The following is a 115,343-nucleotide window of genomic DNA, read 5'->3' as shown; positions in this document are numbered from 1 at the left end:
CACGTGAACTTGGCGAAAAATTAGGCATTCCACATGACCTAGTATGGCGTCAACCATTCCCAGGCCCAGGCCTAGGAATCCGTGTCATCGGAGCAGTTACACAAGAAAAACTAGAAATCGTCAGAGATTCAGATTGGATCCTACGTGACGAAATCAAAAAAGCCGGCTTAGAAGAAGATATCTGGCAATACTTTACAGTATTACCAGGAATCCGTTCAGTCGGTGTAATGGGAGACGGCAGAACTTACGACTACACAGTCGGGATTAGAGCCGTAACCTCAATTGACGGAATGACAGCCGATTTTGCTAAGATTCCATGGGATGTCTTGCAAAAGATATCTGTTAGAATCGTAAACGAAGTCGACCACGTCAACCGTATAGTGTACGACATTACAAGTAAGCCACCCGCAACTATTGAGTGGGAATAAAGTTTAATTAGAACCTACCACGAAAGAGAGCATCAAAACTACCACGTTAGTTTTGATGCTCTTTTTTTGTACCAAATTTTAGATGATGAGATAAAAAAATAATTTGGGGGATTGTTATTTATGGAGCATTCAAGGAGTTTATTTGTATTAGCTGCAGTGTTTGTATTGGCATTGTTTTTAGGAGGCTGTAGCAAACACGCTGAATCAAAAGCTGATTTTGATTTCAGCGTTGAAGCGGCAGATGGTAAGCATTCTAAATCGTCAACTGATGAGAAAGTACATAAGAAATCATCAACTGGAAGCAAAGTTTCTACAGCATTATGGAATAAAACAAAAGACCGACAACTTCAGACATTCATGGGTGAATGGGGAGAGACAATGGGTCAAAAATATACGAAGTACGACGGTGTACATCCACTGAAAACATCAGTCGGTGAAAGATATCCAGCCGATTTCTCAAGAAGTGTTCTTTATGGTAAAAAAGTATCAATCGGTTGGAGCAATGATGGATTGGGAAGTAACGAATACAACATCGTTGCAATGTACAACTACGATGGGGACATTCCGCCACTACCAAGTCATATAACATACTTCTTTGCTTTCCATGATGGAAAACCAGTTATTTTAGTTGATGAAGCAAGGGATGGATATCCTCAATGGGGAGAGACTAAAAATACAGCGTTGCGAACTAATTTTGAGAGAATTGCTGGTGTAGGCTATCAGGAGTCGGCAACTGCTAAGAATTTTCAAAATAAAAATGATTCAGCAAAGGATCCAAAACTACTAAGTGTGATGATATACCAATATGTGTATCCAGATATCGATTTTGTGCACCCACCAGTTATGACTCTATATACCACGGATAGAAAAAAATATGCTATTGGGCAAGGCTCAGCTGTCTCAACGATGGAATTTGAGTTGGAAGGGAATAATGTTCGTTATTGGACGTTGGATACTGAACACGCTGAATCTACCGTTTCTGCAAAACAAATCGAACATCAGGTAAGCTTGCAGGAAGTAGTTAATAAGACGTATTCCACACCGAACGAAAAACAGCTAATTCAAACAGTTGCTAACGGATTAATCATTGATTTTTAAAATCACAGCTGTTTTATTCAAATGAGAAATCAGGAGGAGATTAGAATATGAGATCGTTATTAAAGTCAATCGGTAGTGATGAGCGTCACAGATACAGTGGAAGATTTATCAAATATGGCTTTAAGTATGACGATAGGAATAAGAGACATGCGAAACCAACGATGATTTTGAAAGATATCAGATTATTTGATGAGAATGTTGAAGGACATATTGTTGCAGAACATCTTTGGCTAAACCTGACTCTTGGTTTTAAAGAACTAGGCATTTTAGAAGAAAATGATATTGTGTGTTTTAACGGTAGGGTTGCTTCGTATGAAAAAGGCTACTATCTGGATAAAATAACAGTGGATTATAAACTCGAGAGACCGACAAAGATTGAACTAGTCTCGTTGGAAGATAATACTCAGAGAAAGCAATGGGAAGGTAAGGATTGGGAAATCTGCAATAAAATTTGGGGAATGTACAGTTACTATAACGAAAAAGGTATCCACCAACCATATCCCGATTTATGGTGACATCTTGACGAAAAAGGATCATTAGTACGCCGGTAAAACGGGCATTAGTGATCCTTTTTAAGTTCTTTAATGAAGAGAATATTAGTGATTAAGTATAGACTTAGACCAACTTATTCAATGATTTCTTCTCTGCTTATACTATAATTAAAAATAGTTACTGTAATTTATTACGGATTACATAAATGATTATTTTTTCTAGGGGAGAAATCAATATGAATTTCAAATGGTGGACTAAAAACACTAGCTTAGAACTGTTAATGATTACTATCGGATGTGCCATCTATGCCTTTAGTCTAGATATGATTTCCATCCCGAATGGTCTAGCTGATGGCGGACTAAGTGGTATTACGCTGATTATCCGATTCTTTTTCCACATTAATCCTGGTATAAGTACCTTAATCCTCAATATCCCACTGATATTCATTGGATTCCTATATTTAGGAAAGCGGACAATGTTCTATACGCTCTATGGGACTGTTTGTTTGTCACTATTTCTGTTGCTGTGGGCTCATCAATCTGTCATTGCTCCATTACCATTCAAACATGATTTGTTGCTATCGTCGCTGGCTGCTGGGGTGTTATCTGGGCTCGGTATTGGAATGGTTTTCCGCTTCAACGGGACCACGGGTGGTAGCGATATCATGGCACGTGTAGGACAGATGAAATTTGGATTGTCGTCAGGTAAGGGAATACTAATTATGGATTACTTAGTATTGTTCTTATCCTTGTCATACCTTGATTTCTACCATATTATGTATTCCCTAATTGTTAGTTTTATTCTTGCAAGAATGATTGATCTAGTACAAGAAGGGCCTAATCGTGCCAAAGCATTGTTTATTATTTCTGATCAATGCGAAGAGATTGCCCAAGTGATTGATAAAACTTTAGAGCGTGGATTTACCTATCTGAATGCTGAGGGAGGATATCAGAATGATAAAAAGAAAATTATTTATTTGATAATTCAACCTCGTGAAGTTGCACAATTGAAACAGTTGATTTCATCTGTTGATGATAAAGCTTTCGTGACAGTATTTGATGCTCGTGAAGTTATCGGTGAAGGATTCAGTTATCAACGAAAAAGATATCATGTCAGTCTGCATAAATAGTTGATAGGATACATATAGCAGTTTATTAAGTATCTTTGGATTTTAGATGTTGAATTTGCATATTAAATAATGCTAAAGCAGTACATAAACTTTATTGGGTTTATGTGCTGCTTATTTTTGTGTTCTTATGTTCTACTGAATTTGATTTAGGCATATAAACAAGCTCAATCCTAGAGTTTGAAGAATTGGATTAATTATGTATTTAGGTATTTCATTTCCATAAAATTTTTACATCATTTACTTATCGCTTTTATTACATTTATCTAAAACTGATTATTATTTGTTAACCTGTATAGATTGGGGATGGTACGACAAAAACAAATTTAAGGGGAGTTAAATGAACAATTCGATTTTGGTATTAACTATAGTTAGCATATTTTTATTATTGATATTTACTGGTTTTCTCATTGTATTAGTAGTTGGATTGGTTATTGATAAAAGTTTATTAAAGAGTGTTGGTAAAGTGGGAATGATGATTTGCATTCCTTTTCTTATATTGTCGTTCGTTGGAACTGGTACTGTAAAAACTTTACATGAAACAAAAATTAAACATGAACGTGAAATGAAAAATAAGAAAGAGAAAAAGGAACTAGAAGAGAACAACAATATGGATTCAATTTTCTCTGCCACCATTGATGATTTTATGAAGGAGGCACTCAAAGTCAAGGAAGATGCACCAGAAGTCGCTAGTAAAGAGGCCAGAGAATGGAAAGATGCTATTCATTCAAATCCAAGTGGCTTTGAAATTTCTGATACTATTACAAATATTACTTTGAATAACATGGAAAAATTGAATGATCTTTCTGTATCACTTAAGTCAATGAAAGAATCTCTGGATGTGATGAGTGACAATGATACTGGCTATTATGATTATGACGCATATGAAGATGTATATAAAAAATCAAAAAAAATGTATGATTTTATCTTTTGGCCAGAAGTTAGCTTGCTAGAATTTGCTAGAGAATTTAACAAATTGAAAGACGACGTGGACGATTCTTTCGATAATCTTGCTGATTAGTATTGTCAGATAATTTATATAAATCCGTATAATTAAATTTTAAAAATATTCATCACAAAAAAATCCCACTAAGTAAAGAATAGTGGGATTTTTCGTTAACAATTATCAAATTTTTACATTTCGTCAATATTTAATAAGTTGTTTTTGGGATCACTATACAACACTTCAAGATTTCCCATATCTCTAAGTTGACGCCATGCTGAATCTTGCTCAGGTGTAAAAGTTATTTCGTCAGTCTTACGAATATAGTTAACAGCACTAGCAGCATGTGCAGCCAAATCTGCTACATCTGCACCATCTTCGAGTCTCTTGTAGGCTTTCAACAATGGTGTTCGTAAGTTGAAATCGTCAGTGGAATTGTATAGTTCTTTGATTAAGGATTTTGCTTTGGAAACATGGTTATTTGCTTTTGTCATACTTTTTACCTTCTAAGTAGTTAAAATTAGAAATCGATTGCCTTCACGAAATATGATATTAATAAAACTGATTATAGCACTGTGTATAGTTTACTTTGTTTGGATAAACATATTCTCATTTGCACTATTCTTGACTAAGGTTCAAATCACTTGCGATGTCAGCATAAATTACATTTTTCCAGTTATATAAGTTGCATTTAAGATATAATTGAACTATTAAATATCCTTAAGGAGTTTTCTATATGAGCCGTCCCAATGAATTTCAAACAGCATTATCTGGTTTTTCCAAAAGTGAAGAATTCGCAACACTCAAAGGTTTTCCAGCTGACTTTACCAATGATACTGTAAATGTCTTTTCGCAAATGATGGCAGAGTATGGATATAAAACTCTGAAATCATGGAATGCAGATGTATTATCAGACATCTTGTTAGCTCTCGAAGAAACTGCTGACAAGGATGATAGTGATGAATCAAATACAATTTTGATTTTTACCTATGACGTAATACGTTCTTTTTTACAATATGCTGCCGCAAATAATTATTTGGGGTCAACTCCTCAAAAGTTAGACGAAATGTTAGATGATTTTGAAGCTGAAAGTGGCTTGCAAGGACCACCAATGCCATTTGATCTTGATAAGTCTGAACCTGTTGAAATGCAAGATTTTGATGACGGTCTGCCACAATGGTTGGAATATGTTTATAACGATATTGATGCTTACACGCAAAAATGGGCTGATGAATATGTTAAAAGTCCAAACTGGAAGGAACGTCAAAAGGGCGTAACTAAAGATCTAGTGGCTACCTCAATTTCAATTTTGACCGATTATGCTTATGGGATTTATCGTAAGACTCCTAAAACATGGACGAAAACTGCGATTGATGGTGTATTGACGACTCGATTTGTCAGCAATGCTAATTTTAGTGATGAAGAATATCGTTTAATTGGTCCTGCCTTAACAGGTTTACTCGATTTTGTTGCAGACAAAGGTTGGTTGAACAAGAAACGTGCCGAAAACTACACGCGCTGGATAGATGATGCTGCCGTAGAAATGGTTGAACTATCTAAAGACCCCTCAAATTTTGGAACGTCTAAGTTGGTTGCCAACAAGATGTTAGAGCAAGGAATTGATATGACAGACCAAGATGCTGTTGATAAATTTATTGACGAAATCAATGAGAATGGTGGCATAGATAGTTTAAAAGATGACAACTTTGATCCGTCAGAATTAATCGATGATGAAGAAGACGATGACTTTGATGTTAACGAGTTAATAGGCAATCCTGAACTATTAGCTAATGTTGCTGAAATGTATGACGGTGATAAAAAGCAGAAATTCCTATCAAATCCCCGTAAAGATGAGTGGAATTCTCGAAAATGGGATAAGAATACTGCGATTGACGTACATAATCAAGGTGTTCAATTCGGACTATTACTCTTGCTTCAAGCGGACACGTATAATTGGACCAATCCAGATGCAGTCAAAGTGGTAGCTGATATTGTTGACGTGTTATATGCGCAAAACATTGAGACACCACAGCAGTGGTCAACTGCGACATGGAAAGAGTTTGGAACATGGGTAAGAGAAGAACAACCAGCAGGGGAAATGGATTTGTTGAATGATTTGTTAACAATGCTTGGAAATGTCGGGATTTTTCCTGCTAAGAAGATCAAACAGTTATTGAGTGCTCTTAATGGGAATGTTGTTTCACTTGATAAGGTTAGAAAATCTAAGGGTAAGATAAAGCATAAGAAAAAGAGATAGTTTCAAAAATTATTTGAAAAAAACAGTATCACTTTAAACTTAAAACTTCTATTTAGACTTCTTGTTGTCGTTCAAATGTGAACGTCGACGGGGAGCCTTTTTTTGGATTCTTAATTTATCTTTATAGATATCAGAAAAGAATGAATTAATTTAGATACTCTTCTTTATGATTAAGAAGACCCATCACGACTGATTTATTATTGGAAAGTTTTGTTGAAAATACGAATTATTTACAATAAGTTTATTAGTTCTTTACATTCGATTGATATTGTTTAAGTGTATCAAAAAAAACACGACAGTATCGTGTTCAAAGGGGTGCAAGGATGAAGAAAATTTTATTCACATTAGTGGCGATACTAGGACTGGTTGTAATAGTATCTGGGTGTAAGTCGGAAGCTAAGTCAGCATCTTCCAAAGTTTCATCAGTAACTTCCTATTGCAAGAAAGATCAACAACGAAGATGATATTTTCAAGAAAGAATCTATGCTCAGTAAATTTGAGAACGAATCTTTAAAGTATATGAAAAGTAAAAATCCAAATAAACAAGTTCAATCCACGTATAGGGATTCTATAAAATCAATAAAGAAATCAATCAAAGAAAAGAACAATTCAAGAATTGAGGCAGCGATTCTTACGAATCAATCTGAAGAAACGGAAAAAAACTTACAGAAGAAAAATTCTAGTCTGAAGACATTAAAGAAAGAGCTTGTATCACAAGAAAAGATTGTATATTCCAAAGCTCAATTTAAAAAGATAAATGATAAAGTTGATAAGCAGATTTCTGAAAATAATACATTGATTGATAAGTATTCAAAAGTTAACAATAAACAAAATAAAGATGATAACATTAGCCAAGTCACAACCAACAAAGGTAAAAAGGATGAAACGGTAAGTAAAACTTCTTCAAAAATGAACCTTCAACAAATAAAATCAGGCGACTTTTCTTCATTAGTCGGCTCTTGGAAGGAAATTGCTGAAGGAGCTAATTTTTATCGAGGAAATGGCTTTGAGTGGAAGAATGACGTTTCGGGGATGAAACTAAGTATCTCCAAATCTCAAATAAGTGATGGCCAAGTTGTTTTAAGAATGGGATCAAATGGAAAGCTGATAATGAATGAGAATGGTCCAGAAGGTGAAGTTGATTCACGACAAACCGATGTACTGACATTAGATGCTGAAGTGGGCGCACACGCCTATGACATTGTCTTTATACCGAAGGGGATTTCATATGAGCCAGATTTAGACGGGAAAATAAATTTGAATAAGGAACATATTTATATACGAACAAGTAATAATGATTTCGTTGATGTTTTTGAACGTGTATAGGTATATGTCCACTTATGGATTTTTTACTTTTGACTGTAATCACGACCATGATAAAAAAAGAGTTGAAAAACCATGTGGAAATAGAATAAAAACAGGAAATGCAAAAAGATGCATTTCCTGTTTTTATGTGGTGATTTTACATAAGACTCTCCAGCTCATTAAGATTTGCAATTGTGTAGGTGGGATTGATCTGACTATTGTTTCCGTCAAGTTCAGTATCATACCAAACGCTATCGATATTAGAGCGATTGGCACCATCAATATCAGCAGTTAATGAATCTCCAACAACTAACATATTTGATGTGGTTGCACCTTGGATATCAGATTGAACGGCATCAAAAAACTGAACGTCAGGTTTCTTATAACCGATGTCTTCAGCTAGGAAAATTTTGTCGAAGAATTGATTAATATCTGCTCCAGCTAATTGAGTTAGTTGTTTTTGTTTTGATCCGTTAGACACAACGAACAAGTGATGCTTCTGACTAACATTTTCAAGCATCGTCCATGCATTCGGCATTAAAGCGTGTTCTGCTGCAAAGAGAGCTTGAAACTCAACTTCAGATTTTGCACTATCTGCTTCAATATTGTATTTATTGAAGTATGTTGTGAAACGTGAATCCAATAATTCTTTACGACTTATGTCACCAGCTTCAAATTGTCCCCATAGTAGGTCATTTACTTGAAACCACCATTTCATGTGTTCTTCATTAAACGGGAATGAATCAGCTATTTTCATTTTGTGTAGTGCTAGATTGGCGTTTTTCTTTGTGTCGAAAATTGTATTATCCAGATCGAATAGTATGTTTTTGTATGTCATATATATCCTCAATCTATATAGTTTACTTGTTGAAAGTTATGTTAATAATTATATGCTAACTAATCACTGAAGACTAATGTTAGTATGTCACATCGTTATTAATATATTTATATTTCGCCTTGTATTCAAAATTTTATTACTTTAGACTTATTATATGTTTTATTTAGGGAAATAAATTATTGGGGGAAATAAAATAGTGAAATTCAAAAATATTCGTTTGTTAACTGTATTGGCTGCAAGTTTAATGTTGCTGGTTGGTTGTGGTAACAATAATTCTGCTAGTTCAAATCAAAACAACTCGACATCAACTTCTAATACTAAGAGTTCATCAAGCTTCACAAATTCATCTGCACTTTGGGATGATAGTAAGGATCAAAAGCTAGAAAACTTTATTGACCAATGGGGTCCTACAATGCATCAGAAATATACCAAATATGATGGTAAGCACGGAATTGATACTTCAGTTGGAACTACTTTTCCCAAAGACTTAAAGACTGCAACTGTTAATGGGAAGCACGCTTCAATTGGCTGGAGCAAGTCTGGTGAGGGTGACTATGAATACAACGTTGTTGCGATTTACAACTATGTTGGGACGGTTCCACCACTTCCAAGTCACATCACATATTTCTTTGCGTTCAAAGATGGTGAGCCCGTTGCATTGGTTGATCAATCTCGTCAAGGTGGACATGCTAGTTTGTTAAAGACTTCGAATGAGAAGGTTAAGAGTAGTTTTGTACGAATTGTTGAAGGTAAGTCTGTGCAGGGTACAAGTAACGCAAACTCATCTCAGAAGGGTTCAAGTGTAAATAATAGTTCAAGCAAATTAGCAACTGATCCTGACAAAGTCGGAGTTATGGTCTATCAAGAGGCATTTCAATTAGACAGTATTGATTCAGATATGCATCTTTATTTTGGTTCTGGTGATGGCAAATATGGTATTGGTGGAGGTACTGGAATATCCAGTACACAGTTTAGAATTGACGGTGATATTGTTCATTATTGGAAACTAGATCCTGATAGTGCCGAGATTGCTGCGGACGAGACATCTAAAGAATACACGATTGGATTGAAGACACTCGAAGATAAGTACTATACAACTCCTGCTCAAAAACAGGGAGTTCAGAATGCAATTGACCATTTTCAAAGGGATTAATAGGAATATGTAAAGAAATGCACTTTCTTGATTGGAGATAATCAAGAAGGTTTTTTTATATCTAAATATATCGATTAACAGTTATTATAAGGCGGTCAATGTATGAAATTAGAAAGTTCATTGTCGTTTGTGGTCAGTGAATAATTATATATAAGAAGTTCAATACATTAGTACATCATTTTGCCAAAATACAGAATTCATATCCGTTTTTTTAACTATTAATGAAACTAGATAATATTACATGATCCTAAAACATAAGCGCTTACAGTATGCAACTCAATATTAGATAGGAAATTTATATGTGATTCTTAAGAATTTATGTTTAATGAGAAGCCTAACGATGATTTTGTAACTAGAAGTTTTGCCAATCAGTCAAAGAACGGTGAAATCGTACTGAATAGTCAATACTAATTTGCTTACAATATTGAATTTCAAAACAAGAGGGGTACATAATATTCTATTTTTAAACGAATCAGATTGTCTAATAACTGGTTAACACTAAGCACAATGAAATTCGTATAAAAATAAAAATAGAGACTGGTAACTCGTAAACGGCAAAAGTGATTTTCTCGATTTTTTTATTTCCCTTGTTATCAACTTTCTTATTATTTTATATAATTAATGAAGATTCAAGATGTCTAGTATTTTACCACCAATACATAAATACTTCTTAACGAAGCCTATTTTCCCTATATGTCTTTTTAAGCTTGTACTAAATAAAAAATTGTGGTAGTATAATTTTGTTCACCAATGCAACTATATCTGTTAATAGTGTAAGGAAATTTTATAATTGTTTTGATGAAACAAATAAAAAGAAGAGTGTATCAAATGAATAATTTTTTTGGATTAAATTGTAATGGCCGTGGACATAAGAAATTAACGTCAGATATTTTTGATGTTATTAAAAATGGAGGATTTTCCATTGTTGCTTTAACTGAAGTCGCACTTGGACAAGGAACGAATAGATTTGTTCGACAGATGGAATTGGAGGGCTATGCTGGTTTTTTGGGAACTGCGGGAGAACGTGGAAGTAATACAGTTTATGTTGGTATTCGTAAGGATGCATTTGAAACAGATGCAACGGTAATTATTCGTGATCTAGGTTTCTCTAATTTTGTTCACATTGTGGTTGGAACTCTTAACATAATTGTCTTTAGGATTCCTATTTCAAACATAAGAGGTTTATCGCAAATTGCGGTAAACTCAGAATTTTCTGATCGTAAGATGATGATGGAACAGGTCATATCATACGCTTCCAATGTGGAAGGGCCTGTAATTTCAATCTTTGATGCCAATAATGGACTATACCATCAAGGGGAAACGCTTACAGATTATAAAGGATGTGGAAGGTCAATTTACTCCCTACCACTAATTCGGGATATGTTTGAATCAGAACATATGAACCTTTTAACTCCATCTTCGGGTTATTCTTGGAAACTAGGATGTATGAAATCATGTCTCGACCATATTGCAGTTCGAGATTTGGCTGTAGAAAATCTTGAATATGTATGGTACGACGTTTCCGATCATGCCTCGATTCAAGGAGAAATAGATTTACCTAATACTTTGTTACCAATGAATATGTTTCCAGAACTACCAAAAGAGAACAGGAAAGTACTGGAGGTGTAGTGTTAATGGTTAGAAAATTAAATGTGGCAGCAGCTTATAAGCGACATGAAATTTGGATTCAAGTTGTAAATGCCCGTATGGAAGCATTGAATACTTCGATTTCACAAGTTAAGTTGATCTTTGAACAGCCTTATAAATACGAGATACGGAAAGATGAGCCCCAAGCCATTATTGAGGCAATTGAATTGCAAACAAGTCTTTTCTGGGACGCATTTTATAATCAACAGTCACCTGTCGGGATTGAATTTATTACCGAATTTGAATTTTCATTCCCACCAGATGAACATAACGCGAAGAGCATCAGTGCACACAATATTCTTGAGCGAAGAATCACATTTCTGTTAAACAGAATTCGTCTACTTGGTAATGTCTCACGAAAAAGCGGAACTTACTATTATCAAGCTGAAGAGGGACGTTCACTTGCGAAATTGGTAAAAGAGCTCCTTCAAAGTTTATATGTGTTTATAGATCCAGAATATTTTTCGAAGAAATATAAAGAAGAGTTTGAAGAAGCTATGAGTAGCTCAACAAGAGATTTGACAATAAGAGCCAAGAATTATAATGAAAACAATCTTTGATCCAAGATGAATCAAAATTTTAGGAAATACATGAATTTGGAGTGATATAAATTATGTTTGAACCCGTAAACGAGATAGACGGAATACCAGTGGATGATCAGGGATACACCGAAGATGAAAGAATAACAATGGCCGAGTTTGCAGAGTTGTTGTTTCAAACTGAGGGAGAGGGGAGCGTCATACGTTTACCAAACGGTGAGGAAAAATTGGTTGATTATTAGAATAAATTAAATGACAATGATTTAATTGAAAAATGAAGTGCACCCTCTTAATTGGAATAATTAGGAGGGTGTTTTTTTGATGTTAAATAACACTATTGAATAATAAGTAGAAGTGGTCCAGATGTATAAATCAGGACAAGATCGCATTACGATTTGTCATAAGTTTGGTATTGCCTAAGAACTCAAGATTTTATGATGACACTTTTTTTCAAAATATACGGAATTGATGAATCGAAATGTTCAAAAAGAGTCAATATATAGTACTTCATCCAAAATGGAAGTTATGACTTAGTTACTGAGGATGTACGTCGTTTCCAGCGACTGCAAAGTATTTTGGTGTTTTAAATAATAGAACGGTAAAGTAATGGAAACAAAAGATTTTCTCTGTTTTAATGAACTAGTTGATTGCAAAAAGTGAGCACCAGCTATGTCTTAAGAGAAAAATTAATGAAAACAATGATCAAGGTGGATTAATCTATCCCCCATAACCTTATAAGAAAACATGTTGTGATCTGAAGCAATTTAACTGTCTATTAACGGAATGTTTGTTCTTCGAATCATGTGGAAGAACTACTTGCTTAGCAAATCCTTCAATAAGACAGTTGCAAACTATGACGTTCACGTAGAATTGAGACTACAAGACATAGATAGAGATAATATTGCAATATAGAAAGATTAAACCCAGCTATTGAAGTTCATTTATATTGGCATGAAGAATGAAATACATATCGTTAATGACTACAACAGATGAATTGGAATAAAGGATAAGTAGAACAATACATTAATATTGACTGAATAGGTATACATTTTAGATTGCTAATAAATATTGTGATATAATCAAATCCCACATTAGTTTCAACCAATAAGCTTTTATGTCGTAGATAGTGTGCTAAAAGTCATAACCAATTATTCATAAGGAGATAATAATGGGAATATTTATTGCACTTGGTGATTTACACGGCCAAATGGAAACTCTAGATCGATTGGAAATCGTTCAAAAACAGTATCCAACTGCTAAGACAATCTTTATCGGGGATTATATTGATTGTTATGGCACTAACCTCGGGTTTGACCTTCTTCACGAAATACATGATATGCAAATGAAAAATCCCAGTGATGTAATTGTCTTAATGGGAAATCATGAACAGGCTGCGATTGATTACTTTGAGGACCCAGAGAACGACTCTTGGTTACGATTTGGTGGCGACTATACATTGAGAGCAGTAGCAAAGAAACTTGGAAGTAAGCAAGATTTTTCCCACGACCGAGAATTTGTATTAAATCATGAACATGGGTTGCTTGATTGGGTTAAGCAACTGCCACTGACCTATTATCCTGGCAGTGACAATAAAATCGTGTTTACCCATGCTGGATTGGACTTGCTGCTTGATGATCCAATTCGTGATACTTCACAGACTGACCACTTGTGGATGAGAGCTACTTATTGGTATAACCCGAATTTCTGGGGGATATTCGGGCACAATAAACTCGATATGAGCATCGTTACTGGCCATACACCAACTGGAAACATAATGGGTGAATACGAGGATGACGAGCGTCCGAAAAAACAAGAGTCTAATCGTAACCCTATTTATGCCATACATTATCCAGGCGAATATCCACGGTACCTTATCGATGGAGGTGCGGGTGATGGCGATTCAAAAAAACTTGGCAACATTGGGGTATTCGATGGAGAAACTGGCATGCTTATTGATGCAATTGAGGATTAGTATATAAGCATATTTAGGACTAATTAAAAGAAGTTATGTAAAACAAAATTATTAAAAAGTGAAGCATATTTTCAGTAAATTGATGGGAATATGCTTTTTGTGATAGATACATGATCACCAGGATAACGCGTATCAACAATATTATATGTCAAATGTCTATACAAATGATACGTTTAACTGTTAGTATGGTATAATCAAATTCCAATATGTTTCTAAAACATATTCATTGGGAGGAATTATGACTATATTTATCGCACTTGGCGATCTACATGGACAGACTGAAACATTGAATCGGTTAAAGATGGTACAGGCGATGTATCCTTCAGCAATAACGGTATTTATTGGTGACTACATAGACACATTTGGTATGAATCAGGGCTTTGATCTTCTCCAAAAAATACGATACATAAAAGAATCTAATCCATTGCATACCGTGGTATTAAGAGGAAGTCACGAACAAGCTGCTCTTAATTTTTTCGATGGTAAAGATAATATTTCGTGGCCAAGATTGGGTGGTAGGAAAACGTTGCGAGCGGAGACTCAAAGATTAAGTGGTCATCAAGATGCCTTGCATGATCGTGAGTTTATTTTAAATAAAAGACAAGATTTGATCAGTTGGGTAAGAACACTTCCACTAATCTATAAACCTGGAGACAAAAATAAAATTGTGTTTTCACATTTGGGATTGGATTTAAAAAGTGGCAATCCTTTACGTGATTACACATATTACGATGACACAATGGAAATGAACTTGTACGATTTTAAAAACTATGAGTTAGTTTTTAGTAGAAATTCGCTTGGGATAAGTATTGTAGCTGGACATGTGCCCACCGGGGAGATTGATGGGAAATATATTGACAATCAAAAACCTCCGAAACAATATTCAGACCACAATCCAATCTATACAATCCAATATCCAAATGAAATGCCGCGGTATTTGATTGATGGAGGCGCAATTAAAGGCAATCCCAAAATTCTTGGCAATATTGGTGTTTTTGATGGTGAGACAGGATTATTAATAGACCGTTTTGAAGATTCTTGATATCAAAAAAGCCCAAGGACTAGTCTTTAGGCTTAAAGTGAAATTCTTCTGTTAAAGGCAAAAATAGTGACTCAACTTCATGCCCTTTTTGTTCATAGGCATCAAATAATTCATTAACTTCTTCTTTGGTATATGTGTAGTTTGATTTTACGCTAAGAGATGCCAGCTTTCTCGTGAATTGGACAACTTGAGTCATTCGATTTTCTGCCAAATATCTGAAACGGTCATGACCAACTGATGTTTCATCATCCGGTAAGTCTGGCGCTGTAAATTTAAAAGTACTAGGCATTTCATTGAATCGTGAAGGGCCTTTAAAATACTCACGACATTCCACACCAAGTTTCTGGTATGTTTCAAATAGATCGCTGATCTCTGCTTCTGTATATTTATATTTTGGAGCACTGAGGTTAGCTATTGAATTCATATTCTGGAAGACTCTTGTCAATCTTAGTTCAGCAAGTCTTCTGAATTTTTCGTTTCGTGTTTCCATGGGTTCCTCCGTTTTAGTAGAAAATTTAACAGGATGATATTTGAATAATTTTTATGGAGATGATTTTATGCCAATAGAAGTAGATTTCTTAAGATCAGATATAACAAAACAATCTGATTATGATGACAAATATAACAATGTAGCGTCATCTCGGACGTCATTGAAATTCTTTAAGTCAGTTTATCAAAATTCCACGTGGAATTTTATTAAATCAGTTGATATGAAGAATGATAATTTAGTTGAGATTAATGATGGGGTGGGTTTTCCATTAAAATCTGATTCAGAGTTTTCTAATATTCTCGGATCAAATATCGTTGTTACTGGGAATATTGATTTTGAATTTAAACATTTTCCTGAGGATGTCTTAGATGAATACGAAAATTTTAGTGATCAAAAAAGATTAATTGAAGGTTGGGCGTGGTGTAATTGGAGGACAAATAGTTATCTCAACATGAGTTTGATTCCAATGCCGAAAAGTGGGTTCAGCAGTAAACAAACACTGCCGGTGTTTCTATACAATCTTAACATGTACTTTGGATATAACGGTGAGCAATTATTCGGGCAATCCAAGTCTGAAACAAATATTCTAACTAAATATTTAGATAATGCATTTGATTGGGGAACGCCACCTAATCTTGCATTTCATATTGAAGATTATTGCAGAAAGGCTCTTTTAATTGAAGATCGAAATTTAATACGAGCATTATTGAATTATGGGGCAATTTCCAAATCACGGATTAAGAACAATGAACCATTGTACCAGAATGCCAATGATGTAAATAAATATATTGATTTGGTCTCATGGTATTGGTCTGAAAAAGAGAATAGTATTCTAAAGCTCGAAAGGAATGGGGCGATAAAAATATGAGTACATCTCGCAATATTTACCTAACAATTTCATTGCCTGGACAAAACATCGAGGAAACATTAAATGAACAAAAGCTAATGGAGCACACTATTTCTAAGAAAAATTTGTTAAAAGAAGTTGGCGACAAGAAATATATAATAGATGATTCTGACAAAGCAGTTTCAAAGTATAGTTCGGGAGCAGCCAAGTTGGTTCGTCAATTATTTGAGTCTACGGTTAAGTATTACGTTGCGGAAGGACTCCCTTTCATTTCAGTAGGATCTGGTCTTGGAAGAGATGACCTACGATATTTTAAGAAAATTGATCCTGGCTTTGGATATGACATCTACGTTGTTGATTTTATCGCACCGGAATTAGAAAAAGCTAGTGACGTTGAATTGATAGATAAACTTGAACCATTAGTAAAGGATACGTACTCAAGAAAGAAATTAGAAGGCTATTTAAATCGATATCACTCAGTTAAATGGGATGAATTAGGGTGGAAAATTTTAACGCCGACCGTTTTTTTCAGTATATTATCATTTCCATTTGTAGCAGATCCGTATTATCATGACCCAATTCCTGAGGAATTGGTCATTATTGGCGATGTTCATGGTGATTATGATGATCTGGTCGAAATTTTGGATTCACATCCTAAAGCTGATTTCACCTTGCTGGGTGACTACATAGATAGAGGCCCACAGAGTGGTAAAGTCATTCGATTATTACTTGAAAGACATGAAAGCCTCCATCTGTTAAGTGGAAACCACGAAGTTAATCTCCGAAAAAAATATATCGAAAAACGAACAACGATTGGTAGACTTCAACAAGATACAGTGAATCAGCTTTCAGAAGAAGGTATTGGTGAAAATGAAATAAGGACATTTCTGAGCCTTTTGGGCACATATCGTGCCATCCATTTTGCAAATAGAAATATTGTGCTGAGTCATGCTGGTATGGAACCTTCGCTAACATTAAATCTTGCTCTTCATGGAGGCATAGATCTTGTTCCGTCTGAAATTTTTCTTTATGGAATCAAAAAAGAAGGAGAGTCATCCTATGACCGTGATGTTGATTTTGAATGGGTAAGTCATCCAATCAAGCATGCAGTGATGATTCATGGACATCGTAACAAATTCGAAAGAGTTGGAATTACCGAAGAACATAATAAAACGACAACTATTAATTTAGCGGATCAGGACACAACGACCCTGAGATACGCGACTATTCAGCGTGATAAAAGTTGCGAAGTACATATTAGGAAACGATTCTCAAACGATGAAAGAATCATTTCTTTTGATTTGTAAGGGGGATTAAATGAGACCAGTTATTGCAGTTTCAGATATACATGGGCAGATGCTAGTTTTTCCTGAGTTAGAGAAAATTCGTGCACGGTACCCAACTGCACCAGTAGTTTTTGGTGGTGATTATCAAGATTCAATGCATCATCATTCGGGATTCAACGTTGCTCAGAAAATTATGGAGATGCAGCAGGCAGAACCAGATAATATTTTTGCCATCAAGGGTAATCACGATGCTTCTGCTGTGGAAAGCTTAACCGGGGAAAATGATTTCTGGTTGGAAGCTGATGGAGAAGATGTTATTGCTGAAGCTGCTCTGCTGAAAGGTCACACTTTAACGAGTATGAAAATGGCTACCGAGCTTGTAAAACGTGACTATGCAGACTTAATTGACTGGATGGGTGCACTCCCATTAACAGTAAAGCTGAACAAGCTATTATTTGTCCACGCAGGATTGAATCTTTCAGCACCAAATCCGGTTGAAGATACATCTGATCACGATAAATATTGGTTACGTGAGGAGTATTGGTTCAGTGTACAACCATATTTCGCTCGCAATCCTTTAAGCTGTGCGGTTGTATCGGGACACACACCAACAAATTCAATCAGCGGGCTATATCTTGGAGGCTCCGCTGCTCCGGCTACCAGACGAAATCGAGTCAATAGTCCTGCTGGTGTCCTGACTGTTCAGTACGAAGGCGAATATGCGAGATTCTTTATTGATGGTGGGAATCATGGTGGACCATCTTACTATATTGGAAATATTGCTGTATTTGATATGGATTCTGGGGAACTAATTGAGGCTTATGAAAATGGGAAGATTTCGAAGTAAGTGACGTCAAAAATGTTAAGGGGGTAAATTGTGGAAAGAAAATCATACAAGTGGATACATAAACAAAGGATGTTTTGGCCAAAGGCATTGTTGGCAAATTTACTTTTTAAGTTATATCAGAGTGTTTATCATGAAGACCTAAATTGGATTGAATACCACAATATTAATCACATGACTCCTAGAGGGTATGTCTTTTTAGATGGGCAAGAAATTTGGGCATCTGACACTGAATGGAATTATAAGCAGAGACAAGAAGAAAACAAAAATTGGAATGATAAAGATAAAAAGCATCAAACATTTAAAATGTTTAAAAAGAATTGTGTGTGGGGTGCAGAAAGTGGTGACATTCATTGGGTTATGGGAGAATTTGCAAAATCAGGATTAGCATATTATTATCGTGATGCAAGAAATAAAGATAATAACTATCCTAATGAGTCCCATTCGCTTGAGGCGATTCTATGGGGGATTGCAAATGATCCCAAACGCTTTTCCGTTGGAGAATTTAGAGATCAATATTCAAAACAAGAAATTGAGTACTTTGATGACATTAAAGCTAGATATAAAGAATTAGATGAAAATAATTCTGAGGAGTAACCAACATGGAAATTGATGAATCGAAAATCATATATATCTGTGAGGTTTGTGGAGCAGTTCGCCGTTACAAGACAGTTCAAGAAGCATACGACGATGGGTGGGATTATCCTCCCAAAATGGGTGTTTGGGGAGTAGTCAGTCCTAGAAAGTGTGGGAATTGCGGTATTACAGAAACTGCCTATTGGAAGCTAGCAACCGGAGTTAATCCGGTTCTAACAGAGCATGAAAAAAAGACCATTGAGAGAATTATAGGCGAACCTTGGTCAGTATTAGAGAAATAGGTGGTTAACTTATGGAGCTTGATGCCAGAAAGGACCAATCTGATGAAATATGTCATTTCAGATTTACACTTCAACCATGCCAATGTGATTGCGATGGATCATCGTCCATTCTCTGACGTTAACGAAATGAATGCCACGCTGATTGAGAACTGGAATAAAGTCGTCCTTCCAAAAGATGAGGTGTACATCCTTGGAGATTTGTCCTTCGGTTCTGCCGAGGAGGTTACCTCGATAATCAAGCAACTCAAAGGTCGTAAATATCTGATACGAGGTAACCACGATTATTTTTTGAATGATGAAACTTTCGACACCACGCAATTCGAGTGGATTAAAGACCTGAGCCATTTTAAAGAAAATCATATCCAGTATCAATTGTGTCATTATCCAATACTGGAGTATAACGGCTATTTTAGTGACCATTGCTTTCTTTATGGACATGTTCATAATAATCGTCAGAAGTATTTCCAACGTCTAATGAGTCCGAATGCAGTAAACGTTGGTGCCAGCATGATTGGGTACAAACCCATTAGTGTTGCTGAGATTGAAAAAATAATTACTGCTCAATGGCAAGCTAAATTGGAGTCAGTTTATAAGTTGAAGAATCAACTCATTCCAGACACAAATGAAATGAGTTTAGATGAAATTGATTTTTCTCAATACGATAAGTCGGTTAGTCAGGATACAATCGTAAATATTGTGACCAACATTTTAGAGAATGTTGAGGATGATGAATTACTTGAAACAGCACTGGATACTGTACCTGCTCCACAGCTGCAGAAAGCACGTTTAAATGCAATGCTGTCGTAGAAATCCAATACCTAAAGAGGTAATAATATGAAAACTAATCTAGGCCCAATGAAATATCGCATTGGAGACAAAGTGCAGTATAAATTCAAAGATGAGGTAGTTGAAGGCGTGATTTGGATTGCCGACTTCGGTGGTTCACTCGAGATGTTGGGAAAATGCCATTCCTATGATATCTTTGGATATATAGATGGCAAACAATATTTGGTAAAGCACGTTGCTGAAGATTTGATAATAAAAATAATTTCTAGAAATAATAAGATAGAGTGAGAAAAAGTCCATCATCGCAATTAATTTGTGACTATGGACTTTTTTCATATCCATGCCCGAAAAGAATTACCAATCCATACAAAATGAGCATTTAAAATCCCAATAAACCACTCGTATAATAATCACAACGAATCAAAGAGAGGATTGTTAATATGATGACTGAACATGAAAAGCTGCTTGCTGGGCAGGACTATGACTACAGAGATCCTGAGTTAGAAGGGATGATTAAACGTGGCAATGAACTCCTTCAAGTAATAAATACATCAGCTGACTTGAACAAACGATCAGCTGCTATCAAAGATTTATTCGGTAAATCCGGTGAGAGACTTACTATTAATGGAAAATTCAGTGCTGTGTATGGCAGTCATATACAAGTAGGTGACGATGTTTTCATCAACGGGAATTGCACCTTCCAAGACTCTAATTTGATTACTTTGGGCAATCGTGTAATCATCGCTCCAGACACAAAACTTTATTGTGGCGAACACTCATTGGATGCTACCAAGCGATTTGGGACACGTCCAGACGGGAGTAGATATTTAATTACTTATACTGAACCAATTTCAATCGGGGACGATGTTTGGATTGGTGGAAATGTTACGATTATCGCAGGAGTTCACATCGGCAATAACGTTATTGTTGGTGCTGGTGCAGTTGTAACAAAAGATGTTCCAGACAACACTGTAGTTGGTGGAGTTCCAGCTAAGAAAATTAAATCTCTAGCACCTTTGAATTAGGTTTGGGGGAATTCAACATATGGCAAAATTAATTAACGAACCATTATTCAGATTGTTTAAATTAAAAATCAAAGAAGACAAGCTGGATGAATTTGCGGCAGTTGGCAAGCAGAATTTACTAACTTCTATCAAAAATGAATCTGGAACCTTGGGTATGTATACTGGGCATATCGATGATACTGGTATTGATAATTGTGTGATTGAACTTTATAAAGATGAGCCAAGTTATCAAGTTCATGCCAATTCACCTCAGTTTAAAGCTTTTCGTGAAGTAGCAGGGGATGTGGTGGTTGAACAATCTGTTGTTTCACTGACCCCTTTGATATTGGTACAAGAAGGATATGGACTCAAGTCGGTCGATTCTAAAGATGTATTTGTTTCATTGACTGAATTCCAAGTAGACTCAGCTGATACGAAAAAGTTTCAATCATTATTATCAACTGAGATCCATAAGTCTATTGACACCGGTTCCGGAACGATAACTTTGTATTTGGGCCAGGAACAAGATGACAACAGCAAACTAATTCTATTCGAAGTTTTTGAAGATGAACCAAAATATAAAGCACATCTTCAATCTGAGGCATTCCAACAATTTATCAATGAGGCTAAATCCTTGATAAAAGGTCAACAGACAGATGTGTTGCACCCAGATGTAATGGTAAATCATGGAGAACTTTTGTTTGAAAAATAAAAACATCAACCAGAAAATTGGTTGATGTTTTTTGTAAATGTTTCGGTGTACATCACGGATCTGAGGCGTTTACAACCTGCTAGAAAAAAGAAGATTGAACCCATTTCAGCCAGAGTAAATGCCAAGTATCAGTTTAAGAATTGAATACCAGAATATGTTTCACCATAAATTATCCGATATTAGGTAATGATTAATATTGTAGTGCAAAATGTATGTGAGTATCCGCCCAATCATGGTATAATTATTTCCAATAACGTTAACCAGAAAGGTTACACATTTTGGAAATATTTGCTGAAACTAAGAGAATGAACAAGATAATTCAATCCCATAGATCAATGCTAAAAGCCTTTGGAAAAATAACAGCAAATAAATTAGAACTAAGAATTACGGAGTTTCGAGCTGCGTCGACTCTTTCTGAAATTAGTCATCTTCCACCTCAGCGTCTACACAAGTTGGCTGGAGATTATAATAATTATTTTGCAGTTAATTTAACGGGAAATGTTCGGCTTGTATTTCGAGGGCTTGATGCTAACCAAGAACCAACGGTAACTAAAAAAGAAGTAGTTGCGATATTGATAAAGGAGGTTATCGACTATCATGGCAATTAAAATGTATAAAGTTGAAACTGATTACAATTCACTTCCTGGAGACACAATTCGTGAATCCTTAGAAGAAATCAATATGACCCAATCAGAACTGGCTGAGAACATGGGAACAACTAGGAAACACATTTCTGAAGTAATTAGTGGAAAGACTCGTATTCTACCTGAGACAGCGAATCAGTTGGAATATGTTTTTGACGTTCCAGCAAAATTTTGGTTGAACTTGCAATTGCAATATGATGACTTTTTAGAAAAGAAAAGGAATGAAAAAGAGCTTGAAGAGAATAACGAATATTCAAAGAAATTTCCATATACTGAATTATCAAAAGCAGGATTAGTCCCAAATACAAAAAATAAATCTGAACGACTTGATAATATTTTAAAGTTTTTTAGAGTGTCTTCCATCGAAGTATTAAAGAAAAAAATAAATGATGATCCGCTTAGTATAGGTGCATTTAGAGCAAGTGATGATAAGTTTAAGGTAAATAATTATTCTCTACACTCATGGTTACAGGCAGGAATAATAAAAGCCAACAATATTGAGACTGAAGATTTTGATGCCAAAAAATTAAAAACGTTGATCCCAGAGTTTCGTCGATTGAGTCTTGAGACTGATATAAAGAAATTTTTTCCAAAACTACAAAAATTGGCTGCCTCAACTGGCATTGCGGTAGTAATTGTACCTGAACTGCCAAAAAGCCGAGTAAGTGGATGTACAAGGTGGCTTTCACCATACCCAAAAGCGGTAATAGAATTAAGTATAAGACAAAAGACACATGATAATTTCTGGTTCACATTTTTTCATGAGTTAGGGCACATTGTCCTTCATAAAAAGAGTCCGTTTTTTACAATTAATCAAGAGTACGGAAAAACGAATGAAGAAAAAGAAGCAGATAATTGGGCAGCTAATGTCCTTATTCCCAAAAAATCATGGGAATCCTTTATCGAAAAAGGTGATTTCACAAGAAAATCAATCGAATTATTTGCCAATTCAATAGACATTCATGAAGACATTGTGCTTGGACGTCTTCAAAATGAGAAGTACCTTGACTATAGACAATTGTCAAACTTACATGTTCGATATAAATTTGCGAAATAAGTAATATAGGATTATGTGTAAAGAAAAAATCAACGAGTATATTAACTCGTTGATTTTTTTAGTTGACTGCTTTCAACAGCAGTTTAGCCACAGCACGTGGTGAAAATGGATTCTGTCCAGTAATCAAATGTCCATCCTGAACTGCAAACTCCTTATAAGCACGCTTTTTCTCAAAGATTGCCCCACGTTGTCTAGCCATATCTTCGTTCAAGAAGGGCACAACTTTACGTTTTCCAGCGAGCATTTCTTCGCTTGTGGTAAATCCGGTAATCTTCTTACCTTTAATAACATATTCGCCATCGTCGTCTTTGATATTCAAAAGACCGGCAATTCCGTGACAAACTGATGAAATATAGCCATCGTTATGATAAATTGCGAGGGCTATTTTTTGTAGCTCAGGATTCATTGGGAAGTCCCACATGACACCGTGACCACCAGTATAGTAAATTACGAAATAATCATCAGGATCAACCTCAGAAGGTTTCATCGAATGAATTAAAGCACGTTGTTGGAAATCGTTACTCTCATACATTTTCATAATGGATTCGTCGACATATTTCATTCCTCGTGGATCTAGTGGAACGAATCCGCCGTTGGGACTGACATAATCTACATCAATTCCGGCATCTTCGACTTCTTCAACAAATTCAGTCGCCTCACCGAGCCACAATCCAGTGGGGTCAGTGGTTCCTTTGTAACGAGTCACATTAGTTAAAACAACCAAAGCTTTTTTCATAATATCTCCTCGCTCTCTTTATATAAGTTCATAATATAACAAAAATGATACCTGAGAAAAATATTTATCCAAAACTATTGCAATTCTTTCGGTACCGAATTATAATCGTTTTTGCAATTAAGTTCGGTACCGAATAATTATGAATTTCGAGGTCAGATATATGCGTGATGGAGCTATGATGCAACGTGAAATACCCAAGAGAACGGGTAATTTCAAGTTCAAAGATTTTATAAGTTTAATAAACAGCGTTAATCCCAAGAAGTCACTGTTCGTTTTAGGAATGCTGCTAAGTTTGGTCACTAGTGGGGCCAGCCTAATCGTTCCACAACTGACCAAAGGCCTGGTCGATTCCAGCAGTTTGTCAAAAATTGACAGCAAAATGATTGTTGTCCTGGGAGTTGCCTTCGCAATTCAACTAGGATTCGGTACAATTGGCGGATTTATCCTCAGATATGTCGGTGAAACTTCCGTCAAAACGCTTCGTGAAAAATTATGGGAACATCTGCTTAAATTACCAGTGGGTTATTTCGATGATCATAAATCTGGCGAAAGTAGTTCCCGTTTAGTCAATGATACTAGCGTTATTAAAGATTTGATAACATCTCAATTTCCAAACTTTGTAACTGGTGCTATTCAGCTAGTTGGTTCAATGATTATCCTGTTCTTCATGGACTGGAAGATGGCAGCGTTAATGTTCGCCGCTGTTCCAATTTTCGTCGCAATTTTATTGCCAATCGGTAAAATTATGTCTCGTCTAGGTCGTAAATTACAGGCAACAACTGCTGATTTCAACGCTGACGTCAGTGAAAAGCTATCTGAAGTTCGTCTAATCAAATCCAGCAACGGTGAAGAATTTGAAAAGAAAACTGGTAGTGGCTTCATCGATAAAATTTTCAAAGTCGGTGTTAAAGATGCCAAAGTAGAAGCTGTACTTCAACCTATCATGACCACTGTAATGCTAGTTATGTTCGTCGGAATTCTGGGTTATGGTGCCGTCAGAATTCAACAAGGAACTCTTTCAAGTGGTTCACTCTTGCTTTTCTACTATATTTATTCAATATAATCACACCAATTGCCAGTTTTGCGACATTCTTCTCACAAGTTCAGAAGGCAATGGGTTCAACTGAACGTATTCAAGAAATGCTTGGAACAGAACCAGAAATAGAAACTCCAGGAAAAGCCGTTGACGTCGAAGGAAAAACTATTACAGCCGCTGACATCAACTTTAGTTATGACGCCGACCACCAAATTTTGCATAACGTATCATTTGAGGCTAAACCCAATACTGTCATAGCTTTTGCCGGACCAAGTGGTGGCGGAAAATCGACAATTTTCGCCTTGTTAGAAAGATTTTATCAACCAGATAACGGTGGAGTTTATGTTGGAACACAAAATATCCAAGACATCGACCTCGCAAGTTGGCGTTCTCAAATCGGCTACGTATCACAAGATTCAGCCGTATTTGCTGGAACGATTCGCGATAATTTGCAGTATGGATTGAATAAAACACTAACTGACGATGAGTTGTGGCATGGATTGTCATTAGCCTATGCCGATGGATTCGTCAAAGATTTTCCAGAAAAACTAGATACACAAATTGGCGAACGCGGTGTCAAACTTTCAGGTGGACAAAAGCAACGAATCGCCATCGCTCGAGCCTTCTTACGTGATCCAAAAATCTTGATGTTGGACGAAGCAACAGCGAGTCTAGATTCAGAATCAGAAGAAAAGGTTCAACGTGCATTAGATCAATTGATGGTCGGCAGAACAACCTTAGTAATTGCTCACAGACTATCGACCATCGTCGATGCAGACCAAATTTACTTCATCGAACATGGAACGGTCACAGGTCACGGGACTCACAAAGGATTGATGAAGGACCATGAATTGTACGCTCAATATGTCAATGAGCAGATGGTGAATTAGGTAATTGATATACTGGTATAACCAATTTCATAGTGATAACATCAAAATTGATATAACAACCTTGGGAGGGCGACTATGAAATATCGTAGATTTGGAAAAACAAACTTTAACGCCAGTGAGGTTTCACTTGGAACTTGGCAACTAGGTTCAAAATGGGGAGATCCCTTCGATGAAAAGGACGCCCAAGCAACTTTGGAAGCTGCCTATGATGCAGGTGTAAACTTTTTCGATACAGCTGATGTCTACCAAGATGGCGAGAGTCAGCGTGCATTGGCTAAATTTATCAAAGGCAAAGAGGATAAAGTGTTTATCTCAACAAAAGTTGGACGTCGCCTTAATCCTCACGTTGCTAGTGGATATAACAAGAAAAATATCACCAAATATGTTGAGGACTGCCTAACAAACTTAGATGTCGATGCGCTCGACAACGTTTTGTTACACTGTCCACCAACTGAAGTTTTCTACAACCCAGAACCATTTTTCACTTTGGATAAGTTGAAAAAAGAAGGCAAAATCAGGAATTATGGTGTCAGCGTTGAAAAAGTTGAAGAGGGCATGAAAGCACTCGACTTCGACATTTCATCAGTTGAAATCATCTATAACATGTTCCGCTTGCGTCCAACAGATAACTTTTTCAGGATGGCCAAGGAACATGACGTCGGAATCATCGCCAGAGTCCCACTCGCCAGTGGATTGTTGAGCGGTAAATACACCCTCGACACCAAGTTTGGCAAGAACGACCACCGAACAACTAACCGTAAAGGTGAAGAGTTCGATGCTGGAGAAACTTTTTCTGGCGTAGACTTTGCTACAGGTGTCAAGGCCGCAAGTGAGTTGAAAGAAAGATTGAATGCCGGCGACAAATTAGCTCAAATGGCACTTCGCTATATTTTGATGTCCGATGCTGTTAGCACAGTAATCCCTGGAGCTTCAAAGCCAGAACAGATTGAGAGAAATGTTATTGCTGCTGATGAACCAGCATTCACACCAGAACAAATGGAAATCGTTCGCGATGTGTATGATAAGTACATTAAAAATCCAGTTCAATATAAGTGGTAAAAATTGATTGCATGAACTAAGTTCTTTTACGAAGGAACGTACGCTTCATGAGCGTGCGCAACAGTTGAAAGTGTTGGCTACACCAACGAACGACAAGAAAGTAAATGGTAGAAAACCTAAGGAGTTAGATCTTGAAAATAAGATCTAGCTCCTTTTTAATATAATTTTTATACTATTGTAATATTTAATAAGTTGTACAAATTATCAACTGATGATAATCTTTATAGGATGATTATCCAGTAGATGGATAGAAATAAGAGGGAAATAATATATGTATAAAAAAACTCTAACTACTTTCTTAGTTACTGTGGGAGCTATTGGTGGATTTATGTTTAGCAATGGGGCAACAAACGCTGATGCAGCAACCAGTGGTGTTGTAAATACTACAAAAATGACATCTTTATATAATTCAAAAGGTGAACTAGTTAAAAACCGTTCTTTAGCCGCAAACACTGGCTGGGTTTTTGACAAGGAAATTCAAGTTGCTGACAAAGGCAGCTTCTATCGTGTTTCAACTGACGAATATGTCAGAACTTCTGATGTTGAAGTGGAAAATGGTAACAGTGATTCATCTTCAGATTCTGTTAGCAATACTGGTGTAGCAACTATCGCTTATGCACCATCAGATGGTATCGATTTGTACAACGGATATGGTGCTAACAAGTCTGCATCTGGTCAAAAATTGACTAACGGAACTCAATGGAAGTTCTCACAAAAAGTTATCGATTCTAACGGAAATGCTTGGTATCTAATAGGAAATAATCAATGGATCGATGGTACATATACAAAAATTAATAATGAGTCATTCCCAGATTCAGCCGCAAACACTTGGGATCCTAACTTTGCCGCAGTAAGAGTTACTAAGGATACAGAAATTTACAACAATGACAATTACGGTTCAGGCACAGCAGGTTCAGTTTCTGCTGGAAAATTATTACAGGTTTCATCAACACTTCAAGAAAATGATGGTATTTGGTATGAATTAAGTAGTGGTGGCTGGATTCCATCAGCTGTTACTAATCAAATTGCCACAAAACGTCCTGCCGTTTCATTGAATGGGAAATCTAAAGATCAAGTAATTGAAGATGTAATTTCAGCTGCTAAGGATCAACTTGGCAAACCTTATGTTTGGAACGCTAAGGGGCCAGACAGTTTTGACTGTTCTGGTTTGATGCAATACGTATTCCGTCAAGTTACCGGTGACAACATCGGTTCTTGGACTGTACCACAGGAATCTGCTGGTACTAAGGTTTCATTGAATGATTTACAACGTGGGGATCTTGTGTTCTGGGGTCCTGCTGGGGCTACTTATCATGTTGCTTTGTACTTAGGCGATAATCAGTATTTAAACGCATTACGTCCTGGTACTAACGTTAAGATTGATTCTATTTCTTCTAGTTTTGCTCCTTCATTTGGGGTTCGAATATTTAATTAAAGTTAGTGGTTGACTGCCGTCTGCGGTGGAAACGACGAAGCCTGCTGTGGGACCGACCCGAGCCTTGGTCTCGGGTCTCGGTTTTAAGCCTTGCGTGGATCTTGCAAGTCTTAAAACTCGTCCAGTACTGTAGGCGATAAATCGCCAACACTACTTTCACTGCTGGCTTCGTCGTTTCCACCTCCGACTAGTGTTGATTCTATTTGATATATTAGCGGGAATGAATGCAGCACTAGTTTAATAACCAATATTATTGATAGTTGGTATATTTAGAAATTCGACTTAAATTTGATATTATATATGATAAATTAGCCATTCAACTTTTACGGTTGGATGGTTTTTTTACCGCTTATGTTTCTATATTGACCGCTTAGTCAGATTGTATGGTCAAAGAATTGGTTATGTGGTGTAATGATTTTATCGAAGGGATTGTTGGTTGTGAAAATAAGGATAGATATTTCTCCACAATATTCTGAAAAAGAAATTGTGATTAGATCATCTGAGAAAGATGATGAGTTTAATGATATTTTGAATAAAATCAAAGATATTGAAAGTCAGCTTGGGACTATCAATGGGTATTCTGAGGGCTCGGTTTACTCAATTGCTTTGAGTGACGTGCTGTTTTTCGAAACTAATGATAGAAATATTTATGCTCACACAACTGATAATTCTTATTTAGTTCATCACCGTCTTTATGAACTGGAAGATAATTTGCCTAATAATTTTCTGAGAATTTCGAAATCATCGATTTTGAATGTTGATGAAATTTTGTCGTTGTCGACTTCGGTGACGGGCAATTTGGTCCAGTTTAGGGATTCATACAAGAGTGTTTATGTTTCTCGACGGTTTTTGAAGGAACTAAAAAATAGATTAAATCAAAGGAAGTTATAATATGAGAAATAGAAATGGAATTTTCTGGGGACTATTTTTATTAGTTGGCGCTGGCGTGTTGGTTGCTAGTCAGCTGCACATGTTCACTATTGATATGAGTATTTGGAAGGTTGTTTTAACAATCTTTTTAGTAGCAATATTTATTAAGAGTGTGGTTTATTATGCAATTCCAGGCGCCGTATTTTCACTGGCGTTTCTGGCAATAATTTATGCAAAATTTTTAGGGATTACAACTTTAGTTCCATGGACAATTTTAGGCGCAGCGTTACTAATTAGTATCGGATTATCACTCGTGTTCAGACCGTTATTAATTAAACATCGTCCTTGGATGAATCATCATTATGGCGCATATCGCGGCATGGCTCATCATGGCGAAAATTTTAATCATAATCATCGTCCTGTTGATGTTCAAACTTCTGCTCAGTCTAACGTCGAAGTTAGTGTCAGAATGGGAAGTAGTGTTAGGTATATCACATCTGACGACTTTCAAAGTGCAGATATCACAGTTTCAATGGGTAACGCCAAGGTGTATTTTGAAAATGTAACCATCAAAGATACTGCCGAAATTAATCTTGATGTTTCACTTGGAGGATTGGATTTGTTCATTCCTAAGAACTGGAATTTAGTTAACGAGATGAAAGGTAATGATGTTGGAACTGTCGATGAAGTTGGTTTCAAAGACGTCGACAGTGATAGCCCAACAGTTTATCTACGTGGAATTTCTTCTTGGGCTGGATTGAAAATTAATTATATTTAAACGCAAACAGGGTTAGATCTGATTTTCAGATCTAACCCTGTTTTAAAAATTTATAATTCTAAGCTTCAAAGCCTAAATTGTATTTTTTCAAATAAGCTTTCATAGTTTGTTGACCCCAAATATGTGTAATTGTGCGTGGCATAATTTTCATTGAGAGTCTCATTACCTTGGTAAAGGCAACATCGATTTGAGTTTTATTACGTTCCATTCCTTTGATACCGGCATCAACGAGGGTCGATAATGGTGAGTTGGCAAATTTTGCGAATAGTGCATTGTCATATTGAGTGGTTAAATTAGTTCCACTAATAAGTGGTGGAAGTAGCTCTACAATATGAATGTTGGAGTTATTTGCTCGAACCTGCTCTCTGAGAGCATCGGTATACATATGAATGGCGGCCTTTGTTGCGGAATAGATTGGCGAATCAACTGCTGAAACTAAGGCGAGAAGTGAACTGATATTAACAATCATTGATTCGCGTTGGTGATCAAGAACGGGAAGCAATGATTTAGTTATATAAACAATTCCGTTAAAATTGGTATTCATTTCAAGCGTCAGATCTTTCAATTCCAAATCTTGATCGAATAAATTATATTGACGCATAATTCCTGCAGAGTTAATTACCATATTTAGATTGGGATATTCAGATTCAATTGTATCTGTTAATTTGTTTACGTCCTCGATTTTACTAATATCAGCACGAATGGCACTTAATTTTGGATGTCTAGAAAGGACATCATCAATTTTTTCCTGTCTTCTTCCGACTACAATTACCTTGTTTCCCATTTCAGACAATCTTAATGCAAATGATAATCCAATCCCGGAAGTACCACCGGTAATTAAAATAGTATTATTTTCTAGTCTCATGTGATTTCCAACTTTATCATTTATTTAATGGATTGAGTATAAACCACAAGGTAACAAAATACAAATATTGTTACTAAAAGATATGTTAGAATAATTCGAAATCAAATTATTATTGTTGGAAAGGACAGACTAATGCGTATTCAAGAAGGATACATGCCATTTCAAGACTATAAAACCTATTATCGAATAACCGGTGATCTGAACTCTGGTCTGACACCACTTCTACTTTTACATGGTGGACCGGGTTCGACGCATAACTATTTTGAAGTGTTTGACCAATTGTCCGAATCAACTGGTAGGCCGATAGTCATGTATGACCAACTTGGTTGTGGAAAGTCTTCGATTCCGGATGATGATAGCTTGTGGAAAGCTGATACTTGGGTTTCTGAGTTGCAAGCCTTACGTGAATATCTTGGCTTGTCGGAAATGCATTTGTTGGGTCAATCCTGGGGTGGAATGCTGGCAATAATTTATATGATTGACCACAATTCTTCAGGGGTAAAAAGTTTAATCCTGTCGAGTACCTTGTCGTCCGCCAAACTTTGGGCACAGGAACAGCATCGGATGATTAAGTTTATGTCTGAAACTGATCAACAAGCTATTGCGAATGCTGAAGCAAGTGGTGACTTCACTCAATCTGAGTATTTACAGGCAAATGAGAAATATATGATTGAACATGCTGCAGGTCCAATAACCCCCGGAAGTCCGGAGTTCCTGCGTCGTCCTAAAATTAGCGGTGAGAGATCCTATGAAGTTGCATGGGGTCCAAATGAATATAATCCTACTGGAACTTTAAACGATTATGAATACACTGATAGGTTGAAAAATATTATCGTTCCAACCTTGATAACCAGTGGCACCAACGATTTGTGTACACCACTTATTGCAAAAACAATGAACGACAATATTTCCAATGTGCAGTGGAAACTATTCCCACATAGTCGGCACATGGCTTTTATCGATGAGACTGAAAATTATATGAAACTGATGACCAACTGGTTAAATACAAATGAGTAGCAAAAAAGATGGATAATTGATATCCATCTTTTTATTTACGGTGATTAATAAAATTAAATCCAGATACAACTGTCGCGAATAAACATATACATAATGAAACTAAGAATGCGACATGCATACCAGAAATAAAGTATTCCGGATGTGCAGGGATATATGTGGTTACTTTGTGTCCTGCCGTGTGACTCATGGCGGCGAATAATACAGATGTTGCTGTCGAAATTCCGATAACCATTCCCAATTCACGAGCAAGAGCATTGATACTTCCGGCAACGCCTAAGTCTTTAGTTGAAACCGAACTCATAATTAAAGTGTTGTTTGGCGCCATGAAGACACCATTTCCTAGTCCGACAAGTCCGATAAAGAACATGAACAGCCAGAGTGGAGTCTGCAATGTTGTAATCATGTAGCCAATTTGACTGACGGAAATTAGAATCAATCCTGAGAAAGTCAGTAAGTGGCGACCGATTTTATCTGACCAGGCACCTATGATTGGTGCAACAATACCTTGAACTAACGGCATGATCATCAACGCATAACCAGCGTAATTAGCAGGCATGTTTCTGGCGTTTTCAAGATAAAATGGTGAAACGACATTGAAGAAAAAATTCGTGATAAAAATTAATAATGCGCAAAATATGTTGATTGAAAAACCTAAATTTTTAAAGAGATGCAACGATAAAACAGGTACTTCAACGTGCAATTCAAGATAAATAAAGGCAATAAATGAAATGATAGCAATAGCAAATAGTGTCAAAATACTCCACTGAGAAAAGCCGATTTCTTGTCCTAAAAAGACACCAGTGAAGAGTGTAACCATTGTCACCGCAAAGGTTGCAGCGCCCGCACGATCAATTTTAGCTTTGCTGAAAGTAACGTCCTTAGGTAGAATGCGTGCACCTAAGATTATTCCGATGATACCAATTGGAACGTTTATCCAGAAAATGTAAGCCCAGTCGAGGTGAGCTAGGATAATTCCACCTAGTCCAGGTCCAGCAATAGCACCTAGGGCAACGAAGGATCCGATGGTACCAAGCGCCCGCCCACGTTCGTTCATCGGAAAAATTTCAGTGATGATACCGTTATTCGTGGCCATTGTCATTGCAGCACCGACAGCCTGTAACGCACGTGCGGCAAGCAATGGGACAAGTCCAAAATTAAATCCACACAAGAGTGAACCAAGTGTGAATAGGAAGGCGCCTATTTGGAAAATCCTGATTTTTCCGTGATTGTCACCGAGCTTTCCGAACAGCAAAAGCAGGGCACATATGACGATTAAATAAATTGAAACCACCCATTCAGCTTGGTTCATGGGGATTTTCATATCTTTACTCATGACCGGCAGCGCGATGTTGACGATACTAGCATCCAGCGTCGACATGAAAGTAAAAAGAGAGACAGCAACCATAATCCACCAGCGATGCTTTTGGATTTCTGGGTTATCTGTGAAGGAAATATTATTCAAATTATTCACCCCTTAGGCATACAATTATATCCCTCAAATTTAGAGATTTCACATGAAAATTTTTATGGAAGCTGACTGATTTGTGTGGTGCATTCTGTTTTGACCGCATTGATAAGTTCAACTGGTGCCGAGACGAGTTTTGCACCCGTGCCCAAGAACAGCAGCCAACTGGCAAAGTCTTCGATTCGGGTCGAATCAGTGGGGTCAATGAAACATTCGAGCTTGGCGGATTGTTGAAATGGGTCGAGGAACTGAAGCGGTTCAGTGGGATGGGGATGTTGTTGGAATCTCAAAATAGATTTGCGATTAAACTGAATCGTTATGTTGTTAGAAGGCTTTGCATTTTTGATAAGTTTCTTCAGTTCGGAATCAGTTAAAGATTTATCATAATCCAGTGGTGTAACTTCTTTAATATCAGGAATATACAACTCTTGAAATTTGTTATTGACCAAGTTCCAAGCATCAACATACCAACCATTCTCACGCTGAAAAATATGTCTGATCCAAACTTTTATTGTCTTTTCATCTAGCTTAATTTCCAACTGTCGATTAAGCAGACAAGTATTGAGCAATGTTTTTAACATAGCAGGTGCGAAGTCGACTAATTCCATCAATCCCGTGTTGGCAGGATTTGTGTGTTCGAAAACTATTAGTTCTTGCAAAGTAAGTAAATCATCCTGTTGATTCTGAGAAGCAATTGCCATTAGTTTTTCTGTCAGAGTATTACGATTTTTCAGATAAGGAAGTTGTGTATTCATAGTCGCTAGAAAGCTGACAAACAAGGCTTTCAACTCTTCATTATTAAACTGAACTGCTGGCAAGAGTTTGTTCTGTAAAACTGCATAACCACCATCTCGACCAACTGAAGAGGTTAGTGGCATACCCAATTCTTGAATATCGTTCAGATCACGAATGGCGGTACTTCGGGAAATATTGAATTGTTCCATTAACTCTTTAAGGGTAAAATATTGGCGATTATTAATATATCTCATAATCGTATTTATACGTGCAGTTTTATTCATTTTATATTTTTCTCCAAATAGTGTCAGTTTTTGAAACCATTAGCTCGTATACTGAGCTTATCAATTAAGGAGGCCAACAACAATGGCAAATTACACAATCGAAACAAAACCAGCTTTTTCAGTATTAGGATTAGGAACAATTTTAACAGGTGAATACTTAGAAATGGGTCAACAAAAGTCAGCGTTCTGGGACAAAATCAATGCAGACAAAGCACTAGATAAATTAGATGGTCTAAACGACAATCAATACGCAGTAAACGAAGCAATCAACGGAGAATTTCACTACTATGCTGGACGCGAAGTTGCTAATGATTCAGAAGCAGCAGAGGATCAGCGATTAATCGAGTTTCCAGCAGGAAAATATCTAGTGATCAAGGCTTCAGCTGACAATCAAATGGGTGTTTATAACGCTTTGGAAGGTGCAGCATTCGGTGAAGTATTGCCAAGCTTGGAAGAATACGCCTATGTTGGTGGCCCAAACACATCATTCATCACAAGTAAGGATGATGATGGAGTTCATGGCGAAATGCTTGTACCTTTAGTAGAAAAATAGAAATCAAAATATTAGTCGTTGAGTATGAACTTCAATTTTAGGACAAAAAAAGAGAGATTCAAAAGAATCTCTCAGTGATCAAGTCACTATAAAGAACAATAAGACCAGATATAGAATCCGGTCGGCACCTAGTGCCTGTATTTCCACAGTAGCATCTATTTATTTTAAGTCAAGATAATTAGACAGACGCTTACTAAAAATGAAGTTCTCAGATATTTTATTAATTGACACTTTCGAATGTCTTTTTTATTTGATAAATCCTCTCATTACGTGAAAAATTTACCTATGTTAAGCTTAAGTAAGCGTTCACAATTGAGTGAGGGGGAAATACTTATGTCTGAACAAACGTACAAAGGTTCTGCTAACAGTTTCCATGGGGCTGTTACGGCAATTGTAACTATTGAAGATGGAAAGATTACCAAAGTTGAAAGTGAGAATATTGCTTCTAATACACCTGGAGAACTTGCCATTAATAGAATGAAGCGGAAGATGGGGGAACATCAAACTGCCGATATTGATGCAGTTTCTGGAGCTTCTTCCAGTACAACCAATTTTAGGAAGGCTGTTAAAAAGGCGCTCGCAGTTTATCATGGAGATTTGAGTGAAGCTGAGGCAATGGATGCTTCAGTAAACGTGCCTGGTGAGTCAGACGATAATGAAGGAATTAACCGTCCGAAAAAATCGCCAACACGTGCACCAATTTTTTACAGTGACGGGTTGCAATTTGACTATACCTACGATGTGGTTGTCGTAGGATCTGGAGGTGCAGGACTTGCCGCTGCCGCTCAAGCTGCTGAAGACGGATTATCAGTTCTGATTTGCGAAAAAGCTGGTATTCCTGGAGGAACCACTAATTATTCTGGCGGTGTTATTCAAGCTGCTGGGACTGCTTATCAGAAGAAATTTACCAAATATCAAGATGATACTACTGAGAAACATGCTAATTTATGGATTGCTGCAGGTGAAAACCGAATCAACGAGGACTTAGTCAAAGATTTGGCTGAAGGTGCACCTAAGAATATTGAATGGCTAGCAAATCAAGGTATCAATTGGACTTCCGTTTATGGTCACTGTCATATTCCTTATGTAAAGGATGCTGATTTTGCCGATAGAATTCACGTCTATGATGGCGGTGGTGGCATGGGTGATGGAATTATCCTCACTCAAACATTGCTCAAGACGGCGTTGAAGAATGGTGCTGAGATACGTTATGAATCTCCAGTAGTCTCACTAGTTCAAGTCCCTGGTACAAAACATGTTGTTGGTGTCGTGCTTAGCAATCGTGAAACTGGTGACAGATATATTCGTGCCAATAAAGGTGTTATTTTGGCCACATCAAGTATCGATCACAATGAGGATTTGGCAAAAGATTTGAATGCTCAACAATATCATGATCTGCAGGATAGAGCCTGTCTATCAATGATTACAGATACCGGTGACGGAATTACTTTGGGTCAAATGTCAGGAGCTGCAGTTGCTGGAATGGGAGGCACGATTGACTTTGACAGTAAGACTGGCAACGCCACAGACGACCGAGTTCCAACTATGCAATCAATTTTTGTAAACAGTAATGGGCAACGTTTCGTCTGTGAGGATGCAACATATGCGTACACATATCGTGCAATCTTCCAGCAAGAAAGTCAGCTCGGTGGTCATACATATATGATTTTCGATGATAACTCATTGGCAGCAAAAGGCAGTGTTTGGACTCAAGAGACCTTAGCCAAGGATATTGAGAAAAAAGTTGTTCAGAAGGCAGACTCAATTGAAGAACTCGCTAGTTTAATTGATGTGCCAGTCGATAATCTACGACTAACATTGAGCAACTGGAATGCCAATGCTTCGAAGGGAATTGATCCAGAGTTTGGACGTCGTACCGGAATTCATGAATTAGAAGCTCCATATTATGTATACAAAAACAAAGAGGCAAATCTTGGAGCTATTGGTGGCTTGAAGATTAACGTGGATTGTCAGGTTCTTGATCACCACAATAAACCAATTAGAGGATTGTTTGCTGCTGGACTTAATGCTGGAGGCTGGATTGGACCATATTATCCAGGTTCAGGTACCGCAATTTCAGGTATTGTTCACCAAGGCAGAAAAGCTGCACAATTTATCGCAAAATTAGCTGAATAATTTAGAATGTCGTGTCTTTATCTAATAGATACGACTTTTTTTTATTAATCATGAGATTAATCTTCACATATTTAAGTTGTTATATCGTACCTTATGCTTTGACACTAAGAAACTAAAAAGGGTATAAATATTATACTCAGATTTTTTAGAACTTTATCCTGGAGGCTCCAATGCAAAAACAAAACTTAGTCTGTTATCCAGCAATTTTGGACGATTCAATTAATAGCAAAGGCGTCTACAACGTCACATTTCCAGACCTTCCAGAAATTATTACGTTTGGGGATGGACTACCTAAGGCATTGTATATGGCATCAGATGCACTTGGTACAGTTATAAATGATGTTGTGGATTTACCAGAGCCATCTGATTGGGAAGAAATAAGGAGCAAAAATCCTGGAAAGATCGTGACGTTAGTGTTTGCTGATTTGACTGTTGCTAAGCAACAAACCAAAGATTATAAGAACACTCATCTTAATGAATAATTTGCGTAATTCAATCGCCGTCAGACTATAAATGATATTTTAAGAATACGGAAAAGGAATCCATTTGGGTTCCTTTTTTTATTGTGAACTATGTAACACATGATATATCTCGGTGCTAAACTGGAATTATAGGTTAGAGGAGGTCTACCATGGCTGAAAAAATTTATACTGATTATTTCTATGATAAGAAGGCTTTTGACACAATTGACGGAGCTTATATTCCGTTGAAAGTTCCTGATGTTCCTGAGAATAAACTGGCTATTCCGCCTGTTTTGAAGGCTGATAAAGAAACCGACACAGATGCATATTTCACTGTTACTGCTGAAGAAGGCGAAACTCAAATTCTTCCTGGTGAGAAGACTAAGACTTGGGGTTACAACAACTCTATTTTGGGTAAAACAATTGTCTTTCCGGCTGGAAAACATATTCATGTGACACTTCAAAATCATCTGTCAGAATTGACGACTTTCCACTGGCATGGCTTGATTGTCACTGGTCCTTATGTTGACGGTGGTTGCCATGCTCCAGTTTATCCTGGTGAAGAAAAACAAATTGATTTCACTCTGAATCAACCTGCTGCCACGACTTGGTTGCACGCTCATCCTTGTCCTTCAACTGCTGAGCAAGTTTGGCATGGATTGGCAACGATGGTATTGGTCACTGACCAGCACACGAAAGATTTACCAATTCCACAGAATTATGGGGTTGATGATATTCCGGTCGTGCTACAAGATCGCAGATTCCATGAGCACAATCAACTCGATTATCGTGCTGACTACAATCCTGACGGTGTCACTGGTCCAACGCCAATGATTAATGGGACGGTAAATCCATATTTTGATGTCACTACGCAAAAACTTCGCTTGAGAATTCTTGATGGTTCCAACCGTCGTGAATGGAGATTGCATTTGTCTGACGACTTGCCATTTACTCAAATTGCCGGTGATAGCAGCATGTTGCCAGAACCTGTTAAGTTTACAAAAGTTATGATCACTTGTGCGGAACGGATGGAAATCGTGATTGATTTCAAGGATTATAAAGCGGGGGATTAGGTTACGCTTTTCAGTGACGACACACCTTTGTTGAAATTCAAGATTCACGATTTTGAGAAAGATAACTCGGTACTACCAGCAAAACTTTTCGCCGTGAAAGCACCTGAAGTTGATCCTAAATTACCTATTCGTAAAGTTGTCATGAGTGGTATGGACGAAAAGGTCATGATTGACGGCAAGAAATTCCAAATGGGACGGATTGATGCGACTCAACCTGTTGGGCAAGCTGAATACTGGGACGTGGTCAACTCGAATGACCCAAACGCCGGTATGGTGCACCCATTCCACATGCACGGCACTGAATTCTTGGTTATCAGCAGGAATGGAAAAGCTCCATATCCGAACGAAACAGGCTTCAAAGACACAGTCGGCGTTAACCCAGGGGAAACCGTCCGCATCTTAGTAAGATTCGATTTACCAGGATTGTACATGTACCACTGCCACATTATCGAGCACGAAGACGGTGGCATGATGGCGCAGATTCAAGCATTCGAGCCTGACAAGCCTATGCCAAAATATAAGTTGATGGACATGGATACGCTGATGAACGCCTTCGCAAAGGAACGAGGAATCAAACCTGAAGACCTTTGGATGGCGGGAATGGATTCTTACGCCAAAATGGGCATGAAAATGTGACCGATTAAACCTTTTTTGAACAGAAATTGGTGAGTTTGCTGTATGATTTTCTCAACAACAAATAATGAGGAAGACATATGCTGAAAATCAGACCAGCCACATTTAGAGATGCTAAAAGCTTGTTAAAAATTTATGCTCCATATGTATTAGAAACAACGATTACCTTCGAGTATGAAGTTCCATCACTTGGTGAATTCGAGCAAAGAATCACCGAAACATTACGAGATTATCCATACTTGGTCGCCGAAAATGAAGACCAAATAGTAGGATACGCATATGCTCATCGTTTCAGTGAACGCCAGGCGTATGATTGGGCAGCGGAGATTAGCGTATATGTTGATCAAAATGCCAAGAGACTAGGTGTTGGGAAAACTCTATATGCTGAAATTGAAAGAATTTTAGCTCAACAAAATGTAGCAAGTTCAGTTGCTATTGTAACCGGCCAAAATTCAGGAAGCATTGCATTTCATGAAAAGCTTGGCTACAAACAAGTTGGCCTGCTACCTAAAATAGGATTCAAGTTTGACCAATGGATTGATGTAATCCATTTGCAAAAGAGACTTGGAGACTTCGAATCGCCAAAAGAATTTGTCCCTTATTCACAATTAAATATTTAGACAAAGAAAAAGTATCGACGACCATTTTTTTGGTTGTTGATACTTTTTTCATATTACTTCAAAATATCAGTTTTAATCTTATCCAATGATCCGGCTACTGGAGAAAAACACTCAATCGTAGTTCCCAATGTCAAAGCAAATAATGGAGAAAACCCATCAGGCAGAACCGAATCTGGAATAGAACTCAAGCAAGCCATATTATAGTTAGCTCCCACACCTTGATCTTCAGTTGCCAATTCCATTCCATGCACCACAGCACCAGCTGAAATGTACTCCATGTTACTAGTTTTCGAAGACGAAAGCAAAATTACGGTCGGTACGTCATATGTCCCAGTTAACTCGGATAAAACTTTTTCATAAGAGTCTCAAGATAAGGAAACCCAGTATTTTAATGCTGGGAGGAATTATCGTTTTATGAGACTTCCTGTCTAAAATATAGTTTGTAGTACTTCCTTTTAGTTTTTTCTTGAACATATGTTCGCACATTGATATGATAGTGATATCGAATAATATATATTCAAAATTACTTATCTAAGGACGGGTAACAAGGTGCGTAAATCAATGAATGATTATCAGTACCACTATGGTGTGAAAGTTAGATGTTACCCTTCAGATAAACAGAAACGAATCATTGAGTACAATCTTAATGGTTCCAGATTTGCTTATAATGAAATGGTTGCCATCGATAGAGAGCTGTATAAACTACACAAATGTAAGTTATACATCAAACAAGTCCAAGATCGAATCGATTATTTGACTGAACGTAAGGATAGCACTAAGTTTCTTTTCGGTCTTCGTTCTTGGCTGAATAAATTCAATGTTGGTACTGATGTAACTAGTATGGCGATTCGAAACTATAAGGCAGCTTGGAATATGTTTATGAAGGTCCATACAACGGGAATTCCAAAATTCCACAAGAAACAACACTCTGGAAGTTTCCAATTACCAAACCGATATTCTTCAAAAGTTACAACTCCGTCATTATTCAATGGTAATATCAGATTTCTTGATAACAAGCGTATTAATATTTCCTTGATTGGACGTATCAGGGTATCCGGAAGCCATAAAAGGCTAATTGTTAACCATTCTGATATTCGTATTGGAACTGTGACAGTATCTAAGGATGCTGTTGAAAACTATTACATCTCACTTCAATTGGCATCTGATACTCCCTTTGTTGAGAATTACAACAAACCCGGAGATTCAATTGGAATTGATCTTAACACAGAAAACTTTCTAACAACGTCGCATGGAGATGTTATAGATAATCCAAGATATTACAGAAAGAGCAAGAAACGACTTGCCAAGCTACAACGAATTCTTTCAAGAAGACAACTGAGAGCTAAGAAAGAACATCGACGATTACTTGACTCAAAGAATTATCAAAAACAAAGAGTAATTATTGCCCAGTTACATAATAAAATCTGTAATCGTCGCACCAACTTCTTACATGAAACATCTACTGCACTCATCAAGAACCACGATCTGGTAGTAGCTGAAGAGTTAAGAAGTAAAAACTTGTTAAAAAATCATGCATTAGCTATGAGCATAAGTGATGTTGGTTGGGGGACATTCCTACAAATGCTTGAGTACAAAGCAGAAATGTATGGAAATACCTTTGTTGCAGTTGATCCAAAGTACACCACTCAAACGTGCTCAAATTGCGGTTACGTAATGAAGGGTAAAGAAAGACTAACCCTTTCTGATAGAACATGGACTTGTCCTGCCTGTGCTCAACATCACATCCGTGATTACAACGCAGCTAAAAACATATTAGCTAAAGCAATGTAAAAATGCTCTGTCCGTTTGGCAACTTGCGGACTTTAAAGACCTTGGTAATTACTATGTAAGACCCAGAAATACTGCGGTATATCTAGGCAACGGTGTATCTAGGTAAATTGTGATACTAGTGTAATAAGTTGCATTAGTTCTTACAAGCTCCCTACTTTAGTGGGGAGTAGTTGACCCTGAATAACTGTGATGTGATAGTCATTGTATTGACCCAATCCAACTGGACCAGCGTTGCCCGCCAGCAAAATCTCGTGAAGTTGGTCATCCGAAATCTGCCCAGAATATTGGCGAATCGCCTTGCGTGAACTAATCATTTGTAAAGTTTCCATAGTATGTACCTCTTACTTTGTTAGCTTCATAATAGTTCATTTTGGTACAAAAAGTATCAATAAGTTTTACCTGATAACATGATTTAGGCTACTAAAAAAGACACCCATAAGGCGTCCTTTAGTTTATCCACGAGCATTAATAGCGTCCGCATTTTTCAACATGTGATAAGTTGCTTCAAAAGTTTGGCAAACATCATTAGGAATTGCGTAATTTTTAGTGGTCTCACGTAGCTGATCAAAATTCTTATTTAAGTCCGCATTAGCAGCAACGGCATCTTTCAAATTCAAGTATTCCTTGCGAACATCAAATACCTCAGGGTGATTTTGACCATGAGCAATTGTTATCGCATTAGTGAAAAAGTCCAATTTTTCTTCGTGTTGATCTAAATAATCTTTAACTTCAGTCATTAGTAATACCTCTTTTCATTTGATGAATAAAGAATAACTGGAATGAGGAATCATTAACTTGATACAAATCAATTTTGAATTATTCGTCCTGTTTATAGATTGATAAACGTGTCATAATGGACACAGATATAATTTTTTTATAAAAGAGGAGAATATATTATGGCAGAAAAAGAATTCACTCTAGAAGAATTGAAAAAGTATAACGGACAAGATGGAAATCCAGCATATGTAGCAATTGACGGGGTCGTCTACGATATGACCAACGTAAAACCATGGGCCGGTGGCAAGCACCACGGCAATGTGGCCGGAAATGACTTGTCAGAAGTAATCCCAAATGCTCCACATAAAAAGACAGTTTTACCCAAGCTACCAATTGTTGGAAAGTTAGTTAAATAAAGAAAGAGGCTCAGATATTTTTAAATATCTGGGCCTTCTTTTTTTTCTCGAAATTCGTATTTTATTTTTCTAGTAGCAAGCTTATTTGGATTCTCTTTAGTAATAGGACGTGATAATTCTTGAAGACGATCACTTTCGTTTGGAAGTACGTTAAGCATCCTTTCAAAAGCAACGTCCTCAGTTTTATTGTCTTGAGCACTGTAGAATCTCATTAGCATTAATGTGAATTCAGCTCTATCTAAGTCATTAGTGGGCAAAATTAGATAATCACCAGATGATAAAGCGCCAAATGCTGAATTTGCAGCAATTAAAGCGGTTCTTTTATTGCCATCTTGAAATGGTTGAAGCTTGGCAACTTCAGCAAAAACTCTCCATGCGTCACGTTCCGATTTTGAAGACGAATTGAATTTATCCACGATTATCTTCAAATCGGACTTGGTTACTATATTTGGTGGAAAATAAGCATCACTATTATTATCACTAACTAAGATTGCAGTTCTATCATCCATATTGTAGTTTCCGTTTCTAAGATGTCCAGGTAATTTTGGTTGTTCATCAGAGGGTGAGTCAAATGATGTGTTAATTGCAATAATTCCGCCCACACTGAATCCAACTTTTTTAATTGCGTCGATACCTTTCAGCGAATCGTTAAAGATTGCAATGTCATCTGGGTTTTGTCTTAAAGATTTGGTAGACATAGAGTCCAAAGCACGTTTTGTTTGATATTCGGTGCTTTGGTAGTTGTTGAAAGAACCTATAGATATAATCAAGTGTGTACGAGCAGTATTGTTCAAATATTTCATCTTCTAACCGATTATTTTTTTAACGTTGTTAGGGTTATTCATTTTGTGAAAAACAATTACAAAAAATAAAATTGTAATTGTTTTTCACTGCAACCATAACATGTAGATTCAAAGAACGATATATGTTTTATTATGAAAGAACTCTTGTTATTAATTCAACCCGAGCCGGAGGAAGAAAACGGAAAAGTCAGCAGCGAAAGTGGCGATAAGGCGAGAGCCTTAACGCCACAGGACGAGTTTTGAAATTCGCGGTCCGTGCGAAGTTCAAAACCGAGCCTGGAGACCAAGGCTCCAGGCGGTCCCGCAGCGACTTTTCCGTTTTCTTCCGCAGGCGGCATGTTTAACCAGTTTTAAATAGAACGTTTAACCCAATTCTCGGTTTTACCAACAAAGCAGTATAATAAAACTATCACGGACTATTAGGAGGATTACATGACAGGAATTACACATTCTTTTGATACATTTCAACCCACACATTACGATATCTTCATCGATATCAATCGTGGAACAAAACAAATTTCTGGTAAATCGGTAATTGACGGTGAAGCCAAGGATAAACAAATTTTCATTCAACAAAAAAATATGGAAATCGCATCAGTCCAAGCAGACGGAAACGATGTTCCATTTAATGTTGATAACAAGAAAGAAGTTATCAATATAACTTTGCCAAAAGCAGGTGAGACAACATTAGCAGTCGAGTACAAAGCTCCATTGACCGACTCAATGATGGGAATTTATCCTTCATATTATGAAGTCGACGGCGAGAAGAAGGAACTCATCGGGACACAATTTGAGACAACTTTCGCACGTCAAGCTTTCCCAAGTGTCGACGAACCTGAGGCAAAAGCTAAGTTTGATCTTGCCATCAAGTTTGACGAAAAACCTGGTGAAACTATTTTGGCTAACATGCCAGAAGTACGTACTGAAAATGGTATTCACTACTTTGATACTACAGTTCGCATGTCTACTTATCTGATTGCCTTCGCATTCGGTGACCTTCAAAGCAAGCAAACCACTACTAAGAGTGGTGTTAAAGTTGGAGTATTTTCAACTAAAGCTCACGAACCTAAGGAACTAGATTTTGCGCTTGATATTGCTAAACGTTCAATCGAATTCTATGAAGATTTCTACCAAACACCTTATCCACTACCACATTCATGGCAACTAGCTCTACCTGATTTTTCAGCCGGTGCCATGGAAAACTGGGGCTTGGTAACTTATCGTGAAGCATACTTGCTACTCGATCCTGACAACACAGCACTTGATACAAAACAATTAGTTGCAACTGTTATTTCTCACGAACTTGCTCACCAATGGTTCGGTGACTTGGTCACAATGAAGTGGTGGGATGACCTCTGGTTAAACGAAAGTTTCGCCAACATGATGGAATACGTTGCTATCGACGCCATCGAACCCGACTGGAATGTTTGGGAATTGTTCCAAACAACTGATGTACCAGCTGCTTTACAACGTGACGCCACCGACGGAGTTCAATCTGTCCACGTTAATGTTGAAGACCCAGCTGAAATTGATGCCTTGTTCGACAGTGCCATCGTCTATGCCAAAGGTGCTCGTATGCTTGTTATGATGCGTGCTTTGGTCGGTGACGATGCATTGCGTGAAGGCTTGAAGAATTACTTTGCGGCTCACAAATTTGCCAACGCTAAGGGTTCTGACCTTTGGGATGCAATCGGAGAAGCAGCCGGCATGGATGTCGCATCAATCATGAACACTTGGCTCGAACAACCGGGATATCCAATCGTCCGAGCACGTGTAGTTGACGGTAATTTAAAGCTTACTCAACAACAATTTTTCATTGGGGATGGCAAGGAAGCTGGTCGTTCATGGAAGATTCCATTGAACAGCAATTACGATGTTGCCCCTAAGATTTTCGGTAACAAAGAGGTCGACCTCGGTAACTATGAGGAGTTGCGCAAGGCTAACGGTGTGCCTTTCCGTGTTAATGTCGGCAACAATTCTCACTTTATCGTTCGTTATGACAAGACTTTGTTGATGGATATTATGGACAATCTCGATACTGTCGATTCGATTTCGCAAATGGCCATTTTGCAAGACTTGCGTTTGTTGGCTGAATCTCGTCAAATGTCATACGCAGCAGTCGTTCCGTTGCTCAAACATTTTGCTGACAACAAGTCGACCGTCGTAAATTCTGCAATGTATCGCTTTGCCTACAACCTGCGCAAGTTCATCACACCAAACACTGATGAAGAGAAGAACTTGAAGAAGCTCTACAACAACTTGAGTGCCAAGCAATTGACACGTTTGGGTTGGTCGCAAAAAGCTGATGAGACGATTGATGATCAATTGACGCGTCCAGCTATTTTGAATGCTGCCTTGTATGCAGAAAACCCTGAAGCATTGAAGTCTGCTCACGAATTATTCGAAGCAAATAAGGACAGTCTAGCAACGCTACCTGCTGATATTCGTATTTTCGTATTGAGAAACGAAATGAAGAATTATGGTAGCGAAGACTTATTCAACGACTTGTTGGATCAATATCGTAAGACAACTGACCCAAGTTATAAGTCGGACTTATGTGTTGCCATCACAAGTACCAAAGATGCCAAATTGATTGCCAAGCTAATCGAGAAATTCGAAGACGCCGACACAATCAAACCTCAAGACCTACGTGCTTGGTTCAGCGGTGTATTAAATAACGCCGATGGTGAACAAGCAGCTTGGGATTGGCTAAGAAACGACTGGAAGTGGCTCGAAGATACAGTAGGTGGTGACATGGAATTCACAACCTACATCACAGTAGCAATGAGCGTCTTCCGCACACCAGAGCGCTTGCAAGAATTCAAAGCATTCTTTGAACCAAAGATTAATACACCAGGTCTAACACGAGAAATCAAGATGGATATCAGTATCATCGAAAGCCGTGTTGGTTTGATACAAGATGAAAAAGATGATGTTAATGCTGCTATTAAGTTAGTGGCTGGAGAATAAAATAATAGCCTTCCAAATCAGTTGATTTGGAAGGCTATTTTTTGTGTTCATTAGTTATTCGAGACTTGTAACTTTAATATCTTTAGTTATATCGTCAAAGTATGGATCAGAACTGTCATCGGTGATTGAAAAAGTAACCACATCACCAGCTTCTATACCATCCTCTGGATCAATCTCAAGCTTAGTTTGCATAACGTGTTGAAGCAAGTCGTATTCTTGATCTGAAAGTTTGTCACTATCTGCGACATTCTCGAAAACATCCTCGGGACCATATGGTGAAGTAAATTGATTGGGCTTAAAGAATGACGACGGGATTGAACTTTCATCAATACCGGCAAAATGTGCTTCGTATTTTACAACTCGTTCTTGTAAATCAGCATACTCATCATTGGTTATCTTAACCGTTCCACCATTAGAAGAATTTACGAATGAAGGATTGAAATCTGAAAAAATTGAGTCAGCAGAAGTGCTGTCAGTTCCACTTCCACTATTAAATATGAATCGACCAACAGCTACACTTACAAAAATTATTAGTATAACTTTGATGATAGTTTTTTTGTCACGTTTTCTTTGATCGTATTGATAGTTCCTTTGATATTGATTCATGAATTATCCCCCGATAACATATATGAAAAATCTCATATAATAGTATCATATTAATAATTTATTATCATGAAATCAATGAAATTGTACTGATATCTAATTTTTCTGAATGAAATTTTTTATTCTCCTAGATAAATAATTTATTTAATCTATAATACATTATATAAATATATTTATAATGGAGGAGATTTATATGGGTTCATGGGGAAGTATTTCGGATTTTATTTCTGCGATTGCTACAGTTCTAACAGTGTATTTTGCTTATAGAGCTATTAGAGTTACGCAGGTTAAGAAGCCTAAGCTGTATTTTGAAGTTGTTAATAATCAAGAATCAGAGGATGATTCTGATGATAACGAAGGATATAAAGTGGTTGTAGTTAATTCTGGAGATGCACCAGCAATTCTAAATAGAAAACTGATTGACGAAAGAACTCAAGAGAAATATATCAATGACACATGGCAAGAGAATACAAATTCAAAAGAGTATTTAGCTACATATACTCCAGAAGCACACAATAGTGTCATTGTTCTACCTGGTCAAGAAAAGAAATTAATTTATTTTAAGAGCAGCTTTTATCACAGACTTGGAGGAGTAAACAACAGAACTTACAAAATTCGTTTCGATGAAAAAGAAGGCTCAGTTTTTAAATTTAAATTCCGTAAAGATTCAGATGGACAAGTTGTTCTTGATGATATAAACAATACAATGGCAAATCAATAAAAATCATAGAAAATCTCAATGTCAGTATTTGACATTGGGATTTTTTTAGAGAAATCATATAATCCCTTCTCTAAAATAATAAAGGTATAAAAAAACCACATCATTTCGATGTGGCGGAAACACTTATCGTGAATAATTTTTAAGATTATCTGGCGATGTATGAATAACTAATTAAGTTCAAATACAAAGCCATAAAGATTTTTGATATCGTCATTAAATGTTTCTTCATCTTCAGATTCTAAGTCGTCAAATGACACGTCATCTTGAATTGGATCTCCATGTGGTTCATCGTCGTCATCTGCAGGTTGATACAGTGTATCGCCTTTGAGAATGGCAGGTGTATTCAAGATTAGATATACATTTTTGGTATCATCTATTTTATAAATCATGACCAAGTTTTTTGAAAAACTACTATCTAGGTATTTGTTGTCTACATAGTAAGCTTTCCATAGACTAATGCTCTCATCACTATCATTTTTGATTTTATCGTCAATAGCTGAGAGGTTTTTTGCTGTTCGTTTAGGATCTTTAAGACCGGATACTGTTAATGTAGCTTTTTTGCCAGATGAAGGCTTGTAATATGTATCTTCAACACTCTCGTTTAAGCCATCAGCCAAATCCTGTTGAGAGATTGAAAATTTATGACCATTTGAATACGTCTTTGAAGAATCTATTTCAAATGCTTCTTCAAAAGTTTGTTCCATCGATAAAATTTCTGATGGCGCATTTTTATCAATAATGATCTTTTCATTAGCATATCCATTTGTACCAGTATTACTCAATTTAATGTGCTTCATAATGCTGTCTATTGTAACAGTTTTACTTTCTTTCAAGTCCGAAACTTTGATTACCTTAGATTGTGTTTTCACATAAGGGTTCGTACTCTTATCGCGTAGCGTCATAGTTATTTTATTACCATTTGCTAGTGATGAATCCTTACTTAGTATAATGCGGGTGTTTGACATATGACTAAGGTAATCACTGAGCTTCATACCATCATTAGAAGAAGTAGTATCTGACACCAAATCATTATAGGAATGAGCATTGTTAATTATAAGATTAATTCTATCTTTTTTAAGCCCAGCTTTTTTACCTTCTACTTGAGCGACTTTTTTCCAAGTATCAAGTGTTATTGCTTGGTCAAAATTTGCACTACCATGTCCGTTATACCCTGTAAATGACACTTCGTTACCTGATAAAAGGTTTTGTTGTTGGTGATTGTTTCTTATTGCTCTACCAGCAATGACTAGTACAATTATTACGACAGCCGCTGTAATAATTGTAACTAGGTTCTTATTTTTTAGTGTATTTTTAAATTTGTCTAAATTTAAGTTCACTGAAAATCCCCCTATAACATGTTATTTTTTCATGATAATAGTTTATCATAATTATTCCTGTATTTATTAAAAATATAAATATATTAATCGTATAAAAAACAAGCCTGCTGAAATCAAATTTTCAGCAGACTTATTTTATTGTTGATCAAAACTATTAGTTGTAGAGCTCACTGGAGTCATGTCCTTCCAGTTGACTGAATCCAGTAGCATCGTATGAATTTCCTCTCCCAATGGAGTTAATCGAAAATATACAACGACCGGAGTAGGACCGTGGCTAATGCGCTCGATGATTCTGTTATTCTTCAAATCTCTGATCTCGCTTGTCATCTCTTTACACGGAATATCAGAAAGTGAAGATTTCAATTCACTGTATTTCTGTTCGCCATAACTCAAACTGTCGATAATCAACGCCTTCCAGCGACTATCAACGAGTTCAAGCATCAAATCTATCCCCGAACTTTTATTGTTGGCCATAATATATCTTCCCCTCTTTAAAGATATTTCGTAGCTATTCACTTAAGATTGTACATTATTTCACAATTCGTTCAAGCATATTTGAATTACTTAATTTGTTTGAAACAAAGTGTATCTAAAATTTTTATTGAATATTTTATACTTATGGTTTATATAAGAATTAAATGATATAGTCGAATTAGTGTATTTTTCACTCAAACAATTTTTCCGGGGGGAAACAATGACTAAAAAAGTTTTATTAACTTGTGGTGCTGGGGCATCATCAGGTTTTATGGCAGCAGCTGGACGTAAAGCTGTTAAACAAATGGAGGCTGATCTCAATATATCCGCAAAGAGTGAAGCTGAAGTGGAAAATTACTTACCAGATATAGATTTGTTGCTGGTTGCACCACATTTGAAATATAAGTTGGAAGAAGTAGAAGAAATTGCTCAAGCCAACAATGTTAAGTGTGCAGTAATTCCACAACAAATTTATGGAATGCTTGATGGCAAGGGCTTGGTTAATTTGGCCCTGAAGGAATTGGGGGAATAATCTTGGCTGACAAAAATGAAAAGTCTATGGATCGTGAAGAACTCTCGATGATTTCTATGCAAGTCATTATGCATGCTGGCAATGCACGTGAGCACATTTTTAAAGCTGTTGATTTAGCTTCTCAAAGTCAATTTGAAGAAGCTGAAAAAATGATGGCCGAATCTAATATCGAATTGATTGCGGCACATCAGGCACAGACAAACACTATACAACTTGAGGCCGGTGGAACTGGAGTGCCATATTCGACTCTGTTTACGCATGCCCAAGATACTTTAATGTCAGTGAAAACTGAACAAAATCTCATTAAAGAGATGATAAAACTATATAAACGATTAGGGGAGAAATAATTTGCAAAATGTTATAGATTGGATGACCGATAGTTTTGCTCCAAGAGTGAATAAAATCGCAAAAAATCCATGGTTGGATGCAATTCAACAATCAATTTTATCGGGAATGCCACTAATTTTAATCGGATCATTCGCAACAATATTAGGATTAGTAAAAGACTATGTACCAGGATTTCCAGATTTTTCATTACTAAACACATTCTCATTCGGATTGTTTTCATTGTTCTTGGCTTACTTAATTCCAGAAGCCATCATGAATCTCAAGAAACATCCAGAAATATCCAAACAAGCTGGGTTAGCTGGGCTCGCCTTCTTCTTAATGCTCATCTTTCCTAAACTCAATGGAAAAACAGGTGAGATTTCATTTTACCTCGGTTCATTAGGAACAGGAGGCATGATTGCCGCATTAGTATCAGGTTTGTTCGTCGGATTCGTAATGAATTCGTTCATCAAATTTAAATTGGTCAAGGACGACTCGACTTTACCCGACTTTATCGCAGTTTGGTTCAATACAATTTTCCCAATCATCGTGATCTTGTTGGTCGGTTGGTTGTTCACATTCCAACTTAAAATTAATTTATTCACCGTCATCAACCAATTCTTCAGCCCGTTAACCCATTTGGGACAAAGTTTTTGGGGATTATGGATTTTGACATTCTTAGCATTTGGATTCTTGTATTCATTCGGAATTTCAACGTGGGTACTAATGCCGATTATCTATACGATGGAATTACCAGGAATGGCGCAAAACCAAGCTGCAGTAGCATCCGGACACGCTGCCCAAAACATCTTCGTATCTGAAGCTGTCGTGCTAACTCTTATCGGTGGGGCCGGTGTTACCTTGTCGTTGTGTATTATGATGGCATTTTTCGCCAAGTCAGAGCGTTTACGAGTTATTGGAAAAGCCTCATTTATTCCATCAATTTTCAACATTAATGAACCACTGGTTTTTGGTGCTCCAATTGCGTTTAACCCAATCTTGATGGTGCCATTTTGGATCAACACAGCCATCGCACCGATTTTATTATGGGTATCGATGAAGAGTGGTATCGTGCCAATTCCACATGCACCATTCCAACTTTGGTACATGCCAAGTCCTGCAATGGGTTGGCTAGTTACTAAGTCAATTACAGGTGTTGTATTCGTACTATTATTATTCGCAATTTCATGGGCAGTTTACTACCCATTCTTCCGTATCTACGATAAACAAGCGGTCGAACAAGATGCCTCACTAACTGAGGAAAACTAATGCGCAAAAATGAGTATCCTTATTTCCCGGATGACTTTTTATGGGCAGGAGCACAGGCTGCCAGTCAAGCTGATGGAGCCTATGGTGTCGACGGAAAGAAAGCAAGTGTATCCGATATTCAGCCGTTTCAAAAGGGAATGTCTAATGCTGAGATTCAGGCTTTGTCAAAACAAGGCATGACACTAGCAGAGATTCAGAAGAATCTGGCTGACACAGAACATTATTATCCAAAGCGTCATGGAATTAATTTTTATCACACATATGAATCTGACTTGGAGTTATTGGCAGAGGCTGGGTTAAAAGCCTTCCGGACTTCAATTGATTGGTCACGAGTCTTTCCAAACGGGGATGACAAGGAGCCTAATGAAGTTGCGTTAGCTCATTATGAAAAGATGATCGACAAGATGCTGGAGCTTGGCATTGAACCGATTATTACAATGATGCATTACGAAATGCCAATTCATCTGACACTGAATTATGGTGGTTGGGTGAATAAGAACGTAATTGATATGTTTGTTAAATACGGGCAAGTTCTGCTAGATAGATTTGGCGACAAGGTTAAGTATTGGATCTTGATTAATCAGATAAATATGATTCAAGTTGAGCCGTATTTGTCACTGGGAATTGCCAGTGACCAGTATGTGAACACCGAAGAGGCAATGTACCAGGCAGTCCACAATCAAATGGTCGCCTGTGCCAAGATTCAGCAATACGCAAAAGCCATGCACCGAACTGACCTACACATTGGAACAATGATCGCAGACGGAACGGTGTATCCCAACAGCTGTCGGCCAGACGATGTGGTCCTCGCCATGTGGCACAACCGAATGCAGTATTTGTTTACTGATGTTGCCTTTCGTGGTGAGTACCCACAAGTGGCACTCAATTATTTTGCTGAGCACGATTTGAAGATTGAGATGTCTGAAGAAGAACTCCTATTGTTGAAAAATAATACGCTTGATTATATGGCGATTTCGTATTATTTTTCTCAAATGGTGGATGCTTCAAAGAATAATAAGACACCTCATTCCATATCAGTAAATGAAAACCTAAAAGCAAATGACTGGGGATGGAACGTTGATCCTCAAGGGTTATACAACACTCTGTCACAATATTGGGATCGATATCAGAAACCAATCTTAATCGCTGAAAATGGTTTTGGTAACTATGACAAATTAGAAGATGGCCAAATTCATGATGAGTATCGCTCAGATTATTTGAGCGCTCATATTGAACAAATTAGTCGTGCTATTTATGATGGTGCCGATGTTTTTGGATACTGTATGTGGGCACCGATTGATATCGTCAGTTGTTCTTCTCAACAAATGTCCAAGCGTTACGGAATTGTCTTTGTCGATATTGATGACGAAGGTAACGGGACACGTAAGCGATATAAGAAGGACAGTTTTACTTGGTACAAGAACTTAATTGCTAGTAACGGTAGAGAAATTTAGCGGGGTAAATGGTATTCTTAGGGTAAATAAACTCGGAGGTACGGCTTATGTCGCGTAAAGTTATTTTGTTTATCGCCCAAACTTTAGATGGATATATTGCTGAAGTTAACGGTAATATCGATTTTCTCACGGAGGACTTCGACCCTGATCAAGAGTACGATCAGATGATTTCGCACATTGATACTGTTGTGATGGGGCGGACGACTTACGACCAGGTGGTTAATGAGTTGTCGCCGGATGTGTATCCTTACGTGGATTTTCAAAACTATATTTTGACGAGCCGTCCGGGGGATGACTTGGACCAATTTGATTACATCAATTTTGTGAATGATGATGTTGTGAAGCTGGTGGAGGACTTGAAGAAGCAGTCTTCTGACAAAGATATTTGGATCGTGGGTGGTGGAAGTATTGTCACTCCTCTGGTGAACGCTAATATTATCGATACTTATCAAATTGGTATTGTTCCAGTTGTGTTGGGAAACGGGATTCCACTGTTTTCTGACAAGACGAACCACACTACTTTGAAATTAACTTCCACTAAAAAAGTTGGCGGCATTGCCTACCTTGAATATACGAAATAAAAAAATACCTGTATCTCAGTTTAAAAGCTGAAATACAGGTATTTTTGTGTGCTAATTGTCGCCGCCACCGAAAATTGATAGTAGACTCATGAACAAGTTTACGAAGTCTAGAACCAAGTTGATTGAGGCAACTAAGGCGATTGCGCCTAAGTTTTCTGAACCTTGGGCATTGTTATAAATTGCTTTGATGTTTTGTGAATCAAAGGCGATGTAGAACAAGAAAATAATCACGATTGCAATGTTAACGAGTAACATAACTAGGCTACTCTTGAAGATTAACAAGTTTATCAATGATACGACGATGATTGAAATCAAACCAATCATCAAAGTTCTACTCCATTTTGTTAAATCACGTTTAGTAATAAGCCCGTAGGCTGCAGATACAATGAAGATTACCGATGTAACTGTTAATGCTTGTGTGATTGCTGCCGCTGAATAAATGAAGAAGATTGGAACACCAATCGTCGCAAATATCGCAATGAACAACACATAACTGATGAACGTCATCAAGTAAGATCTCTGGGCAAATCGCATCGCCATATTAATGAAACCAAACGAAATTGCAATTACCGCAACTGAGAAAATGAATGGATGACTCCCACCCATGGACAAAATAGCTTTCGAAATCGTAGCATTCTTAGCCATGGCATTAGCAACCAACATCCATAACGCAATCCCCAAACCAGTGTACAAGTACACAAGGGAAGTGAAACGAGCCAAACCAGTGGCTTTAGCTTTATCTATAGTTTGCATAGAATCCTCCTTCTTTGTATAGAACATTATAACAATTGTGATTGAAAATGACAGCAATCTTGATTAAACATTAAGATGAAATGGATATTCACATAAACCGTTCAAATTTGATCGTAAATCCTTGATCAGTTATACTTTAATCCTAAAGTCAACTTAAGTGTTAAATAATAAAATCCCGTCAATAGTGATAGGGTTCAATGTGGAGGAATTATGGCAAACTTAGAGGACCTAATTCAAGCTCGTACAAAAAGCTTGGATAAATATTTACAAAATGACAAAGATACTAATTTTTTGATTCCATTCTCACAACGAAAATATGAATGGGATAAGCCAGAAGTTAGAAGATTATTTAATGATTTAACCTCATTATATGGATTAAGTAATGATGAAGTACATATGTTGAATTTCTTTACATTTTCGAGAGATGACGAAAACAATTTAAAAATTTTTGATGGGCAACAAAGGACAGTCACTTGTATGTTAATACTTGCCGTTATTGCTCAAAAATTATATCAGTCTGGTGATACTGAAGCGGCGGAACAAATTAGTGATTCATATTTTATTAAGAAAGATAAATTACGAAAAGAAACCCCAGTTCAACAGAAATTAACATTTGACTCTGCAGAAGACAACGAGTTTTTCTACAAGGTAACAAATTTTCAATTTAATCTAGAAGAAGAATTTGAATCAAAGAAGCCTAATGAGTATATAAATAACCAAAAAACTATTGCTAGAAATATGATTTTTATTGATCAACTCCTAAATGAATTTATCAAATCCAATGAGAATGTAGATTTATCAAAATTGGTCGTTTCTATAACAGATAGAACATTATTAGTTGAATTTATTGCGAATTCGGAAGAGATTGCTTTAAGTATGTTTGAATCGCTAAACAATACCGGTAAATCTATCGAAAAATATTATGTTCTCAAAAACGATATGGTTAAATGTCTTGGAGAAGATGAGGTTAAACCAATTTGGAACGTAATTGATGCCAATTTGAGTGAGTTAAATCATAATAGCTTTTTGAATGCTACCGCTACTCTTTTCAAAGGTAAGACGACAAACAAGGTTGCCCTTGAGAATCTGTATAGTAATACAGATATAAATTCCATAGAGGATATGAAGCAACTTTTGGTCTTCTTACGAGAAGCCTCAGAAGAATATCTTAAGATCTGTAATGCCAATCAGATGGAATACAGCGACACAAGAATTAGGGATACATACAGACGATATATTAAAAATCTGTCGGTGTTTAACATGAAACAACATATTCCAGTAATCCTTGCAATGCTTATGATTAACACAGATTTAAAAGATATCAACCGCGTTCTTCGTGTGATTTTGGAATTCACAGTTAAAAACTTTTATTTTGATGAACAAAAGGCCAACAAAATTGAGTTGAAGTTCACTAGTTATGCAAATAAGGTTTACAACAAAGAAATGTCCATAGATATTTTAATTGAGTCAATTCAAAAACTGTGTATTGATGACAAGCAATTGCATGAAGCTATTCTTAATAAGACAATTTCACAAAATTCAAGAATCGCATTTATTCTGCGAGAAACTTACAATTATGCATACCAAAATAAAGAAATTGAAGTAAGTGGTATAAATAATGATGTGGAGCATATTTTACCAAGAAATCCGGATGAAAACAGTAAGTGGATGAGTTGGTTTGCAGATGATGAGCTTAGAGAAAAATGGACATATTCAATTGGTAACCTTACATTATGGTTCGAAAAGGATAATAGGGGTTCAAAGAATGCCGATTTCGATAAGAAAAAAGAGAAGTATATTGATAGTAGTCTTGAGGAGAATAGACGGATTGCTTCAAACGATCAATGGACGATTCATGAAATACAAAATCGTGCCAATTATTTAGCAGATGAAATAATACAGGCATTTGATGACTAAGAATAATTTTTTGAAACTTGTATATTAATAATTCAATCAATATTGCAATTATTAACTATAAATATTGTATATACTTTGTCCTCATGAAGTATACATGTTATTCTTGAGATGGTAGCGAAACATAATGTTGTAAAGGAGCTCCTTTATATGAAGAAACTTTTACGCAGCATGTGCATAGCAATAGTTTTAGCGCTTAGTGGATCATTTTCGATGATTGGTACAGCCGACGCTCACGGCTATCGACAAGGCATGGAGTCGGGCAACTGCGATGGTTCTGGTCAAGTTTACAACCAGGGTGGTCATCACCGTGGAGAAGGATTTGGAGCTGGTTATGGTAACAAGAATGCTAGTAATCAAAACTTCAATACCCAAGTTTCCAATAACCAAGCTGTCATGATGAACCAAACAAACAATAGTGTCGAAAGTAGCAACGTCAATTCTACTTTTACTCCTCTTCAAGGTCCATGCTTAAACATCGGAAATCCCATGAACAGAAATAATGTACAAAAGAACGCATTTTCTTATAACTGCATCAGGATGAATAATTTGCTTTATCCAAACTGATACTCTTACAAGGTCATGCTACCGGGCCGTATGAGGTCTAGTTTTAGGCACATCCATTGGATGTGTCTTTTTTCATGTTAAAATTAATTACATTATAATTATCAAGTTAGAGGACAGGCATATGTTCAGCAATATTCAAAAATATGGTAGTCTGACGAAATTTATTGGTGAATTATGTCCGCAGTTAGATGTTGATGGAAATATTCAATTCATGATGTCACCGCAGAATGCTTTATCATTAAATTCCGATGAATTAGAGCAAAAAAAGATTCAAAGTGCAATTAGGAATTTTTTATCTTCCTATCCTGAAGAAAAGTATCAATTAGTAAATATTTTAGAAGAGCTATCTAATATTCAGCATTCTAATGGTGCTGTTCAAGGCAATCCAATAATTATTAATGAACTAAAGCGGCTAAAGGATATGGATACCAGATTCTCCAATATCAAGGTTAATAGAGTGATGTTAATAGCTGGAGGATTTGGCCCACCACCAGATGAACTTGTTATTGACGTTAAAAACAAGACGATCAAGCAGAAAGCGACACATTCAGCCTTCTTTGATCCAAATATACAATATCAAATGACGCCACATGAGTTATTGGAGATGTCTAATAAGCTCAATGCATTGCATATGGAATATTGGTCTGAGGATGAATATTTTTCACCCGTAGTTGACGGAGAACAATGGAATTTAACTATTAATTGGAGTGATAATTCCATTACCAAAATACATGGCTCTAATGCTTATCCGGTGAATTTTGAAGAATTACGTGGACTATTTATCGATATTGATGAAAAGGAATATCGAGTTCGAAAATCAGATTTATCCTCGATTTTGCTCTTTATTCCGATTCTGCAGAATATCATTTCTATGTCAGACGAAAGCTTGATCAAAAATTTCACCGAAAGTTTCAAACAGTATAACAAGGGCGGAAACTATATCGATGAAACTAATTATTACGACGTATTATTTTTGGAACAGAACATTGATATTAATGGAACATCACTTTATCATGTTGATGTGTCAGAGCTAGATGCTTATTATATTTTGGCGTTGATTTCTGCTGCAATTGATATTAATAAAACTGAAAAGGGAACTCTTGGTGAATTATTTTCTAATGGAACAATGTTGACCTGGCTGAATAGAATCCAGAGCGTTTCTAAATACGCTTGAGTGTTCAAAATTTTGCAAACTAAAAAGCCGTGAGATTTCTCACAGCTTTTAAAAGGACTATTTTGATTCAGTAATGATTTTTTTAATAACATTTTTAACGACTTCATTTGTATAAATAGTAGAGTAAGCAACGGCGGCAATCATGGCGTTTTGGGGTGTTAAATTTCCATTTTCATCCAATTGGCGGTTAGAAACTTCACTGAGAAAATTTGTATCTATGAATTTTTGTTGCACTTCATTTGTTGCTGCATCGATGATACTGTCAAGATTTGCATTTAACTTTTGATTATTGACTATGTCTCCTAGTTTTTTTTCAAATTCTTCATTTTCCATAATTATTCCTCCATCATTGTATGGATAAATTATAGCAGATAAAAGATTCCATATATTTGTTTATACTCTGAATTGAAGGATTTGTGGTTAAATGTATAATTTACATGATATGAAAATTTTGAAAAATAGGTGAATGCCAAATGAGTGAACTAGATGATTTGCTAAATGATAATAACGAGAAAATTACGTACAAAGGACCACCAGTAACGTCCATTCTTCAAAATACAATTATGTTTGTGTATCAATTCTTGGATGAAGAAAGTGATAATCCTCCAATAAATACATTGCCAGTAAAATACATCTTTCAAAACGGTGCGAGAAGAATTGATAAAAAAAATACTTATTATGGTGATGTAAGGGACGATCTTGCCTATCAAGTAATGGAAGATGATATTTTTACTCATCGGGATTTTGGAGATTTGGTATTATTGGCCAATGGGACTCATTTCTATCTTATGGAACTATCAGACCATATTGTTTCACCACGTATATATGCTGTAAATGCATCAAATCAAATTATTGATTTGGGTTCTAGAATTGATATGGCGATACCAACGGAAGGAGAGCCTGGTTCTTCTGATAATTTTTACGTTCAATCATTTTTTATGGCGGAAGCGGAGTTATCCAAAAAGAAAGCAAATCCAAGTGGTCAACTAATTGATGTAGATCAATTTTATAAGAAAACAGATATTGCTTTCATAGAAAATGAGAAATTAAGTTATGAAAAAATAGTGCATGATAAAGTGTATTTCTTTCTGTACCAATATTTAGATGATGAGGAAAGGGACGACGGGAATACATATACGTTGAACGTGAACTTGATTTTTCCACATACATCTGAAAAAGCATCATTTGAGACATATAAGAATTTTGAAAGCTTTGATATGTTCTCTGACGGTATTCACTTCTATCTTTTAGAAAAAGAGTCAGCAGTCAAGAAAGTTCCATCGCTGTACTTGTTAAATAAGAAAGGTGATGTTATTGATATTAGTGATATTCCAGACTCATATTTTGAAAACAAATTTGATTCTGAGTATATGTACGATCCGATGGTATCTTTTTTCCATGCAATGGAGAAGAAACGTCTTGCGATGAATATTGAATAGAATATTTTTATTATGGAAAATTATTTTACAGATTAAAAACTGGTTTCGCAAAAGTGCGACACCAGTTTTTTTGTTAGAAAGGAATAATCATATCCGTTGCTTTATAGAAGGAAATTATTTTAGGATGGTCAATTGAGATACAGCAATAATGTGATGGGAAACCCAACTGCTTTACCCAGTTCCAATACAAGGCTTTGATCAAGCATTTCATCATAAGATCAACTTTCTAGCCAAAGTTTGCGTTTTTAGAGTAGAAAATTAATTTCTTCTGTTATTGCCAATCGCATAATATACTCCACCACCGAGACTCACAATTAAGCCAGTTGCACCTTGAGGGGACATAAACATTGCTACGATAAACCCAAGAATCTTCATTCTAAACTCTCTCGAAAAAATGAATTTGAGAATTCCAACCGCAATTACAACAAGAATAATTATTGTAATTATTCTTGTTGTCTGGTATTTAAAGGCATCAATTTTTGCTTGTTTAGCAGGGCGACGCTTTGGATGTTGAGTAGTCATATGATCTCATTCCCTCCGGATTTGTAAGTAGTAATGGTGGACTCTTACAACTAATAATATTAATTCATTTAATATTTTTTTAATAGCCTCTAATCCCTAAATAAATTTTACAATATGATGACAAAGCGTTAATAAACAATGATTATTTTCGCTTTTTAATGAATACTGAACACTGTCTGATACATAACAATTTTTATTTATGATCAATAGCTCCCGTTTCATGCATAATCATTGCAAAATTAATCAAAAAGAGTATGATTGCATTATAATCAATTGGGAGGAAACTGATATGAAAAATGTTCAAGTAAGAATTTCTGATGAGTTAAAAATGGCAGCAGATAGTATTTTTGATGGGCTGGGTACTTCAACAAATGAAGCAATAAAGATATTTCTTCAAATGTCTGTTTATGCAAAGGGATTTCCTTTTGAAATAAAACTACCGGATACTTCTACACTAAACCGGATTTCATATTCACCAAATATTTCGAAACAGAAAGAAAACGGAACAACAACGATCATTGAGAAAACAGATAAGCTAGGTGGATTTCCAAAAAACTGGACTGCTAAAACACTGACTCTTAAAGATAATTCAGGCGATGGGAAAGTGATTGCTGACATTTCATATAAAAGACTGGATTTAACTGAGGGTCGGTCATATTCGAAATATACGTTTGACGGAGATTTTGCCGACGTGCCTGATGGTGATACAAAAGAAGTATTGGAAACCGCTATATATCGCACTGATTTGGGGAAAAAGTTCTATAATGGGGCCATTCTGGAAAGATTTAATATATATCAAGATGATGTTAGTGCGATGGATAGAACTAAATTATTTGTTGAAACGTTTGTTCCTTATTTAGTTGAACACGGACTTCAATCTATTGCATTTCGAGAGAATCATTTTTACGATGCGAAGACCACACATGATAGGGCAAGTTTAGTCATTGCGTTTACCAATTATGGTTTCCTTCCTATGAATAGTACTGATGACTATGCAGATGCAATGTCTCACTTGGATTTTTTTGATAGTATATTTAATTAATCTACAATAAACGGGTGTATATATTAAGTAAAAAATGCGTCTCAAACTGACTGGTTTGAGACGCATTTTTAGTTAATATTACAAAATATGAATATTATACTTAGCACAGTCTTCAATGTATTCTTCAGGCCATACACTAGCTTGTACTTCACCAACATGAGCTTTACCAAGCAACAACATGCACAATCGTGATTGTCCGATACCTCCACCGATTGTGAATGGGAGTTCGTCTGCTTCGATCATCTTGTGATATGGCAACTCTAATCGTTGTTCTTGTCCTGTAATCTTGAGTTGTTCTTTCATTGACTTGGCATCAACTCTGACACCCATTGATGATATTTCGATGGCTTGGTCCAGTGGTTCGTACCAGAACATGATGTCACCGTTTAATTTCCAGTCGTCGTAGTCAGGGGCACGTAGGTCGTGTGGTTGGCCACTCTTTAATGCGCCACCGATTTGTTCGATGAATACGCAGCCTAGTTCTTTTGCAATGGCGTTTTCGCGTTCTCTTGGTGTCTTGTCTGGCCATCTGTCTTCGAGCTCTTGTGAGGTTACGAAGTGGATTTCATCTGGTAAATGGTGAACTGCTTCGGGAAATTTGTACCATACTTCGTGTTCCATGTGTTTGATTACTTTGAAAATTTGTTTAACTGTTGACTCCAATGTCTCTTTTGTACGATCTTCACGTCTGATAACTTTTTCCCAATCCCATTGGTCAACGTAGATTGAGTGGAAGTTATCCAAATCTTCATCCTTACGGATAGCGTTCATGTTAGTGTAAAGACCTTCGCCTAGTTGGAAATCGTAGTGTTTCAAAGCCCAGCGCTTCCACTTTGCAAGTGAGTGTACGATTTCAATTGTTTTCCCCGGCATGTCTTTCATCTCAAAGGATACGGCTTTTTCAACACCGTTAAGGTTATCATTTAAACCAGTGTCCTTCTCAAGAAACATTGGTGCAGAAATACGTGACAAGTTTAGTTCTTTACCAAATTCATCTTGGAATGTTTCACGAATGAAACGAATTGCAGCTTGTGTTTGCTTAGTTGTAAGCTTTGGTTGATAGTCCTTTGGTTTAATAATATGCATGATAACTCTCCTTCAAAAAGTTTTATTTTCGATAAATTGGATCAGAATGGAAGCAACAAAAAAAGTCTTCCATCCCTAAATATAAGGGACGAAAGACTTCGCGGTACCACCCAGATTGCTTATATTTAAATAAGCCACCTCAATAAGAGTACAAACATACTCTCCCGGATGATAACGTACCGGTAACACGGCTTAGCCTAATTTGAAATCATTTCAGCTAGCAACTTGGAAAGTGTTATTCAGAAATTTCTCAACTGCTCGGGTTCTCACCATTCCCGATTCACTGTCAGATTGAAAAATCTTACTCCTCTTTCTTCACGTCTTTATCTTGATGTAATTTATACTAGCATTATTTCTGGAGTTGTAAAGTCTAAAATTAAAATTATTCAAATTTGTACTAATAAATCTTTTTGAAGTGGGTGGTGAAATGCTGTTATAGTGGGAATAATGGCTATTCTTAAATTAATTAAAGAATTTTGTATTTTAATGTTCATTTAAAATTGAAGAGGTCAAATATACATCAATTTCTTCATTTGCCATCAATTGATTGCAGTGACGAAAAATTACGTATAAGCTCAGACCATCAATAGGGAGAGTGGATGATGAGTGAGCATATTGAAACTATCAGTCAAACATTTAACGTTCGAAATGAGAACATCACGGTGGAGTCTGATGCAATGGTGGATGACAATACTGGAAAGCTAATATCCAATATACAGCTAGATGACAAAGCAATTCAAAAAGCATTTGATGTATATAGAGATCAACATGATATTTTATTTCCAAAACAAATTGTCGAGCTTCGATCTAAATACGGTTTAAGTCAAAGAGCATTTTCTAAATTATTAGGGATTGGTGCTGCCACAATTGCTCGTTATGAGCGAGGTGTGCTACCAACTGAAAGTATTAACGCATTGTTATCACAGATGAGAGAAGAGACTTCACTTGAATCGTTTTTTAAAAATAACAAATCCAGATTGAACGTATCTGATCAAGAACATATTGTTGAGGTTTTAAGCAAAAGTCAACAATCTGAATTACAAGGCAGTTTAGAACAAATTTATTTGGAAAGAAACGGGAACAATTCTGCCAATCTCTTTGATGGATTTAAAAGCTTTGATTACGAAACTTTCAAAAATATGGTGGTCTATTTTATTCAGCAATCCGACGAACTGACTGAAACCCGATTAAATAAATTAATGTTTTATTCGGACGTAAGCTACTTTAAAACCAATGCAGTATCGATTAGTGGAGCCACATATTTTATGAATAGTCTTGGACCAGAAATGAAGGATTTGCAGTTACTATTATTGAGTCTTCATGATAATAAGAGTATTGATGAAAATATCAGTGCTAAATCTGAGGAAGTTTTCTATACCACATCGAATATTTTTGATTCAAGGCTTTTTTACCAAGATCAAATATCAACAATGGAAATACAGATAGAAAGGTTCAAGGAGCTGTCAATCCATGAAATTTGTGATTATTCTCGAAATGAATTCCAATATTTAGATCAATCATCTGAAAAACAAATCTCGTATAAAGCTTTGATTGAATAGGTTTTTGATCCACAAATAAAACATCCAATTTGTGACAACTTCAACAAGAACTATCAATAATTTGTTCATATAAATAAAACAAATATTGAATTTCCTAGTGCCTTTAGGGGTTATTCCCAAAATAAGATACAAAAGTAACGTTTTCTGCTGTGGATTGTTACATTGTGACAAAATTAGCGTTATACTTTGCTTAGATGTTACGTAGCGATAAAAATGCAAAATATTTGAATCGTTTTCCCAAGAAATGATTGGATATTTTCACATGCGCGGATATTCTGGAATCCGAGTTCGGAGATTTACCCAAATCTCATGCTTTTTATCTGGCGTGACACATTGGGGTATTTTCAAGTAGAAAATAAAAAATAGATAATTGCCATACTGGGTTTTGGCATTATCTATTTTTTTCGACTAAATCATTTTTTGCTTTAATAGAAAGTACTGGCGCCTTGAAGATGTTGATCATTAGCTTTGACATGTCTTCTTCAGAGACATGTTCTTTTGAAGTTAACCAAGTAGTGGTTAGATGTTCAACACCCTTAATGTAAAATTCTAACAACCAGGGTGTAATTATTTTTGCAGTGCGCTCGTCAAATTCTCCTGAAGAGATTAGGAACCTTTGTAAATCAGGACCACGATCGTGCAAAGCTTTTTTTAAGAATCCTTCGTCACTATTGTTTAAAATACCTAATAAATCCTTATGGTCTTTTGCAAACTTCAAATACCGATAAACGGACCCTTGGTTGATATCGTCACCAATAATAAGTGGGGGTTGGAAGATGCTGTTGAACTCATCCATTAGCTGTTGACGGATGTCGTCGAGAAGATTATCGACACTTGAATATCGTTCGTAAAATGTTTTTCGACTAATGTTTGCCTGCTTGGAAATGGCGGTAATAGTGATTTTGTCAATTGGTTTGGTCTTGGCTAATTCTATTATTGAGGACCTAATTGCATCCTTAGTTCTGACGATTCGTCTATCTACAGCCATGAATTACCCCTGCTTTCCAAATACTATATCTATCATACCATATGAAAAAATAAAAATATCGTTAGAAGATTTTGACTTCTAACGATATTTTATTTACTAATTATTCAGTAACTTTTTTTGCAAGTTTTAGTGCATTTGTTACGGCTTCTTTGATTGCGTTACTTGAAGCTGATGCGCCAGAAATTGAGTCAACATCAACAGAATTTTTAGCAACGATTTCTTTAGGAAGTTCCTTGATAGCCTTGAGTCCATAATCTTCAGACTCACTTTGCTTCAAAACTTCAACATCCTTGATGTTATTGTCATCATCAACTGTAACACGGACAACGACTTCGTTACCCATACCGGCAGTTGATTTACCGATAAATTGATTTGGACCAGTCTCAAAAGATTCTTCGACAGCATCAGATCCTAATCCGGCAGTTCCGTTGTTGACGGGAGCTGCGTTTTCACTAGCACCAGCAGTTGCGTCAGTTGATCCAGCACCATTTGTGTTAGGCACTTCAACTTGAGCCTTAATCTTAGCCGCTTGTTCACCGGCAATTTTACCGAAGATAAGGTTCTCGGCAAGGTTGCTACCACCGTTGTACTTACGTCCCATCAAACTACCAAGTTCACCGACTGCATATAGGTGAGGGATTACGTTGCCATCTGGGTCGACGACTTCAGTTTTAGCATTGTGAACAGGGCCACCCTGTGTGTTCAACAACCCTTGGACCATGGCGATTGCATAGTATGGACCCTCATCATCAAAGGCTGTTAAGGTGTCACCGTCACGGTTATAAGCATAGTCACGTCCCTTTTTGGCGAAGCGATTGAAGTCCTTGATTGTGCCTTTCAAGGTTTTGGCGTTGACTCCGAGCACCTTGGCGAGTTCTTTGATGTCATCGGCCTCAATAACCAGCTTCAAGAATTCTGGATAAGGTGCGTTCTTGTCACTCTTGAGTTCGACGTACTTCTTCTGGTCGAAAATGACATAAGGGTGGATTTGCGCGTTTGGAATACGCCATTCACCGTGATTTTTGATGTGACCGTGGCGATGCATCTCATCCTCATTGAAGTAACGTGTCCCGTCGTCGCCGACAACCATCAAGCTGCCTTGGTGGAATGCAGGCCAATCGAATGGGAGAAATTGTGAACGCTGACCGGCTTCGGGTTTAGGTGTCAACCCATGGAATATTCCGTATGACTCGTAATTAGCCATATTGTATAGCTGGGCTCCTACATCTTCGGCCATTTTGACGCCGATACCTTTATTGTAAAGGGATCCGATAGGATTGAGGCTAGTTTCACCAAGATAGTTTTCAATCATCTTAGGATTGTTTTCGAAACCACCAGTTGCCATGACTACACCGTTGTTAGCCTTGACTTTAAGTGATTCACCATTACGTTTAATTTCAACACCAACAACGGCGTTGATGTATGGATCTTGATACAAGTATTCAGCTGGAGTTTCGTACAAGACATCGATTTTATCGGAACGGTCGAGTACTTGTTGACGAAGATTTTTCCAGAGAGCTGAATCGGCGACGCCTTCGTGTAAGGCAACCAAATCGTGTGTCTTTTGACCACGTAGTTCTGGATATTCGTGGCGCATGAAGAACAAGGCTTTTGAAACCGGTGAGTCTGGGTGTTCATCCATTACGAATGGCTTTTCAACACCGAGATACTTTTTGACAAAATTAGGCATGTCGTACAATCCTTCAACGTATGTTTCCATAAGTTCGTGATCATATGACAATGGATGTGCCAAATCATCATAATAATTTCTCAAATCGTCAAGGTCGTGGCCAGTTGAAATAACTTGTCCGGCATATCGAGTATTTCCACCTTCATGACCCTCGGGAGCTGAGTCGACAATCAAGACTTTAGCACCGTTATCAGCTGCGAAGCGGGCAGCAGTAGCACCGGCACCACCGAAACCAAGGACGATTACATCATAAGTTGCGTCCCAGTTTGAATTTACACTTTTAAACATTTTATTCACTCCTTAAAAATACCATTATAGATTAATATAACGCTTATTATTATTGCTGTGTGATAATCATGTGAAGATTTTGGCAAAATTGACCAGTGCTGTAGTAAAATTTCTATGATAGGTTATATACAGATGTCATACACAAATATGGGAAGAAATAATAATGGGAATGATAAATAAGAAGTATTACGCATTAGGTACATTGATCAATTTGTCCGTTGCTGAACCTGCTACGACTGCAGACTTAGATGCTGCTTACAAGTTGATTCAGGATTACGAGGATAAACTGACAGTCAATCGTCCTGAGTCAGAAGTTATGTCGATTAACCATAATGCCGGAATTAAGGCGGTTTCCGTTCCAGAGGACACATATGGATTAATCAAATTAGCTGTCGAGACCAGTCAATTGCATCTTGGATTCAACGTTGCCATCGGACCATTGGTTAAGCTTTGGAAAATTGGTTTCAAGGGTGCCAACAAGCCATTAGATTCAGATATTAAGACTAAGCTTACTGAAATTGACCCAGCTCAAATTGAACTCAATGATGAGGAACATTCAGTGTTCTTGAAACAACCTGGCATGGAAATTGACCTCGGTGGTATCGCGAAAGGCTGGATTGCGGATAGAATCAAAGAGATGTGGCTTAAGTCTGGTGTTGAATCAGGTATCGTCGACCTTGGTGGAAACGTTCTATTAGTAGGCAGAAGTCTCAGACCAGATTCTATGTGGAAAATTGGAATTCAAAATCCAGTGGAGAAAAGGAATGTCCCTGTCGGTATACTGCATACAACCGAAAAATCCATTGGTACGTCAGGTATTTACGAGCGTAAGCTAGTGATAGATGGTCATGAATATCATCACATGTTTGATTCGAAAACTGGCTATCCCATCGCAAACAATCTTGCCAGTGTAACTATCATCAGTGATAAGTCAGTTGATGGTGAAATTTGGTCAACGCTTGGTTTTTATCAAGGTATTGAAAAGGGTATGGCCATGATTGAAGAACAGCCTGGAATTGAAGCCATTTTCATTACTAGAGATCTGGAAGTGTTTAGCACCAGTGGGTTGAAAGATTCATTTACGATAATTTAAAAGGAGCTCTGAATTTTCAGAGCTCCTTTTTTATAACTGTACGGATTTATTTTTAATGAGATATTCAATCAATTCATCCATATTAGATCTTTTAGTTTTTCTCAGTTTTACGAGAAAATTATGAATTCTTTCATCCGGTGTTTCAGCAGTATAGCCCACAGAGAACACCTCAATGTATTTTGATTTATCATGATTATTTTTTTCACCCACTTTAATTTTAGGGTATTTCTTCGTGAGTGATTTAATATTTAGAAAAGTTGAATTACTCAAGAATTTAGATAATCCGTCAATTTGGATACTGGATTTTCCCTTGTTTCTTGCAATGATTATCATCTGGATATTATATGTTCTCTTAATAAAAGTCATTAAGAGAAACTCGGTTTGACCATGACAAATTACTATAGCGCAAATAGACGAGCTGATATTATTCATTGGAATTTTTCAACCCTTCGACGATATCATAAAAATTTACATCACTGGAAAAAGGTATTCCATTGAGGCCACCATCAATATAAATCTTTTCAATATTATTATTCTTTCTAACTTTAAATTGCACAGTATCTAGACTATACACAGCTTTATTTCCGACCGAATCCACCCAAATAATATAGATATATTTTTTCTTTAATTGCGTCATCAGATGTGTATCTGAGGTTGTGAAAATTAACTGTCCATCAATATTTTCTTCAATATTTTCGACGATTTGTTTGGTTATCATTGTGTGGAGCCCATGATCAATATCGTCAATGAGTTCAACATTTCCGCCGATTGCATTGAGAATGTGTGGAAATAGTTTCAATATATTTTTGATACCGTTTGATTCGAAAGAAAACTTGATCTCAACATACTTTCCATAGATACGTTTTTTTTCCCAAAGTTCATACTCAATTTCGTTATGAAGATTGATGACTGTTTTATATCTAACTCCGGAAATGTCGTCCAAAAGAGGTATTAAATATTTGTTTAATGCCAATTCGGTGGTTTTTATTAATGACTGGTTATCTATAGAATTTTCACTGGTTAAAAGATTAACTGTATTATTCACGATATTGGTTTCATCTGTTTTTAAACCCATCGACTTGAAAAAATTCAAAACTGCAAATAGGTTCTTTGAAGTAAAATTCTCACTAGCAAACTGATTAATAATAGAAAGGAACGTATGATCTCCCCAATATTCATTTATGTAATCGTTAATCTTTAGTATTGCAGATTTTTGTACCAGTTTTGGACTTTGAATAATTGAAATGTTGTTGTTGGAATCGTATTTGATTGAAAATAGTGTTCCAGATACTTTATTTATTAGAAAATTCAAAGTCTCAGATACAAGATACGGTTGGTTATTATCTCCATTCTGGAAAACCAATTCGTAATTACCCTTATGACCGTTCAAAATGAACTCAAAATTGATAACCATAGGACCAGTGGATGCAACCATTATAGAATCTTTGAAAATGTTATTAACGTTCGTAAAATTTGAATTCAAATCCATAGTAGATATTTGGCTGATCCATTCAGTCTTGGTTTCAGCAATTTTAGAAGGTGATAAGTTGTTTAATTTTTCTATGTTTGAAATTGTGTTTATTGAAAGACGGAGTTTGCTGAATGCTGAAAGAATAGTAGACTTCCCAGAACCGTTTTCCCCAAAGATTGCCATCAATTTTTTTGGGTGATTCTTTTTGGCTTCAAAGTTGATGGTAATGTTATCAAATGATTTATAATTTTTCATCGTTAACGAAGTGAACATGTCATTACCTCCAAATTTGATACAAAATGTGTCGAAATTAACTATAGTGTAACAGTTATTAAAACCAAAAGAGCCCTGAATCATTCAGGACTCTCTATATATTACGCAATTTAATTTAATCCAATTTCACTAATAGATAATTTCTTAGAAGTAGGGTCGATAACAAATTTTATACCATCGATCGAGTTGGTTTTAACAGGTAAAACGTTAATCAATTGAGTGCCGTCAATCTTGCCAACTTTCACCCAATTATCTTTTTCCGAAACATAGACAGTTCCGCTAGCGTTACCGACTACGACTGCTGACTTCACGCCATTAATTGGTGTCGCTGAAACTTGTTGAATAGTCCCAGGTTGTGAAGCATCGTCCAATTTTCCGGTGAAGCTCGTTTCTACCTTGTTGTCGAACAATGCAGCAGTAGTTCCGTTTGAGTTGTCGATGTTGTCTAGTGTCAAACCAGTGCCGCCATAGACCGCCAATTCACGAATTCTGAACCAACCAGTTCTATTGTCGTTTGCCTTTATAAATAGAAAGTTTGCGTCGACGGGAGTCTTCAAATCGAGCTGGTATAATCCGTTTCCGGATAACGTCCCAATAGCAAATTTATCAGCACCATTGATGAATTTGCCAGCGTAAACAGTTGCTCCAGTGAGATTTCCGTCCGACATAACGTCGTCACCAGTGCTTTGTTGAAGCACCAAACGACTGACAGATGAGTATTTTGCCAGCTTAATCGTAAACGTGTCTCCAGCCTTCAAATCGCGGTCACTCCAGAAGAACGTGTCAGTGTCACCGTCGTTAGCTTTGTCAGCAGAGTGATCCAAATAGTGCGATACGTTGGTAGAAATTGTTGTAGCAATAGGAGTTAGCTCAGGTGTCACTGACTTTAATCCTAGGTAACTGTTTAGTTTGTTGTACGTGTCACTAATAAATTGTTCAAACACGCCATCACCGACTGTTGGGGTTGTGATGAGTTCAGGGTCTCCGGTTCGGTTATCTGGCAGAGTCTTTTTCTTTGCTTGTGCGACTTCAGAATTTACTGTGGATAGGGTTTGAGATAGAGCTGCAGGCGTGTCAGAAGAACTTATCTGTTGATTGAGTGTGACTGCAGCGATTAAGGCCTTAGCCCAATGAGAAGCAGCGTTTATCCATGGTAGAGCGTCGTCATAGAAGCCAGACACTTTCATACTTTCCAAAGTTGAAGGTGTGTCTGAAATGGTGTTTAGCTGGGTCAGCAACGCCGTTTTGGCATCGCTATCCGGATCGTTTTGGTAGGCGGCAATTAGTTTGCTCAACACTGGTGCGTGGACTTGGTCAGCCTTGTCGGCATAATTCCAATACTGGTTGAGGTCGACGAATGCGTTGAGGGATGCGAGTGTTGCGGGATTGTCGCCAGCCAACTCTTCGACGACTGTTTGAAGTGATTGGGCGGGCTTATAGGTTGCGGCGTTCCACATGTAGTCACCATAACTGGCAACGCCAATCCATGATGCGTATGGCTGAATCATGGGATTGCTGGTGAATCCGTCGGTTACTTGATAGAGATTGTCGTTTCTACCTTCAACTGGATTCAAATAAAGCCGGTCTTGATCGGAGTCGTTAACGGGGAAGTTGTCCCAGATGAATAGGTGGTCGGTATTGTAAGTTGTTTTGGCTTTGTCGATGGAATCTGAATTGATTGAGCCGGAGAATACGCCTTCACCGGTCCATTGCATGCGGATGTTCTTGTTGAGTTTCTCACCTTGAGCTTCTTTGAATGGATCTTGAGCGGATCCAGCATAGTTGGTTGGAACTAGCCAGAGGTCAGGCAAATTGTTCTTCTCAATGTAGTCAGTTTGAACTTTGTTAACGTAATAAGCTTGTGCATCAGCCAACTGTGACCAAACATTATTCTTGTAATTCTTCGTATCACGGACGGGGAACTTGGCTGAATCTACATCAGTTACAGTTAGAGGAATGTCGTCGAGTGCAATGTAGAATTGTGTGACACCAATGGAACGCAACTGATCAAGTTTCTTAGTTGTGGTCTCAAAGTCCTCTTCACTTGAATAAGTAATATCATTCCCAGGAGACAGCGTGTAAACGAACGTGACGTGATTAGCGTTAGCAGCATCCGCAAGCTTTTTAATTTGAGCTAGCTTGTCAGCAGGGTATTCCTCTTTCCAGTTTTCACGCAGGTAAGTATCGTCTTTTGGAGAATAAATATAAACATTCATTTTATGTTCATTCATAAATTTGAACATATCAGTTCTAGCTTGTTGTGACCAAGGTTGACCGTAAAATCCTTCAATCACACCGCGAATCGACATTTGTGGATTTTGCACAACATTGAGATTTGCGACCGACTCATGCTTGTTCACACGAGCAATCAAGTCGTTGAGTCCATAAGAAAGGCCAGTATTGTCCTTGCCTTGAACTAGTAGATTCGAAACACCATCAGTCACACCACTTTGAATAACGTAGCCATTTTCCTTCAAATTAGCATTGTCATGAACGGACAAGTTGAAGGTCACATTGTCAAAATGGATATCGTTTTGGGCAAGAGCCGATTTTGCGTCAGCAATCGTTGCTAGGTTGGAATCATCAACAGCAGCTATCATTGGAGCTTGCTTGGTCGTTGTACTTGGTTGCTGAGTTTGAACTGCAGTTTTATCTGTTGTGGTAGGAGTGATATCAGATTTGGTTGCAACAATGTCAGAACTAGTATCAGATTGAGTTGACACATCGTTGGATTCAGGCTGTTGTTTAGCAACGACGGTATCTGAAGCAGAATCAAGCACCGTATTCTTAGCATATGAATCTGAAGTATTTGTAACATTAGACTTGTCAGTCTGAACGTCGCTTGTTTCTCCAGATACCGCAGGATCAGAACTTGCCTGCACATTAGTCTCAGAGTTTTGTGCCAACCCCAGTGACACCAGCACTCCGGCGGCGGTCAATCCAATCAATGAAGCTTTAAAATGATTGTTATTTGTCATGTCGTTTTTCCCCCTATACTATTCGACTGAAGTATAACAAAGAAAAGGCATTATTTAACCGTTTTCATTAATTTTCCGTTTCGAATACAAAATCATAATATATTGGAAAATTAATGTCTGACACGCGTGTTAAATCAATTAATAAAAAATAAATTGTACATAAATGTGACGTCAACTATACTTAAACTATAAATATATTTATTACAGGGGGATTTACTATGAAACTAGCTAAGCCGTTATTAGTTACAGCACTACTAGGTCTGGGGATCACGACTGTTGTGAGCAGTCCTGTATTAAGCGAGTTATCAGGGGTTCAAACTTCAGAGGTTAAGGCGGATGCCAATACTGATTCTGCAATTGGTGCTGCTGCTTTCAATGAGATGAACCGTTTGAGAACTCAAAATGGTTTATCAGCACTTTCTTGGGATGGTGATTTGCAGACAATCGCTAATAATAGATTGAACACTTTACTATCCATGCATTATCTAGATTATCACGCGGGGTTGAATCCAGACGTATATCCTGATAGATATAATTATTTCACGAGAACTGAGATTATTGGATTTCATGGTGCAGGTACAAGCATGGACAACATGGATATCAATCAAAAGGGGCAACAAATTATCAAAGATTATTATATTGATAATGGCAATCCTACCTTTGGTCACAGAAAGACTATGCTGAGTAGATTTGAGGATCACGCTGCTTTCGCTGCAGCTTATGATGATCAAGGAACTATTTTCCACGTCTGTGTATTTGGTGGAACTCAAGCAACATTTGATGCTCAAGGTGGGGACTCAGCATGGAGCGTTTGGACAAAGCAATATAATAATCCTGGAATTGCTGGAGTTTCTCAAGATCATTACGATGTAGTTGATGGATCAAACACAAATTCAACTGGCAATGCAGAAAACTTATATGATAAAGGTACTGATTCACAGTACGGATATCATTACCTTTCATTAATGAACAATGGTCAAATGGGAACTATTGTTATCAAGAACAGTGTTGCGCCACTTTACACATATCAAGGTACCAAAGTCATGAACCGTGGGGTAGCTCCCGGTTCTGGTTGGGCAACTGACAGATATATCACTATTGACGGAACAACTTACTATAGAGTTTCAACAAATGAATTCGTTAAAGAATCGGATGTATTAGGATAATAATGACAAAGCTGGGATTAGTATTTCCTGGCTTTTTTTGCTGCAATATAAATAAGCAATAATTATGATCTCATAAAAACAATTAATGATTGATAAAACTTTCTCATTTGAACTGATTATCACAAACTAACGTCTATCAGGCATATTTGAACTTTCTATTTACAACTGAGAAAACACTGATAAGATAGTGTTATTATTGAGTTGATATGCAATTAAGAAAAAAGTGCAAACGTTTTACAAACTTTGATTGCTTTATCACAAGAATATAATTAAAATATATAATATAGGAATATTTAGTTTGTATTGAAAGGATGGATAGCTTAATGAAAAAGTTTATCGCCATAGTTGGTTCCAACTCAAAAAAATCAACAAATCGTCAATTATTACAATTTATCCAAAAACATTTTGAAAATGAGGCTGATATTGAATTAGTCGAAATCAAGGGTCTACCAATATATAAGAAGAGTCCTGAAAAGACTGTTCCGGAATACGCAAAAGAAGTTGCTAAGAAAATTGAAGCAGCGGACGGTGTTATTATCGGAACTCCAGAATATGACCACTCAATTCCCGCTGTTTTGACTAGCGCACTAGCTTGGTTGTCATATGGACAACACCCATTTGTCGACAAGCCAGTTATGATTACCGGTGCATCATACGGATCACTAGGATCATCACGTGCTCAAGCTCAACTTCGTCAAATTTTAGATTCACCTGAAATCAAAGCTAGAATTATGCCTAGTTCAGAATTCCTACTTGGACACTCACTAGATGCATTTGATGAAAATGGCAACTTGAAGGATCAAGAACAAGTTGTTCAACTAGACGGATTATTCCAAGATTTTTTGAATTTCGTCGACATTTCAGCTCAATTAAACAGCTCAACTGAAGCAAACAAACAAGATGCTGCAGACTTTAACTGGGAAGACAATAAATAAGGGGGAGTTACTATGATGAAATTAGTTGGTATCGCAGGCTCAATCGCAGACCAATCATATAACCGTATGTTGTTGAAATTTATGGCATCACATTTCAACAGCCAAGTGGATATCGAGATTTTGGACATCAATGACATTCCAATGTTCAATCAAGATGAGGATGTATCACAAGGTGATGCAATTCAATACATCGCTAAAAAAATTCAAGCAGCTGATGGTGTTATTCTTGCTGAACCAGAGCACAATCACACTGTAACTGCTGCCATGAAGAATCTTATCGAATGGCTTTCTTACAGCATTCATCCATTAGATGGCAAACCAGTCTTAATCGTTGGTGCATCATACTACACACAAGGTTCATCACGTGCTCAATTACACTTAAGACAAATTCTTGAATCACCAGGTGTTAACGCAATTTGCTTGCCAGGAAATGAAGTTTTACTTGGCAATGTTAAAGGTGCATTTGATGATAACGGAAACTTGAAGAGTCAAGGTACAATCGACTTTATCGGCGGTACATTAGCTAAATTTATCAAATTTGTAAAAGTTATTAATATGATTGGTAAACAAAGTGACGACTCATATGAACAAGAAGATTTGGATGCCAAGAATCCGGTTGACACAACCGTTACAAACGTTGAAATGAATGCTAAAGATTGGGTTGAACAAGCTGCAGTTAAGACAAATGCCGTTGACGGCAAAGCTTACGTTAAATTGGATCGTGGACTTTTGACAGTTGACCAAATCAACTATTTCTTGAACACTATGCCAATGGAATTAACATACGTTGATGACAACAACCAATTCATCTATTACAACAAGACAATGGATGGAAAAGATATGTTAGCATCAAGAACACCAGATCAAGTCGGTGACCGTATGACAGACGTTCACCCACCACGCGCAATCAAACACGTAAAACAAGTTATCCATGCCTTACGTGAAGGTAAGAGTGACTTGATTTCAATGCCAGTACCTGGTAACAACGATACAAGACACGTAATGCACTATTACAAAGCAATGCGTGATGAAAATGGCAGATATCGTGGAGTAAACGAATGGGTACTCGACATGTGGCCAATCATCGAACAATACCTCAAACAAACAGGTAAGAAATTAGTCGCAGATCCAAATGCCAAAGTAGACGCAACAGCCGGAGCATCAGAAGGCTCAGATTCTGCCAAAGCCGATGTAGATGCAAATGCTGGAGCATCAGAAGATGCCGACACAACAGTCGCACCCGCAGCACCAACACCAGATGTTGATGCTAACTCAGGTGCTTCAGAAGCATAACAATATGTGATTTATGAGGAGTATTGAGATTGATTCTTGATACTTCTTTTTTGTGTTTTGAATAAATATTAAATAACTCCAAAAACGTAAGTTTGCATGATACAATTTAAGTCAATAATGACGTTTAGCCATGGGGAAAATAATATATGAGTGATTATGATAAATTAAAACAAGTTGCATATCTGAATGCTGATAACGTTGAACGTTATCGTCGGATTATGCACTTTTTTTATACCGAAAATCAGCGGATGAATAACTTACTATATAAGTAAGATATTCTTGAAGGCGTTAGGGATTCAGGATTGGCTGATTATACTGCTGACCAACTGGATAATGATCTGAATTTGTTGACTGAATGGGGTAATTTGCAGGCTCAACAAGAGATGACTCATCCAAAGACAATTGAAGAGTATCGGAATAAACATTTTAGATATCAAATCACGACGGTAGGAATTGCCATTGAAGAATTCATACAGTCATTGCCAAGTGAGGATGAGAACTCGGGGGATTTGGATTCACATTTATTCGAAAGATTGCTGGAAGTCTTAAACAAATTGAACTCGTTTGATAATCAGAAATTATTGGATGGATGGGAAGACTTGCATGATAGGTTTGACAAAATTCGCCGTAATGCAACAGGGTATGTGGCCTATTTGACCTCTAGTAAGGTAGAAGACTTAATGCAGACCACCGAGTTTCTAGTCTATAAATTAAAATTCATCGAATATTTACGAGAATTTATTCGTAAGATGCAACAGACCAGTGTGGCGATTGAAACTGCATTGAATGGTGTATCTGAGGATACTATTCAGAAAATCATTAAGCTACAAACTGAACACGATGAGAAGAAACCAACTTTTACAAAGCAAAGTTCTCAAGAAACTGCCGGGAGAATAACTGAAACTTGGAAGCATATTCGTGACTGGTTTATTGATCAAGAGGGGCGTGACAGTGAATACACTAATCTGATTGCCCAAACTAATGAGGCGATGAGTCGTGTAACCAGCATTATTCAAACTATTACTGAAAGCAATCAGCAACATCGAAGTCGGTCTAAGGATTATTTGCAAATTGCTAGTTGGTATCAATCAATTGTCGATAGTGCATCTGATGAAGAAGCTAAATTGTCTGACGCGAATAAGCTATCATCATTACTCTTTAGCTTTGGAAAAACTAGACATGTGCAGGCTGCTGCCATGAATGTCACCAACCAATTGGATGAATTATGGAAAATGGAAGTACCAAATGCTGAATTGACATCTAAAAGTCGGAAGAATAGAGCCAGGGTTGTAAACAAGCCTTTTGTTAAGGATCCGGAGAAACAAGCTCAAGTACGTTTGGCATATCAAAAGAAACAACAAGAGACTCGAGCAATGTGGAACAAATATTTGGAAGGTGGATCACTTCAATTGTCGAATATTCACGAACTTCCGATTGAAATGCGACATGATTTAATTAGATACTTTTCATCAGCAATGGTTGCGTCAGATCACCGAGTTGCTACTAAGCTAGGCTGGGTTTTTGAAGTTAAAATTGATCGGAAACGACTGGTAACTGTGCAGTTTTCAGATGGATATTTAACGATGCCAGATACGGAATTCAAAATTGTGGGAGGGCAAGAAATTGAAAAATGATGAAGATATTCGAATTTGTTTAGATGCTTTGCTTGAAAATCGCGTAATTTTAGATAACAAGCAATCGGAACTGTTTCGACTAATCAAGAAAAATACTTCTGATTTGAGAAAGCTCTGCCTTAACGACCTTGGGATGAGATTAATTGTGAATGCGCATTTTATTAAATTGGAAAAAATTCCAGAATATCCGCAATCGTTTATGGGAATTGAAAATTTTGATGAAGTTGAAGATTATGTCATGTTTGCTTGTGTTATGTCTTTCCTTGAGGAGACTGGTCCGGATACACCTTTTTTGTTGCCGGATTTAACCGACAATCTGAAAAGAAATATGCCAGTGAAGATTGATTGGACTGAGTTTCAAATTAGAAAAAGGTTAGTCAGAGTTATCAAACAATTGGTAGAACTATCCGTGATTAATGTCTTGGATGGTAACTATGATGAGTTTGACCGCAATGAAAACGAAGAGGCGTTGTTCACAGCAACAAATTATTCCCGTTACTTGTTACGAAGATTCCCGGAGAACTTACAAAATTTAGAAAGTTGGGAACAGCTTAAATTTAGTCCCGATGAACACGCTACTAGAATTAAGGTTATCCAAAGTTTATTTATTTCCCCTGGAATTTGCCGCACGGAGGAAACTGAAGAATTATTCAGATATATGCGGAATCAACAAAAATTCTTAATTGATTATTTTGAACGTTATTCTTATTACGACTTTGAACTATCTAAAGATTTAGGATTGTTGGTTAGCCACAACCGACGCGCCCAAATTAAATACATTCCTGATAATAGCAGTGCTGGGGACCTGTTGATGATAGTTGGGGATAAATTGCGTGATGGTCAGTTTAATACTGATGAATATGGCCAAATCCATCTTGGAATCTCACAGTGGCAAAGTATTGTGTCTGAGGCTGTGATTGATAATCAAGAACTTTTGTCAAAAACATATCGGGAAAAATCACTTGAACTATTGGCTAAAGAATTATTAGCTCAAACTAATCAGACTGGCTTGACTAAGTTAAATGATACTGGGATTGTTGTTACACCAATTTTTGCCAGATTGAGTGGCGAATTTATTAAAAACGACTAGGAGAAGTCATGGAAAATCAATATGTTTTAAATCGATTGGGATTAATAAACTTTTGGTATTATCAAGATCAGATTTTTGAATTAAGCGATGGCCATTTACTCCTGCGTGGTAGTAATGGTGCGGGTAAATCAGTTACTATGCAGAGTTTGATGCCAGTCCTACTTGACGGTAACACTGAAGCTAGTCGTTTAGATTCTTTTGGTAGTCGCGACCGTAAAATGTTGGATTATTTGCTTGGCGAGAAAGATGTCAGTGGAAAAGACGAAGCAGTTGGATATTTATGGGCGGAATATAAGCTTGGTGATAAATATATAACGACTGGGATAGGGATGCATGGACGCAGAAATTCCACCAACCTTGACCGCTGGTACTTTGTAATTGAAGATGGTCGAAGAATCGGTGCTGATTATGACTTTTCACTTCTAACAAATGAAACGGAAAACTCTGCCACGACCTTAAGCAAGAAACAATTGAAGAATCAGTTAGTTCAAGGTGGCAATGTTTTTGATAAAGCTAAGGATTACGCGAAATACGTGAGCAACCATATTTTTGGATTCAATTCTATCGAGGATTTTGAAGATACGATTAGTTTATTGATTCAACTTCGTAATCCTAAACTGAATAAAGATTTCAAGCCGGATGATTTGGAAAATATTTTGGCATCATCACTTCCAAGCTTGACGGATGACAATGTGCAAGCAAGCGCCCAGACTTTGGACCAAATTGAGAGAGCAAATTCGAATATTCAGGATAGCAAGAATCAGGAAAAAGCGCTTCAACCACTTCTTAGAGCATTTAACAAATATCGTAGAGATCAATTATTAACGCTAGCCCATACATCGAAGAAACATTCAGATGCTTATTTGAGTTTGAACAAAAGGCTTAATGATGTTGAGAATGAAAAACAAAATAATCTACAATTACAAGATGAGTTGACTCAGTCTGTCGATAATTTGGAAATTGAACTCACTGCTCAAGGAGATCTTCGAAACAAGCTTTCCAGTAATAAACTTTTTGGGTTGGCTGAAAAAGAGACCAAGCTAGAGAAGGACCTTGAGAATATTTCGAAGGATTATGAGAATAAACATAATCAAGTATTACAAAATCAAGTAAATATTGATACTCAACAAGATAAGCAGAACGGACTGAATTATAAGAAGGCTGAAACTGAGAATGAGTTGAAGAAATTGAGTGAGAAGATGCAAAACATTGCTGACAAGCTTAGTTTTACAATTCAACATCAATTGATAATCTCTTCAACTTCTGAGAAAACAGATATTGACTTTAAACATTGGATTACAGAAGCTCATGAGTATCAGAGTAATTTACGAGCAATCGTCAATTTATTTGAGAAACAGTCCCGAGTTGAAGAAAATATTGATCGATTAGACAGGTCGTTGAGTGTGGAGAATGATAAGCTCTCAAAGATGCAGCTTGAACAACGTGACTGGGAATCTAGTTACAATGAATATTTATTCAATTTAAAGCAAGCGTTGATGGATTATCGTGACTCTTTGAGCTTTGAAATTACTCATGAAGTTATCGGAACCGTGCAGTCTAATTTGGATAAAATTTATACCTCTGAAGTTTCTGATTTTTCTGTTGCTGTGAAACCAATTATCGATGAATTCACTAATAAAAGTGCCGAACTTAAAATTCAAGAAAAAGAAGTTACAGCTGAGATTGACCAAATTGATCAAGAAATTGGTGATTTAAAAGCAGAGCAGGAAAATATCCGTTCGCAAAAATATCCTGTTCCGGAACGATTATCTAGACGTGAAAAAGCACGTGATCAACAGTCAGATGGTGTTCCGTTTTATCAACTGCTGGACTGGAATCCTGATATTTCTGCTGATGTTGCCGGTAAATTGGAAGGTGCATTACTAGAGAGTGGCATTCTAGATGGATTGGTTACTCAAGATGGGAAAATTGTGGTTGGGGATTCCGTTTTGGTAGCTGAACCCTTATTAATGCAGCAGACTTTAGCGGATTATTTGAAAGCTGATTTGGATTCCGATGTTAATATTGAAAAATCCCAAATTACTGAACTGTTGAATAGTATTGCCGTTGATGATACTAATCATGATGTTCAAACCATGATTACCGTTGATGGTGAATTTAGAGTTGGAATTATTTCTGGAAAAGCTCAACCGGATTATGTTTCTCAATTCATTGGTGCGACTGCTCAGAAAAAATATCGTGAATCACAAATTGAGAAGATTCAGGGGGAGATTAATCAAAAGCTTAGTGACAGAGAGTTGACAACCAAAAGGCTTGAGGAAACTCGTCAAGAAATTGTTCGTGTTGTCGACGATCAAGCCAAATTACCTACAGATGATGATTTGCATCAAGCTCATCATCAGGTAGAAGTATGTGACCACAATATTGAGTTGCAAAGAAACACGGTAAGTCAAGCTAGTGTGGCACTTGAAGCTGAAAAAGAATCCTCTCAGAGGATTAGATTGGGAATTAATCAGAAAACTCAGAATATTAAGATTGCTAAAAATGAGGAAGCTTTTGTTCAAGCGACTCAATCGATGGAATCTTATTTGTCTGGGATTAATGAATGGAAACAGTTTGCAAATAACATCAATAATCAGAATGAACGAATTAACGATGTTATTGAAAGACTAGCTGAATTGGAAAACGATTTGGTTGAAAGAAAAACTGAGTTAACGACATTATATGAAAAGAAGCAACAGATTAACTTTGCATTGGCCTCTAATAAAAAATTGCAGGGTGCTGCTGGTGATCTGGCTGATATTCGTAAGCAAATAAAGGATATCGACGATAGAATAGAATCAATCAAGCACCAGCAAAAAGGTAACAATAAGCGACTGCATGAGCTTGCTGGTAAGGTTGGGTCATATGAAAGTGATATCAATCTTTTCTCAACACAACTCGAGTTTGAAAAACCTTTTTCAGCATTGTTGATTCAAACATTTGATAAAGAATTGAGCATTGAAGTTGGTGACGATGAGTCGGACCAAGATACGTTAAGAACTGAATTGTTAGACGAGCACATGCCAGAAGCTGACAAGCTAAGTCACGATATTGAAATCGTCAATCGACAATTCAATACGCAAAGTAATGACCTCTTGGATTTCGGTCCTAAACAACGAAGTCGGTCTACTTTGACTGAGCCAGATTGGATTAATGACTTTTCAGATTATCAAGCTGAAATTGATAATTGGCGCAGAGATTTGAATATCCAGCAGGAAGTATTAGTCGAGTTATCAGGTGTCGACAGTTCCGTTACTCAGTTGGACGAAAAACTGAAGCAACAAATTTCGATTAACCAAGAAGCTATGACACAAGGTGAAGAGGAATTATTCCGAACAATTATTTTTGACAGCTTAGGTAAAATTATTCGCCAACGAATTAATAAGGCTCAGGATTGGGTCGATAAGATCAACCTTGTCCTTCGTCAACAGGAAAATAATTCTAACTTGAAATTGAATATTAAGTGGGAGATTAAGCCTAGTGACGAGTTGAGCGATACTGATAATCAAGAAGGCGTTAATTTGCTGAAGAAGGATCCTAAGGCCCTAACTGATGCTGACTTGAACAAGATTAAGCGTTTCTTGAATAGCAAGATTAATGCTAGACGTGCTGAATATGAGGATGAAGGCAAGTCAGTTCAAATGACTACTGTCTTGAGGGATGCACTCGATTACCGTGAGTGGTTCCAGTTTAGAATGTTTTACACTCAGAATGGGAAGAACAAGCGCCAATTGACTAGGGCTGTTTTCAATAGATTCTCTGGTGGGGAAAAAGCTATTACGATGTATACGCCATTATTTGTTGCCATGTCGGCAAGGTATGATAATGCTAGTGATTTTGCACCTCGAATTATTACTTTGGATGAAGCATTTGCTGGGATTGACGAGAGCAATATCAGTCAGCTTTTCAAAACCATCAATCAACTAGGATTCAACTACATCATGAATTCTCAACAGTTACAGGCCGAATATTCAACTGTCCCAAGCTTGAACACCTATGAATTATTGAGAGCCAAAGGTGAAGCTGGAGACTTGGTGACGACAATTAAGATTCATTGGAACGGAAAGAATAGGGAAGAATAGTGGCGAAGGAAGCATTAGATTCAGCAATAAAATATTTCAAATCGAGTCCGGTGTTCATCAAACTGATGAAGGAAATGGCTGGCAAATATTATTCATATGGTGAATTCAAAGGAACCATCGATAAGGAATTATTGGGTAATAATGCATCTCTACTGGCTTTCTTAGGAGTAAATAAGTTTCGATGGGAAAAAACTAAGCGGTTTAAAGTATCTGATTTTGAAGAAGCTTTAGAGCATAGTAGATTTGCCGGGATTAGTATTTTTGAACTCGTTCAAGGAGTGATTGGAAAGAAGTTAGTCACCAAGCAATCGATTGACGAGGAAAATGAAAGAGCGTTTCAACGATTTTTGACTTCTGTTCAAGTATCAAATCCCAAAGTGTGTAGTATTTTATCTGAATCAAAAATAAAATCGTATTACACCCGCGATGCAATCCTTGATGATTTTATACAGGTCGAAAAATGTCTTAATAATATTCCAGCTCAACCGACTAGATTGCCTGTATTTGCATTTCTGATACTAAAAAATCCCCACGGGCTCGACAAAACAACCACCGTAGGGAAAATGTTTTTAGAATGTATTAAGTTATTAAGGCCTAAACTGACAGACGGGAATGAAATTTATTTGAGTGTGAACATAGTTAAGGATGATATTTTGAATTTTGTTACAGTTCAAAACATTGATGCTAATGACGATTTATTTCATGCGGCTTCGAGTCAACACATGGTTTGGAATGTTCCTCTCATGAAACTACTTGAGCTTGATTCTGCTTTTCCATCAAAGGGTAACAAGGTTTTCTTAATTGAAAATTCCAGTGTCTACGCAATTATTGTTGATAAACTTAAAGATATACCAATTATTATGACAAGTGGTCAGTTCAAATATTCAACGTGGAAATTATTAAGCTTGTTGCCGAAAAATGTTGAAATATACCATTCAAGTGATTTGGATCCAGCCGGACTAATTATGTCTAATAATTTAATGGAAAAATTTGGAGACAGAGTCCATCTTTTTGGAATGTCGTCAGAGATTTATCTTAAAAAAGTAGATTCCGGTGTAAAACTTACAAATGAGAATCTTTCCAAAGTAAAGGGTATTAATAACCCAACTTTACAGTCACTCAAGCAAAATCTGATTACACACCATAAAGCGGTATATCAAGAATCTGAAATTGAAGAATTGATTGATGAAATTCAGATAATTTCGGAAACTGATTAATTTAAATATTTGATTCATACAACAAAGAGTTACGATCCGGATAATGGTATTCAACTTCTAACTGTTCTGCAGTTATTTGGTTGAAGCCTTTTTTTTCGTAAAAATGATGTGCTCTATCTCTACCTTCGGGTGAGTCCAGAATAATTTTTGTGTATCCATGTGCTTTAGCAAATTCCATAAATTTATCATAAAGCTTGTTTCCAATACGAATAGGGTCACCACGGTATTCAGGATAGCTGAACAATTTTTTTAAAACAGCAGTTTTTCCGATTAGAGGATAAAGTGCAATAGTTCCAACAACTCTATCATTATCTAAAGCAATCCAGAATTCGCCACCTCTAGCTTGATAAGAATTTTCAATGTCGAAAAGATCATATTCTTCCACCATTTTGATTTTTAGGTCAGCTTCTATGTTTTGACCGTAGTTTATTACATCTATTATGCCTGCTAGATGTTTTGGGTTTGTTTTGTAGGGTATGATTTCCAAGTTAAATTACCTCCATAAAAGTAAATAGTAATTATTTAATGACTGATTATAGGCTTAGTTAGTAGAAATTAGAACTAAATAATTGTATTTTCTCGAACACCTCATTTTAGAGTTCAAATATGATTTAATCTTTTTAGGAATAAATCAAATATGAACAATGGGATGCAAATGTGATGCATCGGAGAGGAAAACCGATATGAAAGTATATTTAGTTTCGCAAAATCAGACTTGGAAAATAGAAAGTAAAGGTGAATTCTTATGGTCACCCAAGCGTGCCAAAAATGGCAGTAAGAACGCTGGATATGAAGCCATGAGTAGAATTAAGAAAGGTGATATTGTTTTTAATGTCCATGACAGATTAGTTTATTCAATCAGTGAAGCTTTAAGCGATGCGTATTCATTTAATAAATCAGACTTGAATAATTTTGATGTTAACGATAACTGGGATCCAGATGGGTGGAGAGTTGACCTTAAGATGCACGAAGTCAATTTTTCTATTAAAGAGCATTTAGAATATTTTAAAAAGAACAATGGCTCGGCATTTACAAATAATGGAAAATTAAATCAAAAGTATTTGTCTGAACTTAATCCGGAACAAGTTGAGTATTTCTCCGAACACAGTTTGGAAATTCAAAGACTTATTTTAAAAATATCCATGAATCCTGTTTATGAAAATATTGAATCAAGGATTGATAGCACTGATTTTAATCTTGAAAATAAAAATTATGCTGAATTTAAATCCAGTAATAAAAGAGAAAATACATCCGAATCAGTTATTCGTGATACAAGTCGTGTAGATTACGAAACTATTTATTTTCAAAATCAACTAGTTGGCTCTTCAGGAGAAGAGGTCGTACTTGACTATTTAGTGAAGAAATATCCCGAAGCAAATGTTGAAGGTGTTTCACAAAACTTGGATTCTGAGAATGGCCGCGATGATCTTGGATATGATATATCAGTCATTTTCCCAAATGGTTTCAGATATTTAATTGATGTAAAAACATCCACTTCTGGTTCTGGAAGATTCTTTGTTTCTGAAAACGAAAGACAAGTTGCTGAAAAATGTTTGGAAAACAATAATCATGATTACTTTTTTTATCATGTATCGGAATTTGATAAGAATCTAAAACGAGGTAAACTATCTGTTGTTAAGATAAATGATATAATGTTGAAACCGATTAGTTATCAAGCTTCGTGTAAATAGCTGAGAATTGAAATACGCGTTCGATATATTTATTCATAATATTTTATAAATATACTTATAAAATTGTCCGAATCGTGATAACATTAAACAGGAAATTATTTAAATGTTGATTGTTATAAGGGGAATAAATATGTCACAAAAGGAACAAGTATTAGATGAAAGCAGCACTTTTGCTAGATATGCGAAGGCAATGAATGATAATATGGCGGAAAGCAGTAACGTTTTAAAAAAATTGGTTCCGTTAAATTACAAACTTGGAAAGTTTCGTGATAAGAATTATTTTGCTTCACGCATGGCAAAATATCATAATCACACATTTCGCCATAGACGTATGGCTATGATTGAAATGGCTATTGCAGCAATTGCATTATTTTACATATTGAGATTATATTCAATCCCGTTCTTGTTGTTATTTGGATATATCTTGCTTACAAGTACGAATATCGTACGAATCCCATTCATTGAACTTCGAGATGAAGATAAGACGAATGAGTATAAGACACTTGAACAACAGTTTCAAGAAACAGATGATCAGTTTGATGATTATTATGCTGATTATTCTGAATTTCAAGAAAATGCATTGATTACAGCTTTGATAATCGAGCCTGGAGATATTGGATTTCCAACCATCGAATCGCAAGGTGAATATGAACCAATTGGTGTGTCTCAACAATTAGCTTTTTATATTAGTAGATTCAAAGCAAATATTGTTGAAAGTATGTATCAAGCTGAAGACTTATTTAATAATCAACAACAGCTTGATGAACAAAAACAATCACATAGTCAAATGATTAACAGTATTAATGATCTTGTTGCAAGTTCAAAACAAACAGAGCAAGCAAGTAGAGTGGCCGCTGCCGCCGCAACCGCCGCCGCTGCTTCTTCAGCTGCAACAGCACGCAATACTCAGATTATTGCAAATAAGCCAACGCCTGTAATTCATACAAATACGACGACTACTCGTGTAATTCATACAAATAATTAATTTGATAAACTTTTTAAATTTTCATATCTCTTAATGGCCCAGACTCAATATCCACGAGTGCGGGCTTTTTGTGTGTTTTCAATGTTAAGCTGAAAATAAGCTCTATTGCTTGTAGGAGGTAACCAAATGAGAAAAATTGATATTGATAACTTTCATTTTAAGAATTTTAACGTTGAGGAGCTTGAGAAATATATGACTACTAAGCAGATTCCTGCTAAGACTACTTTGTTGTATGAAGGGGATGTTGCGGATAAAATTTTTCTTGTTGAAAAGGGTCTGCTTAGGCTTTGGAATAATGATGATGGCAAGGATATTACTTTCCAGTTTTTCTTTGAGGGACATTTTGTTTCGTCGTTTGAAAGCTTGTATACTGGTGAGCCTAGTAACTTTTCCATCGAGAGTTTGGAAGATTCTAATGTCAAAATTTTGGACAAGCGTACGTTTGATAAATTTATTAATCAATACGAAGAAGTTAGAGAAATGTTCACACAATTAATGTGTCATCGATTTATTGATTATACTCATTTCTTCCTGTCTAGAATTAAAGAGAATCCTCAAGACAGGTATGAAGAATTAATTGCTAAGCAACCAGAAATTTTGAAAAGAGTTCCACAATATTATATTGCTACATACCTTGGTATCACACCGGTTTCATTGAGTCGGATTCGAAACAAATTAAATAAAGTTGACTGATATTAACATATGTTAATGAGATGATTCGTGAACGAAATTATTATATTCATAAATCCAATACAGGAGGTATTTATTATGAATACATTAGTAGTTTACTGTCACCCATACGAAGGAAGTTTTTGTCACGCAATTTTAGAACACTTAGAAACAGGTGCTGATAAAGCAGGAAAGAATCTCGACGTCATTGATTTATACAAGGATCACTTCAATCCAGTTATGTCTGGACGTGATTTATTAGGATTCGTAAAGCATCAAGCTGTCGACGAACAAGCAATCGACTATGCCAACAGACTAAAAAAAGCCGACCATCTAGTGCTAGTATTCCCAATTTGGTGGGAATTAATGCCAGCAATGATGAAAGGCTTTATTGATAAAGTTATTTTTCCAGGACAAACATACGCATATAAATCAAACAGCGTAAGCATGAGAACCTTGTTGCCTAATTTGAAATCAACCACAGTTATAACAACTATGAATACACCCAAGATTATGTACAAGTTTACCTATGGAAATGCTATTAAGGAAGCTTTGATCAAGGGATCATTTAAGAAATCTGGATTTAAGAATGTTAAGTGGTTGAGCTTTAATATGGTTAAGATGAGATCTAATGAGACACGTGTTAAGTGGTTGGATCGGGCTGAGAGAGTTGTGGATTGAAATACAAAAGTCACGGATTGCTGATCCATGACCTTTTTTGACTCTTAAAGTTAGATAACTCTGTTTTACAATTTTCTAATTGGCACCTGAATCTTGTACTTCATAGATTTCTCCCCAAATGCTGAATTGAAAATCACTTCGCAAACATAATCACCTATAACTTTGAAATTGTGATCTTTGATGTAGCTAAACATTTGTTGTGCATAACTCAATTCTTCTTTTGTGTCACTGCCGTATAGGGTCAAATATGTGTTTTCAGGTATATCTTCTTGAGACTCACTCTTTGGATAATTGTTATCTACAAAGATAAAGATAGTATTTGAATGGAAATTCTCGTTTGCAAAATCATCTTTTTTAATGATTGTCCCCGCGTTTACAAAATATGAGAGAGGTAACTTGTTTTGCAACATGTGTAGTTTAAACTTCCGCAACATTATTTCATATCCAAAGTCTTCCTGATCAAAAAGGTCGATGTCCGTTTTGAGCGTATCAATTCGCCGACTTGGCAGATATTCCATTGTTATCTGCCCATCGGGTGGTAATGATTGTAACTTATTTAAATTAGATGCTAGGCGTTTGACTGTATGCATATGACGATTCAATTTTTCGATTTCACTCGACAATATATTTTCTTGCTTAAGCAGTGATTGATACATTGATTCAGGTGAATATTCGGAGAATTGTTTTTTTATTTGTTCCAATGTCATTCCACATACTTGCATTGTATGAATCAAATCCAACTGATCACACTGAGCAATTGTGTAATAGCGATATCCATTTTCTGGATCTTGATACGCTGGTGACAGTAATTGATTTTTGTCGTAAAGCCGTAATGCTTGAGTCGATACGTTATTGATAGCTGACATTTGTCCAATTGATAGATAATCTTTTTTCATTTTTATCCGAACCTTTAATATAGTATAAAGTTTATAAGGGATTATTAAACTTGTAATCTAATTGCAAACTTGAAATTTGACATACAATCCTGATACCACGCAAATATAGCTTTGTTAAAAAAGTCACTTTACTTTATACCAAATATAGACTGTATTCTTGTAAGTGTAAACAAGACATTATCGATTGATGGAGGAATTATCATGGATAGAAAAGTTAAAGTTGCTCAATATGGTTGTGGGAAGATGTCGAAATACTTAATCAGATACGTGACGGAACACGGTGGAGAGCTTGTTGCTGCGTTCGATTTTAATCCGGAAATAATTGGTAAATCTGTTAGTGATGTTCTGGGAATTGATTCTATTGATATCAAAATTAGTAGTGCGGAAGATGCAGATGCTGTGTTAAAGGATGTTCAACCCGATGTTTGCATTATTGCCACGCGATCCACAATGGAAGAACTGAAACCAGCTTTTGCCGTGTGCGCTAAGAATGGTGTTAATGCTATCAGCACTTGTGAGGAATCCCTCTACCCTTGGAATTCGTCATATGAAATTACTAAAGAATTAGATGACTTGGCAAAAGAGAACAACTGCACATTGGCTGGTAGTGGCTATCCTGATATGTATTGGGGAAGCTTAATTACCACCCTCGCTGGTTCATTGAATAGAATTGATGCTATTAAAGGTATTAGCAGTTATAACGTTGAGGATTATGGAATTGCTTTGGCTGAAGGACATGGTGCAGGTATATCAGTATCTGATTTTGAAAAGAAAATTGGTAAGTACAATAATCTGAATTATCAAGAAACGGTTGCTGCGATTAAAGACGGTAAAGTTACTCCTTCCTATATGTGGAACCAAAACGGCTGGTTATGTAATAAATTGAATTTACACATTGTGTCTCAAACGCAGAAGTGTGAGCCAATTGTAAAAAAAGAAGATATTCACTCAGACACATTGAATATGACAATTAATGCTGGAGATGCTGTGGGTATGGCAGCAATTGTCACGACAACTACTGAAGAAGGAATCACCTTTGAAACTCAATGTCAGGGCTATGTTTATGCAGCAGATGACTTTGACAGAAATGATTGGACATTTGAAGGAGAACCAACTACTTCAATTTCCGTTGATCGCCCAGCTACAGTTGAGTTGACTTGTGCTACATTGGTCAATAGAATTCCTATGTTGATTGATGAGAAACCAGGTTATATCACCACTGAAAAAATGCCTAATAACTATTATCTAACTAAACCTATGAATGAATATGTTGGAATTGATGAAATGGATTATTCGAAATAAATTATTGATGAATGCAAGCTGGTTTTACCGGCTTGTATTTTTTTTGACCGATGAAATCATTATTCTGATTTTTGCGTAATTTATTTAAGACGTTATCGATATCGGCATAATAACTATTACGGTGAAAGTTGGATAATATGCGACTAAAAGTATTTCATGGAACAGACCTTATTGCAGCTGAAAAAATACTTAAAGATAAATAGTTCATATTGCACCCTCGACTAGATCACTGGCTTGGAAATGGAATCTATTTTTTCGTTAATGATAATTCATCCGCACAATGGTGGGCAAGACAGCATTGTAAAAGAATACGAGGAAGCACACCTATTGTATTGAAGTGTTATGTGGAAGTAGATGATGACAAAGTATTAGATTTGGATACTGAGAGGGGCTACAATTTGATGTCACAATTTTATTCTCACGTTCTTGATGAAACCGGTGAACTGACTTTTTCGAAGCGTGAAGATGAATATTTGGAGACAATTTTAAACAAGAGAAAACAAAATGAGGCTTCAGAAGCAATGTATAAAACAAAGATAATGAATTTGATTCAAAAACATTTTGACTATCAATGTGTCGTTCAAGTGTTTGACTCACATCAACCTGGAAATTTAGAATTGTTGGGTATTCAAAAGAAACATAAGCAAATATGCGTGATTGATCAAGATATCATTGACTTCGAAACTCTTGAGATGTTAGGCTTCGATTACGATAGACAATAAGGAGACATAAAAATGCTAACAAGAGAAGAACTTATAGAGGCGGCGAAAAAAGCAAACGTAAAAATTAGTTTTGGTCACCCTGATGTCGACGGTAAACATTGGAATGTAGTTGATGAATCTGGTAAGCCGTATGCCAATGTTATCCTACCAACTTGGGAAGAAAAACAGAATGGTGATGAAGGTTCAGTTGAATTTTACAAAGACTATGTAAAGAACAAGAAACTAGAAAAAGATTAATATTCAAAAAGTCACAGGATTTTGAGTTCTGTGGCTTTTATTTTGAATATAGTTTATAACGCTAATTTATCCGGCATACTTTAAATTTCATTTCCAGAAAGTTTAAAAGGAGGATTTCCACATGGACAAAAGGGAACAATTACAGGACATCGTCAAGAAAGCAAATATTAAATCCAGATTTGGTGTACGTGCTGTTAAAGAAAAACGCAATAATGTAGTCGATAGTGACGGGAATCCTTTAGGATATGCAACCATACCTTCATGGTCTGAAAGAGACAAGCCAGAAAAGTTGCCACCAATTTGGGATAAAGATGATGAAATTAGTCAAAAAGAGGATAAATAAAAACATTGGAAAAATTCAGAATGCTAACAAAAGAAGAACTTATGGAAGCAGCGAAAGAAGCAAATGTAGATTTACGATTCGATCTTCCTGATGTCGATGGTAAACACTGGAATGTTGTTGATGAAAACGGAAAGCCTTTTGCTAATGTTATCCTCCCCACTTGGGAGGAAAAACAAAATGGTAATGAAGGCTCGGTTGAATTTTACGAAGACTATGTTAAAAATAAAAAGCTAGAAAAAAGGGACTCAGATGACGGAAGAAAATAATTTCGATGATTCGAGCACAGATAACAAGAATGATAAAATTCTGAATTCTTCAAAAGATGATGAAAAAAAGTGGAACTTTTTGGATTCAAAAGGTAGACCGTATGCTAATGTGGTGTTCCCAACATGGGAAGAAAAGCAAAGAGGCGTACAAACAAAAGTTGAATTCTACGACGATAAATTAAACTGATTGTTAACACTCAAAAAGGCACAGAACTCCATGTTCTGTGCCTTTAACTATACCTATTGATTAGTAACGATAACCTGTCCAACATTACGTGGTGATTCCATTACATACTTATGGGCTTCCTGAATATCGGATAATTTAAATACTTTGGCGATTGGTATTTGTAAATCATTAGCGTTGATAATTCTGAACATTTCTTCGACCATATCGGGATTAACTTCGGTCGAATCGTAGAATGTCAGATATTTGTTGCTCAAGTATTCGAATGGATCAAAATTGTTGATCTTCCATTCTCCCGTGACCATTCCCAGGGATGTACATGTTTTGTGGAGCTTCAAGTGGCTGAGGGTATTCTCTAGGACGGGTGCGCCAATCATGTCAATAATTCCGTCGTATTCTTGATCGGTTTCGAGCACGCCATTAGTATCGAGAATTGCTTCATCAGCAGCGACCTTTTTAATCATTGCCAAATTTGTCTCGTGGCGGGTTGTTCCGGTGACTTTTAGTCCGAGCGACTTTGCGAGCTCAATAGCTGCCATGCCGACTCCGGTCGTTCCACCTCTAACTAGCAAGTGGTCTCCTTGCTGCAAGTGTGTCGCTTTAAGAGCGCCGAATGCTGTGTAAAAAGTTTCTGGGAGGGATGCCAAAATTTCCCAGGCACCATAATATTCGACCGGATATAATTGATTATTGGGAACCAATGCATATTCTTCGTAGCTGCCATCAAATTCGCGTCCAAATCCGCCCATTAATGTAACAACCTTTTGTCCCACTTCCAAGTCGCTATCTTCAGTAGTTTCGAACACTTCGCCGACAGCCTCGACACCGATGACACGCGGAAATTTGACCGATGGCGAACCACCTTGCCTAGTCAAAACTTCATATCTGTGTACTGGAAAAGCGTAGATTTTCATGACCGATTCATACTTGTTGGCCTTGGGAATTGGGCGCTCCTCAATCTCCAGCGCCTCAGGTCCACCGGCCTTGTTAACAACAACTGCTCTCATAATTGACACTCCCTTCGATACTTTTATTGTACCGTTTTTTATGAATAAAATTGTTTTTCGAAGGCAAATCAAGACTAGTTATTTGGGTAAAATTCAATTTGTTGAATATAATTGTCAGCGCCTTATAATCAAGTTGTGATAGGACGTGGAAAAGTCTTATCATGCGACATGATTTAAATCTTTTTTATTAGTGAGCAGTACATACTTCTGTTTTGAGCAGAAGCGGGCATTCTCTTTGGAGAATGCCTTTTTGTTTGTCTTAGATTTGGTTATTAGATGGATCCCCAACTAGATAGTAGAGACTAATATTATCTAATGAATGGATTTATAGAAATATTATTTTTTGTCAGAATCTCTAAATATTTTTTGAAAATATGTATATAGGAAGAAAGAAGACTGTTAGTTTGCTACGTTATAAAATTTCTTGTTAGTTTGCGAATTGTTGTATGTGAAAAAACTAATACAATTTTCGAGTCCAATCCTGTTGGTTGGGTTTTTTGAATGTTTTCAATAGGACGTTGAATTCACAGAACCATAAGAAAATCGGTATACATCATTAAGGTTACATAAAATATAATTCATAAATACATCATGTTAGATTATTCACGTTTATATCAAAACAGAATGGAAGTCTGTGTTAAATGGGCTTAAATTTAATGAGCAATGAAACACCCAATTCTAAAGCTTTTAACAATATATACATTTACGGAGGGATTCAGTGAAGCCTGAACAAACTATTAGTATGCTCCAAATTATCAGCATACTGCGCAAACATATCAAAGCTATCCTCGGAACAACGATCATCGTAGGGTTAATGTCTGCGTTCGCAACCTTTTATTTCATGACACCCATGTATAGCGCCACGACTGAAATTTTAGTTAACAGAAAACTTTCAGCACAGATGCAAGGAGCCCAATTTCAACAGGTGCAAGCTGATGTGCAAATGATTAGCACATACAAGGACATCATAAACAGTCCGACTGTGTTGAAAGATGTTAATCGAGAAATTAGAAATTATCCAGGATATCCAGGATCGATGATTAAATTAAAAAAATCAATTTCAATTAGTACATTAAAAAATTCACAAGTATTTTCAATTAAAGCGGTTTCAACTGATCCAAGAACTGCCTCAGAAACCGCAAATTTAACAGCCGATATTTTTAAACATAAAATCGGAAAGATTATGAGTATTAATAATGTTTCAATAGTTTCTCGAGCAGAATCAAATCCGAAGCCCGTTAGTCCACGGAAGGCCATTAATATTACTCTCGGTTTAATATTGGGTGCCATGTTGGGAGTTGCGATTGCTTTTATCAAGGAATTAACCGATAGGACAGTCGATTCGGCCACATTCATTACAGATGAATTGAAATCAATAAATCTTGGTATTATTTCTGAAATCAGTCAAAAGGAAATTGAACGAATTTCTAAAAATAAAAAAATAACCAAGCAGATTAATCGTAATAAAGATTCTGCTGTTAGGAGGGTATAGGATGTTTGGTAATTTTCGAAAAAATAAAAGAAAAAAATTAAACGATTATAGTCTTACTCACGGAGTTGGATTAATTACCCATGATTCCCCTACAAGTATGATTTCTGAACAATTTAATACCATTAGAACTAATATCCAGTTTTCGTCTGTTGATGAAGAGTTAACTTCAATTTTATTCACATCATCGGCACCTTCTGAAGGGAAATCGACTGTTAGTAATAACGTTGCAGTAAGTTGGGCCAAACAAGGTGAGAGAGTAATCTTGATTGATGCCGATTTACGTCGACCAACTATTCACAAAACCTTTAATGTGAGTAACCAAACTGGCTTATCAAATTATTTATTTGGAAGTGCAGACTTTGAAGATATTATCCAAAAGACTATGATTCCAAACCTTTTTATTATCACAAGTGGTCCGATTCCACCCAATCCGTCTGAACTTCTTGGAAGTAAACGAATTCCACAATTGTTATCTGATTTAAAAGAAAATTTTTCGTTGACTATTTTTGATGCTCCACCAGTAAATTTAGTGACTGATGCACAAATATTGGCTTCCAAAGTTGATGGTGTGATTTTGGTTATTCCTCAAGGTATCGCTGATAAAGCACAAGTGATTAATGCAAAAAAATCATTACTTACTGTTCGAGCAAGAATTTTGGGTGGAATTATGAACAGATCAAAATGTGATAATGCGGATGGCTATTACGGCGGATACTACGGTATTGAAAAATGACGTTAGTTGACCTTCACTGTCACATGTTACCGAATGTGGATGATGGATCACCAGATTTTTCAAGTAGCATTGAACTTGCAAAATCGTCTGTGAACGATGGAATTAGTCATATTTTGTTGACGCCACATCACATGGATAGCCAATACAAAAATCCTAAAATAATGGTTTTGGAGAAGGTTAGAAATTTTCAAAGTTGCTTGGATGAGGCTGGAATTCCGATTACTGTTTTTCCGGGTCAAGAAGTTCATTTGACGGGTGCATTAATAAGCGCAATTGAAAAAGATGATGTCATTTTTATGGATGCTAATAATAAATATTTATTGCTGGAATTTCCTCACTCAGATATACCTGCATATACATCAAATGTGATTTTTGAGTTATTAAGTCGTGGAATTGTTCCGGTAATTGCACATCCTGAGAGGAATAGAGAGGTTCAGAAAAATCCTCGAAAACTGCATGAATTAATTTCACAGGGATGTCTTTCACAAATCACTGCGAGTAGTTATCTTGGAGTATTTGGGGAAAAAGTTCAGGAGACGTCACAAAAAATTATTGAATCGAATTTAGCACATGTTATATCTTCCGATGCACATGTTTTAACAGGACGTCAATTCAGAATGGCGGATGCTTTTGAAAAGTTGTCGAACTTTGATAATCAAATCTCTCAGAACTTTATGGACAACGCTAAAAGTATTCTTAATGGCGAAGTGGTAGTATCCGACAGTCCTATATGTATTGAACCAATCACGAAAAAGAAATTCTTTTTCTTTTAAAACATTAAATTACATTCAAGGAAAAATTATGGAATATTTTGAAACTAAAGGGAAAACAATCTTAGTAAAACATTCAACAGGTTATTTGATTGCTAAAAGGATTTTGGATATTATCGTTTCTCTGTTTGCTCTAATTATGGTTAGTCCAATTTTTATTATTATTTGGATGTTAAACATTATTTGTAAATCCCACAGAGGGCCATTGCTATATAGGCAAGTACGAATTGGGCTAAATGGAAAGAAATTTGAGATTTATAAATTTCGGTCAATGATTAGTAATGCTGAGGAACATTTGCTTAAAGATAAAGAACTATATGAGGAGTATGTAGCGAATAACTACAAACTTACACCTGATAGGGATCCTAGAATCACCAAAGTTGGTAGTTTCTTGAGACGTACATCAATTGATGAAATACCTCAATTTTTGAACGTATTGCGGGGAAACATGAGCTTGGTGGGTCCAAGACCAGTAGTTGAAGAGGAATTATGCGAATACAATGTGGAAAAGCTTTTGGCAGTAAAGCCCGGAGCAATGGGTCTTTGGCAAGCCTCAGGTCGAAGCCAAGTTGGTTATCCAGAACGTGCTGAAATTGAGATGTCATATATAGATAGAGCAAGCTTCTGGTTTGATATCAAGATTATCTTTATGAACTTTTTCCATATTTTTAAAGGGAGCGGCGCGTATTGAAAAATGTAAAAATTCTTGTTGCAACACATAAGGAGAGCAAAATGCCAGATGATGACAAATTATATCATCCAATATTAGTTGGATCATATAAGAATTATCAAAACGGCATGAGTTATCTTCGCGACGATGCAGGAATTAATATTTCTAAAAAGAACCCTAATTATAATGAATTAACAGCCATTTATTGGGCATGGAAGAACATTCAAGATGCTGATGCTATAGGATTGGTTCACTACCGAAGATTCTTTGGTAAAGATGAAGATGATTTATTGAATCAAGACTTGATTGATGAAAAGTTATCTAAGCATGATGTGATATTACCGACTGAAAGAAAGTATTACGTTGAAACTAATTATTCTCACTACGTTCATGCTCATCACGAAGAACCATTATTGTTAACTCGACGAATAATTGAAAAACATCATAATGATTATTTATCAGCTTTTGACCAGGCTATGAATAAGCGTAGTGCTCATATGTTCAACATGTTTGTAATGAAACAAAATCAATTCTCAACGTATTGCGAATGGCTTTTCTCAATTCTTGAAAAGCTAGAAGAAAACATTTATGTAGAAGAATATTCGGAACAAGAAGCCAGAGTTTTTGGATATATTGCTGAAATCTTGATGGATGTTTGGATTGATAAAAATGACATCAATTATTGTGAACATGATTGGATTCAAATAGGTGGCGAGAAGAAGATTTCCAAAGTGGTACATTTTCTGTTGAGAAAATTCGGTTTGAGCAAGAAAACCCATTTTTAGGAGTGAAAAAAATATATGGAAAACCCATTAATTTCGGTGATAATTCCTGCGTACAATGCAGAAGAAACAATAGAAAAATGCATTTTGTCTTTATTAGAACAAGATTATTCCAATTTTGAAATAGTTGTGATAAACGATGAATCTACAGATCAGACAAATAGCATTGTACAAAGTATGCTGAACAAACACGATTGCATTCGGATGTATGAAATTCCTCATTCTGGACTTGCTCAAGTTCGAAATGTTGGAATTAAATCTTCTAAGGGTCAATTCATATCATTTGTAGATGCTGACGATGTCGTTAAAAGTGACTACTTGAGTTATTTAATGAATCTCCTTATTACATTTAATACCGATATTTCGAGTTGTCAGCATTCAGTAATCAAAATTAATGGGGATATTCACTCAAATGAACTTGCTGGTTTTTCGAGAATTTATAATTCTCATGATTGGTTTCAAAAAATGCTTGTGAGAGATCATTTGGATCAAACCTGTTGGGCAAAATTATATAAAAAATCAATTTTTGATGGTATTGAATTTCCTCCAGGAAAATTATTTGAAGATTCTGCGACAATCTATAAAACAATAATGAAATCTGAGTCAATTGCCGTTGGATCCGAATCAAAATATGACTATATTTTGAGGAATAATTCAATAACTACTTCAAGTTTTAATTATGGAAAATTAGATTTGATTTCAGCAACTGAATCAATGACAGAAGAAATTATAAGGAAATATCCTGATTTGTATCCTGAAGCAATGTTACGACTGAGTTGGTCTCATACCAGTGTGCTAAACAATATACTTTTAAGTGGTAATGATAAGGAATGTAATCTACTAGTTAATAAATTAAGAGAACAGATTTTAGCACATCAAAAATTCATCAATAGTGATTTAAATCCAGATAGACGATTAAAGTTAGCTTGTTTTGCATTAAAATTTGGAACCAAATTTTATAAGAACTGTTTGAAAATGATGGTTTTGAAAGAACAATCTGGTAGATAGCTTTTGTCCCCACTGTTTTAGAGAAAGTAGTTAACGAAAAACTATATCTTATGTTGGAAAATTTTAGTCTAGTAAGAAAATGATTTTTAGGAGAAAAATTATCTATGATGGATTCATTGATTTCAGTAATAATACCTTCATTTAATGTGGAAGAAACAATCAAAAGATGTATTTTATCTTTGATTGAACAGGATTATTCAAACATTGAAATACTAGTAATTGATGACGGATCAACAGATTCAACTAATGCCATCGTCAAAGAATTATCAAGTAAGTATAGTTTTATTAAATTGTATGAGCTTCCGCATAATGGTGTTGCTCATGTTAGAAATATTGGTATTGAAGTGGCATCGGGTGACTTTATATCATTTATTGATGCAGATGATACAGTTGATTTTGATTACTTAAGTTATTTGATGGATCAACTTGTGACGTTTAAAACTGATATCTCAAGTTGTCAGCATTCCGTTGTGAAAAGAAATGGAAAAACACAATCATATGAAATTAATGATATTTCAAAGATATATAGTTCTAGAGATTGGCTTAAGAAAATGTTGGTTAGGGACCATTTAGATCTTACTTGTTGTGCAAAGTTGTATAAAAAATCCATTTTTGATGGAATACGTTTTCCAGAAGGTAAATTATTTGAAGATTCTTCTACAATTTACAAAACAATAATGGAGTCCGAGGCAATAGCTGTAGGTTCGAAATCTAAATATAACTATATTTTAAGAAATAGTTCGATTACTACATCTGGATTTAACAATGGAAAATTTGATTTAATTTTCGCGACAGACTCAATGGTGGATGGGATCACTCAAAAATTCCCAGAATTGTATTCAGAAGCAATACTTAGGATGAGCTGGTGTTATGTCAGTGTATTGAATAGTTTACTTTTAAGTAATAATGCTCGGGAATTTAATAGGGAAATAACAATATTACAAAAAGGAATTACTAGTAATAGAGAACTAATAAATTCCGATTTGAATATGGATAAGAGATTAAAAGCAACGACATATGCTCTAAGATTTGGAATTAGTTTTTATAGAGATTGTTTAAAATTGAACTCTCTTAAAGAGGCTTTCTTTTGAGAATGATGATTAAAAAAATAAAGGGGAAATAGCTTGATTTACATTGGAATATTAATCATTATAGTTTCCCCATTTGTTATTCGCTGGGGCACCTCGGGATTAGGAGGAAATGTACCGTCAATTGGCGGAATGGCAACACAGAATAAACTGTTCTTAACATTTGCTTTCTTAATATTGCTAATTTTGGGATCGATTAGATATGACGTCGGAATTGATTATTTAAATTATACAGACGAACAGTTCCCAATGGTTTTATCAGGAATTCCATTTAGAATTAGTTATTTCTCAAAGAAGATTGTCGAAATCGGATACTTCTTTGGTCATGGTTTTATAGAGCATCCTTATCAACTAATTTTTGCAATCTATATGTTTTTAATTTTGATTTTCTTGTTTCTATGGATCAAGGAACAATCCATATGCGTTGGATTTAGCGTTTACTTAGTAATTGCAACTTCTTACTATTCATACTCATTTAATGCAATGAGACAATGTATTGCCATTTCAATAATGCTATATGCAACTAAATTCATAAGAGATAAAAAAATGTTCAAGTACTTCCTCTTTTTGTTGATGGCTTGCCTGTTTCATATGAGCGTGATTATTTATGGAATTTTTTATTTTCTTGCTCTTATAAAACCTCGATTATTAGTTATTGTTGGACTTCAAATAGGACTACTTTTTATATATCCGTTTGGTCGAGACATACTTCTTTTCTTGATTGAAAAAACTGGAGTTTACGAGAGTTATATTGGATCTCAGTTTGATCAGGGGGATGTTAATACATCACTTGTACTTTTGATTTTTATTATCTGCATAGTTGTATTGATTTCGTATTATTTTCTAATTGATATGAAATCAAGGGAAAAAATTACATATTTGCTTTGGTTTGACATATTCTTAGTAATGTTACTTCCAATTGCTGATATATTCCCAACAGTTACAAGGACCCTATACATGTTTTTTCCAATTAATATTGTATTGGTTCCCAATGTATTGTCTAGAATCACTAATAAATATATTAGATTAACTATGTATTTAGTTGTTGCCATCTCGGCTATTCTATTTTTTTGCTATTTCTTATTTGTCAGGAATGGCTATCAGACATTGCCGTATCAGACAGTATTTGATTCAAAATTTTAATGGAGAATATAATTCTTGAAAAAAATAAATAATCTGGAACGTATCGATTTCGTCGTCACTTGGGTGAATGGGAATGACGAAAGATGGATAAGTAAAAAGGGAAAATACTTAAAGCAAATTCGACCAGTTCAATCAATGAACTCTAACAGCAGATATCGAGATTTTGATATCTTTCAATATTGGTTTAAGGGTGTAGAAAGATATGCATCTTGGGTTAACAAAATTTATTTAATAACTGATGAGCAGGTACCTCATTGGTTATCGAATATGAATAATGAAAAGATTATTTGTTTGAACCACGAAGATTTCATTCCAAAAGAATATCTTCCAACATTTAATTCAAATGTTATCGAATTAAATCTTCACAGAATTGAAGAATTATCTGATCGTTTTGTCTTATTCAATGATGACATGTTTATTAATGACTTTGTGCAACCAACTGATTTCTTTAAGGATGGTAAACCTGTTGATTTGTATGCTGAAAGTCCAATTATTTCAACGTCAGGCAGTGTTGCAAATACGATGGTAAATAATATGGAAGTAATTAACCAGAATTTTTCAAAAAAAGAATTCTATACTAATAACTTTCGGAAGATCTTTAACTTGAGATTAGGTTCTAAACTTTTTCGAACATTAGCATTGCTTCCTTCGAAAAATTTCAGTGGGATGTGGAATAATCATTTACCAGTTCCGTATTGCAAAGATATATTCACAAAGATTTGGAATGTGATTCCAGAAGAATTAAATCAAAGTTGTTTACATAAGTTTAGAACAAAGTCTGATTATAGCCATTGGCTGATGAGGTATTGGCAATTAGCATCCGGAAATTTCGAATTACAAAAAAACAATTTTGGACAAGTTTATGAGTTAGGAACAGTTTCGAATGAGTCAGTCAAAGATGAGATTATTCAAGGTCGCCATAAAACAATTTGTCTAAACGATAATGATAATGTGAAAGATTTTGACGAATTGCAAAAAGTTTTGCGTGAATCGTTTGAATCAAAATATATAATCCCCAAATTATTCTGAAATAGAAATGGAAAAAAACAAATATGAATACATGTGCCGTAATTGTTACCTATAACCGAAGAGATTTACTGAAAAAGTGTTTGATCAACGTCCTTGACCAAGCATTGCCAGTAAACAACATATTTGTATTCAATAATGATAGTGATGATGGGACCCAAGATATGCTGGAAAAGGAATTTGGAGATGATTCAAAAATTCATGTGTATAATTCCCCGAAAAATATTGGTGGAGCACCTGGATTTTCCGAAGCATTAAAGAAGGCATATCAGACAACCGATGATGATTATTTTTGGATTATGGATGATGATACGATTCCGACTGCCACAGCAACGGAAGGGTTTCAAACAGCTATTAATAATTTAGATAATAATTTTGGATTCCTTTGTAGCAAAGTGTTGTGGAAAGATGGATCGACAGTTAATGCACCAATAATTGATCGATATATTTGGGCAAATAAACTTGCTTCTAATGTTATTGGAGTTGAAAGAGCTACTTTCGTATCTATTCTTGTGAAACGAGAAATGGTCAGAAATGTAGGAATACCAGCTGCTGATATGGTGATTTGGGGTGACGACACGGAATATACAATGAGACTTTCAAATCAAAAGGAATCATATCTAGTTTTAGACAGCACTGTTTACCACGATACGGCAAAGAATACCAATAATTTGAACATTCTAAATGACGATATAGAGAGAATGGGGAGATACTTCTATAAATACAGAAACGCCATTACAACTACCAAAATGTACTCAACAAAAGTTCAATTAGGAAAAATCACTTTGAAGAATTTTAAGGAAGTTGGACAGATTTGTTTTTCAAAAAACACTAATAAATTGATGAGATCAAAAACCATTATTAAAGGCATGCTTTGTGGTTTTGCCTTTAAACCGAAAATAGAGAAAGTACATCAATAAAGAGGAACAAATATGAGATATTTAATAGTTGGATCTGGACTGTTTGGATCAGTTTTTGCTCATGAAGCAGCGAAAAGAAATCATGAAGTGAAGGTGATTGAAAAGTCTAATCATATTGGCGGAAATATTTATACAAAAGAAATAGAAGGAATACAAGTTCACCAGTATGGGGCTCATATCTTTCACACTAAAATGGAAAATATTTGGGAATATGTACAGCAGTTTGCTGAATTTAACAATTACATTAATTCTCCGGTAGCCAATTTTAACGGTGAAATTTATAACTTGCCATTCAATATGAATACCTTTAATAAGCTTTGGGGTGTGATTACGCCTTCTGAAGCTAAGGAAAAAATTGAATCTCAAAAGAAGGGGTATGTTCTAGAAAAGAATCCTCGCAATCTTGAAGAACAAGCTATTTCCTTAATTGGGCCTGATGTATACGAAAAATTAGTTAAAGGATACACCGAAAAACAATGGGGACAGTCTGCAACTGAATTGCCGGCCTTTATTATTCGAAGATTACCAGTTAGATTCACATATGATAACAATTATTTCAATGATCCGTTCCAAGGGATTCCCGTTGGTGGTTATACACAGATTATCGAAAGAATGTTGGATCACGAGAATATTGATGTCCAACTTAATTGTGATTTCTTCGACAGGAAACAGGAATATATAGATTCGGATTACAAAATTGTCTTTACCGGAATGATTGATCAATTCTTTGATTATCGTTTGGGTGAATTAGAATATCGTAGTTTGCGATTCGAGAACGAAGTACTTGATACAGATAATTATCAAGGAAATGCAGTTGTTAATTATACTGATGCAGAAGCACCGTATACTCGGATTATTGAGCATAAGCATTTTGAAATGGGTAATGGAAATAAAGGCAAAACGGTTATTACGCGTGAATATCCTAAAAAATGGAGACGTGGGGATGACCCATACTATCCAATTAACAATGACCGAAATAAAAAAATGTATTCTTCATACGTAAAACTAGCGAGAGATGAAAATGCAAATGTTATTTTTGGCGGTAGATTAGGCCAGTACAGATATTACAATATGGATCAAACTATTATGGCTGCTCTTCAAGTAGTTAAACGTGAGTTTGAAGAATTGGCGTAATGAAGTTAATAAAAAACTTTTTCTATAACGCTTTTTATCAAATATTCATTTTGATTATCCCTTTAGTTACAACGCCATATGTGGCAAGAGTTCTCGGACCAAAAGGGGTTGGAGTTAATGCGTATACAGGTTCAATAATTCAATATTTTATATTACTGGGTAGCCTTGGAATTGGGCTGTATGCGAATCGGCAAATTGCCTTTATTCGAGAGAATAAGGAAGAATTATCCAAGACATTCTTTGAAATATTGATTGTTAAAATTTTTACTATGCTAATTTCTCTGGGATTATTCATGATTTTTTTAGCATTTGTGAATCAGTATAGGTCATATTATCTTATACAATCTATAACTATCTGGGCAGTTGCCTTTGATATCTCATGGTTCTTTATGGGATTAGAAAAATTTTCTGTAACTGTATTGCGAAATATCGTGGTTAAATTAGTTTCGGTTATTTGTATCTTCCTATTTGTGAAAACATCAGATGACCTTATTGTTTATGTTTTGATAATTTCATTATCTACACTTATTGGAAATGTACTCCTGTTTCCAAGTTTAAGAAATATCATCACGTTACCGAAAATTAAACAATTGAATCCATTTAGACATGTTTGTCCTTCGTTGATTTTGTTCATTCCTCAAATTGCTACCCAAGTTTATTTAGTGTTAAACAAAACTATGTTGGGGTCACTAGTATCAGTTCAATCAGCTGGATATTTTGAACAATCAGATAAAATTATCAAGATTGTGTTAGCGGTTGTCACAGCTACCGGGACAGTCATGCTTCCACACGTGGCCAATACATTTGCAAAAGGTGATCATGAACGAACTAAACGATATTTATATGATAGTTTTTCCTTTGTCACGGCAATTTCTGTCCCAATGGCGTTTGGATTAGCAGCAATTACGTCGAAATTAATACCATTGTTTTTGTCTTCAAAATTCATTAATGTAATTCCAATTATGATTGTTGAATCGATTGTTATTGTGCTGATTGCTTGGAGTAATGCAATTGGTGCGCAATATTTGCTGCCAACAAAACAAACGAAATCATATACATGGTCGGTGGTTATTGGAGCGGGAATAAACTTGTTGGCTAATATACCTTTAATCCTATTAATGGGTGCATTGGGAGCTGCAATTGCCACTGTTTTATCCGAGATAGCGGTAACTGCATATCAATTATTTTCCATTCGAAAGCAGGTCGATTTTAAGAAGCTTTTCGAGGATTGCTACAAGTATTTTGCTGCCGGAATCGCAATGTATGTATTCGTTTTTATTTTGAATCAATGGCTAAAACAAAATTGGTCATCACTAATAATCGAGATATTTATCGGAACCATGTTTTATATTTGCTTATTAATCTTATTAAGAGCTCAAATAATTTTCAAAGCAAAAACACTTTTAATTACAATGAGGAAAAAACGTAAAGTATGAAGAAAAAAAAGAAGAAGCATTTACTTAGAAACTCCTTTATCATCTTATTTTTGATGATGTTTGCTGGTGGTACGGCCTATGGTATGACCACATATCGAGGTATCAAAAATTCTGTGAACAAGTCATTTAAATCTTCCGGTGTGACTAAGCAAAGAAATGTGAATGCACAGCTGGAAAAGAAGAAACCAATTTCTATTTTGCTGATGGGTACCGATACTGGTGCATTGGGCCGTGATTATCAAGGTAGAACTGACAGTATGATGGTTTTAACTTTGAATCCTAATACTAATAAAACGACTGTCACTAGTATTCCACGAGATACGGCTGTAAATATTCCTGGTTATCCTGAAGAATCTCCTGCGAAAATTAATTCAGCATATTCTGTTGGTCAGACTAAAGCAGCCATTACAACTGTGGAGCAAATGCTGAATGTTCCGATCGATTTTTATGTTTTGATTAACATGGGTGGTATGGAAAAAGTAATTAATCAAGCCGGTGGAGTTGATGTTAAGCCAACTTTATCTTTTGATTACGAAGGACATAGCTTTACTGAAAATAAGGTTGAACATATGGACGGTAAGAAAGCTTTGGCATATTCTAGGATGCGTTACGATGATCCTGATGGTGATTACGGTCGTCAAAAACGTCAAAGACAAGTTTTTACTGCTTTAATTAAAAAAAGTAGTTCTATTCAAAGTTTGTTGAATCAACAATTCATCAAATCGTTGTCAGATCAAACACAAACGGATTTAACATTTGATGAAATAACTGCATTGGCTAAAGATTATCGTTCTGTGCGCAGTCATACTGAGGAAACTCATCTGCAAGGAATTGGTGCGCAAGTGGATAATCAAAGTATGGAACTTGTAAAAAAAGGTGAATTGCAAAGAGTAACGGATTTTATTCGTAAGAATCTTGAACTTGATCACTCTCTTACTGGTAACATTCAGTACAATCCTGCAGCAGATAATCACTAAAGTGCGTATTTGTTGAATTCCGGTGATGAGGATATATAATTCAAGTATGATAAGAAGATGGAAAAATCTTATCATGCATAAGAATATGTATTATTTTTTCTTTTTTAAATTTTTACTCATTCTCCTTTAGTTTTTTATGATAATTAACTGTATTCATTATTTTGAATACATCAGAACAAGAGACATCTAAGGATTGGATGTCTCTTTGCTTTGAATTAAATTTGACTTAACAAAATAAGAATGCTTTAATGTTCACAACAACTTATGAAGGGAAGACAATTATGACTAATTATTCGCCAGCTAAAACTACAGCCTTTTTCGGCTTTGCAAACTTTAGGTAGCGTCCGTGTTGATCTTAGATGCGGACGTCCAACACGTTCGTGTCTAAGGTTAGCGAAGTCAGTTTTGTCTTGGCCAGCTAGACACGCGAGATCTAGCTGGTGCAAAGTTCATAATTGAAGCCTGTCAATTATAGCCAACTAGATTTCTAATCTAGTTGGCTTTTTATTTTCCCTAATTTTATTTTTGAGAGGCAGATATTATGAGAATTCATACATTAGGACCAAGCGCAACCGACAGTTATGCCGCAGCAATTCAGTATAATCGCGAAGAATGTTTAGGCAGAGCCAAGATAGTTGGTCACCCAAGTTTCGAAAATATCTTAACGAACTTGAATGCTTATTCGCGCGATTATTTGTTGATACCTGCTGCTTTCAAATCACCTAAACTTCAAGAGAGCTGGGGCGATATCCATTATGAAAAATTAGATCAGATGAAACTCGAAAATTGTTTCATGACTAATTTAGACCCATTAATTGTTGTGAAGCGAAATGATGTTAGCAACGGAGTCGGATATACACATGCAGCCACTGCACAACTTTTACAACAAGTGGTTGGTGATGAGGTGGAAGTTAAGACTTCACCAAGCAAATATGATGCGTATCAACGATACTTAGTGAACGACGCAGAGTATGTTTTGACTAATGAAAAGAACGTTACCTTGAAAGCGAACGAGTCGATAGTAAAGCGTCTGACTCCTTCAATGGTATGGTGTCTTTATCAAATTGAATAGGAAATACACATTTTATATATATTAGTCTGATAAGATTGTGATTATGTCAAAAATTAATTGGAGTATCTGAAGTATGAATGAAATAATACTTCCACAGAATATTGATATTGGATTTGAGAATGTCGATATGATATTGAACCAAGTGGAAGATGCAATTAATGATGGGCATCAGAAGAATGTATTAATAAACGCATCCAATATTAAGATTATTGATTCAAATATGCTTGTGTTTTTGAATATATTAATTGATAAATTAGACCAACGAGGAAAGAATATTCAAATTTCTGACATGGATTTTTTATCTCCTGATAGTTCTCAAATTAAGTTTGAGAGAATCAAATCGTCAGACATTAACCAATTGGATAGATATCTTGATGAGAACTTTATTGTAAAATTTGGTCGTGGGCAAATATCCAAAAATACTTATGAACGACTAATTCAATCATTTAAAGATTCTGTATTTGAGTTTGCTGATAATACAAGTACACATTCAAATTCAAACATATTGTATTTATGCGGGGATGAAAATCCTGTTGGTAATATTTCTATGACGATTGCTGATGTTGGCATTTCAATACCTAAAAGGGTTCAACAATCAAGTAAGAATACAGATCAGATGATTTTTGATGTAGATTATATCGAATGGGCGATTAGACAAGGAAATTCTACTAAAATGATTCCAGAAAGTGGAATGGGCTTGAGTGAGATACAAAGTGCAATGAAATCACTTGGCAAGATGATTATTATTTCCAATAAAGGTTACTGGTTTCAAGATACCGACGGAAGTATAATTAAGAAAACATTGAGTGCCAGTTTCCCTGGAACACTTCTTTATATGAACATTGAATTAAATGAATATGGAAATTCCAGTAAGCATTTCAAATTAAAAGAACCAAGTTATCAATTTGCATTTTAACGATACTTAACACAGGAGGATCTATTGGTATGAAAAAAATTGTTATTCAAAAAGTTATTAATAATTCTTTGGCTGTTAACACCGAGCAGGGTAAAATGGTTTTTACTGTAATTAATGAAGCATTAAACCACGGAGAGAAAATAACAATTGATTTTACTGGTTTATCAACAATCACAACTGCCTTTTTGAATTTGTCAATTGGCCGACTGTATCAGATGAATACCCAAGAGGAATTAAAAGAACGTATAAATGTTGATTTGAGTACATTATCATTGTACCAACAAGAGAAATTGCAACGAGTAATCGATAATGTAAAAGTGAAAATTGACGATGAGAAACTAAATGAAGGATAATCTAACTAAATCAAATTTTATACATATTTCTTGAGGGCAGAAATTATTTCCAGGGAGATATCTTCTCGACACTAATATATTGTTGTATTTGATTGATTCCATTCAACAAAAAAATGATTATGGATATTCAGATCTGATATATAATTCTGTTTCAGATAGAAGAGTTAAGTATCTTGTAACCCCATATATAATTTCGGAATATATCAATCGAAGTTATCGTATTGCGGGCATAGCTTTTTCAAAATCTAGAAATATTAAGAATTATAATTATAAGAGAGATTTTCGATCAACAGATGAGTTTGTAAAAACAAGAAAATATGTTTTATCCTCAGTTCAAAACGAAATACTTGAGTTATGTGAATTGTCACCAGTGCTGAAAAATGAATACATTTTATCAGCAATTGATAATCCGTTCTCCTTAGACTTTAATGATCAATTAATTATTTCTGATGCCATACAAAACGAATTGTCGGTCATAACGCATGATCGTGATTTTGAAAAATTCAGTGGCAGTGACATTCAATTTCCAAAAATATTTACATTACAAAAATAGGAATCCAATCTCAGGGCTATAAGTCCCTTAATTGGATTCCTATTTTTATTTATTAATCATTTCAACGGTGCTACGTCCATCGCCAAGTTTCTTGATATAAACTTGTTGTCCGATGGAATTCTTCATTGACTCAATGTGGCTGATGACACCAACCATGCGGTTTTCACCGATGGTCTCGAGTGCAGTCATAGCTTTTTCGAGTGTTTCATGATCGAGTGAACCGAATCCTTCATCGACAAATAAGGCATCTATTTGAACACCATTTGAAGATGATTGAACGACTTCACTAAGTGATAATGCTATTGATAAGGCGGCAATGAACGTTTCACCACCTGATAGTGTGTTGGACGACCTTGAGTCGCCAGTCTCGTTATCAAAAACGTTGATGTCCAGACCGTGGTCAGTGCGTTTATCTGAGCCTTCATCCGCAAGTTCAAATGAATATCGATTATTTGAAAGCAAATTGATAAAGTGATCATTGGCATAATTCAAAACACGTTGAAGGTAATTTTGAACGACATAAGTTTCTAGTTTCAACTTACGGTCATTTCCGTCTTTACCAGTGACGATATTGTATAAGCTAGTGATTTCACCAAGTTTTTTAGCAAAGTCACCTTGATCATCCATAATTTTTTGAACATTCTTCAAACTGTTCCGGGAGTCTTCCAAAGTCTTTGTTGCGAATGAAACTTGTTGGATGATGACTTCCTTCTTTTGATTCCAATCTTTCTGGATTTTAGCAAGCTCATCAATGTTGGGTACTTGTTTATCAGATAACTCAGCAGTCAATTTCTTTATTTCTGAGTTCAACCGCTCATATTCTTGTGAGTATTGAGAAATTGAAACGTGAAGTCTAGATAGTTTATCCTCATTAATCTCGGATATCCAACCATTCAGAACCTCAGCATCATGAGTCTTGGCATCGTCCGCGGAGAGGGAATCATTCAACTGTTTCTGAAGAGACTTTATATCTGAAGTCTGCTTTTTAACTTGAACTTCAGTATCCTTCAATTGAGTTTGGACAGTAGATAAGTCCAGCTTACTTTGTTGCAAAGCGGACTGTGCAGATTCCAACTTCTTCTGGTATTCAGCTGTTTCAGTAGTTAATCTTGACTTTTCTTCTGATAATTCTGAACTAGATTTGTCCATATCTATTTCTGCAGATTGTTTCTTCAAGTCATTTTCCGTGTTAGTTATTTCAGTTTTTTTAGCAGTAACATCAAGTTTAGCTTGATTGACAGCATCATTTGCAGATTTAAATTGAGTCTCAAGAGTTTTAATTTCATTCGACAAATTATTTGCGGTGGTTAATTCTCTATCAACGTCAGAAATCTTTGTATCGAAAGAATGTTTAACTTGTTCAAGTGAAAATTTATCTGAGAAATTCAAGTCGGATTTTTCAGTTAACTGTTTATAAGTTACCGATAAATCTGATTTTGCTTTGTCAAGTGAAACTGTTTTGGATTTTAATTCTGCTTCTGATTTAACGACATTGCCTTTTACAGTGGACAAACTTTTTTCAGCGGCTGCAAATGTATTTTGAGATTGGTCAACTTGTTCCATTGCGGCTTTTAATTCAGTTTCATTCGCATCAACAGTATGGACCATGTTTGAATGGTCAGTTGAACCGCAAACTACACAAGGTTCTCCGTCCACTAACTCTTTTTGTAGTTGGGCAATCATTAAACCTTGACGCCGACTAATTTGCTTATCGTAATTTTTCTTTGCCACATCCAACGCAGATTGTTTGGCAACTTGTTCAGATTTCAGTTGCCCAAGATTAACGTTTTCTTGACGGATATCACTATCTAAGTTGGTAACAAGATTTAGAAGTGGCGTCAACGTCTCAACGAATGTTTCTTTTTCCTTGGTCAAAGAGTTACGTGTTTTTTGTAAATCTGCGGTTGGGACTAATTGCTTGTTTTTCAAAGTGATTTTGTCTGAAATTAGTTTGGCAGCTTCAGACTGTTCATCCAACTGTTTCTGCAGTACAGCAAGTTTTGGTTTTGCAACTTCTAACTTTTGACGAAGCTGTTCAATCGACTCAACCCTAGGAATCAATGCAGTCAGTTGAGTAATTTGGCTTTTCTTCTTTTCAATATCATCTGATTGTCCAGATAATGTGTCCGACAGAACCTTGGCTTTTTGATATGCTTCTTCAGAAAGATTTTCAGCATTGGACTGTTCTACCTGTGTCTTCAAGCTTTGCTGATGGTCAGATGTTTTTGTGGCCAAATCTCTAACTATATCTTTCAGTGGGTTAGCCCATTGAAGCTCAGAAAGATGTACTTGTTCAGACTTATGTTGTTCAGCCTTGTCAGTAATTTTAGTTTTGAATTCTAACTTGTATTTTTCTAAATCAGCAAATTTCTTTTGTAAGTCTTTTGCCACTTGATAGTCCATATCAGCTTTTTCAACAGACTTATCGATAGATACTTTTGACTTCTTTAAATCTGATAATGAGTTCGAACGTGTTTGTACATATTTATTTAATAATTCTACTTTTTGACTATTTGCTTCTGCAGACAACTGTTCTTTTTCTTCATCAGTCCAAATGTTTGACTCTAGCTCAAATTGAAGTCGTGTCTCAAATCCTTCACTTTGTTTTCTAGCTTCGTCGTATTTGCCCTTTAACTCAGTCGTGAAGTCAGTGAACATTTGTGTGCCAAAGATTTTCTTCAAAATGACTTCTTTATCATTCGTTTTAGATTTCAAAAATTCTGAAAAATCATTTTGAGGTAATAGGATGATCTTCTTAAATTGATCAGCAGTTAAATTCAATATGGATGCAATTTCATTTCCAACATCAACCGGTTTTGAAGCAACACTTTGGACTTCAACTCCGCCAACTTCTTTAACAATTGCAAGCTTTACCGTAGCAACTTTTTTACCTAGTCCTGAACCACGCTTCTTGGTAAGGTATTGTTCAGGAGTTCTAGTCATTTCATAGAGCTGATTGCCTTGTTCGAAGTAGAATACAACTTCGGTTGCTTCATCATCAGGGGCGAACTGACTGCGTAACTCTTTTGCATCACGGTCGCCAGTTGTACTGCCAAATAGAGCATAGGTCATTGCATCGAAAATAGTTGATTTACCGGCACCAGTGTCGCCTCCAATTAAGAAAATTGGTGCTTCTTCAAGTGCACGAAAATCGATTATAGAGTCCTCGTGGGGACCAAAATATTTCATTTCCAAATAGACTGGTTTCAAAATTAGTCCTCTTTTCTTAAGTCGACGAAAATGCTGTCAACTAGGCGTTTTTGTTCTTTTGATAAGTCATTTCCAGTAACCGACTGGAAAAATTGTTCTACGATACTATCTGGACTTAGTTCGCTTATGTTTTTATCTGCTATCTTGGCAGTCGTATCCTTACGAAGATTTTCGTAATCCAATTCGACAACTGTTCCATAAATTTCTTGGAGTTGTGCACGGACATTAATGTGTTTACTTCTGTCAAAATTCTTAACAGTTATTGCAAACCAATCTGATTTTGTAGGCTGTGTTTTATAAAAGGTGGGATCTAGCAGTGTTTCCCACGTTTCTTCTAGCACGATTAAATCAGTCTGGGGTCTTATTTCGTGGAATTCAGTAGTGATTTTGTCCGGAGTGATATTAACAATATCAACGCCTTTACCTTTATTTTTTAAACGAGCTTCCTTGACGTTAAACTTGATAGGACTACCTGAATAACGAATATTTTCACTTGGTGAGGCGAATCTTGTATGAATGTGGCCAAGCATTACGTAATCAAATTTGTCGAATTGAGATGCGGTTAATGTAGCCAATCCACCAACTTTTGAGGAAGTTTCACTAGTCAATTCGATTTCTTGATCAGCACTTGGAGTCACCGAAAAATGGGTGATTAGCAGGTGTTTTTTATTTGGCGCAAATAACTTGTACATGTCCGCCAATACTAGTTCCATGGCATCATTTATCGTGTGGATATTTTTAACATCATCTTCATCCATACCTTGTTCTTTGTAGTAAACTCGCGCATCCATGGGGTCAAAAAACGGCAACATAAATATTTGAGTATCTTCTGTTTCTAGTGGTGTAAAAGCTTCATCAAGCAAGGTGTTTAGATGGAAATTTGTAAATTCCATCCATTCACGGCCATAATTTAGACGTTTAGCTCCATCGTGATTTCCAGAAATTGCATAAATGGGAATTTTATTTGTTAGATTAATTTCACGAAGCATCGAATCAAGCGTAGTGACGGCGTCTGTGCCTGGAATTGAACGATCGTAGATATCGCCGGCAATCACAATTCCGTCCACTTTTTCATCTTTTGCTAATTGAAGTATTTGTTTGAACGCATGTTTTTGTTCGTTAAGTAAGGAGTACCCATTCAAAGTACGCCCAATGTGCCAATCGGCTGTGTGTAAAAGTTTCATATGAGACTCCTTAATTGGTTAGTGTTGTAATTATTACATAGTTTGGTGTGAGCTAATAACGATACCACTTTATAAATTGGTTGATATATTTCGTTACGTTTATCAGTCACTAGATTGTAAATTTATATGGCATCAAAAAAAGCTATATCCACATCGGATATAGCTAATTATACAATTTATTATTATTTATTTGTTTGCGCTTCGTTGGAAGACCAGTCCCATGTTCCTTTTTGGTCCAAGTCTGCTTGTTCTATGACTGCGGTTCCTGTATTTACGTCCATGTTTTAGTCCTCCAGTTTTTTTCTACTTTTACATTCTAACGTTTTAAATATAATTTGTTAATTTAGCTTTTAATAAAATTTATGTTTAAATCTGGGAAATAAAAAAAGCTCTCCGTAAGGAGGGCCTAATTGTAATCTAATCATTCAAATTGTATCTTAATTTCATCTTTTCTGATCCAAATACTACCATATCACCAAGCAATTTAGTTTGGCGTTTCAATGAATCGCTAGCTAATTTGTTATTGGCCTCTTCAAGATATTTTTGAATGTTTGCACTACTTTGTTTCTTGATGTCAGCGTCTGTATCGTGTTGAATCTTGCGATATGAACCCATTGCTTCGAGTTCGAAGGTGTTTCTGAAGTCAACGTACAAGTCGTAGTCTGTATCGCCTAACAAGGCTGTTGTACAGCTTAACCAGTACATGTTATTCAAGTTGAATTCTCCATCTGCGTCTTTATAAGTAGCAGGTGTGTCGTTGACATTAGCATAGAATGGAACGACTGAGTTGAATGTGTTTGCGCCAAAAGCTAACCAGTGGATACCGGCAATTTCTGAAGGCACATTGTTACGAATTTGAAGAATGTGAACATCGTGGTTTCTGTTGATACCGATTGGACGGAATAAAGTCTTTTCATCTTCTGTTCCGTTTCCATAAACATCATACTTGGTGTTTTCGAAGTGAGAACTCAAAACGAATTTTACATCTTCAATAGAAATTTTACGGTTGGCATGACAAATGAAAGGTAAATCTTGTTCCATTGGATCATGTTCTGCTTCTGGGTTGAAGTACTTTTGACCGTACCAGGCACGAGGGTTGTTGTAAACAGTATCCTTTATCGATGCGCTACCGAAAATGTGGCGCAAGTTATATACATTTGTGTCGGGATTTAGATTATTATCCTCAATAAATTTTTGTAAATCAGCTGAGGCTAATGTATCTGCTGAATCGAAGTCGAATTCATCGATGTTCATACGATTTGGTGCAACTACGTAGGCGTCATCAGGAATACGCTCGGCTGCCCAGTGGTGTCCACCGATTGTTTCGAGCCACCAAACACTGTCGTTATCGGAAAATGCGATTCCATTTGGTTCATAAGTTCCATATTCTTCAAGAAGTGAGCCGAGACGTTCGACACCTTCCTTGGCGCTGTGGATGTAAGGCAAGACTAGTGTAACAAGGTCCTCCTCACCGATACCGCCTTCAACGTATGGGTCAAGTCCGAGAATACGTGAGTTTGTTGTGATAGTTTCAGTTGCGGACATAGCAATGTTTTCACTATTAATACCGGCAGCTGGCCAAATTCCGTTCGTCAAAATTGAGTTAG

General features: G+C 36.2%; 113 protein-coding genes, 3 pseudogenes and 1 other annotated feature (2 of these 117 running past the window's edge). Of the genes and pseudogenes, 88 read left to right on the top strand and 28 right to left on the bottom strand.

Translation table 11 applies throughout. From position 1 onward, the window contains the following. The 5 genes from guaA to ABM34_RS07965 form a co-directional block, all read left to right on the top strand. Nucleotides 1-428, top strand: the 3' portion of a protein-coding gene (gene guaA, locus ABM34_RS07985) for a glutamine-hydrolyzing GMP synthase (RefSeq protein WP_048704815.1). The gene continues 1,123 nt to the left of window position 1, outside the view; the window shows 428 of its 1,551 coding nt (coding positions 1,124-1,551); the start codon falls outside the window, past its left edge; its stop codon occupies nt 426-428. A 120-nt stretch (nt 429-548) separates the two neighbouring features. After that, entirely contained in the window at nt 549-1,526 is a 978-nt protein-coding gene (locus tag ABM34_RS12940) for an Lreu_0056 family protein (protein WP_053084462.1), read from the top strand. A 47-nt stretch (nt 1,527-1,573) separates the two neighbouring features. Then, complete coding sequence (locus ABM34_RS07975; protein WP_048704813.1) at nt 1,574-2,041, top strand: hypothetical protein; 468 nt, start codon at nt 1,574-1,576, stop codon at nt 2,039-2,041. 212 nt (nt 2,042-2,253) lie between these two features. Continuing rightward, on the top strand, nt 2,254-3,147 hold the full coding sequence (locus ABM34_RS07970; protein ID WP_048704812.1) for a YitT family protein: 894 nt from the start codon (nt 2,254-2,256) through the stop codon (nt 3,145-3,147). A 337-nt stretch (nt 3,148-3,484) separates the two neighbouring features. Then, nucleotides 3,485-4,165, top strand: coding sequence for a hypothetical protein (locus ABM34_RS07965; RefSeq protein ID WP_048704810.1), 681 nt, complete (start codon nt 3,485-3,487; stop codon nt 4,163-4,165). A gap of 113 nt (nt 4,166-4,278) precedes the next feature. Here the strand turns inward: ABM34_RS07965 and ABM34_RS07960 are convergent, their stop codons facing one another. Continuing rightward, a complete protein-coding gene (locus tag ABM34_RS07960; RefSeq protein WP_048704809.1) occupies nt 4,279-4,581 on the bottom strand; it encodes a hypothetical protein in 303 nt (100 codons plus the stop codon). A 242-nt stretch (nt 4,582-4,823) separates the two neighbouring features. Here ABM34_RS07960 and ABM34_RS07955 point away from each other — a divergent pair, with 242 nt between their 5' ends. The 3 genes from ABM34_RS07955 (at nt 4,824) to ABM34_RS07950 (ending at nt 7,670) form a co-directional block, all read left to right on the top strand. Beyond that, nucleotides 4,824-6,344, top strand: coding sequence for a hypothetical protein (locus tag ABM34_RS07955; RefSeq protein WP_048704807.1), 1,521 nt, complete (start codon nt 4,824-4,826; stop codon nt 6,342-6,344). Nucleotides 6,345-6,667: 323 nt separating this feature from the next. Further along, a complete protein-coding gene (locus ABM34_RS13210) occupies nt 6,668-6,808 on the top strand; it encodes a hypothetical protein (RefSeq protein ID WP_157023266.1) in 141 nt (46 codons plus the stop codon). 19 nt (nt 6,809-6,827) lie between these two features. Continuing rightward, nucleotides 6,828-7,670, top strand: coding sequence for a DUF6287 domain-containing protein (locus tag ABM34_RS07950; protein ID WP_048704806.1), 843 nt, complete (start codon nt 6,828-6,830; stop codon nt 7,668-7,670). 136 nt (nt 7,671-7,806) lie between these two features. Here the strand turns inward: ABM34_RS07950 and ABM34_RS07945 are convergent, their stop codons facing one another. Continuing rightward, on the bottom strand, nt 7,807-8,487 hold the full coding sequence (locus tag ABM34_RS07945) for a YjjG family noncanonical pyrimidine nucleotidase (protein ID WP_048704804.1): 681 nt from the start codon (nt 8,485-8,487) through the stop codon (nt 7,807-7,809). A 196-nt stretch (nt 8,488-8,683) separates the two neighbouring features. Between ABM34_RS07945 and ABM34_RS12935 the strand changes: the two genes are divergently transcribed. The 6 genes from ABM34_RS12935 (at nt 8,684) to ABM34_RS07920 (ending at nt 14,840) form a co-directional block, all read left to right on the top strand. Continuing rightward, entirely contained in the window at nt 8,684-9,640 is a 957-nt protein-coding gene (locus ABM34_RS12935; protein ID WP_053084461.1) for an Lreu_0056 family protein, read from the top strand. A gap of 828 nt (nt 9,641-10,468) precedes the next feature. Then, nucleotides 10,469-11,269: an endonuclease/exonuclease/phosphatase family protein gene (locus ABM34_RS07935; RefSeq protein WP_048704802.1), complete on the top strand. Its 801-nt coding sequence runs from the start codon at nt 10,469-10,471 to the stop codon at nt 11,267-11,269. A 5-nt stretch (nt 11,270-11,274) separates the two neighbouring features. Continuing rightward, nucleotides 11,275-11,847 carry a hypothetical protein gene (locus tag ABM34_RS07930; RefSeq protein WP_048704801.1) on the top strand — a complete coding sequence of 191 codons (573 nt, stop codon included), beginning with the start codon at nt 11,275-11,277 and terminating at the stop codon, nt 11,845-11,847. A 53-nt stretch (nt 11,848-11,900) separates the two neighbouring features. Next, a complete protein-coding gene (locus tag ABM34_RS13205; RefSeq protein ID WP_157023262.1) occupies nt 11,901-12,068 on the top strand; it encodes a hypothetical protein in 168 nt (55 codons plus the stop codon). A gap of 926 nt (nt 12,069-12,994) precedes the next feature. Continuing rightward, nucleotides 12,995-13,798 (top strand): metallophosphoesterase, encoded by an 804-nt coding sequence (locus tag ABM34_RS07925; protein WP_048704799.1) that lies wholly within the window; start codon nt 12,995-12,997, stop codon nt 13,796-13,798. A gap of 238 nt (nt 13,799-14,036) precedes the next feature. Further along, nucleotides 14,037-14,840 (top strand): metallophosphoesterase family protein, encoded by an 804-nt coding sequence (locus ABM34_RS07920; protein ID WP_048704798.1) that lies wholly within the window; start codon nt 14,037-14,039, stop codon nt 14,838-14,840. 19 nt (nt 14,841-14,859) lie between these two features. Here the strand turns inward: ABM34_RS07920 and ABM34_RS07915 are convergent, their stop codons facing one another. Then, nucleotides 14,860-15,330: a hypothetical protein gene (locus ABM34_RS07915; protein ID WP_048704796.1), complete on the bottom strand. Its 471-nt coding sequence runs from the start codon at nt 15,328-15,330 to the stop codon at nt 14,860-14,862. 67 nt (nt 15,331-15,397) lie between these two features. Between ABM34_RS07915 and ABM34_RS07910 the strand changes: the two genes are divergently transcribed. The 11 genes from ABM34_RS07910 to ABM34_RS07860 all read left to right on the top strand — a co-directional run bounded on the left by ABM34_RS07910 (nt 15,398) and on the right by ABM34_RS07860 (nt 23,388). Beyond that, nucleotides 15,398-16,198: a hypothetical protein gene (locus ABM34_RS07910; RefSeq protein WP_048704795.1), complete on the top strand. Its 801-nt coding sequence runs from the start codon at nt 15,398-15,400 to the stop codon at nt 16,196-16,198. Further along, nucleotides 16,195-17,484, top strand: a complete 1,290-nt coding sequence (locus tag ABM34_RS07905; RefSeq protein ID WP_048704794.1) for a metallophosphoesterase — start codon at nt 16,195-16,197, stop codon at nt 17,482-17,484. Before ABM34_RS07910 ends, ABM34_RS07905 begins: the two co-directional genes overlap by 4 nt. Nucleotides 17,485-17,494: 10 nt before the next feature. Continuing rightward, nucleotides 17,495-18,310, top strand: coding sequence for a metallophosphoesterase (locus ABM34_RS07900; protein ID WP_048704793.1), 816 nt, complete (start codon nt 17,495-17,497; stop codon nt 18,308-18,310). A 30-nt stretch (nt 18,311-18,340) separates the two neighbouring features. After that, complete coding sequence (locus tag ABM34_RS07895; RefSeq protein ID WP_048704791.1) at nt 18,341-18,904, top strand: hypothetical protein; 564 nt, start codon at nt 18,341-18,343, stop codon at nt 18,902-18,904. 5 nt (nt 18,905-18,909) lie between these two features. Next, nucleotides 18,910-19,185: a hypothetical protein gene (locus ABM34_RS07890; RefSeq protein WP_048704790.1), complete on the top strand. Its 276-nt coding sequence runs from the start codon at nt 18,910-18,912 to the stop codon at nt 19,183-19,185. A 42-nt stretch (nt 19,186-19,227) separates the two neighbouring features. After that, entirely contained in the window at nt 19,228-19,992 is a 765-nt protein-coding gene (locus ABM34_RS13055; protein ID WP_157023364.1) for a metallophosphoesterase, read from the top strand. Between the two features lie 27 nt (nt 19,993-20,019). Further along, nucleotides 20,020-20,259 (top strand): hypothetical protein, encoded by a 240-nt coding sequence (locus tag ABM34_RS07880; protein ID WP_048706470.1) that lies wholly within the window; start codon nt 20,020-20,022, stop codon nt 20,257-20,259. A gap of 152 nt (nt 20,260-20,411) precedes the next feature. Next, complete coding sequence (locus ABM34_RS07875) at nt 20,412-20,996, top strand: sugar O-acetyltransferase (protein ID WP_198141147.1); 585 nt, start codon at nt 20,412-20,414, stop codon at nt 20,994-20,996. A 19-nt stretch (nt 20,997-21,015) separates the two neighbouring features. Continuing rightward, nucleotides 21,016-21,687, top strand: coding sequence for an antibiotic biosynthesis monooxygenase (locus ABM34_RS07870; RefSeq protein WP_048704786.1), 672 nt, complete (start codon nt 21,016-21,018; stop codon nt 21,685-21,687). A gap of 278 nt (nt 21,688-21,965) precedes the next feature. Beyond that, on the top strand, nt 21,966-22,295 hold the full coding sequence (locus ABM34_RS07865; RefSeq protein WP_048704785.1) for a type II toxin-antitoxin system RelE/ParE family toxin: 330 nt from the start codon (nt 21,966-21,968) through the stop codon (nt 22,293-22,295). Next, on the top strand, nt 22,285-23,388 hold the full coding sequence (locus ABM34_RS07860) for a HigA family addiction module antitoxin (RefSeq protein ID WP_048704784.1): 1,104 nt from the start codon (nt 22,285-22,287) through the stop codon (nt 23,386-23,388). The genes ABM34_RS07865 and ABM34_RS07860 overlap by 11 nt, the downstream gene beginning before the upstream one ends. Before the next feature lie 58 nt (nt 23,389-23,446). Here ABM34_RS07860 and ABM34_RS07855 read toward each other — a convergent pair whose 3' ends face one another. Beyond that, nucleotides 23,447-24,124 carry a type 1 glutamine amidotransferase domain-containing protein gene (locus ABM34_RS07855; protein ID WP_048704783.1) on the bottom strand — a complete coding sequence of 226 codons (678 nt, stop codon included), beginning with the start codon at nt 24,122-24,124 and terminating at the stop codon, nt 23,447-23,449. A gap of 175 nt (nt 24,125-24,299) precedes the next feature. Here ABM34_RS07855 and ABM34_RS07850 point away from each other — a divergent pair. From ABM34_RS07850 to ABM34_RS07830, 6 genes and pseudogenes are all read left to right on the top strand, one after another. Continuing rightward, nucleotides 24,300-26,050: pseudogene (locus ABM34_RS07850) on the top strand (ABC transporter ATP-binding protein). A 75-nt stretch (nt 26,051-26,125) separates the two neighbouring features. After that, entirely contained in the window at nt 26,126-27,109 is a 984-nt protein-coding gene (locus tag ABM34_RS07845) for an aldo/keto reductase (RefSeq protein WP_048704782.1), read from the top strand. A gap of 7 nt (nt 27,110-27,116) precedes the next feature. Further along, the gene (locus ABM34_RS13200) at nt 27,117-27,257 is read left to right on the top strand and encodes a hypothetical protein (protein WP_157023260.1); all 141 of its coding nucleotides are present in this window, start codon (nt 27,117-27,119) and stop codon (nt 27,255-27,257) included. 123 nt (nt 27,258-27,380) lie between these two features. After that, on the top strand, nt 27,381-28,544 hold the full coding sequence (locus ABM34_RS07840) for a C40 family peptidase (protein WP_048704780.1): 1,164 nt from the start codon (nt 27,381-27,383) through the stop codon (nt 28,542-28,544). 438 nt (nt 28,545-28,982) lie between these two features. Beyond that, nucleotides 28,983-29,435: a LytTR family DNA-binding domain-containing protein gene (locus ABM34_RS07835; protein WP_198141146.1), complete on the top strand. Its 453-nt coding sequence runs from the start codon at nt 28,983-28,985 to the stop codon at nt 29,433-29,435. 1 nt (nt 29,436) lies between these two features. Further along, nucleotides 29,437-30,192, top strand: a complete 756-nt coding sequence (locus ABM34_RS07830) for a LiaF transmembrane domain-containing protein (protein WP_048704777.1) — start codon at nt 29,437-29,439, stop codon at nt 30,190-30,192. Between the two features lie 58 nt (nt 30,193-30,250). On the opposite strand, the gene ABM34_RS07825 is transcribed toward ABM34_RS07830, so the two are convergent. Continuing rightward, the gene (locus tag ABM34_RS07825; protein ID WP_048704776.1) at nt 30,251-31,057 is read right to left on the bottom strand and encodes an SDR family oxidoreductase; all 807 of its coding nucleotides are present in this window, start codon (nt 31,055-31,057) and stop codon (nt 30,251-30,253) included. Nucleotides 31,058-31,189: 132 nt separating this feature from the next. Between ABM34_RS07825 and pepI the strand changes: the two genes are divergently transcribed. After that, nucleotides 31,190-32,074, top strand: coding sequence for a proline iminopeptidase (gene pepI, locus ABM34_RS07820; RefSeq protein WP_048704774.1), 885 nt, complete (start codon nt 31,190-31,192; stop codon nt 32,072-32,074). A 31-nt stretch (nt 32,075-32,105) separates the two neighbouring features. On the opposite strand, the gene ABM34_RS07815 is transcribed toward pepI, so the two are convergent. Continuing rightward, complete coding sequence (locus tag ABM34_RS07815) at nt 32,106-33,479, bottom strand: MFS transporter (RefSeq protein ID WP_048706468.1); 1,374 nt, start codon at nt 33,477-33,479, stop codon at nt 32,106-32,108. Nucleotides 33,480-33,598: 119 nt separating this feature from the next. Beyond that, a complete protein-coding gene (locus ABM34_RS07810; RefSeq protein WP_048704773.1) occupies nt 33,599-34,558 on the bottom strand; it encodes a helix-turn-helix transcriptional regulator in 960 nt (319 codons plus the stop codon). 82 nt (nt 34,559-34,640) lie between these two features. On the opposite strand from ABM34_RS07810, the gene ABM34_RS07805 reads away from it, so the two are divergent. The 5 genes and pseudogenes from ABM34_RS07805 to ABM34_RS07785 all read left to right on the top strand — a co-directional run bounded on the left by ABM34_RS07805 (nt 34,641) and on the right by ABM34_RS07785 (nt 40,034). Continuing rightward, complete coding sequence (locus ABM34_RS07805) at nt 34,641-35,111, top strand: GyrI-like domain-containing protein (RefSeq protein ID WP_048704771.1); 471 nt, start codon at nt 34,641-34,643, stop codon at nt 35,109-35,111. A gap of 333 nt (nt 35,112-35,444) precedes the next feature. Continuing rightward, nucleotides 35,445-37,247: an FAD-dependent oxidoreductase gene (locus ABM34_RS07800; protein ID WP_053084460.1), complete on the top strand. Its 1,803-nt coding sequence runs from the start codon at nt 35,445-35,447 to the stop codon at nt 37,245-37,247. A gap of 170 nt (nt 37,248-37,417) precedes the next feature. After that, entirely contained in the window at nt 37,418-37,729 is a 312-nt protein-coding gene (locus ABM34_RS07795; RefSeq protein ID WP_048704770.1) for a type II toxin-antitoxin system HicB family antitoxin, read from the top strand. A gap of 149 nt (nt 37,730-37,878) precedes the next feature. Then, nucleotides 37,879-39,417: pseudogene (locus ABM34_RS07790) on the top strand (multicopper oxidase family protein). A 77-nt stretch (nt 39,418-39,494) separates the two neighbouring features. Next, nucleotides 39,495-40,034: a GNAT family N-acetyltransferase gene (locus tag ABM34_RS07785; RefSeq protein ID WP_048704768.1), complete on the top strand. Its 540-nt coding sequence runs from the start codon at nt 39,495-39,497 to the stop codon at nt 40,032-40,034. A gap of 53 nt (nt 40,035-40,087) precedes the next feature. Here the strand turns inward: ABM34_RS07785 and ABM34_RS07780 are convergent, their stop codons facing one another. After that, nucleotides 40,088-40,312, bottom strand: coding sequence for a hypothetical protein (locus ABM34_RS07780; protein ID WP_053084459.1), 225 nt, complete (start codon nt 40,310-40,312; stop codon nt 40,088-40,090). 283 nt (nt 40,313-40,595) lie between these two features. On the opposite strand from ABM34_RS07780, the gene ABM34_RS07775 reads away from it, so the two are divergent. After that, nucleotides 40,596-41,825, top strand: a complete 1,230-nt coding sequence (locus ABM34_RS07775; protein ID WP_048704766.1) for an RNA-guided endonuclease InsQ/TnpB family protein — start codon at nt 40,596-40,598, stop codon at nt 41,823-41,825. A gap of 140 nt (nt 41,826-41,965) precedes the next feature. Here the strand turns inward: ABM34_RS07775 and ABM34_RS07770 are convergent, their stop codons facing one another. Both ABM34_RS07770 and ABM34_RS07765 read right to left on the bottom strand, forming a co-directional pair. After that, nucleotides 41,966-42,154 (bottom strand): nitroreductase family protein, encoded by a 189-nt coding sequence (locus tag ABM34_RS07770; RefSeq protein ID WP_048706463.1) that lies wholly within the window; start codon nt 42,152-42,154, stop codon nt 41,966-41,968. A gap of 123 nt (nt 42,155-42,277) precedes the next feature. Continuing rightward, the gene (locus ABM34_RS07765) at nt 42,278-42,562 is read right to left on the bottom strand and encodes a hypothetical protein (protein WP_048704765.1); all 285 of its coding nucleotides are present in this window, start codon (nt 42,560-42,562) and stop codon (nt 42,278-42,280) included. Nucleotides 42,563-42,721: 159 nt separating this feature from the next. Here ABM34_RS07765 and ABM34_RS07760 point away from each other — a divergent pair, with 159 nt between their 5' ends. Further along, on the top strand, nt 42,722-42,958 hold the full coding sequence (locus tag ABM34_RS07760; protein ID WP_048704763.1) for a cytochrome b5 domain-containing protein: 237 nt from the start codon (nt 42,722-42,724) through the stop codon (nt 42,956-42,958). Between the two features lie 20 nt (nt 42,959-42,978). Here the strand turns inward: ABM34_RS07760 and ABM34_RS07755 are convergent, their stop codons facing one another. After that, a complete protein-coding gene (locus tag ABM34_RS07755) occupies nt 42,979-43,761 on the bottom strand; it encodes a Fic family protein (RefSeq protein WP_048704761.1) in 783 nt (260 codons plus the stop codon). A 432-nt stretch (nt 43,762-44,193) separates the two neighbouring features. Here ABM34_RS07755 and ABM34_RS07750 point away from each other — a divergent pair, with 432 nt between their 5' ends. Beyond that, complete coding sequence (locus ABM34_RS07750) at nt 44,194-46,731, top strand: M1 family metallopeptidase (RefSeq protein ID WP_048704759.1); 2,538 nt, start codon at nt 44,194-44,196, stop codon at nt 46,729-46,731. 54 nt (nt 46,732-46,785) lie between these two features. Here the strand turns inward: ABM34_RS07750 and ABM34_RS07745 are convergent, their stop codons facing one another. Next, nucleotides 46,786-47,337, bottom strand: a complete 552-nt coding sequence (locus ABM34_RS07745; RefSeq protein WP_048704758.1) for a hypothetical protein — start codon at nt 47,335-47,337, stop codon at nt 46,786-46,788. Nucleotides 47,338-47,527: 190 nt separating this feature from the next. Between ABM34_RS07745 and ABM34_RS07740 the strand changes: the two genes are divergently transcribed. After that, the gene (locus ABM34_RS07740) at nt 47,528-48,055 is read left to right on the top strand and encodes a hypothetical protein (protein ID WP_048704756.1); all 528 of its coding nucleotides are present in this window, start codon (nt 47,528-47,530) and stop codon (nt 48,053-48,055) included. Nucleotides 48,056-48,222: 167 nt separating this feature from the next. On the opposite strand, the gene ABM34_RS07735 is transcribed toward ABM34_RS07740, so the two are convergent. Together ABM34_RS07735 and ABM34_RS07730 are read right to left on the bottom strand one after the other, a co-directional pair. Further along, the gene (locus ABM34_RS07735; RefSeq protein WP_048704755.1) at nt 48,223-49,392 is read right to left on the bottom strand and encodes a hypothetical protein; all 1,170 of its coding nucleotides are present in this window, start codon (nt 49,390-49,392) and stop codon (nt 48,223-48,225) included. Nucleotides 49,393-49,527: 135 nt separating this feature from the next. Continuing rightward, complete coding sequence (locus ABM34_RS07730) at nt 49,528-49,866, bottom strand: winged helix-turn-helix transcriptional regulator (protein ID WP_048704753.1); 339 nt, start codon at nt 49,864-49,866, stop codon at nt 49,528-49,530. 220 nt (nt 49,867-50,086) lie between these two features. Here ABM34_RS07730 and ABM34_RS07725 point away from each other — a divergent pair, with 220 nt between their 5' ends. Genes ABM34_RS07725 through ABM34_RS07705 form a run of 5 tightly spaced genes read left to right on the top strand, consistent with a single transcriptional unit; the run spans nt 50,087 to nt 54,029 of the window. Further along, nucleotides 50,087-50,398 (top strand): PTS sugar transporter subunit IIB, encoded by a 312-nt coding sequence (locus tag ABM34_RS07725; RefSeq protein ID WP_048704752.1) that lies wholly within the window; start codon nt 50,087-50,089, stop codon nt 50,396-50,398. Between the two features lie 2 nt (nt 50,399-50,400). Next, nucleotides 50,401-50,745 (top strand): PTS lactose/cellobiose transporter subunit IIA, encoded by a 345-nt coding sequence (locus ABM34_RS07720; RefSeq protein ID WP_232298583.1) that lies wholly within the window; start codon nt 50,401-50,403, stop codon nt 50,743-50,745. Nucleotide 50,746: 1 nt separating this feature from the next. Continuing rightward, nucleotides 50,747-51,994, top strand: coding sequence for a PTS sugar transporter subunit IIC (locus tag ABM34_RS07715; protein ID WP_048704750.1), 1,248 nt, complete (start codon nt 50,747-50,749; stop codon nt 51,992-51,994). Beyond that, entirely contained in the window at nt 51,994-53,448 is a 1,455-nt protein-coding gene (locus tag ABM34_RS07710; RefSeq protein WP_048704749.1) for a glycoside hydrolase family 1 protein, read from the top strand. Before ABM34_RS07715 ends, ABM34_RS07710 begins: the two co-directional genes overlap by 1 nt. Before the next feature lie 47 nt (nt 53,449-53,495). Continuing rightward, on the top strand, nt 53,496-54,029 hold the full coding sequence (locus ABM34_RS07705; RefSeq protein ID WP_048704747.1) for a dihydrofolate reductase family protein: 534 nt from the start codon (nt 53,496-53,498) through the stop codon (nt 54,027-54,029). 51 nt (nt 54,030-54,080) lie between these two features. Here ABM34_RS07705 and ABM34_RS07700 read toward each other — a convergent pair whose 3' ends face one another. Next, entirely contained in the window at nt 54,081-54,782 is a 702-nt protein-coding gene (locus ABM34_RS07700) for a Bax inhibitor-1/YccA family protein (RefSeq protein WP_048704746.1), read from the bottom strand. A gap of 210 nt (nt 54,783-54,992) precedes the next feature. Between ABM34_RS07700 and ABM34_RS07695 the strand changes: the two genes are divergently transcribed. The 3 genes from ABM34_RS07695 to ABM34_RS07685 all read left to right on the top strand — a co-directional run bounded on the left by ABM34_RS07695 (nt 54,993) and on the right by ABM34_RS07685 (nt 58,437). Further along, complete coding sequence (locus tag ABM34_RS07695; RefSeq protein ID WP_048704744.1) at nt 54,993-56,699, top strand: DUF262 domain-containing HNH endonuclease family protein; 1,707 nt, start codon at nt 54,993-54,995, stop codon at nt 56,697-56,699. 147 nt (nt 56,700-56,846) lie between these two features. Then, a complete protein-coding gene (locus tag ABM34_RS07690) occupies nt 56,847-57,263 on the top strand; it encodes a hypothetical protein (RefSeq protein WP_157023256.1) in 417 nt (138 codons plus the stop codon). 121 nt (nt 57,264-57,384) lie between these two features. Beyond that, complete coding sequence (locus tag ABM34_RS07685; protein WP_048704740.1) at nt 57,385-58,437, top strand: hypothetical protein; 1,053 nt, start codon at nt 57,385-57,387, stop codon at nt 58,435-58,437. A gap of 57 nt (nt 58,438-58,494) precedes the next feature. Here ABM34_RS07685 and ABM34_RS07680 read toward each other — a convergent pair whose 3' ends face one another. Beyond that, the gene (locus ABM34_RS07680; RefSeq protein ID WP_048704738.1) at nt 58,495-58,770 is read right to left on the bottom strand and encodes a hypothetical protein; all 276 of its coding nucleotides are present in this window, start codon (nt 58,768-58,770) and stop codon (nt 58,495-58,497) included. Nucleotides 58,771-58,910: 140 nt separating this feature from the next. On the opposite strand from ABM34_RS07680, the gene ABM34_RS07675 reads away from it, so the two are divergent. Continuing rightward, nucleotides 58,911-59,876 carry a hypothetical protein gene (locus ABM34_RS07675; protein WP_048704737.1) on the top strand — a complete coding sequence of 322 codons (966 nt, stop codon included), beginning with the start codon at nt 58,911-58,913 and terminating at the stop codon, nt 59,874-59,876. A 258-nt stretch (nt 59,877-60,134) separates the two neighbouring features. Here the strand turns inward: ABM34_RS07675 and ABM34_RS07670 are convergent, their stop codons facing one another. Continuing rightward, nucleotides 60,135-60,398 (bottom strand): hypothetical protein, encoded by a 264-nt coding sequence (locus tag ABM34_RS07670; protein WP_048704736.1) that lies wholly within the window; start codon nt 60,396-60,398, stop codon nt 60,135-60,137. Between the two features lie 289 nt (nt 60,399-60,687). Between ABM34_RS07670 and ABM34_RS12930 the strand changes: the two genes are divergently transcribed. Then, a complete protein-coding gene (locus tag ABM34_RS12930) occupies nt 60,688-61,440 on the top strand; it encodes a type II toxin-antitoxin system RelB/DinJ family antitoxin (protein ID WP_053084458.1) in 753 nt (250 codons plus the stop codon). A 78-nt stretch (nt 61,441-61,518) separates the two neighbouring features. Here the strand turns inward: ABM34_RS12930 and asnA are convergent, their stop codons facing one another. Beyond that, nucleotides 61,519-62,526 (bottom strand): aspartate--ammonia ligase, encoded by a 1,008-nt coding sequence (gene asnA, locus ABM34_RS07660; RefSeq protein ID WP_048704734.1) that lies wholly within the window; start codon nt 62,524-62,526, stop codon nt 61,519-61,521. A gap of 81 nt (nt 62,527-62,607) precedes the next feature. Then, nucleotides 62,608-62,853: a binding site (T-box leader), on the bottom strand. A 275-nt stretch (nt 62,854-63,128) separates the two neighbouring features. On the opposite strand from asnA, the gene ABM34_RS07655 reads away from it, so the two are divergent. Further along, a complete protein-coding gene (locus ABM34_RS07655; RefSeq protein ID WP_048704733.1) occupies nt 63,129-64,085 on the top strand; it encodes a type II TA system antitoxin MqsA family protein in 957 nt (318 codons plus the stop codon). Between the two features lie 391 nt (nt 64,086-64,476). Here ABM34_RS07655 and ABM34_RS07650 read toward each other — a convergent pair whose 3' ends face one another. Both ABM34_RS07650 and ABM34_RS07645 read right to left on the bottom strand, forming a co-directional pair. Beyond that, on the bottom strand, nt 64,477-65,073 hold the full coding sequence (locus ABM34_RS07650; protein ID WP_048704731.1) for a TetR/AcrR family transcriptional regulator: 597 nt from the start codon (nt 65,071-65,073) through the stop codon (nt 64,477-64,479). A gap of 100 nt (nt 65,074-65,173) precedes the next feature. Continuing rightward, nucleotides 65,174-67,051: an FAD-binding protein gene (locus ABM34_RS07645; RefSeq protein WP_048704729.1), complete on the bottom strand. Its 1,878-nt coding sequence runs from the start codon at nt 67,049-67,051 to the stop codon at nt 65,174-65,176. Nucleotides 67,052-67,214: 163 nt separating this feature from the next. On the opposite strand from ABM34_RS07645, the gene ABM34_RS07640 reads away from it, so the two are divergent. Beyond that, nucleotides 67,215-68,144, top strand: coding sequence for an FAD:protein FMN transferase (locus ABM34_RS07640; RefSeq protein ID WP_198141145.1), 930 nt, complete (start codon nt 67,215-67,217; stop codon nt 68,142-68,144). Nucleotides 68,145-68,568: 424 nt separating this feature from the next. On the opposite strand, the gene ABM34_RS07630 is transcribed toward ABM34_RS07640, so the two are convergent. Both ABM34_RS07630 and ABM34_RS12925 read right to left on the bottom strand, forming a co-directional pair. Next, nucleotides 68,569-69,888: an AAA family ATPase gene (locus ABM34_RS07630; RefSeq protein WP_048704726.1), complete on the bottom strand. Its 1,320-nt coding sequence runs from the start codon at nt 69,886-69,888 to the stop codon at nt 68,569-68,571. 110 nt (nt 69,889-69,998) lie between these two features. Beyond that, a complete protein-coding gene (locus ABM34_RS12925; RefSeq protein WP_053084457.1) occupies nt 69,999-72,866 on the bottom strand; it encodes a protein O-GlcNAcase in 2,868 nt (955 codons plus the stop codon). Between the two features lie 218 nt (nt 72,867-73,084). Here ABM34_RS12925 and ABM34_RS07620 point away from each other — a divergent pair, with 218 nt between their 5' ends. The 8 genes from ABM34_RS07620 (at nt 73,085) to ABM34_RS07590 (ending at nt 84,286) form a co-directional block, all read left to right on the top strand. Next, nucleotides 73,085-74,032 carry a CAP domain-containing protein gene (locus tag ABM34_RS07620; RefSeq protein WP_048704724.1) on the top strand — a complete coding sequence of 316 codons (948 nt, stop codon included), beginning with the start codon at nt 73,085-73,087 and terminating at the stop codon, nt 74,030-74,032. 323 nt (nt 74,033-74,355) lie between these two features. Beyond that, nucleotides 74,356-74,967, top strand: a complete 612-nt coding sequence (locus tag ABM34_RS07615) for an NADPH-dependent FMN reductase (protein WP_048704723.1) — start codon at nt 74,356-74,358, stop codon at nt 74,965-74,967. A gap of 15 nt (nt 74,968-74,982) precedes the next feature. After that, nucleotides 74,983-76,260: an NAD(P)H-dependent oxidoreductase gene (locus tag ABM34_RS07610; protein ID WP_048706450.1), complete on the top strand. Its 1,278-nt coding sequence runs from the start codon at nt 74,983-74,985 to the stop codon at nt 76,258-76,260. 146 nt (nt 76,261-76,406) lie between these two features. After that, on the top strand, nt 76,407-76,532 hold the full coding sequence (locus ABM34_RS13555) for a DUF2397 family protein (protein ID WP_157023254.1): 126 nt from the start codon (nt 76,407-76,409) through the stop codon (nt 76,530-76,532). A 30-nt stretch (nt 76,533-76,562) separates the two neighbouring features. Further along, nucleotides 76,563-77,894, top strand: a complete 1,332-nt coding sequence (locus tag ABM34_RS07605) for a TIGR02677 family protein (RefSeq protein WP_048704721.1) — start codon at nt 76,563-76,565, stop codon at nt 77,892-77,894. Then, nucleotides 77,884-78,984, top strand: coding sequence for a DUF2398 family protein (locus ABM34_RS07600; protein WP_048704719.1), 1,101 nt, complete (start codon nt 77,884-77,886; stop codon nt 78,982-78,984). The genes ABM34_RS07605 and ABM34_RS07600 overlap by 11 nt, the downstream gene beginning before the upstream one ends. Before the next feature lie 8 nt (nt 78,985-78,992). Then, nucleotides 78,993-83,069: a TIGR02680 family protein gene (locus tag ABM34_RS07595; protein ID WP_048704717.1), complete on the top strand. Its 4,077-nt coding sequence runs from the start codon at nt 78,993-78,995 to the stop codon at nt 83,067-83,069. Then, a complete protein-coding gene (locus tag ABM34_RS07590) occupies nt 83,069-84,286 on the top strand; it encodes a TIGR02679 domain-containing protein (protein ID WP_048704716.1) in 1,218 nt (405 codons plus the stop codon). The genes ABM34_RS07595 and ABM34_RS07590 overlap by 1 nt, the downstream gene beginning before the upstream one ends. A 1-nt stretch (nt 84,287) precedes the next feature. Here ABM34_RS07590 and ABM34_RS07585 read toward each other — a convergent pair whose 3' ends face one another. Further along, entirely contained in the window at nt 84,288-84,773 is a 486-nt protein-coding gene (locus tag ABM34_RS07585; protein ID WP_048704714.1) for a GNAT family N-acetyltransferase, read from the bottom strand. Between the two features lie 196 nt (nt 84,774-84,969). On the opposite strand from ABM34_RS07585, the gene ABM34_RS07580 reads away from it, so the two are divergent. From ABM34_RS07580 to ABM34_RS07565, 4 genes are all read left to right on the top strand, one after another. Further along, nucleotides 84,970-85,977, top strand: a complete 1,008-nt coding sequence (locus ABM34_RS07580; protein WP_048704712.1) for a protein NO VEIN domain-containing protein — start codon at nt 84,970-84,972, stop codon at nt 85,975-85,977. A 130-nt stretch (nt 85,978-86,107) separates the two neighbouring features. Continuing rightward, entirely contained in the window at nt 86,108-86,962 is an 855-nt protein-coding gene (locus tag ABM34_RS07575) for a hypothetical protein (protein WP_048704711.1), read from the top strand. A 126-nt stretch (nt 86,963-87,088) separates the two neighbouring features. Next, entirely contained in the window at nt 87,089-87,655 is a 567-nt protein-coding gene (locus ABM34_RS07570) for a Crp/Fnr family transcriptional regulator (RefSeq protein ID WP_053084456.1), read from the top strand. Between the two features lie 75 nt (nt 87,656-87,730). Further along, nucleotides 87,731-88,312, top strand: coding sequence for an NAD(P)H-dependent oxidoreductase (locus ABM34_RS07565; protein ID WP_048704709.1), 582 nt, complete (start codon nt 87,731-87,733; stop codon nt 88,310-88,312). A 65-nt stretch (nt 88,313-88,377) separates the two neighbouring features. On the opposite strand, the gene ABM34_RS07560 is transcribed toward ABM34_RS07565, so the two are convergent. Beyond that, a complete protein-coding gene (locus ABM34_RS07560; protein ID WP_048704708.1) occupies nt 88,378-89,208 on the bottom strand; it encodes a MerR family transcriptional regulator in 831 nt (276 codons plus the stop codon). Between the two features lie 201 nt (nt 89,209-89,409). Between ABM34_RS07560 and ABM34_RS07555 the strand changes: the two genes are divergently transcribed. The 6 genes from ABM34_RS07555 (at nt 89,410) to ABM34_RS07530 (ending at nt 92,265) form a co-directional block, all read left to right on the top strand. Next, entirely contained in the window at nt 89,410-90,510 is a 1,101-nt protein-coding gene (locus tag ABM34_RS07555) for an NAD(P)H-dependent amine dehydrogenase family protein (protein WP_048704706.1), read from the top strand. Nucleotides 90,511-90,854: 344 nt separating this feature from the next. Then, complete coding sequence (locus ABM34_RS07550) at nt 90,855-91,232, top strand: hypothetical protein (RefSeq protein ID WP_048704705.1); 378 nt, start codon at nt 90,855-90,857, stop codon at nt 91,230-91,232. A 12-nt stretch (nt 91,233-91,244) separates the two neighbouring features. Then, on the top strand, nt 91,245-91,469 hold the full coding sequence (locus tag ABM34_RS07545; RefSeq protein WP_048704704.1) for a hypothetical protein: 225 nt from the start codon (nt 91,245-91,247) through the stop codon (nt 91,467-91,469). Nucleotides 91,470-91,590: 121 nt separating this feature from the next. After that, nucleotides 91,591-91,812, top strand: coding sequence for a hypothetical protein (locus tag ABM34_RS07540; protein ID WP_048704703.1), 222 nt, complete (start codon nt 91,591-91,593; stop codon nt 91,810-91,812). 20 nt (nt 91,813-91,832) lie between these two features. Beyond that, nucleotides 91,833-92,078: a hypothetical protein gene (locus ABM34_RS07535; RefSeq protein ID WP_157023252.1), complete on the top strand. Its 246-nt coding sequence runs from the start codon at nt 91,833-91,835 to the stop codon at nt 92,076-92,078. Beyond that, nucleotides 92,062-92,265: a hypothetical protein gene (locus ABM34_RS07530; RefSeq protein WP_048704701.1), complete on the top strand. Its 204-nt coding sequence runs from the start codon at nt 92,062-92,064 to the stop codon at nt 92,263-92,265. The genes ABM34_RS07535 and ABM34_RS07530 overlap by 17 nt, the downstream gene beginning before the upstream one ends. 53 nt (nt 92,266-92,318) lie before the next feature. Here the strand turns inward: ABM34_RS07530 and ABM34_RS07525 are convergent, their stop codons facing one another. After that, complete coding sequence (locus ABM34_RS07525) at nt 92,319-93,269, bottom strand: zinc-binding dehydrogenase (protein WP_048704700.1); 951 nt, start codon at nt 93,267-93,269, stop codon at nt 92,319-92,321. A 718-nt stretch (nt 93,270-93,987) separates the two neighbouring features. Here ABM34_RS07525 and ABM34_RS07520 point away from each other — a divergent pair. From ABM34_RS07520 to ABM34_RS07440, 17 genes and pseudogenes are all read left to right on the top strand, one after another. Further along, complete coding sequence (locus ABM34_RS07520; protein WP_157023250.1) at nt 93,988-94,761, top strand: YveK family protein; 774 nt, start codon at nt 93,988-93,990, stop codon at nt 94,759-94,761. Nucleotide 94,762: 1 nt separating this feature from the next. Beyond that, nucleotides 94,763-95,494 carry a CpsD/CapB family tyrosine-protein kinase gene (locus tag ABM34_RS07515; RefSeq protein ID WP_048704698.1) on the top strand — a complete coding sequence of 244 codons (732 nt, stop codon included), beginning with the start codon at nt 94,763-94,765 and terminating at the stop codon, nt 95,492-95,494. Then, on the top strand, nt 95,491-96,267 hold the full coding sequence (locus tag ABM34_RS07510; RefSeq protein WP_048704697.1) for a tyrosine-protein phosphatase: 777 nt from the start codon (nt 95,491-95,493) through the stop codon (nt 96,265-96,267). Before ABM34_RS07515 ends, ABM34_RS07510 begins: the two co-directional genes overlap by 4 nt. 28 nt (nt 96,268-96,295) lie before the next feature. Next, nucleotides 96,296-96,955, top strand: a complete 660-nt coding sequence (locus ABM34_RS07505) for a sugar transferase (RefSeq protein ID WP_048704695.1) — start codon at nt 96,296-96,298, stop codon at nt 96,953-96,955. Next, nucleotides 96,952-97,719, top strand: coding sequence for a DUF4422 domain-containing protein (locus ABM34_RS07500; protein WP_417924659.1), 768 nt, complete (start codon nt 96,952-96,954; stop codon nt 97,717-97,719). The genes ABM34_RS07505 and ABM34_RS07500 overlap by 4 nt, the downstream gene beginning before the upstream one ends. A 15-nt stretch (nt 97,720-97,734) precedes the next feature. Then, nucleotides 97,735-98,724, top strand: a complete 990-nt coding sequence (locus ABM34_RS07495; protein ID WP_048704693.1) for a glycosyltransferase family 2 protein — start codon at nt 97,735-97,737, stop codon at nt 98,722-98,724. 104 nt (nt 98,725-98,828) lie between these two features. Then, nucleotides 98,829-99,815, top strand: a complete 987-nt coding sequence (locus ABM34_RS07490) for a glycosyltransferase family 2 protein (RefSeq protein WP_048704691.1) — start codon at nt 98,829-98,831, stop codon at nt 99,813-99,815. A gap of 33 nt (nt 99,816-99,848) precedes the next feature. Continuing rightward, complete coding sequence (locus tag ABM34_RS07485) at nt 99,849-100,955, top strand: EpsG family protein (protein WP_048704689.1); 1,107 nt, start codon at nt 99,849-99,851, stop codon at nt 100,953-100,955. A 15-nt stretch (nt 100,956-100,970) separates the two neighbouring features. Next, nucleotides 100,971-101,984 (top strand): stealth family protein, encoded by a 1,014-nt coding sequence (locus ABM34_RS07480; protein ID WP_048704688.1) that lies wholly within the window; start codon nt 100,971-100,973, stop codon nt 101,982-101,984. A 23-nt stretch (nt 101,985-102,007) separates the two neighbouring features. After that, nucleotides 102,008-102,901: a glycosyltransferase family 2 protein gene (locus ABM34_RS07475; RefSeq protein WP_048704686.1), complete on the top strand. Its 894-nt coding sequence runs from the start codon at nt 102,008-102,010 to the stop codon at nt 102,899-102,901. A 12-nt stretch (nt 102,902-102,913) separates the two neighbouring features. After that, the gene (glf, locus tag ABM34_RS07470) at nt 102,914-104,035 is read left to right on the top strand and encodes a UDP-galactopyranose mutase (RefSeq protein WP_048704685.1); all 1,122 of its coding nucleotides are present in this window, start codon (nt 102,914-102,916) and stop codon (nt 104,033-104,035) included. Next, complete coding sequence (locus ABM34_RS07465; protein WP_048704683.1) at nt 104,035-105,471, top strand: flippase; 1,437 nt, start codon at nt 104,035-104,037, stop codon at nt 105,469-105,471. Before glf ends, ABM34_RS07465 begins: the two co-directional genes overlap by 1 nt. After that, on the top strand, nt 105,468-106,448 hold the full coding sequence (locus ABM34_RS07460) for an LCP family glycopolymer transferase (protein WP_048704681.1): 981 nt from the start codon (nt 105,468-105,470) through the stop codon (nt 106,446-106,448). Before ABM34_RS07465 ends, ABM34_RS07460 begins: the two co-directional genes overlap by 4 nt. 541 nt (nt 106,449-106,989) lie before the next feature. Beyond that, a complete protein-coding gene (locus tag ABM34_RS07455) occupies nt 106,990-107,520 on the top strand; it encodes a hypothetical protein (protein WP_048704679.1) in 531 nt (176 codons plus the stop codon). A gap of 73 nt (nt 107,521-107,593) precedes the next feature. After that, complete coding sequence (locus tag ABM34_RS07450; RefSeq protein WP_048704677.1) at nt 107,594-108,436, top strand: hypothetical protein; 843 nt, start codon at nt 107,594-107,596, stop codon at nt 108,434-108,436. 29 nt (nt 108,437-108,465) lie between these two features. Then, nucleotides 108,466-108,789, top strand: coding sequence for an STAS-like domain-containing protein (locus tag ABM34_RS07445; RefSeq protein WP_048704675.1), 324 nt, complete (start codon nt 108,466-108,468; stop codon nt 108,787-108,789). A gap of 70 nt (nt 108,790-108,859) precedes the next feature. Then, nucleotides 108,860-109,342 (top strand): annotated as a pseudogene (locus ABM34_RS07440) (hypothetical protein); the annotation flags it as partial. Between the two features lie 45 nt (nt 109,343-109,387). Here ABM34_RS07440 and ABM34_RS07435 read toward each other — a convergent pair. The 3 genes from ABM34_RS07435 to ABM34_RS07425 form a co-directional block, all read right to left on the bottom strand. Further along, nucleotides 109,388-112,552, bottom strand: coding sequence for an AAA family ATPase (locus ABM34_RS07435; RefSeq protein ID WP_048704672.1), 3,165 nt, complete (start codon nt 112,550-112,552; stop codon nt 109,388-109,390). 2 nt (nt 112,553-112,554) lie between these two features. Continuing rightward, nucleotides 112,555-113,736, bottom strand: coding sequence for an exonuclease SbcCD subunit D (locus tag ABM34_RS07430; RefSeq protein ID WP_048704671.1), 1,182 nt, complete (start codon nt 113,734-113,736; stop codon nt 112,555-112,557). 417 nt (nt 113,737-114,153) lie between these two features. Next, a protein-coding gene (locus ABM34_RS07425) for a C69 family dipeptidase (RefSeq protein ID WP_048704669.1) crosses the window boundary here: on the bottom strand, nt 114,154-115,343 show its 3' portion. 223 nt of this gene lie beyond the right edge of the window; 1,190 of the gene's 1,413 nt are visible here — the last part of the coding sequence; its start codon lies off the right edge, out of view; the stop codon is at nt 114,154-114,156.

It is taken from the genome of Companilactobacillus ginsenosidimutans (assembly GCF_001050475.1).
In the GTDB taxonomy this organism is placed as follows: Bacteria; Bacillota; Bacilli; order Lactobacillales; family Lactobacillaceae; genus Companilactobacillus; species Companilactobacillus ginsenosidimutans.
This window is presented reverse-complemented; position numbering and strand designations above follow the sequence as displayed.

Excerpts from the sequence above, each read along its gene's own strand:
- ABM34_RS07740 (WP_048704756.1), top strand. The coding sequence starts at position 47,528 with ATGGGTTCATGGGGAAGTATTTCGGATTTTATTTCTGCGATTGCTACA.
- ABM34_RS07810 (WP_048704773.1), bottom strand. The coding sequence starts at position 34,558 with ATGAATAAAACTGCACGTATAAATACGATTATGAGATATATTAATAAT.
- ABM34_RS07675 (WP_048704737.1), top strand. The coding sequence starts at position 58,911 with ATGAGTGAACTAGATGATTTGCTAAATGATAATAACGAGAAAATTACG.
- pepI (WP_048704774.1), top strand. The coding sequence starts at position 31,190 with ATGCGTATTCAAGAAGGATACATGCCATTTCAAGACTATAAAACCTAT.
- ABM34_RS07785 (WP_048704768.1), top strand. The coding sequence starts at position 39,495 with ATGCTGAAAATCAGACCAGCCACATTTAGAGATGCTAAAAGCTTGTTA.
- ABM34_RS07750 (WP_048704759.1), top strand. The coding sequence starts at position 44,194 with ATGACAGGAATTACACATTCTTTTGATACATTTCAACCCACACATTAC.
- ABM34_RS12940 (WP_053084462.1), top strand. The coding sequence starts at position 549 with ATGGAGCATTCAAGGAGTTTATTTGTATTAGCTGCAGTGTTTGTATTG.
- ABM34_RS07840 (WP_048704780.1), top strand. The coding sequence starts at position 27,381 with ATGTATAAAAAAACTCTAACTACTTTCTTAGTTACTGTGGGAGCTATT.
- ABM34_RS07645 (WP_048704729.1), bottom strand. The coding sequence starts at position 67,051 with ATGTTTAAAAGTGTAAATTCAAACTGGGACGCAACTTATGATGTAATC.
- ABM34_RS07915 (WP_048704796.1), bottom strand. The coding sequence starts at position 15,330 with ATGGAAACACGAAACGAAAAATTCAGAAGACTTGCTGAACTAAGATTG.
- ABM34_RS07935 (WP_048704802.1), top strand. The coding sequence starts at position 10,469 with ATGAATAATTTTTTTGGATTAAATTGTAATGGCCGTGGACATAAGAAA.
- ABM34_RS07970 (WP_048704812.1), top strand. The coding sequence starts at position 2,254 with ATGAATTTCAAATGGTGGACTAAAAACACTAGCTTAGAACTGTTAATG.
- ABM34_RS13055 (WP_157023364.1), top strand. The coding sequence starts at position 19,228 with ATGAAATATGTCATTTCAGATTTACACTTCAACCATGCCAATGTGATT.
- ABM34_RS07780 (WP_053084459.1), bottom strand. The coding sequence starts at position 40,312 with ATGGAGTACATTTCAGCTGGTGCTGTGGTGCATGGAATGGAATTGGCA.
- ABM34_RS07495 (WP_048704693.1), top strand. The coding sequence starts at position 97,735 with ATGGAAAACCCATTAATTTCGGTGATAATTCCTGCGTACAATGCAGAA.
- ABM34_RS07955 (WP_048704807.1), top strand. The coding sequence starts at position 4,824 with ATGAGCCGTCCCAATGAATTTCAAACAGCATTATCTGGTTTTTCCAAA.
- ABM34_RS07630 (WP_048704726.1), bottom strand. The coding sequence starts at position 69,888 with ATGTTCACTTCGTTAACGATGAAAAATTATAAATCATTTGATAACATT.
- ABM34_RS07615 (WP_048704723.1), top strand. The coding sequence starts at position 74,356 with ATGAAAAAGTTTATCGCCATAGTTGGTTCCAACTCAAAAAAATCAACA.
- ABM34_RS07530 (WP_048704701.1), top strand. The coding sequence starts at position 92,062 with ATGACGGAAGAAAATAATTTCGATGATTCGAGCACAGATAACAAGAAT.
- ABM34_RS13210 (WP_157023266.1), top strand. The coding sequence starts at position 6,668 with ATGAAGAAAATTTTATTCACATTAGTGGCGATACTAGGACTGGTTGTA.
- ABM34_RS07505 (WP_048704695.1), top strand. The coding sequence starts at position 96,296 with ATGGAATATTTTGAAACTAAAGGGAAAACAATCTTAGTAAAACATTCA.
- ABM34_RS07670 (WP_048704736.1), bottom strand. The coding sequence starts at position 60,398 with ATGACTACTCAACATCCAAAGCGTCGCCCTGCTAAACAAGCAAAAATT.
- ABM34_RS07695 (WP_048704744.1), top strand. The coding sequence starts at position 54,993 with ATGGCAAACTTAGAGGACCTAATTCAAGCTCGTACAAAAAGCTTGGAT.
- ABM34_RS07755 (WP_048704761.1), bottom strand. The coding sequence starts at position 43,761 with ATGAAATATTTGAACAATACTGCTCGTACACACTTGATTATATCTATA.
- ABM34_RS13205 (WP_157023262.1), top strand. The coding sequence starts at position 11,901 with ATGTTTGAACCCGTAAACGAGATAGACGGAATACCAGTGGATGATCAG.
- ABM34_RS07730 (WP_048704753.1), bottom strand. The coding sequence starts at position 49,866 with ATGGCCAACAATAAAAGTTCGGGGATAGATTTGATGCTTGAACTCGTT.
- ABM34_RS07960 (WP_048704809.1), bottom strand. The coding sequence starts at position 4,581 with ATGACAAAAGCAAATAACCATGTTTCCAAAGCAAAATCCTTAATCAAA.
- ABM34_RS07945 (WP_048704804.1), bottom strand. The coding sequence starts at position 8,487 with ATGACATACAAAAACATACTATTCGATCTGGATAATACAATTTTCGAC.
- ABM34_RS07655 (WP_048704733.1), top strand. The coding sequence starts at position 63,129 with ATGAGTGAGCATATTGAAACTATCAGTCAAACATTTAACGTTCGAAAT.
- ABM34_RS07815 (WP_048706468.1), bottom strand. The coding sequence starts at position 33,479 with ATGGTTGCTGTCTCTCTTTTTACTTTCATGTCGACGCTGGATGCTAGT.
- ABM34_RS07825 (WP_048704776.1), bottom strand. The coding sequence starts at position 31,057 with ATGAGACTAGAAAATAATACTATTTTAATTACCGGTGGTACTTCCGGG.
- ABM34_RS07545 (WP_048704704.1), top strand. The coding sequence starts at position 91,245 with ATGCTAACAAGAGAAGAACTTATAGAGGCGGCGAAAAAAGCAAACGTA.
- ABM34_RS13555 (WP_157023254.1), top strand. The coding sequence starts at position 76,407 with ATGAGTGATTATGATAAATTAAAACAAGTTGCATATCTGAATGCTGAT.
- asnA (WP_048704734.1), bottom strand. The coding sequence starts at position 62,526 with ATGCATATTATTAAACCAAAGGACTATCAACCAAAGCTTACAACTAAG.
- ABM34_RS07690 (WP_157023256.1), top strand. The coding sequence starts at position 56,847 with ATGAAGAAACTTTTACGCAGCATGTGCATAGCAATAGTTTTAGCGCTT.
- ABM34_RS07900 (WP_048704793.1), top strand. The coding sequence starts at position 17,495 with ATGAGACCAGTTATTGCAGTTTCAGATATACATGGGCAGATGCTAGTT.
- ABM34_RS07430 (WP_048704671.1), bottom strand. The coding sequence starts at position 113,736 with ATGAAACTTTTACACACAGCCGATTGGCACATTGGGCGTACTTTGAAT.
- ABM34_RS07965 (WP_048704810.1), top strand. The coding sequence starts at position 3,485 with ATGAACAATTCGATTTTGGTATTAACTATAGTTAGCATATTTTTATTA.
- ABM34_RS07570 (WP_053084456.1), top strand. The coding sequence starts at position 87,089 with ATGAGAAAAATTGATATTGATAACTTTCATTTTAAGAATTTTAACGTT.
- ABM34_RS07595 (WP_048704717.1), top strand. The coding sequence starts at position 78,993 with ATGGAAAATCAATATGTTTTAAATCGATTGGGATTAATAAACTTTTGG.
- ABM34_RS07525 (WP_048704700.1), bottom strand. The coding sequence starts at position 93,269 with ATGAGAGCAGTTGTTGTTAACAAGGCCGGTGGACCTGAGGCGCTGGAG.
- ABM34_RS07555 (WP_048704706.1), top strand. The coding sequence starts at position 89,410 with ATGGATAGAAAAGTTAAAGTTGCTCAATATGGTTGTGGGAAGATGTCG.
- ABM34_RS07490 (WP_048704691.1), top strand. The coding sequence starts at position 98,829 with ATGATGGATTCATTGATTTCAGTAATAATACCTTCATTTAATGTGGAA.
- ABM34_RS07620 (WP_048704724.1), top strand. The coding sequence starts at position 73,085 with ATGAAACTAGCTAAGCCGTTATTAGTTACAGCACTACTAGGTCTGGGG.
- ABM34_RS07685 (WP_048704740.1), top strand. The coding sequence starts at position 57,385 with ATGTTCAGCAATATTCAAAAATATGGTAGTCTGACGAAATTTATTGGT.
- ABM34_RS07760 (WP_048704763.1), top strand. The coding sequence starts at position 42,722 with ATGGCAGAAAAAGAATTCACTCTAGAAGAATTGAAAAAGTATAACGGA.
- ABM34_RS07860 (WP_048704784.1), top strand. The coding sequence starts at position 22,285 with ATGGCAATTAAAATGTATAAAGTTGAAACTGATTACAATTCACTTCCT.
- ABM34_RS12930 (WP_053084458.1), top strand. The coding sequence starts at position 60,688 with ATGAAAAATGTTCAAGTAAGAATTTCTGATGAGTTAAAAATGGCAGCA.
- ABM34_RS07560 (WP_048704708.1), bottom strand. The coding sequence starts at position 89,208 with ATGAAAAAAGATTATCTATCAATTGGACAAATGTCAGCTATCAATAAC.
- ABM34_RS07650 (WP_048704731.1), bottom strand. The coding sequence starts at position 65,073 with ATGGCTGTAGATAGACGAATCGTCAGAACTAAGGATGCAATTAGGTCC.
- ABM34_RS07710 (WP_048704749.1), top strand. The coding sequence starts at position 51,994 with ATGCGCAAAAATGAGTATCCTTATTTCCCGGATGACTTTTTATGGGCA.
- ABM34_RS07890 (WP_048704790.1), top strand. The coding sequence starts at position 18,910 with ATGGAAATTGATGAATCGAAAATCATATATATCTGTGAGGTTTGTGGA.
- ABM34_RS07795 (WP_048704770.1), top strand. The coding sequence starts at position 37,418 with ATGCAAAAACAAAACTTAGTCTGTTATCCAGCAATTTTGGACGATTCA.
- ABM34_RS07475 (WP_048704686.1), top strand. The coding sequence starts at position 102,008 with ATGAATACATGTGCCGTAATTGTTACCTATAACCGAAGAGATTTACTG.
- ABM34_RS07930 (WP_048704801.1), top strand. The coding sequence starts at position 11,275 with ATGGTTAGAAAATTAAATGTGGCAGCAGCTTATAAGCGACATGAAATT.
- ABM34_RS07925 (WP_048704799.1), top strand. The coding sequence starts at position 12,995 with ATGGGAATATTTATTGCACTTGGTGATTTACACGGCCAAATGGAAACT.
- ABM34_RS07855 (WP_048704783.1), bottom strand. The coding sequence starts at position 24,124 with ATGAAAAAAGCTTTGGTTGTTTTAACTAATGTGACTCGTTACAAAGGA.
- ABM34_RS07580 (WP_048704712.1), top strand. The coding sequence starts at position 84,970 with ATGAAAGTATATTTAGTTTCGCAAAATCAGACTTGGAAAATAGAAAGT.
- ABM34_RS07880 (WP_048706470.1), top strand. The coding sequence starts at position 20,020 with ATGAAAACTAATCTAGGCCCAATGAAATATCGCATTGGAGACAAAGTG.
- ABM34_RS07705 (WP_048704747.1), top strand. The coding sequence starts at position 53,496 with ATGTCGCGTAAAGTTATTTTGTTTATCGCCCAAACTTTAGATGGATAT.
- ABM34_RS07565 (WP_048704709.1), top strand. The coding sequence starts at position 87,731 with ATGAATACATTAGTAGTTTACTGTCACCCATACGAAGGAAGTTTTTGT.
- ABM34_RS07700 (WP_048704746.1), bottom strand. The coding sequence starts at position 54,782 with ATGCAAACTATAGATAAAGCTAAAGCCACTGGTTTGGCTCGTTTCACT.
- ABM34_RS07610 (WP_048706450.1), top strand. The coding sequence starts at position 74,983 with ATGAAATTAGTTGGTATCGCAGGCTCAATCGCAGACCAATCATATAAC.
- ABM34_RS07450 (WP_048704677.1), top strand. The coding sequence starts at position 107,594 with ATGAATGAAATAATACTTCCACAGAATATTGATATTGGATTTGAGAAT.
- ABM34_RS07455 (WP_048704679.1), top strand. The coding sequence starts at position 106,990 with ATGAGAATTCATACATTAGGACCAAGCGCAACCGACAGTTATGCCGCA.
- ABM34_RS07640 (WP_198141145.1), top strand. The coding sequence starts at position 67,215 with ATGGGAATGATAAATAAGAAGTATTACGCATTAGGTACATTGATCAAT.
- ABM34_RS07800 (WP_053084460.1), top strand. The coding sequence starts at position 35,445 with ATGTCTGAACAAACGTACAAAGGTTCTGCTAACAGTTTCCATGGGGCT.
- ABM34_RS07540 (WP_048704703.1), top strand. The coding sequence starts at position 91,591 with ATGGACAAAAGGGAACAATTACAGGACATCGTCAAGAAAGCAAATATT.
- ABM34_RS12925 (WP_053084457.1), bottom strand. The coding sequence starts at position 72,866 with ATGACAAATAACAATCATTTTAAAGCTTCATTGATTGGATTGACCGCC.
- ABM34_RS07845 (WP_048704782.1), top strand. The coding sequence starts at position 26,126 with ATGAAATATCGTAGATTTGGAAAAACAAACTTTAACGCCAGTGAGGTT.
- ABM34_RS07870 (WP_048704786.1), top strand. The coding sequence starts at position 21,016 with ATGGCAAAATTAATTAACGAACCATTATTCAGATTGTTTAAATTAAAA.
- ABM34_RS07680 (WP_048704738.1), bottom strand. The coding sequence starts at position 58,770 with ATGGAAAATGAAGAATTTGAAAAAAAACTAGGAGACATAGTCAATAAT.
- ABM34_RS07805 (WP_048704771.1), top strand. The coding sequence starts at position 34,641 with ATGGCAAATTACACAATCGAAACAAAACCAGCTTTTTCAGTATTAGGA.
- ABM34_RS07765 (WP_048704765.1), bottom strand. The coding sequence starts at position 42,562 with ATGACTGAAGTTAAAGATTATTTAGATCAACACGAAGAAAAATTGGAC.
- ABM34_RS07875 (WP_198141147.1), top strand. The coding sequence starts at position 20,412 with ATGATGACTGAACATGAAAAGCTGCTTGCTGGGCAGGACTATGACTAC.
- ABM34_RS07950 (WP_048704806.1), top strand. The coding sequence starts at position 6,828 with ATGCTCAGTAAATTTGAGAACGAATCTTTAAAGTATATGAAAAGTAAA.
- ABM34_RS07775 (WP_048704766.1), top strand. The coding sequence starts at position 40,596 with ATGAATGATTATCAGTACCACTATGGTGTGAAAGTTAGATGTTACCCT.
- ABM34_RS07830 (WP_048704777.1), top strand. The coding sequence starts at position 29,437 with ATGAGAAATAGAAATGGAATTTTCTGGGGACTATTTTTATTAGTTGGC.
- ABM34_RS07770 (WP_048706463.1), bottom strand. The coding sequence starts at position 42,154 with ATGGAAACTTTACAAATGATTAGTTCACGCAAGGCGATTCGCCAATAT.
- ABM34_RS07905 (WP_048704794.1), top strand. The coding sequence starts at position 16,195 with ATGAGTACATCTCGCAATATTTACCTAACAATTTCATTGCCTGGACAA.
- ABM34_RS07745 (WP_048704758.1), bottom strand. The coding sequence starts at position 47,337 with ATGAATCAATATCAAAGGAACTATCAATACGATCAAAGAAAACGTGAC.
- ABM34_RS07460 (WP_048704681.1), top strand. The coding sequence starts at position 105,468 with ATGAAGAAAAAAAAGAAGAAGCATTTACTTAGAAACTCCTTTATCATC.
- ABM34_RS07975 (WP_048704813.1), top strand. The coding sequence starts at position 1,574 with ATGAGATCGTTATTAAAGTCAATCGGTAGTGATGAGCGTCACAGATAC.
- ABM34_RS07515 (WP_048704698.1), top strand. The coding sequence starts at position 94,763 with ATGTTTGGTAATTTTCGAAAAAATAAAAGAAAAAAATTAAACGATTAT.
- glf (WP_048704685.1), top strand. The coding sequence starts at position 102,914 with ATGAGATATTTAATAGTTGGATCTGGACTGTTTGGATCAGTTTTTGCT.
- ABM34_RS07725 (WP_048704752.1), top strand. The coding sequence starts at position 50,087 with ATGACTAAAAAAGTTTTATTAACTTGTGGTGCTGGGGCATCATCAGGT.
- ABM34_RS07445 (WP_048704675.1), top strand. The coding sequence starts at position 108,466 with ATGAAAAAAATTGTTATTCAAAAAGTTATTAATAATTCTTTGGCTGTT.
- ABM34_RS07535 (WP_157023252.1), top strand. The coding sequence starts at position 91,833 with ATGCTAACAAAAGAAGAACTTATGGAAGCAGCGAAAGAAGCAAATGTA.
- ABM34_RS07575 (WP_048704711.1), top strand. The coding sequence starts at position 86,108 with ATGTCACAAAAGGAACAAGTATTAGATGAAAGCAGCACTTTTGCTAGA.
- ABM34_RS07910 (WP_048704795.1), top strand. The coding sequence starts at position 15,398 with ATGCCAATAGAAGTAGATTTCTTAAGATCAGATATAACAAAACAATCT.
- ABM34_RS07465 (WP_048704683.1), top strand. The coding sequence starts at position 104,035 with ATGAAGTTAATAAAAAACTTTTTCTATAACGCTTTTTATCAAATATTC.
- ABM34_RS07920 (WP_048704798.1), top strand. The coding sequence starts at position 14,037 with ATGACTATATTTATCGCACTTGGCGATCTACATGGACAGACTGAAACA.
- ABM34_RS07510 (WP_048704697.1), top strand. The coding sequence starts at position 95,491 with ATGACGTTAGTTGACCTTCACTGTCACATGTTACCGAATGTGGATGAT.